Below are 112,122 nucleotides of genomic sequence, written 5' to 3'. Positions count from 1 at the left end.
TGGGCCATCGCCAACGCGGGCATCGCCGAGCCGGGCACTTTCCTGACGCAGGACATCGCATCCCACGAAGCGCAGATGCAGACCAACTACATGGGCGCCTTGTATTTCGCGAAGGCCTGCGCCGGGGCGATGGACAGCGGTCGGCTGGTGTTCGTGTCCTCTGGCGCGGCGTTCTTCGGGATCTACGGCTATTCCGCCTATGCGCCGTCCAAATTCGCCCTGCGCGGGCTGGCCGAGGTGCTGCGGGTCGAACTTGCGCCCCGGATCAGCGTCACGCTGGCCTACCCGCCCGACACCGACACGCCGCAACTGGCCGCCGAGGCGCGGACCAAGCCTGAGGTGACGAAGAAGATCACCGCAGGCGGCGGGTTGTGGGCGCCCGAAGCGGTTGCCGCCGCGATCCTGAAACGCGCCGACAAGGGCCGGTTCGCCGCCGCGCCCGGCCTGCAGATGGCGGCGTTGCTGTGGCTGCATTCGCTGGCGGCTCCGGCGCTGCGGGCGTGGCAGGCGGGCATCGCGCGGAAGCACCGCTGATGGTCGGTGTCGCCTATGCGGGTGCGCTGCCCATGATGCTGGCGCTGCTGTGCCTTGCGCTGCTGGCGGTGGGCTATGTGGTCGTGCTGGGCCTGATGGCCATACCCGCGACCCGCGCCACCGCGCGGGACGTGTTCCCGGTGCTGCTGACCGAAACGCTGATCGTCGGCGTCGTCGCGGGCGCGTTTCTTCTGGGCACCTATGCCATCGTCGCGCTGTTCGCGGTTCTGGCCCTGCGCTGCGGCTACGAGGCCGCGCGGATCACCCTGCCCCGCGCAGGCATACCGGGCGCGCTGCCCGCGATGATCGCCGGGGCCGTGATGCTGGTGCTGGGGCTGCTGGCGTCGCGGGTTCATCCCATCCCGCTGGCGCTGGGGGCGGTCCTGCTGATGGGCGTCCTGCTGGCGCTTCGGCCGATGCTGCGGCGCGACGGTCCGGCCAAGGCGCTGGCCGATCTCGTGCTGTTCCCCGGCGTGCCGCTGATCCTGTTCACCGGCAGCGCGTTGCAGGGCGGCGCCGCGACGATGCTGGTCGCCTTCCTGCTGGTCGAGACCTTCGACAGCTATGCCCTGCTTGGCGGCAAATTGTTCGGAAAACGCAAGGCGTTCCCGGTTCTCAGCCCGAAGAAAACGGTCGAGGGGCTGGCCTCGGGCGCGGTGATGCTGATGCTGACCGTAGGTCTTCTGGGCCCGCTTCTGGGCGGCTTCCCGGTGCTGGGCTCGATGCTGTTCGCGCTGGCCGCCGGCGCGCTGACGGTGGCGGGCGACCTTGCCGCGTCGCGGCTCAAACGGGTGGCGGGGGTCAAGGACTATCCCGCCGTGCTTCCGCATCAGGGCGGGCTTCTGGACATCACCGACGCATGGATCGCCACCGGCGCCGGGCTGGTCACGTTGATGTCACTCGGTAACCTCTTTTGATGACAAGAGATGTTTGATCCGTCTCATTTATCTGCGCATCATCTGCGGGACACACGGTAGGGACCACCGGGCCGAGGCCAACCGCGACCGACATGGCGATTATTCAGCGACTTCACAGCCCGATGACGCGGCTTCTGACGCAGCGTGCGCTGCGCACGATCGTGGCGTTTCTGGTGCTGATCGAGTCGATCTTCATCGCGGACATCTTCACCTCGACCCTCGAACAGGTCCTGCGCGAAGGTGGCCGGGCGATCGACCTGCTGACGATCCTGCTTCTGAAGTCGCCCGAGATCGTGGATTTCGCGCTGCCGCTGGTGCTGTTTCTGGGCCTGTACCTTGCGATCACCCGCGCGCGCGATGCGAACGAGCTGGTGATCTGCGCCGCCGCCGCCGAGCCGTGGACGCGCATTCCCCGGCTGGCGATGTACTTTGGCGGCGCGGGCTTTGCGCTGTCGTTCCTGTTTTCCGGGTTGATCACGCCGATGGCAAGCTATGCCGAGCGGCTTAGCCTGTACGACATGCGCGCGCGGACCCTGATCGCCGAACTGTCCAACCCCGCCGACGTGCGCCGTGTGCGCGAGGTCAACGGCCGCACCTTCATCGCCAGCCCCAGCGACGATCCCGACGCACAATACGGCGACCTGTTCGTCTACCGGCCCGGCCCGGACGGGTCGTGGATCGTGGCGCAGGCCACCGACTGGGAGATCGCGGGCCCCGATGAGGCACGCGACTACGTCGTCCGCCTGCAAGAGTTCCGCGAGATCCGAGGGCGCAGCGGCACCGCCCCCACCACGGGCGCGACCGCCGGGGTGCCGGGGCTGGATTTCGCCCGCATCAACGTGCGCTCGATGGAGATGGCGTTCTCGGCGGACGACGTGATCGAGACGGTCGACGAAAGCCCGCGCGCAACCGAACGCGCCCTGTTCCAGACCGACGGCCCGCTGTGGGGCGAGCCCATTCCCCGGTCCGACGGCAGCCTGATGACCCGCCCGACCCGCCGGTTCGGCGAAATGCTGGCCCGCGCCATCCTGTGCCCGGTGGCCGCCGCGATGGCGGTGGCGGCGGCGGCGTTCTCGGGCACGCGACGGGGCCGCTGGCTGGCGCTGCCGGGCGGCCTGCTGCTGGTGCTGGCGGGCGACGTGGGCAGCCGCGCGATTTTGGGCGACGCGGTGGTGCTGGGCTACGTCCGGTTCTGGCCCGCCGCGATCGCGATTGTGGCGATGGGCCTTGCCCCGGCGCTGGGATACGCGTGGCTGCGGGCGGAACAGATCGTGGTGCCAGCGCGGGGGCGCGCCTGACGATGACGGACGCGGACAGCCCCGACACCCCCGAGACCCGAGCCACCCCGACGCAGCGCGACGGCGCCGAGGTGCTGCAACGGGTGCGGACCATGTTCCTTGGCATCGCCACCCGCCGCGCCCTGATCGAGTACCTGCTGTCCGTGGCGGCGGTCATGTTCCTTCTGACGATGATCGCCTACACCATCGACCTTGCGCGCATCTTCCCGGATATCCGCTGGCAGTCCACCTATCAGGAAACCGCGCTGCCGTCGGTCCTGCTGCCCTACCTGTTGCAGCGCGGCGTCGACATCGTGACGCGAATGCTGCCGGTGGCGATGTTCTTCGGACCGTTCCTTGCCGAGATCGGGCGCCGCCTGCGGCTGGAAACCGTGATCCTTGCCACGGCTGGCGCCGGACCGGGCCACCGGCTGGCCGCGCTGCTGTGGCTCGCCCTGATCCTTGGCGGGATCTACACCGGGCTAGAGGCGCGCTGGCGCCCCGCCGCGATACAGGCGCAGGTCGAGACCGGGCTGGGCGACTATGCCGAACGCTATGACGACCGCTGGCTGGAAGGGCGCTGGGTGGTGAACGGCGATGTCGCGATGCGGGCCGACCTGCGGCGTGGTTCCCAGCCCGAGATGCGCAACCTGCTGGTGTTCAACGGCATCGGCGCGGCAGAGCTGGCCTCGGTCGTGGGTGCCGAACGCGCGGTGCCGACGGACACGCCCGACGTCTGGCGGCTGGAGGACGTCACCGAGTGGACGCCCGAGACCGGATCGACGCTGCGCACCGCGCGCACGTCCGAAGCCCCGCTGTTGCTGACCAGCGCGCAGCTGACGCACTACGGGATCGCGCCCTATGTTCTGTCGACCGCCGACCTGCGCACCCTTGCCCGCGCGCCGACCGAGACGCATTACCTGCCCGGCATCCGCACCGCCCTGTGGCAGCGCCGGCTGGCGATTTTCCTGCCGGGCACGGTGGCGTTTCTTGCCGTGGCCTTCGCCACGCTTGGCTTCGACGGGCGTCGCATCCTGTACCCCCGCCTGATCGGCCTTGCGGCGGCGGGCTACATCCTGACCGTATCGCTCAAGGTGTTCTGGGCGCTGGGGCAGCAGGGCACCGTCGCGCCCTCGACCGCCGTCGCAACCGCGCTGGCGGTGCCACTTGTCATCGGCACGGTGGCCTTCGTCCGCCAGCTATAGGGGCGGCCTTCGGCGCGGGCGGCGACACGCGGCCCGCGCAGTCCGGTCAGGCCAAGCGCGATCCCGCCATCCGCGCCGCGCGCGCGGCGGCGACCTTCGGGTAGACCTCGCGTTCGGCGTGGGACAGCATCGTTTCGTCGTCCACTTCCGCCCACGGCAGGTCATCGATACGGACGCAGGGCACCGGCACCCGCTGGCCAAGCGCCACAAGGCCCGCCTCGTAATGTTCCGCCGGGGTTTCGGCCAGCACCTCTTCGGCCACGTCCCGCATCAGGTCGACGCTGTCCGCGTCCAGCGCGGTTATCCCGACGAGTTCGCCGAAATGCGCCTCGGGGCGGGCAGCGGGATCCTTTGAGATGTCGGCCAGCGCACCATCGGGCTGGGTCCAGACATAGACCTCGTCCCCCGCGCCGGTCGGCCCCGAGGTGACAAGCACGTTGCCGCCGGTCAGCGCGGCCTCCAGCCCCTCGGGCGCATAGATCAGATCCGATTCCAAAAGCACGATCGGCCCCGTGACCCCGTCCAGCGCGGTGGCCAGCGTGCGCAGGCTGCCGGTGGTGGAATACAGCGGATTGTGGATCAGCTCGACGCCGGACGCGGTGCCGAACGTGTCGCGATACTGTTCGTCCAGATGCCCGGTGACGATGCGCACGCGGTCGATCCCAGCGGCGCGCAGGGTGTCCAGCGACTGGGCCACCATCGGGCTGCCCCCGACCTCGATCAGCCCCTTCGGCATCAGGCGGCCGCGCGGCCCCATGCGCACACCCATCCCCGCCGCGACGATGATCGCCGTAAAGTCCTTCATTCTTTCCCCGATCTGCGGCAGAAACCGCGCATGGTCCCGGACGCGGTTCGGACCGCGCAAGTTGCGCGGACGATAAGTGAGGGGCCGGGAAGCATCAAGGCGGGGCAAGACGGTGACAGCACAGGAAAAGCCATCCTTCGGACGGATCGCGGCGGACCTTCGCCAGCCGTGGTTCCGCGAAGAGCTGCGCACCGCTTGGTCGATCGCCCTGCTTTACCGCGTACCGTCGCTGCCCGTCGTATGGATCTTCGCCCGTCTGGGCCTGTCCCCGGTCGGCGTGTCCTTCCTTGCGCTGGCCGTGGCGCTTGCGATGCCGCTGCTGGCGTGGGGTCTGCCGTTGGCCCACGCACCGTGGGCGGTGGCGCTCGCGGGCGCGCTGTTTCAGGTGCTGGACTGCGCCGACGGAACGCTGGCGCGGGTGACCGGGCGCACCTCGAAGACCGGCGGCGACCTCGATTTTCTTGTGGACATGACCCAGTGGGGCCTTCTGTACCTTGCCATCGGCCTGCTGGCCGACCGCGTGCTGGGGGCCGACGGCTGGGCAACGCTGGCCGCGATGGCGGGATGGGTGCGGCTGCTGGCGCGGGTGATCCGCGACCGGCTTCAGGGCCCCGAGGACGGGGTGCCCGGCCCCCTGACGCCCGCCGACTGGCTGCCCATGCTGATCGGCGGCATTTCGGGGCTGATCCCGATCCTTGCGCTGACCGGCGACTATCTTGGCTGGGCGGTCTGGGCGCTGATGATCTACAGCCTGCTGGATGTGGCAGAGGGTCTGCTGCCGCTGGCCCGCGACCTGCGGCGATGAAAATCGTCCAACTGTGCCCCTATGACATGTCCCGTCCCGGCGGGGTGCAGCGCCATGTCCGCGACCTGTCCCGCTGGCTGACGGCGCAGGGGCACGAAACCCGCGTGCTGTGCCCGCCCACCCCCGGCACGACGCCGGGAACCGACGGCATGATCACCACGCTGGGCCGAAGCCGCCTGATCGGTGCGCACGGGACCGAGTTCGAGCTGTCCCTCGCCGCCCCCCGCGCCTTGGCGGCCGCCACCCGCGACCTGCGGGACTGGGGCGCGGAGGTGGTGCACATGCACACCCCGTGGACGCCCTTCGTCACCAGCCAGCTTTGGTCCCGCCTGCGGCTTCCCTCGGTGTCGACGGTCCATGCCACCCTGCCCGCCCCGAACGCGCGCGGGCTGACCGACCGCTTCATCCGCTCTGCCGCGACGCGCATCCTGCCGGCCTGCGACCGCGTCGTCGTGCCGTCCGACGCCCCGCTTGAGATGCTGCGCCGGGTGCTGCCGACGCTGGAGCCGACGATCCTTTCCCCCACGATCGACCTGTCCGACTGGACCGCCGCCGCGCGGCCGCGCCGCCGGGACCGGCTGGAAATCGCCTTTCTTGGGCGGCTGGAACCGCGCAAGGGGCTGGACGTGGCCTTGGCCGCGTGGGCCCTGATCGCCAAGGCGCTGCCCCACGCCCGGCTCAGCATCGCGGGCGACGGACCGATGCGGGCGCAGGCGGACGCCGCCCGATCCGACCGCGTCACCGTGCTGGGGCGGCCCGACGACGCGCAGGCGCGCGCGCTGCTGGGACGGGCCGATATCCTGCTGGCCCCCGCGCCTTATGGCGAAAGCTTCGGACTGATCCTGCTGGAAGCGATGGCCGCCGGTTGCCTGCCGGTGGCGGCGGCGAATGCCGGCTATGCTTCGGTCCTGACGGGGCCCGGCACGGCGTTGCTGGTGCCGCCCAACGATCCCAAGGCGCTGGCCGACAAGGTCATCGCGATGGCAAGCCCGCCACAGGCCGTCAGGGAATGGGCCGCCGCAGCCGCCGACCGCTATGACGTGGCGCGGGTCGGCCCCGCGTACCTGCATTTGTACGAAGACATCCTGTCCGCGCGCTAGGCGCCCCGGACACCCGCGTCAGCCCGACCTGCACAGCGCGCGGTATTGTCCGTGTCATGCAGCGGCGTCCGGCGGCTTGCGGTGAAGTCGCCCCGGACGTGGTCCAGCCAGTACCCGAAATACGTCTTGTCCGCCGTTTCGGTGAACACCTCGGGCGCCTGCCGTTTCAGCTCGGGCAGCCGCGACCACGCGACATTCGGGAAAGTGTGGTGTTCGTTGTGATAGCCGGTGTTGAACAGCAGCCAGTTGATCGGGCCATAGCGCGACCGGGTCGGCGCCGTCTCGTCGGTGCCCTCGTGCTCGCTCAGCGACTGGCCAAGGTTCCAGATCCCGAACTTGCCAAGGAACAGCGACAGCGACCACAGGTGATACAACAAGGCCCACGGCCCGAACAACGCCAGCAGCGTCAGGTTCGACGCCAGCGACACGCCGATGAACAGCCGCTTTTGCCACAACGGCGCGCTAGTCGCTTCGACATGGCGCTCCGGGTCCTTCTGCGGGCGGCCCGTCAGCCACGCGTTCAGCCGCGGAAAGATCTCATCCCCGATGATCGGCCCCAGCGGCAGAAGATGCACCAGCAGGGTCAGCCCGGTCAGCAGGTGCTGCAATCGCGGGTTCTCGGACCGCAGCATCATCCGGCTTTGGAAGGCGCAGATGTCCTCGTGCTCGTAGTCGCGTTCGTAGTCGCCGATATAGGGGTGGTGGCTGGTGATGTGTTCGTGCTGGTAGATCAGTTGCTTGCCATAGCTGCCAAGAATCCACTCCAGCCCCATGTCGAAGCCCAGCTTGGCGCGGTTGCCCCGAAAGATCAGCTTGTGCGCGGTCTCGTGCACCAAACCGCCCGCAGAGTGGATCAGCAACTGCCCGGGCACGAAGGCCGCAAGAAAGATCACCCACAGTGCCGCATCCGACACCGCCCACGCGATGCCCCAATGCAGCGCCAGCAGCACCGGCAGCGCCAGCACCGTCCACGGCTGGGCCCCCGACACGCGCGCAAGATCGGGATGCGCGGCGATGGCGGCCTTGCGCATCTCGTTGTGGCGCCGCGCCTGCGGCGAAATCCCGGCCTTTCGGCCGCCCGTCGGCACCTGTGCAGGCGATTGATCCATTGCGGACGCTCCCGTCTGGACGTCGCAGGATTTTCTGGAAAACCCTGGTCCTCACGATCTTCGAAAAAGACCGTGCTTCACGGATTTTTCTAGGAAAATCCCGCCCCCGGCGCAATGGCCGGAAGGTCAGGCATCGCGCTCCCACGGCGCGGGATCGGGGAACCAGCGGTCCAACTGCGCCCGGACCATCGCCACCACGCGCGGGTTCGGGCGGTCCCCGAAGCTGTCGTTCAGCGTGATCGACAACGGCTTGCGTGCGTTGATCCGCTTCAGCTGCCACCAAGTCCACGGCGCGAAGTTCTCAATTGAAACATAGCCTTGCAGTTCGTTGCTCAAGCTCCACGGCGCCTCGGCAAAGGCGCCTGTTTCGATCCCGTGGTGCTGGTTCAGCACTTCGGGCGGGACGTTGTCACCGCCCCGGAACCGCGACGCGCGGGTCGTGGCGATCTCGGCGGCGAAGGCGTCGCACATTGCGCGACTGTTCGCCACGTCCATCACCTGCGGGCCGTGGATGATGTGCCGCCGCCCTTGGCCGCCGCCGAACCGCGCCGCAAGCGCCCGGTCGGCGGTGGCCAGCGCAAGGTTCCACGGGCTGTCTTTCGCCGGATCAAGGTCCTGCCGGATCGGCTTTGGCTGCAGATGCGCCTGCGGTCGCCCGTCGGCGGCGAACAGCGCGTCCGCCATTCCCGGCGCCATCGCCAGCATGTCATCTTCCATGTAGACGAATTGATCCGTCACATCAGGTATCAGATGCAGGTGGCTGACAATGCAAAAGGAATTGTAAGTCGGAAGGATCTTCCGATCCATCAGCCGGTCATGATGCACCACGTTGATCATCGGGTGATCCGCATCCAGCCACGCCGGCACCTGCGGGCGGCAGGTGACGAAATGGATGCGCCGCACCCACGGGCAATTGCGCGCCACCGACCGCAATGAAAAGCGCACGACCTCAAGGTTGTCGCGGGTGCGGTTCGGGTTCAAATCGCGCGGATCGTCCGCATAGCGGTTCAGCTCTTCCAGGTATCCCGGAAAGCTGTCGTCGACCCACGTATAGACAATATCCATCGGCTTCATGTCTTTCCTTTCGGCAAGCCGTGCGGGGATTGCAAGCCCGGGTGTTGCCAAACGCGTGACCGCGTGGCACCCCAATCGCGCAGTTCCCAGCAGGACATCGACGCGCGTGACCGACCCCGACCTGATCCTTGCCGCCGATTTCGGCACTTCGGGCGTCAAGATCGGGGCCGTCGGGCCGGACCTGACGGTCGTCGCGGCTGTTACGGAACGCTATCCACTGCACCTTCCCGCACAAAGCCGCGCCGAACAACGCCCCGAGGACTGGTGGGCCGCCCTGGCACGCGGCATCGCCCGGCTGGGGGCCGAGATCCCCGACCTGCCCGGCCGCACCGGCGCCGTCGTGTTCGCGGCGCAGATGTGCGGGCTGGTCTGTGCTGACGACGCGGGGCATCCGCTGCGCCCGGCGATGGTCTGGCTCGACAAGCGGTCCGCGTCGCTGATCCGGGGCAAGACCGGCGGGTTTCCGAAGGTCGCGGGCTACGGCGCGCGCTTCCTTGCCCGCTCGATCCGGCTGGCGAACGGCGCGCCCTCGCACAACGGCATGGACCCGCCCGGCAAGATGCTGTGGGTCGCCGCGAACGAGCCAGAGATCTACGCCCGCACCGCGCATCTGCTGGACGTGAAGGACTGGCTGATCCTGCGCGCCACCGGCGAGGTGACGACCACCGCCGACAGCGCCAACCTGACATGGCTGATGGACACACGGCGCGGGCGCGAAGGCTGGTCGCCGCAATTGGCCGCACACTACGGCATCCCGTTGGATCGCCTGCCGCGCATCGTCGACGGCGCCTCGGTGGTCGAGGGGCTGACGGCGCAGGCGGCGGGGCAGCTTGGCCTGCGCCCCGGCACCCCGGTGCTGGGCGGCGGCGGCGACGTCAGCGTCACCGCCATCGGGTCCGGCGCCGTCGCGGACGGGGCGCTGCACCTGTGCGTGTCGACCTCGTCTTGGGTGTCGGGCTTCTTCGACCGCCGCGTGCTGAACGCCTTCGCCAGCTACGCCACCATCACCGCGTCCATCGACCACCGCCCCCTTCTGATCGCCACGCAAGAGGTCGCGGGATCGGCGATGGCGTGGCTGGCCCGCGCCTTCGGCCAGCCCGACGACGACGCGGCGCTGGACGCCTTCTACCGCGAGATCGGCGCCCCCGCGCCGGACGATCCGTATTTCCTGCCGTGGCTGGCGGGCGAACGCGTACCGGCGGACGAGGAACGCCTGCGCGGCGCGTTCCACGGCCTGAACCTGCGCCACGGCCCGCCCGAGTTGAAACGCGCAGTGACCGAGGGCGTCGCGCTGAACACCCGCTGGGTCTGGGACCTTGTCAGCAAGGAGCGCGGCGCGCGCACCGACGGGCCGCTGCCGCTGGTGGGCGGCGCCGTGGCGAACCCGCACCTTGTGCGCGCGCTGGCCGCCGCCTTGGACCGTCCGGTGCAGGTGCGCGACACGGCCTATGCCGGGATGCGCGGCGCGGCGGCGATGGCGGCCCCCGCGATGGGATGGTCCGATACGGTCTGGGACGCCGCCGCGACGCTGGGCCACTGCACCGCGCCAGTGATCGAACCCGACCCGCAGCAGCGCGACCTGATGGCGCGCCGCTACGACGACCTCAAACACATCCGCAAGGCGCTGGTGAAACTATACAAACGGCAGGGCACGGCATGATCGACGGGCTGATGAAAGACGTGATCGACCCGATGTGGGAATCGCTGGCGCGCCCCCTCGCCCGCGCCGGGTTCACCCCGAACCAGGTGACGGCGGCGGGCCTTGTGCTGATCGTCATCGCCTCGGCGGCCTATCTCTGGCACCAGTCGCACTGGGTATACGGGCTGACGCTGGCCTGCACCTTCGTGTTCGACGCGCTGGACGGCGCGGTGGCGCGGCAGACCGGGCTGTCCAGCAAGCTGGGCGGCTATTTCGACGCGATGGTCGACCGCTATCAGGAACTGGTCGTGGCCCTCTCCATCGGCTGGGTCACCGGCCACTGGGCGCTGGTGCTGCTGGGGTTCTCGGGCGCGATGATCACCAGCTACGCCAAGGCCCGCACCGCGATCGAAACCCCGGTGTCCAACACCGCGTGGCCCGACGCTTTCGAACGGCTGGAACGGATCATCTACACCTGCGTCCTGATGGTACTGGCCGGGGTGCTGCCGTGGGACTGGGTGCTGCCGTGGGGCCTTGGTCTGTACGCCGCATTGTGCCACCTGACTGCCCTGCAACGCGCCCGCCGCGCCGCCGCGATCCTGCGCGAGGTCGACGCCGGGCGCGGCGACTGATCCGGCTTCTTCTGTCCGGAAATATCCCGGGGGAATCGCCGAAGGCGATGGGGGCAGAGCCCCCTTCCCGCGCGACCTCCGCCAAACGTGACAGCGCGACCGGCTTCCCCGTGGTGCGAAACCCGTTACACTCCGGCGAAACACAAGGACACCAGGGAGCCTCATGACCAGATCGCGCCCGGCGCTTCTCGCCGCACTCGCCCCCGCCCTCGTTCTCGCCTTGCCCCTTGCGGCACAGGCGCAGGACACCACCGTCTCGCACGGGCTGTCCCCGTTCGGAGACCTGAAGTACCCGGCGGACTTCCCCTATTTCGACTACGTCAATCCGGACGCGCCGCAGGGCGGCACCATGACCTTCCGGGGCACGCTTGCGTCGAACACCTTCGACAGCCTCAACATGTTCATCCTGAAGGGGGAATCGGCGCAGGGGCTGGAACGGCTGCACGACAGCCTGATGGTGCAGTCATGGGACGAACCGGCCTCGTACTACCCGCTGGTCGCCGAAAGCGTCGAGTACCCCGAGGACCGCAGCTGGGCCACCTTCACCATGCGCCCCGAAGCGCGCTTTTCGGACGGCGAGCCGATCGAGGCATCGGACGTCGTCTTCTCGCTCGAGATGTTCAAGACGCAGGCCGAACCCTATTACCGCATCCTGTTCGAAGACATCGAAAGCGCCGAGGCGCTGGATGCGCACACCGTGAAGTTCACCTTCGCCGACGGCGCGGCCACCCGCGATCTTCCCGCGATGGCCGCCGAGATGCCGATCCTTGCGGAACATTACTACGCCGACGTCCCGTTCGACGACTCCACGCTCGACCCGCCGGTATCGTCGGGCCGGTTCCGCGTCGACAGCGTCAGCCCGGGCCGTACGATCACCTACTGCAAGGACCCCGACTATTGGGGCGAAGGGCTTCCCGTCATCGTCGGCAAGGACAACTTCGACTGCTACACCTACGAATACTTCGCCGACCGCACCGCCCAGTTCGAGGCGTTCAAGGCGGGCGAATACCTGCTGCAAGAGGAATTCACCTCGTCGATCTGGGCGACCTCGTATGACTTCCCCGCCATCGACAACGGCTGGGTGAAGATGGAGACGATCCCCGACGGACGCTCGTCCGGCGCACAGGGGTTCTACATGAACCTGCGCCGCCCGGTGTTTCAGGACGTCCGCGTCCGCGAAGCCATCGGCATGATGTTCAACTTCGAATGGACCAACCAGACGCTGTTCTACGGCCTGTACGAACGGTCCGACAGCTTCTGGGAAAACTCGGACCTGCAGGCCGAGGGTCTGCCCGAGGGCGACGAACTGGCGGTGCTGGAACCGTTCCGCGACCAGTTGCCCGACACCGTGTTCACCGACCCGGCGGCCTCGCCCCCGGTCTATTCGGGCGAGCGGCAGCTGGAACGCAGCGCGAACCGCGCCGCGTCCGCCCTGCTGGACGAAGCCGGCTGGACCGTGGGCGCCAACGGCATCCGAACCAACGCCGAGGGCGACCCGCTGCGGGTCGAATTCATTTCCGACAGCGCATCGTTCGAACGGATCATCCTGCCGTTCATCGAGAACATGAAGCGGGTGGGCATCGACGCCGTCTATACCCGCGTCGATTCCGCGCAAGAGGTCGAGCGGCAACAGAACTTCGACTTCGACATCATGATCGCCCGGATCGTGCTGCCGCTGCGCCCCTCGGTCGAACTGCGCACCATCTTCGGGTCGCGCGGGGCGGAACAGCCCGGTACGCTGAACCTTGCCGGTGTCTCGGACTCGGTGGTCGACGCGCTGATCGAAGAGATCATCGACGCCGAGGACCTGCCCTCGATGACCGCGCGGGTGAAGGCGCTGGACCGGGTCCTGCGCGCCAAGCACATCTGGGTGCCGAACTGGTACAAGGGCACGCACTGGATGGCCTACTGGGACGTGTTCGGCAAACCCGACACCAAGCCCGAGTACCACCGGGGCACCGATTACTGGTGGTGGGACCAAGAAAAGTACGAGGCGCTGCAGGCCGCAGGCGCCCTACGGTAGTCGCAATCCGGACCGGGGCGGTCGGATATTCTCGCCCGCCCCGTCCACGCCCCGGCTATCCATTACCCGTCAGCACGTTATGCTCGGCCCGCACGAGGCAACCGGCAAAGGCGATCATGGATCCGCTCGTCATCTTCACTCCTTCCGGCAAACGCGGCCGCGTGCCTGCGGGCACCCCAGTCCTGACCGCCGCGCGCCAGCTTGGGGTCGATCTGGATTCGGTCTGTGGCGGGCGCGGCATTTGCTCGAAATGTCAGGTGAACCCGTCCTACGGCGAATTCTCCAAACATGGCGTCACGGTGAAACCCGACGCTCTGTCGGACTGGAACGCGGTGGAAGAACGCTATGACCGGGTGCGCGGCCTGAAGGAAGGCCGCCGCCTTGGCTGTCAGGCGCAGATCCTGTCCGACGTGGTGATCGACGTGCCGCCGGAAAGTCAGGTGCACAAGCAGGTGGTCCGCAAGGCCGCCGCGGTGCGCGACATCACGATGGACCCGGCGACCCGGCTGTACCTTGTCGAGGTGACCGAGCCGGACATGCACGAACCCTCGGGCGACCTTGAGCGGCTGAAACGCGCGCTGGCCGACCAGTGGCAGATCGGGACCGAGGGGCTGACCGTCCCGCTGCCCGTCCTGTCCAAGCTGCAACCCGCGCTGCGCAAGGGCGGCTGGCAGGTCACCGTCGCGCTGCACCGGGGCCATGCCGACGCGGGCGAGCGCATTCTCGACCTGTGGCCCGGCTTCTGGGACGGGCGGCTGTACGGTCTGGCCATCGACCTTGGCTCCACCACCATCGCGGCGCATCTGTGCGACCTGCGCAATGGCGAGGTGATCGCCAGCGCGGGCGTGATGAACCCGCAGATCCGCTTTGGCGAGGACCTGATGAGCCGGGTGTCCTACGCGATGATGAACGCGGACGGCGCGGCCGAGATGACACGGGCCGTGCGCGACGCGATCAATCGTCTGGTGACCGAGATCGCCGCCGAAGGCAGCATCGAGCCCTCGCAGATCATGGAATGCGTTCTGGTGTGCAACCCGGTGATGCACCACCTGCTGGTGGGACTCGACCCGGTGGAACTGGGACAGGCGCCCTTCGCGCTGGCCACCTCGGACTCGCTGTCGCTGGACGCCGCCGAACTGGACCTGAGCGGCCTGAACCCCGCCGCCCGCGTGTACCTGCTGCCCTGCATCGCGGGCCATGTCGGCGCCGATGCCGCCGCTGTCGCGCTGGCCGAGGAACCGTGGGCCTCCGAGGACCTCGTGCTGATCGTCGACGTCGGCACCAACGCCGAGATCCAGCTGGGCGACAAGCGCCGGGTGCTGGCCTGTTCCTCGCCCACCGGCCCCGCCTTCGAGGGCGCGCAGATCAGTTCCGGCCAGCGCGCCGCCCCCGGCGCCATCGAGCGGGTCGAGATCGACCCGGTCACCAAAGAGCCGCGCTTTCGCATCATCGGCTGCGATCTGTGGTCCGACGAAGACGGCTTTGCCGCGCAGACCGCCGCCAGCGGGATCACCGGCATCTGTGGCTCGGGCATCATCGAGGCGGTGGCCGAAATGCGCATGGCGGGCGTGCTGGACGCGCGCGGGCTGATCGGGTCGGCGGCGCAAACCGGCACCGACCGCTGCATCGCCGAGGGCCGGACGCACGCCTATGTGCTGCACGATGGTCGCACCGACGGTGGCCCGCTGATCAGCGTCACGCAAAGCGACATCCGCGCGATCCAGCTGGCCAAGTCGGCGCTGTACGCAGGGGCACGGCTGCTGATGGACGAGTTGGACACCGACACGGTGGACCGCGTGGTGCTGGCGGGCGCGTTCGGGGCCCATATCTCGCCCAAGCATGCGATGGTCTTGGGGATGATCCCCGACTGCGCGCTGGACCGCGTGACCTCGGCCGGGAACGCGGCCGGAACCGGGGCGCGGATCGCCCTGTGCAACCGCGCCGCGCGGGCCGAGATCGAACGGCGCGTGCACCGGATCCACAAGGTCGAGACCGCGATCGAGCCGCGGTTTCAGGAACATTTCGTCGCCGCCAACGCGATCCCGCACGCGACCGACCCGTTTCCGCATCTCTCCGGTGTCGCGCCCCTGCCCGATGTCAGCTTCAACACCGGCGGCGGCGAAGACGGCGGGCGGCGGCGCAGGCGACGCGGCTAGACCTCGGCGGCGATGGCCCCGGCCAGTTGCCGCAGATCGCCGAAGTAGCCTTCCGACCGGGCTGGCTGCGACGGATCCGAGGTGATCGCGATCACCATCCGCCGTGACGGGATCACCGCCAGCATCTGCCCGCCGTAGCCCCGGGCATAGGCGGTGTCGGCCCCGTCCATCCGGGTCAGGAACCAGCCATAGCCGTATTGGTCGCCCGAGAACGGCGAGCGGGTGCGCGGCTCCCAGCTGGTGTCCAGCCAGCCCCCGGACACCACGGTCTTGTCCTGCCATTGGCCGTCATCGACCGCCATCTGCCCGATCCGCGCCAGCCCGCGCGGCGACAGCGCCATGTCGTTGCCGCCAAGATACCGCCCCTGCGGGTCCTGCACCCAAGGCGCGAAATCGATCCCCATCGGCGCGCCCAGCCAGTCGCGCGCCAGCGACAGCAGGTTCTGCCCCGTCACCTGCGACAGCAGCGCACCAAGCACGTGCCAGCCGCCGGTCGAATAGATGAACCGCCCGCCGGGCGTGCCGACGAGGTCCTGCTCCAGCGCGGTATCGACCCAGTTGCCGCTGGCGACCCATGCGCCGTAGTTGCCGCCGGACACGCTTTCCAGCCCGGTCCGCATGGTCAGCAGGTGGTCGATGGTCAGGTCGTCGCGGGCGTCCCCGGTCTCGGGGCGGCCCAGCAGCGGCAGAACCCGCGCGTCGGTGCCCTCGATCACGCCACGGTCGATGGCGATGCCGGTCAACAGCGCCATCAGCGTTTTTGACACCGACTTGACGTTGGCGATCCCGTCCAGACCGCGCCCGCCCCAGCTTTGGGCGAAGATTTCCTCGTCGTCGCGGCGCACGACGATCGAATGCAGCCGGTCGGCATGGTCCGCCGCCAAGTCGCGAAACCCCTGCGCGCGCGCGACCGACGGCGCGGCGAGCGCGGCGCCGGTGGCGGCCAGAAAATGACGTCGGTTCAGGGCGATACGGGGGGCGTGGGTTCTGTTCATGGGGGTGATATTCGGTCGCCGTCCCGGTTTGGCAAGGCAGCGGCGATCACGGTGACGTGGGCCGCCGCGCCGGTGCCTGTCGCGCCGGCTGTGGCCCATTGACGGACCAGCCGGCAGCGGCTATCTCCCCTGCACCCGGGCGGGTGTAGCTCAATGGTAGAGCAGGAGCTTCCCAAGCTTAAGACGAGGGTTCGATTCCCTTCACCCGCTCCAGGATTTCCTGATATTTCGGTCGGTTTGGGTCGTCGGTGCGCATGAATGCACACCATACGGGGGCCTCGTGGTGGCGTTTGTCTCGTCCGGTCGGGGTGCCGGTGCGCATGAATGCGCTCCGTACGGAGGCTTCATGGTGGCGCTTGTCTTGTCCGATCGGGGTGCCGGTGCGCATGAATGCGCACCCTACGGGGGCTTCATCGTGGCGTTTGTCTCGTCCGGTCGGGGTGTCGGTGCGCATGAATGCGCACCCTACGGGGGCTTCTTCGTGGCGTTTGTCTTGTCCGATCGGGGTCCCGGTGCGCATGAATGCGCATCCTACGTGACGACATCCGAGCGAACCTTAGGGTACGCATTTATGTGCACCGGCGTGACGACGTCCGACCAACCCGTAGGGTGCGCATTCATGCGCACCGACGTGACGACATCCAACCAAACCGTAGGGTGCGCATTCATGCGCACCGACGTGACGACATCCAACCAAACCGTAGGGTGCGCATTCATGCGCACCAACGTAGCGACACCCCACCAAACCGCAGGGTGCGCATTCATGCGCACCGACGTAACGACGCCCAACCATACCGTAGGGTGCGCATTCATGCGCACCAACGTAACGACACTCCACCAAACCGTAGGGTGCGCATTCATGCGCACCGACACACCGAACCGCCCTACCCCGGCTCTTTCGGCGTGAAATCCAGGCTGATCCGCACGCCCTGATCCAGACGCGTCACGTCCAGCATTCCGTCCAGTTCAAGGCTGATGACCTCGCCAAGCATCGTGCCCAGCCCGTCCTGTGTATCGGCTTCGTCCGGCAGGCCGACGCCGTCGTCCTCGCACGAGAACCTGATCTGACCGTCCGGCAGCTGTTCCGCGTGATAGCGGATGTGGCCGACCCGCTCGCCGGGGAACGCGTGCTTGAAGGCGTTCGCCGCCGTCTCGTTGAACAGCACCCCCACCATCGCCGCGTCGGCCGATGCGATCTGGATCGCCGGAGCCTCGCCCGACACGGCGATGCCTTCGGGCGCGATCTCGGCCAGGTGGCGGGCAAGGTTCTCTAGATAAGCGTCCAGCGCGACCGTGTGGTCGGTGCCGGTGCGGTACAGCTGTTCGTGCACCACCGCGACCGATCCGATCCGGCGCCCGACCCGTTCCAGCGCCTGCTTCGCATCGTCGCTTTTCGAACGCCGCGCCTCGAACCGCGCCACCGCCGCCAGCGACTGAAGCGAGTTCTTTACCCGGTGGTCGATCTCGCGGCGGAGCGTGTCGGCCGTCCGCAGCGACAGCCGCAGGTCAAGCTGCGCCATCACCTGCTTCGCCATCACCTCAAGGGTTTCGCGTTGCACGTCGGTCAGCTTGCGGGGCCGATAGTCCAGCACGCACAGCGACCCCAGCGGCAAGCCGTCGGGCGTGATCAGCGGCGCCCCGGCGTAGAACCGGAACGCGCGGTCGCCCATGCACAGCGGGTTGTCCGCACTGCGCGGATCTGTCTGCGTGTCCTCGATCTCAAGAACGTTGTCGCCAAGGATCGCGTGGGAACAGATCGACTGTTCGATCGGGGTTTCGGTGGCGTCCAGACCCATGCGCGCCTTGAACCACTGGCGGTGCTCTTCGACCAGCGAGACCAGCGCAACCGGCATGTCGCAGATGCGCGAAACAAGCCCGACGACCTCTGAAAAGGCGTCCTCGGGCGGCGTATCGAGAATGTCATAGGCCGACAGCGCCGCAAGTCGCGCGCCCTGTCTTGGATGTAGATCGGCCTTCACTGTCGTCGTTCCCCCGGTGCGCAAGCGGACTGGATCATCCAAACATTTCAATGCGCTTGCAAGGCACATTCGCGCAATTCACGGGTTCGCGACCGGCCCGGCGGAAGCCCGCAAATGACATTGAACGATATCAGCGGCTTGCCGCCGGACCCTTGGCAAAAGATGTGTCGGGAATGAAACTTTTCCGACAGCCGACCCGTGCCTCCAACCGAGACGCAAAGCTGGGACCGTGTTCTGGTCCCGCGCCATGCGTCGTTCCCGACGGCCCGGCGGACCTGTCCGCCACCGCTCGGGATGGGCTCGGCCCGGTTCAGTTGGCGTATCGGTGTATGTAATTCACGAGTTGCCGGGTCGAGCCATCCTTGCCATCGGCGCTTTCCTCGCCCGCCACGATGGGACCCAGCGCGGTGGCCAGTTCCTTGCCCAGTTCGACGCCCCACTGGTCGAACGAGTTGATGCCAAGGATCACGCCTTCCACGAAGACGCGATGCTCGTACAGCGCGATGATCTGGCCCAGCATCTTCGGCGTCAGCAGCGGATAGACCAGCGTGGTCGACGGGCGGTTGCCCTCGAACACCCGGTGCCGCGCCTGACGTTCCAGCTCGGCGCCCTCGAACTTGCCCGCGACCTTGCCGGTTGCCTCGTCCAGCGACCGGCCGCGCATCAGCGCCTCGGATTGGGCAAGGCAGTTGGCCATCAGCAGTTGGTGCTGGTGGACGAGCTTCGGCTCGTGCCCCTTCGCCGCCACCATGAATTCGCAGGGGATCACCCGCGTGCCCTGATGGATCAGCTGGTAAAAGGCGTGCTGGCCGTTGGTGCCCGGCTCGCCCCAGACCACGGGGCCAGAATTGTAGTCCAGCCGCGCGCCGTCCATCGACACCGACTTGCCGTTCGATTCCATTTCCAGCTGTTGCAGGTACGCGGGCAGCCGCGACAGGCGCTGGTCATACGGCAGCACCGCGCGGGTCGCGTGGTCACACACCTGATTGTGCCAGATCCCGACCAGCGCCAGCATCAGCGGGATGTTGTCCGCGCCCTCGGCGGTGCGGAAGTGATCGTCCATCGCGGCGCCGCCGGCGAGGAACGCGCGGAAGTCGTCCGGCCCGACCGCGATCATCAGCGACAGGCCGATCGGCCCCCACATGGAATAGCGGCCACCAACCCAGTCCTCGAACCCGAACACGCGGCTTTCGTCGATGCCGAAGTCGGCGGTCTTCTCAAGGTTCGACGACAGCGCCGCGAAATGGCCGCCTGCGGCATCCTCGCCCACCGCCGCCGCGATCCAGTCGCGGGCGGTCTTGGCGTTGGTCATCGTCTCGATGGTGGTGAAGGTCTTGGACGCGACGATCACCAGCGTCGTCTCGGGATCAAGCGCCGCCGTGACGTCGTGGATATGCGCGCCGTCGACGTTCGACACGAAATGGCAGCGCGGCCCGTCGCCGTAGGGCGCCAGCGCCAGAACCGCCATCGCGGGGCCAAGGTCGGACCCGCCGATGCCGATGTTGATCACGTCGGTGAACCGCTTGCCCGCAGGCGTCGTGAAGCCGCCGCCACGCAGGTCAGAGGCAAAGGCTTCCATCCGCGACAGGGTTTCGCGCACGCCGGGCATCACGTCCTCGCCGTCGACCGTCACCGAGCCGTCGGGATTGCGCAGCGCGGTGTGCAGCACCGCCCGGCCCTCGGTCTCGTTGATCTTGGCGCCGGTGAACATCGCCTCGCGCCGCTCGGCCACGCCGCGCTGGTCGGCCAGCGCCAGCAGAAGGTCGCGGGTGTGCAGGTCGATGTTGGTCTTCGAGTAATCGAACAACATGCCAAGCGCGGTGGCCGAAAAGGTTTCGGCCCGGTCGGCATCGTCGAACAGGGACAGGATCTGACGGTCCTTCACGGTCGCCAGATGGGATTTCAGGTCTTCGAACATCGTTGGTACTCCGCCCAGTTTTACTCTGCCCAATGGACCGTGGCTTCGGGAAGGATGGAAATCACCGGGGCGGCCATCGGGTCGCGCTCTTTCCGGGCGCGTTCCAGCGCCTCCCGCTTCTTGGCGCCGGTGATGACGATATGGGTCGACATCGCATCCTTTAGGACGCGGGCCGACAGGGTGACGCGGGCTTCGGGCTGATCCGGGGTCCGGACCGGCAGAAGCACGGGCGCGTCGGAAGCCAGCGCCTCGGCCAGACCGTCGCCATGCGGGAACAGCGACGCGGTGTGCATGTCGTCGCCCATGCCTAGCAGCAGGACCGTGATCGGCAGCGCCCCGGCGACGCTGTCGCGCAGGGCGTCCAGCTTGTCCTCGGGCTCGGGCGCGTCCGCGTACAGCGGCACGTAGGTGGCCGAGGACGCGCGGCTGACCAGCAGGCGTTCGCGGATCAGCTTGGTGTTGGACCGGGGGCTGTCGCCGGGCACCCAGCGTTCATCGGTCAGCATCACCTTCACCCGGCCCCAGTCCAGCCGCGCCGCGCAAAGATCGTCGAAGATCGGACCGGGCGTCGTGCCGCCGGGCACGGCAAGCGTCGCCGTGTCCTCGTGCATCAGGTGGCTGTTCAATTCTCCGGCCAGCTTGTTCGCGAGATCGATCATCATCATCTCGCGGTCGGCGTATTCGACGAAGTTCATGCCTTCACGTCCCGCCAGCGGCGTCCCTCGCGGTACAGCAGCATCAGCGCCTCTTCCGGTCCGGTCGATCCGGGCGCGTAAGACTTGGGCCGCTCGCCCGACTCTTCCCACGACGCGATGATCGGGTCGGCCCACGCCCACGCGGCCTCGACCTCGTCGCCGCGCATGAACAGCGTCTGGTTGCCCCGGATCACGTCCATGATCAGGCGTTCGTAGGCATCCGCCACGTCACCCGCGTCCGGCCCCAGCGCGTCGGCGAAGGACATGTCCAGCGGCACCTCGATCAGGCGCATCCCGCCCGGCCCCGGTTCCTTGATGGTCACGCGAAGGTTCATCCCCTCGTTCGGCTGAAGCCGGATCACCAGCACGTTGCCGCGCCGTTCGTTCGCCTTCTCGCCGAAGATCGAGTGCGGCGGGTGCTTGAACACCACCGCGATCTCCGACGCCCGCGCCTTCAGGCGCTTGCCGGTGCGCACGTAGATCGGCGTGCCCTTCCAGCGCCAGTTCGAGATGTGCAGCTTCATCGCGATGAAGCTTTCGGTGATCGAGCCCGGATCCTCGACATCGTCGAAGTAGCTGGCGACCTTGTCGTCACCTTCGTACTGGCCGCGCACAAGGTCTTCGGGCTGGACCGGATCCAGCGCGCGGATCACCTTCAGCTTCTCGTCGCGCACCGCATCGGGTTCGAAATGGTGCGGCGGCTCCATCGCGATCAGGCACAGAAGCTGCATCAGGTGGTTCTGCACCATGTCCCGCATCGCGCCGGACTTGTCGTAATAGCTGCCGCGCCCGCCGACACCCACGGTCTCGGCCACGGTGATCTGAATGTGATCGACGTACAAAGCGTTCCACAGCGGCTCGAACAGGACGTTGCCGAAGCGGACGGCCATCAGGTTCTGCACCGTCTCTTTGCCCAGATAGTGGTCGATACGGTAGATCTGTTCTTCGGCGAAGTACTTGCGCAGCGTCGCGTTCAGATCCTGCGCGCTTTTCAGGTCGTGGCCGAACGGCTTCTCGACGACGATCCGGGTGTCCTGACCGGCCATCTTGTATTTGTGCAGGCGCTCGGCCAGATCGCCGAACAGGCTGGGGCCGACCGAGAAGTAGAAGGCGTTGACGACCTCGTCGCGGACCTTCTTGGCCAGTTCCTTCCAGCCCTTGTCGCCGGTGGCGTCCACCGCGACGAAGCTGATGATCTCAAGGAAGGCATCCACCTTCTCGGCGTCCTCCTTGCCTTCGATGGCGAATTCCTGGATCGCGCCGCGCACTTCCTCGCGGTACTCGTCGTCGGACATTTCGTGGCGCGAGCAGCCGACGATGCGGGCGTCCTCGGGCATCTGACCGGCCCAGAAGCGGCGGTACAGGCCAGGAAGGATCTTGCGGCGGGCCAGATCGCCGGTGCCGCCGAAGATGACAAGATCGAAGGGATCCACAGGGATGACGCGGGAGACCATGAGCGACCTTTCCGGGATTTGGTTAGCGCTAACGGCGCTGGATTTATCACAAGTTCCCGCCAAGTCTAGCGCCAGGATGCGGCATCACAACCGCGACATGCACCAAATGCGCGGGTTTTCGACGGTTTGATGGGGGACTAGGCTGTCGCGAGACGCGAACGCGCGGAAATGGAATGGGCAACGAATGAAAGACCACGCGACCGATACCGGACAACATGTGAAATTCTCGGACCCCTTCGTGACCGCGAAGGGAGAGACGCGCGCCTCGGTGCCGCTGTCCGATCCGCAGACGCTGTGGTTCAACACCGGCACGCTGTGCAACATCGAGTGCGCCAACTGCTATATCGAAAGCTCGCCCGAGAACGACCGGCTGGTCTATATCAGGGCGGACGAGGTGTCAGAGTATCTCGACCAGCTGGAAGACCGCGACTGGCAGGCGCGCGAGATCGGGTTCACCGGCGGCGAGCCGTTCATGAACCCCGAGATGATCGAAATGGCCCGCCGGTCGCTGGCGCGCGGCTACGAGGTTTTGATCCTGACCAACGCAATGCGTCCGATGATGCGCCCCCGGGTGCAGGACGGGCTGCGCGCGCTGGTGGCGGAGTACGGCGACCGGCTGACGCTGCGAATCTCGGTCGACCACTGGTCTGCGGACAAGCACGACGAGGAACGCGGCACCGGCAGTTTCGACCGGACCGTCGAGGGGATGGAATGGCTGCGCGACATCGGCGCGCGGATGACCGTCGCGGGCCGCACCCTGTGGGACGAGACCGAGACCGCCGCGCGCGACGGCTATGCCGCGCTGTACGCCCGGCACGGGTTCAACATCGCCGCCACCGATCCGGGCCAGACCGTGCTGTTTCCCGAGATGGACGAACAGGTCGAGGTGCCCGAGATCACCACCGCCTGCTGGGGCATCCTGCACAAGTCGCCCGAACAGGTGATGTGCGCCTCCAGCCGGATGGTGGTAAAGCGCAAGGGCGCCGCGCGCCCGGCGGTGGTGGCCTGCACCCTGCTGCCGTACGACGCCCAGTTCGAGCTTGGCAAGACGCTGGCAGAGGCCGAGGGCGCGGTCCAGCTGAACCACCCGCACTGCGCCAAGTTCTGCGTGCTTGGCGGGGCGAGTTGTTCCGCCTGACACGGCATCGCCCGTTGCGGCGGCAGGAGCCTCCGGCGGGGATATTTACAGTCAGAAGAAGCCTGCGGGGACTATAGGCCCAGCGTGCGGAAAACCCGTGGCAGCGTGTCGGGCAGATCCTCGGCGATCAGGCCCGGCCCGAAGGCGCGCGCGCAAGCGGCATGCAGCCAAGCGGCGTCTTCGGCGGCCTGAAGCGGCGCGCTGCCCCGCGCCAGAAGCCCGGCGATGAAGCCCGCCAGCACGTCCCCTGCCCCCGCCGTCGCCAGCCACGGCGCGGCCTGCGCGCCCTCGGCGCGGTGGGTCGCCGTCGTTCCGTCGGGATCGGCGATGACGGTCACCGCGCCCTTCAGCAGCACGGTGCAGCCAGCCCTTGCGGCGGCGGCGCGGGTGGCCTCTGCCCGGTGCTCGACACGGTCCGCGATGTCGGGAAACAGCCGCGCGAATTCGCCCGCGTGGGGTGTCAGGACGCAGCGGTCGTGCAGGGTTCCGAAAAGGTCCGCATCCCGCGACAGAAGCGTCAGCGCGTCGGCGTCCAACACCGTGGCCCGACCGGCCGCCAACGCCGCCGCGACAAGGTCCGCGTGATCGTCCGACAGGCCAAACCCGGGGCCGATGCAGACGGCGTTCAGCCGCGTGTCCTGCAACAGCTCTGTCAGCGCCGCCGCGTCGGCCACGCGCCGCAGCATGATGGCATCAAGCCGGGTCGCGTTCTCTTGCTGCGCCGCGGGCGGAACGCCAAGCGTCACCAGACCGGCCCCGATCCGCAGCGCGCCCCGCGCCGCCATCCGCGCGGCGCCGCCCCGGCCCGGCCCGCCGCACAGGATCAGCGCGTGGCCGTGGCCGTATTTGTGGTCTTCGGGCTGCTTGGCCAGCCGTTCGGCCAAGCCGGGTAGTGTGTCGGGATCGGGCATCGGGACTCCGGCGATTGGATCGGTCAGGCGGCGGGACCTAGCCCTATGTCCGCGACAACCAATTCGCCGCAGACCGCCGGCCCCTCGTTCTGCATGTGGCCGGTCTTGGGGGCATGAAAGGTGACAGTCAGGTCCGCCGCCGTGGCGACGCCGGGATGGGGCGGCGGGCCGCACAGCAGCGTGCCGGTCTCGGCATCCAGCCCCGAGGGCACGTCGACCGCGACGATGTTCCAGTCGTTGGCGAAGTTGTTGATCGCAAGGCCCAGCACGGCGGTGGACAGGTCGACCGCGATCGGGCGCGTCAGGCCGATCCCGAACAGCGCGTCGATCAGCAGCGCGCCGGGTTCGAAACCGGCGAGGAACGGCTCGTAGGTGTCTTGCGGCGGGAAGGGCACGACCGGCCCAAGCTTGGCCCACCGGTCGTGATTTTCGCGCGCGTCCGGCGGCAGCTTCGCCGCATCGCCGTAGAATCCGACCACCACGGACCAGCCCTTTTCCAGCAGCAGCCGCGCCACTACGAATCCATCGCCGCCGTTGTTTCCCGGCCCGCATAGAACCACCGCCCGTCGGGGCGCATCGGCCTTCGTCGGCCACTTCGCAAGGATCGCGTCGACCACCCCGGCACCCGCGCGCTCCATCAGATCGCGTCCCGTCGTCAACCCCGAGGAGATCGCATCTGCCTCAAGTTCACGCATTTGCATCGGTGTGATCGTTTCGACCATCTTTTGACGCCTCCTTGCTTTCTTTTTCCGACGCCAATATGACCATATTGACTAAATTTTAATCACGACCCTTAATTTCGTTGCGTGCCGGGCGAAGCTGTCACGCTCGCGAATTGTGAGGGTCCCACAGAAATGATCTTGAACCACAGACCGCAGGGTATCTAGGGAGTCGCACCACATGAAGAAGATCGAGGCGATCATCAAGCCATTCAAGCTTGATGAGGTAAAGGAGGCCCTGCAGGAAATCGGAGTGCAAGGTCTTTCCGTGATCGAGGTCAAAGGGTTCGGTCGCCAGAAAGGGCATACCGAGCTCTACCGTGGTGCGGAATATGTCGTCGACTTTCTGCCGAAGGTGAAGATCGAGGTCGTTCTGGCCTCTGACCAGGTGGATGCCGCGATCGAAGCGATCATCGGCGCCGCCAAGACCGACAAGATCGGTGATGGCAAGATCTTCGTCTCTTCGATCGAACAGGCGATCCGGATCCGGACCGGCGAATCCGGGGAAGACGCGCTTTAAGACGCGTCCCAACACATCTCAGACAACCGAATACCGTTCCACGACAAGGGAAAAACAATGAGCAACGCTGACGTTATCAAGACGATCAAGGATGAAGAGGTCGAATACGTCGACATCCGCTTCACCGATCCGCGCGGCAAGCTGCAACACGTGACCGTCATGGCCGACCAGGTCGACGAAGACTTCCTGGAAGAAGGCTTCATGTTCGACGGTTCGTCCATCGCCGGCTGGAAGTCGATCGACCAGTCCGACATGAAACTGATGCCCGACGCGGCCTCGACCTACATGGATCCGTTCTACGCCGAGAAGACGATGGCGATCCATTGCTCGGTCGTCGAGCCGGACACGATGGAAGCCTACGACCGCGATCCGCGCGGCACCGCCGAAAAGGCCGAGGCCTACCTGAAGTCCTCGGGCATCGGCGACGCGGCCTTCATGGGCCCGGAAGCTGAATTCTTCCTGTTCGACAACGTCAAATACTCGATGACGATGAACAAGGTGTCCTACGAAGTCGACGCGCTCGACGCCGCTTGGAACACCGACACCGACTACGAGATGGGCAACATGGGCCACCGTCCCGGCGTCAAGGGCGGCTACTTCCCGGTTCCGCCGATCGACGACGCGCAGGACATCCGCGGCGAAATGCTGTCGACCATGAAGCGCATGGGCATGAAGGTCGACAAGCACCACCACGAAGTGGCGTCGTGCCAGCACGAGCTTGGCCTGATCTTCGACAGCCTGACCAAGCAGGCCGACGAACTGCAGAAGTACAAGTACGTCATCCACCAGGTCGCCGCCGCCTACGGCAAATCGGCAACCTTCATGCCGAAGCCGATCGCCGGCGACAACGGCACCGGGATGCACGTCAACATGTCGATCTGGAAAGACGGCAAGCCGCTGTTCGCCGGTGACAAGTACGCCGACCTCAGCGACGAGGCCCTGTGGTACATCGGCGGCATCCTGAAGCACGCCAAGGCCCTGAACGCCTTCACCAACCCGTCGACCAACTCGTACAAGCGCCTGATCCCGGGCTTCGAAGCCCCCGTTCTGCGCGCCTACTCGGCCCGCAACCGTTCGGGCTGCGTCCGGATCCCGTGGGCGGAATCGCCGAAGGCCAAGCGTGTGGAAGCCCGCTTCCCCGACCCGTCGTCGAACCCCTACCTGTGCTTCTCGGCCCTGCTGATGGCTGGCCTCGACGGCATCAAGAACAAGATCGATCCCGGCGCGGCGATGGACAAAGACCTGTACGACCTGCCGCCGGAAGAGCTGGCCGGTATCCCGACCGTCTGCGCCTCGCTTCGCGAAGCAATGGACGAGCTGGAGAAGGACTGCGACTTCCTGCTGGCCGGTGACGTGTTCACCCAGAGCCAGATCGAGGGCTACATGGACCTCAAGTGGGAAGAGATCTACGCCTTCGAACACACGCCGCACCCGGTCGAGTTCAAGATGTACTACTCCTGCTAATCCAGCAGAGTACCGACATTTCGAAAGGGGCGCCCGCCGGGCGCCCCTTTTTCGTGCCGTATGTCCCCGGTCTGGCCCGATCTGGCCCGATCTGGCGCGATCTGATCCCGGTGCGGCCGTCTTTTCCGCCACAGGGCCGCCGCAACGGAAACCACCGTTACCCCCCGCGCCCCGGTTTGCTATAGCTCGAACGACTCAAATTTCGTGCCGGAGAGCTTCATGAGCACCATCATCGACATCCACGCCCGCGAGATCCTGGACAGCCGGGGCAACCCGACCGTCGAGGTCGACGTGATCCTCGAAGACGGCACGATGGGCCGCGCGGCCGTCCCTTCGGGCGCGTCGACCGGCGCCCACGAGGCCGTGGAACGGCGCGACGGCGACAAGTCGCGCTACATGGGCAAGGGTGTGCTGGAAGCCGTGGCGGCGGTGAACGGCGAGATCGCCGAGAACCTCGTGGGCTTCGATGCGACCGAGCAGGAAGCCATCGACGCCGCGATGATCGAACTTGACGGCACCTCGAACAAGGGCCGCCTTGGCGCCAACGCCATCCTCGGCGTGTCGCTGGCCACCGCGAAGGCCGCCGCCGACGCCTGCGCCCAGCCGCTGTTCCGCTACGTGGGCGGCACCTCGGCCCGCGTGCTGCCGGTTCCGATGATGAACATCATCAACGGCGGCGAGCACGCCGACAACCCGATCGACATCCAGGAATTCATGATCATGCCCGTCGCGGCGGAGAACATCCGCGAAGCCGTGCGCATGGGGTCCGAGGTGTTCCACACGCTGAAAAAGGAACTGTCCGCTGCCGGCATGTCCACCGGCCTTGGCGATGAGGGCGGCTTTGCCCCGGAACTGGGTTCGACCCGCGACGCGCTGGACTTCATCCTGAAGTCGATCGAGAAAGCCGGCTACACCCCCGGCGAGGACATCTTCCTCGCGCTCGATGCCGCCTCGACCGAGTATTACGACGGCGAGAAGTACAACATGAAGGGCGAAGGCAAGATCCTGTCGTCCGACGAGACGGTCGCCTACCTTCAGGGTCTGGTCACCGACTACCCGATCATCTCGATCGAGGACGGCATGGCCGAGGATGACTGGGACGGCTGGAAGGCGCTGACCGACGCGATCGGCGACAAGGTGCAGCTGGTGGGCGACGACCTGTTCGTGACCAACCCGGTGCGGCTGTCCGACGGCATCAAGCGCGGCTGCGCGAACTCGATGCTGGTCAAGGTGAACCAGATCGGGTCGCTGTCGGAAACGCTGAAGGCGGTCGATATGGCGCACCGCGCGGGCTACACCAACGTGATGTCGCACCGTTCGGGCGAGACCGAGGATGCGACCATCGCCGACCTCGCCGTGGCGACGAACTGCGGTCAGATCAAAACGGGGTCGCTGGCGCGGTCGGACCGGCTGGCGAAGTACAACCAACTGATTCGTATCGAGGAAATGCTGGGCGAGACGGCGATCTATGCCGGTCGCTCGATTCTCAAGAAATAAGTCGGGCTTGATACGAAAAATCGGACCGCCTGCGGCGATCCGATCAACGCGGGGGGACGCGGTCCCCCCGCACCCCCCCGGGATATTTGAAGACCAAAGACGGCGTCAGTCGTCGCCCAGCAGGTTCTCGATCTCTTCCGCGTCTTCGATCTGCTCGCGGCTCATGCGGGTGACGATGTAAAAGCCGCTGTCCTCGGGCGTCTGCACAAGGCGCAGGTCGTCGGTCGGCAGCAGGACCGTGGTTTCGCCGATGCCAAGGAAGCCGCCCACGTCGACCGTCACGCCGACGACCTTGGCTTCGCTGTCCAGCACCACGTCCTCGACTTCGCCGATCTCGTTCCAGCCCGTCGCGATGGGGCCGAACGGGTCGCCGCTGTCCCAGATCGTCTGGTCGTAGGTTTCGCCCAGCGAATAGATCACCGCGTCATCCAGCGCGTCGGCGGCGATCAGCGGGGCGTTGTGCATCATGCCTGCCGGTTCGCTCGCGGGCTCGGGCGCAGGCGCGGTGTCAGAGGCCGTTTCGCCTTGGCTGCTGTCCTCGACCACCGGCATCGGTGCCTCGGGGTCGGCGGTTTCCTGTGCCAGCGCCGGCGTTACGGCCAGACAGGCTGCGGCGAAAAAGGTCGTGCTGCGATACATGGTATCCTCGCGAAATTGTCAGTCATGGAAAGAACGCCCGCAAGGGCCGGGATGTTCCGCCGCTTGTGGCGATTGCGCCATCCCGCTACCCCTTGGACAATAGGCAGCGGAGGCACGCGATGCAGATGACGGCGGACGAGATCATCGAACGGCTGGGGCTGGAGCCGCACCCCGAGGGCGGCTGGTTCCGGCAGACGTGGATCGCGGACGCGACGGCGGGCGAACGCCCGGCGGGCACCTGCATCCACTTCCTGCTCAAGCAGGGCGAACGCAGTCACTGGCACCGAGTGGACGCCACCGAGATCTGGCACTTCTACGCCGGCACGCCCCTGACGCTGCGCCTTGCCGCCGATGATGCGGGGCCGGCGGTGGCGCACCGGCTTGGTCCGAACCTTGCCGCCGGAGAGGCGCCGCAGGTGATCGTCCCCGAACACCACTGGCAGGCCGCCCATGCGCCGGATGGCTGGGCGCTGGTGGGCTGCACCGTATCGCCCGCGTTCCGGTTCGAAGGGTTCGAGCTTGCACCCGAGGGCTTCGACATACCCGGCCCGCGTTAACATTTCCGCAAGGCACGCCGGTATCTACTGGTCCGGACGGACGTGGGGCGGACGTGGGTGCCAGCAAATGCCGATCAACGATCCCGCAGTGGGGCTCGCGGAAAAGCTGGGCCTTACGGCGGCGGAGCTTCGCAAACGCAAGCTGCTGCTTGGCCTTCACGCCGAGGAGGAGGCAGAGCTTGCCCAGCTTCGGCCCACGGTCGAACTGGCGATCGACGACATCATCGAGGAATTCTATCGCCGCCAACTGGCGGAACCGGCCATCCGCGCGCTGATCGGGGACCGCGACACGCTGCTGCGGTTGAAGACGGCGATGCGGGCCTACGTGCTGGACCTGTTCTGCGGCGACTATGACGTCGCCTATGCCGAACGTCGGCTGCGTGTGGGGCGTGTGCACGGGCGGATCGGCATCCCGGTGAAGTACTATATTTCATCGGTGTTCCAGTTGTTTCAGGTGCTGGGCCTGTACCTGAAGCGCCGGACGGGGTCCGACTATCCGCCCCCTGCCCTGCGCCGCCTGCTGCTTCTGGACATGGAACTGACCTTCGACACCTACGTGCACGGCCTCCACGGCCAGATCGCGGCGCTGCAAGAGGAACTCGTGGCCTCGTCGCGCCATTTGGAAGAGGTCGTGCGCGAACGGACCGCGTGGCTGGAAGCGACAAGCCGGATCGACGCGCTGACCGGCCTGTACAACCGCCGCGCCTTTTCCGAGGCGCTGGACCGCGAATGCGCCGCCGCCGCGCGGCGGGATGGCGCGCTGTGCCTGATGTTCGCGGATCTGAACCGGTTCAAGGCGCTGAACGACACCGAAGGACATGCCGCGGGCGACCGCATCCTGAAGCAGGTGGCGCAGATGCTGCAACGGCTGTCCCGCACCTCGGACATGGTGTTCCGCTATGGCGGTGACGAGTTCTGCCTGCTGCTGCCAGACACGTCCGAGGCCGGGGCGGCCGCGTTCCGGGACCGGGTGCTGGCCGAGGTGCCGCGCTGTACCGGCGGGCGCGTGGGGCTAAGCGTGGGCTGGGCGATCAGCGCGCCCGGCGCCCCGGTCCCGCCGGACGAGCTGCTGCGGCTGGCAGATGTGGCGATGTACGCGGCGAAGGACGAAGCGGCGCAGCAAGGAGATGGGCTTGGGCGGACCGGCCTTGAGGGCCCCATCAGGTCGCAAGACGCCTGACGTCCGTCCGCCCGTGCCAATTGCGCAAGTGCGGGATCAGGCCGCGAGGTCGGCGCCCGCGCGCAGGTTGCGCAACTTCTTCCACGTCACCTCGGGGTCGATCTTGCCGTAGCCCGCGAAGGTGCCGAAGCCGCAGTCGGTGCTGGCGACGACCCGGTCCTTGCCGACGATGTCGGTGAAGCGTCCAAGCCGCTGCGCGATCAGCTGCGGATGTTCGACGTAGTTCGAGCAGGTGTCGATCACCCCCGGCGCAAGGATCTTGTCGTCCGGGATGTCGGCATCGCGCCAGACGGTCCATTCGTGTTCGTGGCAGGGGTTCGCGCTTTCGAACAGGATCGTGCTGGGCCGCGCCGACAGCACCACGTCGATCACCTTTTCCAGCGGGATGTCGTGGTCGTGCGGACCCTCGTAGTTGCCCCAGCACAGGTGCATCCGCATCCGGTCGGCGGGCAGACCCTCGGTCGCAGCGTTCAGCGCCTCGACGTTCATCGCGGCGACCTTCACGAACTCGTCCTGCGACATGTCCTGATAGCCGGTGTGCGCCGACATGGCGAGATCGGGACAGTCGAACTGGATGTCGAAGCCCGCGTCGAGGATCGCCTCGTACTCGGGCCGCATCGCGGCGACCAGCGCCGCAAGATAGCTTTCGTGGTCCGGGTAGTAGCGGTTGACCTGAAAGGCGGTGATCAGCCCCGGCGAGGCGGCGTTCATGAAGGCCTTCGTGCCCTTGCCTTCCGCCTCCAGCGCGGTCTTGAAGCGGCGGATGTCGTCCAGCGCGGGCTGAAGATCCAGCAGCTTCACCTCGCCCACGCACGAGGCGCGGGTGAATTCCTGGCTGCCCATGATCGCGCTCAGCTTCTTCGCCAGCCCCGGGTGCCCGGCAAGGTCCTTGGCGGGCTTGCGGTCGACATGGCCGCCGAAGCCGCTGAGGCGTTCCTGCATGTAGGTGGAATAGCCGACCTTGCCCAGTTCCCCGTCCGATACGATGGACACGCCAGAGTCGACCTGATGGCGCACCGCCTCGTTGATGGCGGCCTGAACGACGGCTTCGAACTCGGCGACGTCGTAAGCCTCGCCCTTGTCCTTGGCGATCAGAAGCGCCGACAGGGCGTCTCCGCGCGGAAGGCTTCCGACATGGGTGGTTTCGAGTGTCATCGCGTGTTCCCGTCTGGCGTCAAATTTCGGTTGAGCGCAACAGACCATCGCGGCGCGCGAAAGACAACACCGCCCCAACGCAAGCGGGGCCCCGAAGGGCCCCGTCGCGTGGTGGTCGCGTTATGGTGCGGGTCCGAAGCGGACCCGCAGGCGGGATCAGTCCTTGCCCTTGTAGATGTCGACCAGCTTGCCCAGCATCTCGAGCGCGTCTTCACGCGACCGCTGGAAGCTGTTGCGCCCGATGATCGAGCCGTTGCCGCCGCCGTCGCGGATCGCACGGGCGTCGTCATAGACCGCATCGGCACCTTTCGAGGCACCGCCCGAGAACACGATGATCCGGCGACCGTCGAAGGACGAGCGCACGCATTCCTTCACGCGCGCGGCCTGGGTCGAGATGTCGATGCCGGCCTCGTCGAAGACCTTCTTCGCTTCGGGCTGCATGATGTGGTCGGTGGACAGCTTGATCTTGATGATGTGCGCGCCCAGCAGCGCCGCCATGTGGGCGGCGTAGGCGCCAACGTCGATCGCGGTCTCGCCTTCCTTGGTGATGCCTTCACCGCGCGGGTAGGACCAGATCACGGTCGCCACGCCCTTGGCGGCGGCTTCCTTGCGCATCTCGACGATCTCTTCGAACATGTCCAGCGCCATGTCCGAACCCGGGTAGATGGTGAAACCGATGGCGGCGCAGCCAAGGCGCAGCGCGTCGTCGACCGACGCGGTCACGGCCTGGTTCTTGCCCGAGGTGCCGGACATCAGCGAGTTGGCCGAGTTCACTTTCAGGATCGTCGGGATCTGCCCTGCGAAGGTGTCTGCACCAGCCTCCAGCGGACCAAGCGGGGCGGCGTAGGCGGACAGCCCGGCGTCGATCGCCAGCTTGTAGTGATAGTGCGGGTCGTATCCTTCGGGGTTCGGCGCGAAGCTGCGGGCGGGGCCGTGCTCGAAGCCTTGGTCGACGGGCAGGATGATCATCTTGCCGGTGCCGGCCAGCTTGCCGTGCATCAGCATCTGGCACAGCTTGCCTTTGACGCCGGGGTTTTCACCCTCGTAGTTGGCAAGGATCTTCTTGACGGTTCCGGTGGCCTTCATAGCAGGGCTCCTCATGCTGTCTCTGTTCCTGACCCGTCTAAGGGAAGTCCGGGACAGTGGGAATTGCTGGTATCGCTAACGTCCCGCATATGCGGGATTTTTTTGAAAATCGCGTCCGGCGCTGCGGTGAGATCCGGCGCCGGACGCGGGATTGTCGGCGAAACCTGTCTACTGCGCGAACTGCGACGGCAGATCCTGATCGACCCAAAGCTGCATCGCGCGATCGGAATAGCGCGCCTCGGTCTCGGACCATGCCGTCATCGCGGACCCGCCGCCAAGGCGGACGAGTTCGTCGATCTCCGCCAGCATGTCGGCGGCTTCGGGGTCCCCGGCGGCCGAGGCCAACATCGCGTACATCGACGCAAGCCCATAGGACCGCGCCGCGCCGCTGCCGGACAGCCGCATCGCCGCCTGCTCGCGCAGCGCGGCCAGCGACCCGGTGGCGTCGGCGGGACCGCTTTCGGCGCCCGAGACGTCCTCCTGCAGCGACAGCACGGTCGCGAAGTCCAGCGTGTTTTCCAGCTTGTCGAGCATCGCGGTCGCGCCGGGCTCGCCCCCGGCCCCGGCCCGCAGCGCCCATTCATAGGCCGCATCCGGATCGCGGACTTCCAAAGCCTGCGCCAGCAGCAGCGCCACGCCCGCATCGCCCGCTTCGGCCAGCGGCTCTAGCAGGTCGACGCCAGCGGTCACGTTGCGCGGGGCACCCACGCCGGTCACAAGGGCTTCGCCCACGGTGGCCTTTTCCGCGTCCGTCAGGTCGGCGGCGTCATCGCCGGTCGCGCGGCTTAGCAACTCCACCGGAACCGCGCTGGACACACGCGCCGGTGCCAGCGCCAGTTGCGGCTGAAGCAGCACGAAGATCTCGTCCGGGTCGTCGTCAAGCGCCTCGATATCGACGTAGACATCGCCGTCGAACCCAGTCTCAAGCACCAGCCGCTGCGGGTTGGCCACGAACTGCGGCCACACCTCGACGATGCTGTCGGCGAAGGCGGTCATCTCTGCCGACGGAGCTTCGGGCGCGCCGCCCGTCAGGCCGCCGACGATCATGTCGCGCAGCGCCTCGCCGGAGTTCTCGCCCGTCAGCGGCGGCGGCAGGACGCTCGACAGCGTCTCCCACAGGCCCTTGTTCTCGACGGCGAGGGTCGCGTTGCTGAGGAACATGACCGGGGTCGGCTCTTCCATGTCCTCGCGGCCATCGAACCAGAAGTACGAGAAATCGCCGCTCAGATCGAAGGTCGCGACGCCGTCGACATCCGCAAAGACGCGCACCAGCGCGTCCGAGGACGGCATGCCATAGTTCATGTCGATGGTCATGCGCGGGATCGTCAGCGTGTCCAGCCCGGCCATCTCGAAGCCCATGTGCGCCTCGGTCGGGAAACAGGCCTTGGTCGCCGTCAGCCCCGAGATCCGCGCGGTGCCGTTGAACCGGTCGGAAATGTCGATCGGCGTGCCGACAAGGGTCAGCGCGCCGATGGAAATCTCGCATTCCCCGTACTCGTCCCAGTCAAAGAACGGCCACGCGGTGACGTCGGTCATCGTGACCCGGCTGCGGCGCAGGTCGACGGCCAGATCGCCGTACTGAAGATCCATCTGCGTGCGCAGCATCTGGATGCCGCTGTGCAGGACCGACTGCGCGATCCGGTCAAGGGACAGGACATCCCAAAGGGTGACCTTGTCCTGTGCATGGGATGCCGCTGGAATAAGGGCGGAAACTGCCGCGGTTGCGGCAAGCAGACGACGCATCTGAAATCCTCTCGTCAAAAGTCAGTCGAGCCGGATCAGACAGAAGCCGCGCCGGGAAATCAACCCTCGAGGGCGGCAACCCCGGGCAAAGTCTTGCCCTCCATCCATTCCAGAAACGCTCCGCCCGCAGTGGAGACATAGGTGAAGGATTCACCCGCCCCGGCGTGGTTCAGCGCGGCCACCGTGTCGCCGCCGCCAGCGACCGAAACCAGACCGCCCGCCTGCGTCAGCTCGGCCGCTTTCTTCGCCGCCGCGACCGTCGCCGTGTCGAACGGCGCGATCTCGAAAGCCCCCAGCGGGCCGTTCCAGATCAGGGTCGAGGATTCCTCGAAGACCGACCCGATCTCGACCACCGTGGCGGGGCCCGCATCAAGGATCATCGCGTCCGCCGGACAGGCGTCGGCAGAGACCGTCTCGTTCTCGGCGCCCGCCTTGAACTCGCGCGCGACGACGACGTCGGACGGCAGCAGCAGGTGGCAGCCCGTGCTGTTCGCCTTCTCGATGATTTCCAGCGCTGTGTCGGTCATCTCGTGCTCTGCCAGCGATTTGCCGACGTCGATGCCCTTCGCCGCAAGGAAGGTGTTGGCCATGCCGCCACCGATCACCAGCGTGTCGACCTTTTCGATCAGGTTGCTCAGCAATTCCAGCTTGGTCGACACCTTGGCGCCCCCGACCACGGCGACGACCGGGCGTTTCGGATCGCCAAGCGCGGCTTCCAGCGCCTCAAGCTCGGCCTGCATCAGGCGACCGGCGCAGGACGGCAGAAGGCGCGCGATCCCCTCGGTCGAGGCATGGGCCCGGTGCGCCGCCGAAAACGCGTCGTTGCAATAGATTTCGCCCAGTGCGGCAAGCGCGGCGGCGAACATGTCGTCGTTGGCTTCCTCGCCTTCATGAAAGCGGGTGTTCTCCAAAAGGACGACCTGCCCCGCTTCCATCTTCGAAACCGCGATCTTCGCCGGACCGCCGATGCAGTTCTCGGCGAACGTGACCGGCACACCCAGCGCGGCCTCCAGCGCGGGCACGACCTGTTTCAGCGACATTTCGGGGACGTCCTTGCCCTTCGGGCGGCCGAAGTGGGCCATCAGCACCGGCTTGCCGCCCTTGTCGAGGATGTCCCGGACGGTCGGCACGATGCGGTCGATGCGCGTCGTGTCGGTCACTTTCCCGTTTTCCATCGGGACGTTGATGTCCACGCGGGTCAGGACGACCTTTCCGTCAAGGTCCATGTCGTCAAGGGTTTTCCAGCTCATGGCGCTCTCCTTCGATCCGTCCTCTTGGCGATGTAGTGCGCTGCGATGCGGCGGAAAACAAGACCATTCCCGCTTTTCCTCGGGGCGCGTTGCGCCTAGTTTGCGCGCAAATCGTGAAAGAGGACCGACATGGCCGATATCAAGGACCCCGAGAACACCATCATCATGACCCTGAAGGGTGGTGACGTGGTGATCGAACTGCTGAACGACATCGCGCCCGAGCATTGCAAGCGCATGAAGGAACTGGCCCGCGAAGGCGCCTATGACAACGTGGTCTTCCACCGCGTCATCGACGGCTTCATGGCCCAGACCGGCGACGTCGCCAACGGCAACACCGAAAACGACTTCGACTTGCGCCGTGCCGGCACCGGCGGATCGGACAAGCCGAACCTGCCCGCCGAGTTCTCGGGCATCCCGCACGACCGCGGCACGCTGGGCGCCGCCCGCTCGCAGAACCCGAACTCGGCCAACTCGCAGTTCTTCATCAACTTCTCGGACAACCACTTCTTGAACCGGCAGTACACCGTGTACGGCCGCGTCATCTCCGGGATGGAACATGTCGACGCGATCACCCGGGGCGAGCCCCCCGCGAGCCCCGACAAGATGCTGTCGGTCAAGGTGGCCGCCGATGCGTAAGCTATTCCTTGCGACCTGCCTTCTGGCCGCGCCCGCCTTCGCCCTGCCCGCGGCGGCGACCGGCCTGCGGATCACCGTCGAAGGCGAAGCCAACGGCGTGATCGAGATCGACCTGCTGGAAGACGTGGCCCCCGAGCATGTCGCCCAGATCACCGCGCTGGCCGAGGAAGGCTTTTACGATGGCGTGGTGTTCCACCGCGTGATCGAAGGCTTCATGGCCCAAACCGGCGACGGCCAGTTCGGCAAGCTTGAAGGCGGCGACATGCGCCGCGCGGGCACCGGCGGCTCGGACCGCCCCGACCTGCCCGCCGAGTTCTCGGACGAACCGTTCGAGCGCGGCGTCGTAGGCATGGCCCGCACCGCCGACCCGAACTCGGCCAACTCGCAGTTCTTCATCATGTTCGCCCCCGCCGCGCACCTGAACGGCCAGTACACCGTGGTCGGTCGCGTGACCGAGGGTCTTGACGTGCTGGACGCGATCAAGCGCGGCGACGGCCCGAACGGCGCCGTCATCGGCCAGCCCGACGCGATGGCCAATGTCGAAGTGATCGACTGATCCTTGTGCGTCCGCCCCGTCCCGCGATTGGGCGGACGCCCCCCTGCATATCCTGCCAGACGCGCACTGTAGGAAACATGTAACAGCCGCCGGCCCGCCATCGGACCGACCGGGACAGGCTGGGACAGACACCCGTTTAACTTGTAAACTAGACTGCGAACGCCCGAACCGGATCGCCCGGCGCTGGTGCGCGCTTCTCTCTTTTGCAAAGGCAGACCTGACCGATGGCTGAATACGTCCTTCCCGCAGGCAGTCCGATCACGGTGTACGAGGAGGGCACGTTTTTCGACCACGTCGACCTTGCGGAACTGTGGCTGTATGACTTCGACCCGGGCGACGATCAGTTTTCCTACACGGAAACCCTGTCCTCGCGCCTCGACGGGATCGACTATGTCGATTTCACCTTCCTCGGGACGACCAGCTATGGCGGCCGGGAGTACCCGGTGATCCAAGAGGTGTCCGGCGACCTGCTTGTTCTGGGCGTGAACCTTCCCGAAGCGAGCTATCCGGACGTCGCATCGCTCAACCTCGATACGTCGGACTTTCCGGTGTGTTTCGCGGCAGGCACCGGGATCGCCACGCCCAACGGAGAGCGCGCGGTCGAGACGCTCGAGATCGGAGATCTGATCCTGACCGAGGACGGACGTGTGGTGCCGGTGCGCTGGATCGGCCGTCAGACGATGCACAAGCTGTTCGCAGGCGACCGCATGGCGCCGGTGCGGGTCCGTGCGGGGGCGCTTGGCGACGGCCTGCCGCACAGCGACCTTGTCCTGACGCCCGATCACGCGCTGACCCTCGACGGGCTGGCGATCACCGCAGGCGCGCTGGTGAACGGCGCCACCATCACGCTGGACCCGCTGGACGCCCTGCCCGAGACCGTCACCTACTACCATGTCGAGACGGACGCGCATGATGTGATCCTCGCCAACGGCGCGGCGGCCGAGACCTTCGTGGACGCGGTCACCCGCCGCCGTTTCGACAACCATGCGGAGTACGCCGCGCTGTACGGCGAAGACCGGGTGATCGAAGAGATGCCACTGCCGCGTGTCGCCTCGGCCCGGCTGGTGCCGGCTGGCCTGCGGGCGCGGCTTGGGATCGAAGACGCAGCCTAGCCGCCGCCCCGCAGCGCGGTCCACAGCGGCGACAGCACATCCGGCACGGGGATGCCCCGGGCCCATGCGACCGCGAAGGACAGCGCCAGCAGGACCAGCCCGGCGATGCCCACCACACGCCATTTCCACAAGGCAAGCGCGGCGGCCATAAGACCAAGCGCGAAGGCCTGCCAGTCCGCCGACAGCGGCAGCCGCCCAAGGGCCAGATCCGTCACCAACACGAACACCGCCGCCGCGACCACCAGCTTCGCGGCGGCGCGCCAGACCATCCCGGCCAAAAGGCCCGCCACCCCCGCGACCGCGTAGGGGACCCAGCCATCCAGATGCGCATCGTCAGAATTCGCCGACAGCGCAAGCCACACCAGCCCCGCCACCGCCAGCGCCACGACGCCGCTTGCCAGCGTCCAGCCCGGCTGTGCGACGGGTTGCGGGTCGGGCTCGGGCGGGTCGCCGGTGCGGCGCAGCGGCGGCGGTTCGCGCCGGGGGTACGGATCGTGCCCGCTGCCGCCGCAATAGGCGCAAGGCCCGCGCAGCGGCCCGGTCACCAGCCCGGCGCCATCGCAGGCCTCGCAGGTCAAACCGCCCCGCTCGCCCATGCCGGCGCAGGCGCGGCAGGCCACGCGGTCGCCGTCGGCTGTGCCGGTGCCGTCGCAATAGGGGCAGTCGGCGTCGCCCGCTTGCCTGTCGTCCCGCCTGACCATTCTGTCCGGCCCGTCTCCATCTGAGCTGCCCGCCTGCCGATAAACCGCCCTCCCCGGCCCCGGGTCAAGCCCGCGCCCTGCCGGGTGCGGGATGACGCAGATTTGCGTGGATCTTTGCCTGCCGCTGCGTCACCCTGCCCTGCAAACCCGCCGCGACCGGAGACCGCGATGCCCCGACCGATCCTGCCCGCAGCGCTTGCCGTTCTGCTGTCCCTGACCGCCGTCCCCGCCAAGGCCGACCCCGCCTTCTGGCAGACCGAATGGCCGAATACCGATTTCACCACCACGACCGTCGACAGCTGGACCGAGATCCTGTCCGGCGGCCCGCCCCGCGACGGCATCCCGGCGCTGGACGCGCCCGCCTTCGTCCCGGTCGCCGAGGCGCCTGACTTGGGCGAGCGCGAACCGGTGATCGTGCTGGACCTGCCCGGCACGGCGGCCCGCGCTTATCCGATCCGTTATCTGACGTGGCATGAGATCGTGAACGACTCCGTGGCGGACGTGCCCGTCGCGGTGACCTTCTGCCCCCTGTGCAACTCGGCGCTGGTGTTCCTGCGGCAGGTGGACGGGCGCGACCTGAGTTTCGGGGTCACGGGCAAGCTGCGGAATTCGGACATGGTGATGTACGACCGCGAGACCGAAAGCTGGTGGCAACAGGCGGTCGGAGAGGCGATCGTCGGCGAACTGACCGGCACCCGGCTGACGCAGTTGCCGTCGTGGATGGCAGGCTGGGACCGGTTCCGAACGGCGCATCCCGATGGGCTGGTGATGGCGGAACCGGACTGGGATCGGCGTTACGGCACCAACCCCTACGCGGGTTACGACAGCGCGGCGCGTCCGTTCCTGTACAACGGCGCGATGCCGCCGCACGACATCCCGCCGCTGGCGCGGGTGGTGCGGGTGGGCGACCGTGCGTGGCCCCTGACCCGCCTGACGCAGGCCGGAGAAATCGTCGAAGAGGGTGTCACGATCCGCTGGACGCGGGGACAGGCCTCTGCCCTCGACAGCGCCGAGATCGCGCAGGGCCGCGAGGTCGGCAACATCCGCGTGCGGGACGCCTCGGGCGCCGACCTGCCGCACGACGTGATGTTCGCCTTCGCCTTCCACGCGTTCTTTCCCGAGGGGGAATGGATGGTGGAGCGGTAGGAAGAACGTGCGCGAGAGAGGGGGTTCAGGCGGCTCTGCCCCCGTCGCGCCGAGCGCGACTCCCCCGAGGTACTTTTGAAGAGAAGAAGCCGGACCGGGCGTCAGTCCGGAAGGATCCGCGCGAGGATCGGGGCGGTGTCGTGGGTACGGACCGCGCCGGCGACGAGGCCCCGGTCGCCGCTGAGGCGGGCGGCGATGTAGGGGCCAGCGACCTCGGGCGCGGCGGTCACGAGGGTCGCTGCGGTCAGCAGGGTGGCGGCGCGTTCGGCGAAGAAGCGCGCCTCGGCCTCGGGCGGCAAGCCGGGCCACGCGGCGCGAAAGTCCGCCAGCGCCGCTTCATATCGGGTGTCGGCGCCCGTCGCCGCGTCCAAAGCGTCGGACAGCGCCTGCGCCGCCTCGGGGTCGCGGGCCAGCGTGCGCAGGATGTCGAGGCAGATGACATTGCCCGAGCCTTCCCAGATCGAGTTCAGCGGCGCCTCGCGGTAGAGCAGCGGCAGCGGCGTATCCTCGACGTAGCCCATGCCGCCCAGTGCCTCCATCGCCTCGTAGATCATGCCGGGCGCGCGCTTGTTGCCAAGGAACTTGGCCAGCGCAACCGCGATCCGGGCGAAGCCGTCGTTCGCGTCGTCGAAGGCCTGCGCCACCCGCAGCCCCAGCGCCAGCGTCCCTTCGACGTCAAGCGCGAGGTCAGCGATCACCGCCCGCATCAGGGGCTGGTCGATCAGCTTTTTCTGGAACACGGTCCGGTGCCGGCACCAGTGCGCCGCCTCGGCCAGCGCCGCGCGCATCAGGCCGGCGGGGGCCATCGCGGTGTCCAATCGGGTGTGGTGAACCATGCGGATGATGGTGCGCACGCCCTGCCCCGGATCGCCCAGCATGTGCGCCAGCGCGCCGTGGTATTCGATCTCGGCTGAAGCGTTGGCGCGGTTGCCGAGCTTGTCCTTCAGGCGCTGGATCTGGATGCGGTTGCGCCCTGTGTCCAGCCAGCGCGGGACAAGGAAGCACGACAGCCCGGCCTCGGCCTGCGCCAGCGTCAGGAAGCCGTCCGACATCGGCGCCGAGCAAAACCATTTGTGCCCCGTCAGCCGCCATGCATCGCCGTCCGGCTCTGCCCACGTCGTGTTGGCGCGTACGTCCGACCCGCCCTGCTTTTCGGTCATCGCCATGCCAAGGGTCGCGGCGCGCTTTTGCGCCACCGGTGCGATGGACGGGTCGTATCCCCGCGCGATGAGCTTCGGCAGCCAGTCGCTGGCCAAGGCCGAGTCCGCCAGCACCGGGATCGCGGCATAGGTCATCGTCAGCGGGCAGCAGACGCCGGGCTCGATCTGGCTGAGCAGGTAGACCATCGCGGCGTGGGTGACATGACCGCCGCTCTGCGGCTCCCATGCGACGGCGCTGTAGCCCGCCTTGGCGCCCGCCGTCATCAGCTGGTGATAGGCGGGATGAAAGGTGACCTCGTCCAGCCGCCGCCCACCCGGATCGAACAGCCGAAGTTCGGGCGGATAACGGTTCGCGGCGCGGCCCGCCTCGATCATGGCGGGGTCCGACAGGGTGTGTGCGAACGCGGCCAGCGTATCCGCCTGCCCACCTGCCGCGGCGACCGCGCCGCGCAGGGGCAGATCGTCGGCCCAAAGCGACGGCGCGCGGATCGGCGGCTGGTTCTCGACCACGTGCGTTGCCAGGTCGGACCTTGGGGCGGAGCGGGACATGCAGCGTCCTCCGTGTGGAGTCGATCACAAAGCAGCTTGCCCGTCATTATAGGGATTCACAAAGGCTTATCGGTATGCGACTGTACTGGTCGAACGTCCGAAAGAGGCGAGACGAGGCAAACGATGGGCAGACCCCGCAAGGCACCGGCATTCGGCGTGATCGCGTTTTTCGCGGTCGTCTTCACGCTGGGCAGCTACTTCACCTTTGCCAGCGTGCAGGGCGACTATGGCCTGTTCCGCCGCATCCAGATCGAGGCCGAGGCCGAGCTTTTGCAAAACGAGGTCGACGCGCTGCAGATCGAGGTTGCCGAACTGCGCAACAAGACCCGCCGCCTGTCGGACGAATACCTTGATCTCGACCTGCTGGACGAGCGTGCGCGCGAGGTTCTGGGCCTTGTGCGCAACGACGAGGTCATCGTCCACTGACCCGTCCCCCCGGCGGCGATTAACCACTTTTCCGTTGAAATCCTGCGCTCCCGGTGCAGTTATGCCTCTTGCGCATAGCAGCTCGGCAAGGCGTGCGGAAATTTCCGGTCGCATTGGGCACCGCTCTGCGATATGGAATTGTTTAACGCTAAACTATTGCCGCGAGAGAGGGAGGAGACGCCAACATGGCCACCCGCAGTCGTGCGAAGAAGAACAGCGCCTCGATGGAAGAGCTGTTGAACTATTACCGTGAAATGCTGCAGATCCGCCGCTTCGAAGAGAAGGCCGGCCAACTGTACGGCATGGGCCTGATCGGCGGCTTCTGCCACCTGTACATCGGGCAGGAAGCCGTCGTGGTGGGGCTTGAAGCCACCGCCAAGGAAGGCGACCAGCGCATCACCACCTACCGCGACCACGGCCACATGCTGGCCTGCGGGATGGACCCCAAGGGCGTCATGGCCGAGCTCACGGGCCGCGAAGGCGGCTACTCGAAGGGCAAGGGCGGCTCGATGCACATGTTCTCGAAAGAGAAGGAATTCTACGGCGGCCACGGCATCGTCGGCGCCAACGTGCCGCTGGGCGCGGGCCTAGCCTTCGCCAACAAGTACAACGGCAACGACAACGTCTGCTACACCTACTTCGGTGACGGCGCCGCCAACCAGGGCCAGGTGTACGAGGCCTTCAACATGGCCGCGCTGTGGAAGCTTCCGGTGATCTTCATCATCGAGAACAACCAGTACGCGATGGGCACCTCGCAACACCGCTCGACCTCCAGCCCCGCGATCTACACCCGCGGCGAGGCGTTCGGCATCCCCGGCGAAGAAGTCGACGGCATGGACGTGCTGGCGGTGAAGGCGGCCGGCGAGAAAGCGGTGGCCCACTGCCGCAAGGGCGACGGCCCCTACATTCTCGAGGTGAAGACCTATCGCTATCGCGGCCACTCGATGTCGGACCCGGCCAAGTACCGGACCCGCGAGGAAGTGCAGAAGATGCGCGAAGAGCGTGACCCGATCGAGGCCGTGCGCAAGCTGATCATCGACGGCAAGTACGCGAGCGAGGACGACCTCAAGGCGATCGACAAGGAAATCAAGGAGATCATCAACGACTCCGCTGATTTCGCGAAGGAAAGCCCCGAGCCCGCGCTCGAAGAACTGTGGACGGATGTCTACGCAGAAGAACTTCCGCAGGACGACGCGGCCTAAGGCCGGCGCCACAGGTTTTTAGGGAGGCCAACGAATGGCAACTGAAATTCTCATGCCGGCGCTCAGCCCCACGATGGAAGAGGGCACGCTGGCGAAGTGGATGGTCAAGGAGGGCGACACCGTGTCGTCCGGCGACATCCTTGCAGAGATCGAAACCGACAAGGCCACGATGGAATTCGAAGCCGTCGACGAGGGCGTGATCGGCAAGATCCTGATCGCCGAGGGCACCGAGGGCGTGAAGGTCAACACCCCCATCGCGATCATCGGCGAAGAAGGTGAAGACATGAGCGCGGCGGAAGCGTCCGCGCCTGCCGAAAGCTCGGACGAGGCCGACGACACATCCGAGGCCGAGGCCCCCGCCTCTGCCCCCGCGCAGGCGAAATCGCCGGTGCAGGTGAAGGTGCCCGAGGAAAAGGACATCCCCGCTGGCACCGAGATGAAGTCGACCACGGTCCGCGAGGCCCTGCGCGACGCGATGGCCGAAGAGATGCGCCGCGACGACAGCGTCTTCGTGATGGGCGAGGAAGTCGCCGAGTACCAAGGCGCCTACAAGGTGACCCAGGGCCTGCTGGACGAGTTCTCGGACCGCCGCGTGATCGACACCCCGATCACCGAGCACGGCTTTGCCGGTCTGGGCGTCGGCGCGGCCTTCGCCGGTCTCCGTCCGATCGTCGAGTTCATGACCTTCAACTTCGCGATGCAGGCGATCGACCAGATCATCAACTCTGCCGCCAAGACGCTGTACATGTCCGGCGGCCAGATGGGCTGTCCGATCGTGTTCCGCGGCCCGAACGGCGCCGCTGCCCGCGTGGCCGCCCAGCACAGCCAGGATTACGCCGCGTGGTACGCGCATATCCCCGGCATGAAGGTGGTTCAGCCCTACTCGGCCGCCGACGCCAAGGGTCTTCTGAAATCCGCGATCCGCGATCCGAACCCGGTCGTGTTCCTTGAGAACGAGATCCTCTATGGCCGCTCTTTCGACGTGCCCGCGCTGGACGACTACACCGTCCCGCTTGGCAAGGCGAAGATCTGGCGCGAGGGCGAGGACGTCACCATCGTATCCTTCGGCATCGGCATGACCTATGCGCTGGAAGCGGCGGACGAACTGGCGAAGGAAGGCATCTCGGCGGAGGTGATCGACCTGCGCACCATCCGCCCGATGGACACCGAAACGGTGGTGAAGTCGATCATGAAGACCAACCGCTGCGTGACGGTGGAAGAAGGCTTCCCGGTCTGCTCGATCGGCAACTACCTGTCGGCGACGATCATGCAGGAAGCGTTCGATTACCTCGACGCCCCGGTGATCAACTGCACCGGCAAGGACGTGCCGATGCCCTACGCCGCGAACCTCGAAAAGCTGGCCCTGACCTCCACCAAGGAAGTCATGGACGCGGTCAAAGCCGTAACCTATCGCTGAGGGACTGGACATGCCGACAGAAATCCTGATGCCCGCGCTGTCTCCGACGATGGAGGAAGGCACGCTGGCGAAATGGCTGGTCAAGGAAGGCGACACCGTATCGTCGGGCGACCTGCTGGCCGAGATCGAGACCGACAAGGCCACGATGGAATTCGAAGCCGTCGACGAAGGTGTCGTGGGCAAGATCCTGATCGACGAGGGCACCGAGGGTGTGAAGGTCAACACGCCCATCGCCGTCCTGCTTGAAGACGGGGAAAGCGCCGACGACATCGGCGATACTTCCTCGGGCGCCGCCGAAACGGCAGCCCCGTCCGAGGAAAGCTCCAAGGCGGCGCCTGCTCCGAAAGAGGCGCAGGCCAGCCCCGAAAAGGCAAGTTCCGCGCCCGCGGCGCCGGAAGCCTCTGACGGCAGCCGCATCTTCGCGTCGCCGCTGGCACGCCGTATCGCCAAGGACAAGGGCCTCGACCTGACGCAGATCAAGGGCTCCGGCCCCAAGGGTCGCATCGTCAAGGCCGACGTCGAAAGCGCGCAGCCCACGGCCCAGAAGGCCACGGACAAGCCCGCCGCCGCCGCATCGGCCCCTGCCGCTGCAGCCGCCGCGCCCGCCGGTCCCGGCTACGAGCAGGTCGTCAAGATGTACGAGGGCCGCGAGTACGAAGAGGTCAAACTCGACGGGATGCGCAAGACGGTCGCCAGCCGCCTCACCGAGGCCAAGCAGACGATCCCGCATTTCTACCTGCGCCGCGACATCCAGCTCGACGACCTGCTGAAGTTCCGCTCGACGCTGAACAAGCAGCTGGAAGCCAAGGGCGTGAAGCTGTCGGTCAACGACTTCATCATCAAGGCCTGCGCCAACGCGCTTCAGGAAATCCCTGCCGCCAACGCGGTCTGGGCCGGTGACCGCATCATCAAGCTGACGCCGTCAGACGTCGCGGTCGCCGTGGCGATCGAGGGCGGCCTGTTCACCCCGGTGATCAAGGACGCGCACCAGAAGACGCTGTCGGCCCTGTCGTCCGAGATGAAGGACCTCGCCACCCGTGCCCGCGACCGCAAGCTCGCGCCGCACGAATACGTCGGCGGGTCGTTCGCGATCTCGAACCTCGGTATGTTCGGCATCGACAACTTCGACGCGGTCATCAACCCGCCCCACGGCGCGATCCTTGCCGTCGGCGCTGGCGTGAAGAAGCCGGTGGTCAAGGACGATGGCGAACTTGGCGTGGCGACGGTGATGTCGGTGACGCTGTCCGTCGATCACCGGGTCATCGACGGTGCGCTCGGCGCCGAGCTGCTGACCGCGATCAAGAACAACCTTGAAAACCCGGTTGCGATGCTGGCCTAAGCCACCGCCACCTGAAACGACCCAAACGGCCCGCCCCCAAAAGGCGGGCCGTTTCATTTCCCCTGATCCCACACGTAGGATGGGGTTCCACCCCATCTTCTGGTGGAGGTTCCACCCCATCGCTCCCCCGAATACGCTTGATCCACCTCAAGGCGCGTCCGCCCGGCCAGTCCTAAACCCAACACATCCCATTCAACGAACGGAATGTCTTATGGACTGGAAAACCCACCTGGACGATACAAGCGCGACTCTGGCCGAGTTCCGCCGCACCCACGAGGCCGCAGGCCGCGGCTTTACCGCGATGCACCGCGGCGCAATGGGGGACGGCAGCCTGACGCTGCGCGAGAAGGAACTGATCGCCTTGGCCATCGGCATTTCGCAACGGTGTGTCGACTGCATCGGCTTCCACGTGCAGGGCGCGGCAAAGGCGGGCGCCAGCCGCGACGACATCGCCGACGTGATCGGCGTCGCCACCCTGATGGGCGGCGGTCCGGCCTATATGTACGGGGTAAAGGCCCTGGAAGCCTACGACCAGCTCATAGACGCGTAGGATGGGGTTCCACCCCATCCCCAAACACCGATCAAGACCCATCACACGTAGGATGGGGTTCCACCCCATCCCAGCGACACTCACATCCCGAGAACCTGCTGACCGCTCAGCAGATGGTCCATCGACACCGACGGCTGATCGCAGCCCGCGTCGCCAACGATCTTGGCGGGAACCCCCGCCACGGTCTTCTTCGGCGGCACGTCCTGCAACACGACCGACCCGGCGGCCACCTTGCTGCACCGGCCAACGGTGATGTTGCCCAAAACCTTCGCCCCGGCGCCGATCAGCACGCCGTTCTCGATGGTCGGATGGCGCTGCTGCTCTTCCTTGCCGGTGCCGCCCAGCGTCACCGAGTGCAGCATCGACACGTTGTCACCCACGGTCGCGGTTTCACCGATAACGATGGAATGCGCGTGGTCGATCATGATGCCCTGACCGACGGTCGCGGCGGGGTGGATGTCCACGCCGAACACTTCGCTCACGCGCATCTGGATGAAATAGGCCATGTCGTGCCGGCCTTCCTGCCACAGCCAATGCGCCACGCGATACGCCTGCACCGCCTGGAAACCCTTGAAGTACAAAAGCGCCTGCATGAACCGGTGGCAGGCCGGATCACGCTCGAACACCGCGACAAGATCCGCCCGCGCGGCGATCCCCAGCGCGCTGTTCGACGCATAGGCCTCGTCCGCGATCTCGCGCAGGATCTGCTCCGACATCTCGCCCGACGCCAGCTTCAGCGACACGCGATAGGCCAGCGCACGTTCAAGCGAAGCGTGGTGCAGAATAGAGGAATGCACGAGCCCGCCCAAAAGCGGTTCGTCCACCACGGCCTGCTCCGCCTCGGTCCGGATCCGGGTCCAGACAGGATCAAGTTCAGCGATTGCCTTGCGGATTTCGACCATGATTTCGTCCTTCCGTCACTTGCGGTGTCATACACCAGATAGGAAGGCGCTTCCAAACGCAAAGCGGTGATAACATCAATTCCATATTCTTATGTGCGATCCGCTTGGCCCGCCAAGGCCTCTTCCTGCCGCCGCGCCAGCGTCGACAGGACCAGCGCAAGGCACCGGCAATAGTCGGCATCTCCCAGCCCCGGCTCTGGCGCGGGGTCTCGGGCCAAGGCAGCAGCCATCAGCGTTCCATCGCCCCAACAGGGATGCTGCCGCCCGTGTTTTTGCCGGTACAAAGATGCCCAGGTGGCCGACCGGATCAACGTGGACAGCACCGCTGCCCGCGCTGTCACCGGCACCCCGCGCAACACCCGCGCCGCCGCCGTCACGTCGCCGTGCAGGACGGGCAGCACCCGCTCAGACCTCGGGCGGCGAGGCGGTGAAGCAATGCACCGCCACCCGCAACTCGCCCCCCGCAAAGTCGCCGCCATTGGCCGTCAGCACCAGCGGCGTATCCGCATAGTAGGTCACCGGCTGGCCGGTGATGCCCGACACCCACGACCCCGCCGACAAGCCCAGCCCGCTGCCATAGCGGTTGGTGGCCCCCGCCACGCCGAAATCCCAGTCGCTCAGCGCGCCGGTGAACGCGGTCTTGATCCGCGCCGTCACCGCGAACACCATCGCGTATTGCGGGATCACCCCGGCCGTGACCGAACTTGCCCCCGCCGCGATCGCGTGGTCGAACTCCAGCACGTTCAGCGCCGACACCGCCCGGTTGACCGAGGCCGCGACGCCCCCGTTGACCCAGCCCGACCCGTCGTGCAGCACCGCGACATGCTGGTCCACCAACCAGCCGCGCCACCCGGTCTGGGGCTGCACATAGACCCAGCCCCCATTGGACCAGACCGCGACCTCGCCCGCGTGCCCATCCCACGCGTTCACCGCTCCCAGCGGCACACCCCACGCCTCGCCATCGTCCCCCGATACGGGCGGCACCACCGTGTCCACCGACTGCAGCGTCAGGTGCGTCAGCCCGTCCAACCGGACCAGCGCCTCGTTCACCGTGACATGCTTCTGGGCCTGCGCAGGCTGCAAAAGCGGCAGTGCAAGCTGCAACGTCTCATCCATCGATCACGATCCTCCTGTAAGGTCCCGGGCCGAACTGCGCAGACACCTGCGCCACCTCGACATCGTAGCTTCCCCCCACACCGTCCCCGGCCCGCGCGGCGGCAGAGTAGGTCCACGACGTGCCGGCGGTCGTCGCCTCCCGCACGATGCCGCCCCCGTGCCGCACGCGGACGGCATAGGCCTCGGTTTCCTCGGCCAGCGGCACATCTGCCGACTGCCAGCTGTCGCCGTCGATCCGTGTGCGCCGCACCCACGCGAACACGTCGTCACCGCCGTCCTGCACCCGGCGCAGATGCACCGGCGCATAGGGCCGCAACCCGATGCCATCGAACGCCTCGACAAGATGCACGTAGGACGGATCGTCATAGGCCCGCTGCGCCGGACCGATGCGATAGTGCCGCGCCAGCCCCCGGTTCGACAGCGCAAGGTCGATCTGCTGCGGCGTGCCGTCCAGCAGCACGAACGTACTGCCCGCTGGCCAGACCTCGGGCATGAACCCGTCGGTCCCCGCCTGCCCGCGCAGCCGAACGCCGATCTCCCACGTGCGCGTGTCCACCAGCGTCGCGTCGGCGAACTGGAACACTTCCCAGTTCCCGGCGGAACCATCCCCAATCGCCGCCGCGTTCGCCCCGTTCAGCATCTCGGTCACGCTGGCCGACGACAAAGCCCCCTTCACCAGCCGCACCCGCAGCGCACCGCTCCGGTCCAGCACGCCCGGCGCCGCCGCGTTCAGCGCGGTCTGCGTCTCGCCAATGACCGAGGCCGACGCCAGCCTCACGTTCAGCCCGTACCCCTCGTCCGAGGACGAGTCGTACACCGCCGCCGTTCCGGGCCAAGGCCGCGCCGTCGCCGCGACATGCGGCGCATGGGGCACCTCGTCCCCCCGCAACAGCGGCAGGTCCAGAAACAGCGGATACACCGGCACCGGGGCCGCGAACGGCTTGGGCCGCACGACCTCTTCCACCGCGTCCGACGGCAGGTAAAGTTCCGGCTCCACCCGCACGGCTTCCAGGATCTGGTGTTCGGCCATCTCCACCCGATCGACCCGATAGCCGGCGCCGGACGGCAGCCGCACCACGTCGCCTGCCCCCACCGCCAGCCGCGACGGCGGCAACGAGAACTTCGCCGTGTCCCGCGCCACCCGCGCCTCGGCCAGCCACCGCTCCGCGATCCCGCGCGCCTCGGTCGCGGTCAGCACCAGCGGCAGCTCCGACGCCGCCACGCCCTGCGTCGCCTCGTCCGGGAACACCGCCTCCGACGCCCGCGTCTCATAGTCCGCGTCGCTCTCGACATAGCTCAGCCGCAACCGTCCCGCCGTCTCGGCATCCGGTGCCCGCAACATCACGATGTCCGACTCCGCCTCGGGCGACACCGCCAGCCCGTCGCTCTCCACCGACGCGGTCGCCACACCGTCGCGGCTGCGGAACGCCAGCACGCCCTGCCGCTCTACCGCGTCGAACCCGTAGGCCAGCATCAGCGGCTGCAACTCCGACCGCCCCGTGTCCGATCCGGTCGCCATATAGCCGCGCAGCAGCCCCCACAGCTCCGACACATCATAGTCCGTCACCCCGGCGCGGTCGCACACCTCGGCCACCACGCCCGCCAGCGAGCGCGACCCGCCACGCCCGTTCAACCAGTGCCCGCGCCCATAGTTGTCGCCGTCGCTCCAGACGTCGGTCAGCCCGGGGAAATGCGGGTAGGGCCGCGCGTCCCAAGCCCAGACATGCGCCCGCGCCATATCGACCATCGGACCGCCATAGACCGCCGAAACCGGGTTGTTCTCCGTTGATGCATAGTGTGAGGTGATCGCCCTAAGATATTGCATCTGAATGAAATCATCGCGTCGTCCGCTCGAATAATGCGGCAGCAGGCTTTCCGACGACTTCGGGTCCAGAAACTTGTTCGGTTGGTTCGTGCCCTTGTCGATGGCGGCACAGCCGTATTCATCGACCCAGGCCGCATCGAACTGCGGCCCCCGCAGCCCCTCGGGTTCGTGCGCCGAGAACACCTGCGCGACCGCCCCGTTCGGCCAGACCAGCCGCCGCCGCGTCGCCTGCCACTCGGGGCGTCGGTCCGGCGGCGAACAGGCAAGGATGCCGCTGTCGCCGAACACCATGACCTCGCGGACCTGATCGATCGTTTCGCCGACCAGCGCGACGCGGGACGACCGCCCCGGATCCAGCGGCAGCGCACCTTCGACCTCGGACCGGACCCACTCTGCCCCGGCGCGCGTCTTGCCCGCGCCACGACCGCCCATGATCACCCAAGTTCGCCAGTCGCCCTCGGGCGGCAACTGGTGCGGCAGCGCCCAGAACTCGAACAGGTAGGGCAACGCCAGCAGCGCCCCCTCGCTCAGCCCTGCCAGAAAGGTCTCAGCCGTCTCCGGCGGCTCGGAGACGAGCCAGGCGGCGCCCGATCTCGTCCCGTGCGGCATCGAAGTCGATTGCATAGTCGTGGACGACCCCGACGGTTCGTTTCTGCTGCTCGTAAACACGGTTCTTCTCCGTCAACAACTGCCGCGCCGCCGCAGACGCGCTCGCCGCGACCTTCGGCATGTCCGCCAGCGAGTCGAACTCCTGCCGGCGAATTTTCTCCGTGACCTCCGCCACCGCGCGAAGCGCCTCCATCAACTGCCGTTCGGCCAGGTCGACGCATTCGTCCCCCGCCCCGGCATCCGTCGCCTTGATCAATGTCATGAGTTGCCCGCCCCCCCCCCGAGGCCAACCGTCGGACATGAAAAAGCGGCCTCCGGGGAACACCCCCGGGGCCGCTTGCCCACCTCGTCCAGCTTGCTCTTTACCTACCCCAGAGCCGCGCGGAGGTCAAGAAGTTTATCGTTTTCAATTGGTTACAGGATCGTCCGGTAACGGTTCATTAACCCACGCCCTAACCGCGCAAGCCAAGCGCCCGCAAGACCCGCGCGCCGGACCCACTCGGCACGGCTGCCAACATGCAGCCCACGGATAGGACCGCGGCCAGCGCGAAGCCCCAGCCGATCACCTGCACCGGCCCCGACACCGTCCGTTCGATCGCGGTGACGAACACGACGGACATCAGGCTGGACACCGAAGCGACGATCGACGAGCCCAGACCGGCAAGGTCTCCCAACGGACGCATGGCATAAGCGTTGAGATTGCCGAACAGCAGCCCGAGCGCGAAGAACCCCACCCACGCAAGACCGATCAAGACCGCAAGCGGCGGCAGCCCTCCGCTCAGGTCCGCGGCGATCAGCAGGCTGACGCCGGACGCGCCCAGCAATCCAAAGCCCCACAGGATCAAAGGGCCCATCCCGACCCGCGCGACGACCCGCACATTCAAAAGCAACGCGGCCCCGGTCCCCGAGGCAAGCAGCGCGAAGAACGCGGGCATCATCGCGGCCCGGTCGTATCCCACGCCAAGCAGGTCGGCCGCGACCGCCAGATAGGCCAGTTGTGCGCCGTAGACAAAGCCGGTGGCGACCACCACCGGGAACACGTCGCGCCGCCGCACCACTGACCAGATGTTCCGCGCCAATCGCAGGGGCCGCAACGGCACGCGCCTGTTCGTGTCCAGCGTCTCGGGATGGCGCAGCCAAAGCCAAGCCCCCAACGCGACCGCCAAAGCCAGATAGGTATGGAACACCCCGCGCCAGCCCGCCACCGCCGCGATCCCGGCGCCGATGGCCGGGGCGATCATCGGCACAAGCACGATCAGCGTGAAAACGATCGACATGACCCGCGCCATGTCCGCCCCCGCATGCCGGTCCCGGACCATCGCCCGCGTCCCGATCTTCGGCCCGGCAACGCCGACGCCCTGCAAGAACCGGCCAAGGATCACCAAGCCAAAGCTGTCGGCCCATCCCGCCAAAACGGTTCCCGCGATAAACACCGCCAACCCGAATATCACCGCCGGACGCCGCCCCACCGCGTCGCTCAGCGGGCCGATGAACAGCTCGCCCAAGGACATGCCAAGAATGAACACGGTGATGATCTGCGCCCCGGTGAACGGGGCAGACGGCGGCAGCGCCGCCTCGATGACCGGCATCACCGGAAGGATACCGTCGATCGCAAAGGCCGTCAGCGCGGTCAGGCAGATGTACAGCGAAAGGCGTTCGCCACGGCGCATCGGACGTCTCCGGGACAGGACATTACGGTTTCCGTCAACGCCACGAACAGGCGTCGGCGTGCTCTTCCCCGCGAACCGCAGACCGGCGCAAAGGCGACCGCCGGCACACTAAGCCGGCCCGCCATCCTGCGCCAGCCTCACCTGGCGATCACCCTGCGCCCCCCGCGCCTTGGGCAACCCCACGCACCGAAAACGAAAAACGCCGGGGACCATCGGCCCCAGGCGTTCCTGTTCCAATCTGGCCCGGCTCAGTTCCCCGAGCGTTCCGCCTCGATCTCGCGCCACCGAGCGACGTTTTCGTTGTGCTCGGCCAGCGTCTCGGCAAAGGCGTGCCCGCCGGTGCCATCCGCCACGAAGAACACGTAAGGCGTTTCTTCGGGGTTCATCGCCGCCTCAAGGCTCGCGATGCCTGGGTTGGCGATGGGCGTCGGCGGCATCCCGTCGATCACATAGGTGTTGTACGGCGTCTCGGCGCGCAGCTCGCTTTGCCGGATGCCCCGGCCAAGCACGCCCTGCCCGTTGGTGATGCCATAGATGACCGTGGGGTCCGTCTGCAGACGCATGCCCTGCTCCAGCCGGTTCACGAAGACAGACGCAACCTGCCCGCGTTCCTCGGGAACACCGGTTTCCTTCTCGACGATAGAGGCAAGGATCACCGCCTCTTCCTTCGTCTCGAACGGCAGGTCCTCGGCCCGGTTCTGCCACGCCGCGTCGATCCGCTCGTCCTGACGCGACCGCATCAGTTCCAGCAAGGTGCCCCGGTCGTCGCCGGTCGCGATCTCGTAGCTGTCGGGTGCCAGATAGCCTTCCGGCGGGATCTCGTCGACCGCCCCGGTCATCACGTCGACCTCGCGCAGACCGGACACGATCTGCCAGCTGGTCACGCCCTCGGCCACGACGACCCGGAAGCGGGTGCCGCCCTGATCGCGGTACTGCTCGTACAGCGCGACCTCTTCGCCGGTTTCGACCTCGGTGGGATCGAAATTCACCAGTTCCACGAAGCGGTTGGTGGCAGGATCAAGCTCGCGCACCTGAATCGTCTCGTGGTTCACGCCGATCCGGTACACCACCTCGGTCCCACAGGTATTGCGGCCGCTGGCGGTCACAGCCTCGACGATCTCTTCCATCGAGGCCCCGACCGGGATCAGGAAGTTCCCGGCCTTCAGGTCACCCGACTTGTCGCTGTAATCCGCGCCGATCCGAAAGATCCGCGGGTTGGTCACCGCGCCCTGCCCGGCAAGATCCTCGGCGACCGAGGTCATGTTCGCCCCGCTCTCGACCTGCAGGCAGATCGGTTCCGACAACGGCCCCTCGGCCAGGTATTGCGACCGGCCCCAGCCGATCACCCCGGCCGCCGCGACGCACAGGACGATCAGAAGCGTCAGCCCGTTGGAAGCGACCGATTTCCACATCAGGTCGGCGCCCCCAGAACCAGCGAGGCGTTGGTACCGCCAAAGCCGAACGAGTTCGACAGCGCCACCTTCACGTCCCGCACGCGCTTGGCGTTCGGGGCAAGGTCAAGCTTCGACTCGACCGCCGGATTGTCGAGGTTGATCGTCGGCGGCGCGACCTGATCGCGGATCGCGAGGATCGAGAAGATTGCCTCGATCGCACCCGCCGCACCCAGCAGGTGCCCGGTGGCCGACTTGGTCGACGACATGGTTGCCTCGCCCGCCTTGTCGCCCAGCAGGCGCTCGACGGCGGCAAGCTCGATGGTGTCCGCCATCGTCGAGGTACCGTGCGCGTTGATGTAGTCGACCGCCTCGGGCGCCAGACCGGCACGCTTCAGCGCCGCGTCCATCGCACGATACCCGCCGTCCCCATCTTCGGACGGTGCGGTGATGTGATAGGCATCGCCGGTCAGGCCATAGCCCAGAACCTCGGCGTAGATCTTCGCACCGCGCTTCACGGCGTGCTCGTATTCTTCCAGCACCACGACGCCCGCGCCTTCGCCCATGACGAAACCGTCACGGTCGGCGTCATAGGGACGGCTCGCCCGCTCGGGGGTCTCGGCGTATTTCGTCGACAGCGCCTTGCAGGCGTTGAACCCGGCGATCCCGATCTCGCAGATCGAGCTTTCCGCCCCGCCCGCGACCATCACGTCCGCGTCGCCCCACTGGATCAACCGCGCCGCGTCGCCGATGGCGTGCGCGCCGGTCGAACAGGCCGTCACGACGGCGTGGTTCGGCCCCTTGAAGCCATAGCGGATACCGACCTGCCCCGAGACAAGGTTGATCAGCGCGCCCGGGATAAAGAACGGCGACACGCGGCGCGGGCCCTTCTCCATCAACAGCTTGGTGGTCGCCTCGATGGACTGCAGCCCGCCGATCCCCGACCCGATCATCACGCCGGTCCGCAGACGGTCTTCCTCGTCCTCGGGCGTCCAGCCCGCATCGGCAACCGCCTGATCCGCCGCAGCCATCCCGAACAGGATGAAGTCGTCGACCTTGCGGCGCTCCTTCGGTTCCATCCAGTCATCGGGGTTGAACGTGCCACCGCTGCCGTCACCCAACGGCACCTCGCACGCATAGGTGGTGGCAACCCGACCCGCATCGAACTTGGTGATAGCGCCACCGCCGGACTTGCCGTCCAGGATTCGCGCCCAGGTTTCCTCCACACCGCAGGCCAGCGGAGATACCATCCCCAGCCCGGTCACGACCACTCGCCGCATCGCTCTACCTCATGTCGTTCCGCCGCCACCTGATACACAACGGCACGTCACGTGGGCAAGGCCCACCGCACCGGTATCCTGAGCGGATCGCCGCCCGCCGGTCACGGGGCCTGCCGGGTTCCGGCGGGACTCGCGGCCGCGGCGCCCGTCGCGGGCGGCAAATGCGAAAAAGGCGCCCGGCCGGGGGCGCCTTATACGTTTCGCTCGTCCGTTGGTTGCGGACGGGGACCTCAGTCCGTGTGCTGCGAAATGAAAGAGACCGCGTCGCCGAAGGTCTGGATCGTCTCGGCGGCGTCGTCCGGGATCTCGATGCCGAACTCTTCCTCGAAGGCCATGACCAGTTCAACGGTGTCCAAAGAGTCGGCGCCCAGGTCGTCGATGAAGGAAGCGGATTCGACCACCTTCTCTTCTTCCACGCCAAGGTGCTCCACCACGATTTTCCTAACGCGCTTTTCGACGTCGCTCATCTTGTTTCCTCGTTTCCTACTCGGGGTCCACACCCGCTCATTATGTGTTGCCCCTTCGGGCCCTCACCGTAGCCTGCCGCCAAGCAACAGTTGCCGGATTTCCAAGGGATACCAGCCAAATCGTGCGCCGCCTATAGCACATCGTTCCACGCAGGCAACCCGTTTCTCCCGTGCCGGTCCGGCAGGTCAGAACATGGCCATGCCGCCGTTGACGTGCAAGGTCGCCCCGGTGACATAGCCCGCCTCCGGGCTGGCAAGATACAGGACGGCGGCCGCGATCTCTTCGGGGTCGCCCATGCGCCCAGCCGGCACCTGCCCAAGGATTCCCGACTTCTGGTCGTCGGTCAACTTGTCGGTCATCGCGGTGCTGATGAAGCCCGGCGCCACCACGTTGGCCGTCACGCCGCGGCTGGCGACTTCATAGGCCAACGACTTGGTCATGCCGACCAGACCCGCCTTGGCGGCGGCGTAGTTGCCCTGCCCCGGATTGCCCGCGGCGCCCACGACCGACCCGATCGAGATGATCCGGCCCCAGCGCGCCTTCATCATGCCGCGCAGGCAGCCCTTGGTCAGGCGCATGGAACTGGTGAGGTTCACCTCCAGCACGCTGTCCCATTCCTCGTCCGACATCCGCATGAACAGGTTGTCGCGGGTGATCCCGGCATTGTTGACCAGAATGTCCACCGCGCCCATCGCCTCGGCGGCCTGCTTCGGCAGCGCCGCCACGGCATCGCGATCGCCAAGGTTGCACGGCAGCACATGGGCGCGCTCGCCCAAGTCCGCGGCCAGCGCCTCCAGCGGCTCGGTCCGGGTGCCCGACAGGCCCACCGTCGCACCGGCGCCATGCAGCGCCCGGGCGATGCTGCCGCCGATCCCACCCGAAGCGCCTGTAATCAGCGCCGATTTCCCTGTCAGGTCGAACATGAGGTCTCTCCGGTCTCGTAATCTGCGCCCCGGTTAGCAGCGCGCGCCCCGTTTTGCCAGTGCATAGGGTTTCCCCCACCCACCAAGGACGCGCGTCCCGTTCTACCAGTGCATCGGTCGCGTCCGCCCCCGGCCGAACGGCCCCGGGCTTCTTCTCTTGAAAAATACCTCGGGGGAGTCGCGAAGCGACGGGGGCAGAGCCCCCTTACGCCACCTTCCAAGCGCACCTGCGGTGCGACGGGGGCAGAGCCCCCCGTCAGCCACCCTCAAAGCGCACCTGCGGTGCGACGGGGGTAGCCCCCGCCCAACGTCCGCCCTAGCCCTTCAGCGCCGCAGCTGCCGCCGCCACTTCGTCAGGCGAGCCGACGGTGTTCGTCGCGACCGACCGCTCGATCCGGCGCACCATGCCGGTCAGCGCCTTGCCCGCGCCGATTTCCCATGTCTCGGTGACGCCCTGCGCCACCATCCACATCACCGACTCGCGCCAGCGGACCGAGCCCGTGACCTGCTCGACCAGAAGCTGCCGGATCAGGTCGGGGTCGCTGACCGCCTCGGCGCGCACGTTCGCCACGACGGGCACCTTGGGCGCGCGGATCTCGACACCCGCCAGCGCCTCGGCCATGACATCCGCTGCCGGCGCCATCAGGGCACAGTGGAACGGGGCGCTGACCGGAAGCATCACCGCCCGCTTCGCGCCGGCTTCCTTGGCCAGATCCACCGCGCGTTCGACCGCAGCCTTGGCGCCCGAAACCACGACCTGTCCGGGATCGTTGTCGTTCGCCGCCTCGCAGACCTCGCCCTGCGACGCGGCCTCAGCTACTTCGGCGGCCTTGGCGAAATCCAGCCCCAGCAGGGCCGCCATCGCGCCCTCGCCGACCGGCACGGCCTCCTGCATGGCGGTGCCGCGCGTGCGCAGCAGCCGCGCCGTATCCCCGACCGAGATCGCGCCCGCCGCCGCCAGCGCCGAGTATTCGCCCAGCGAGTGCCCCGCCACGAAATCCGCGGCCTCGACGGTCACGCCTTCGGCCTCCAGCGCGGCCATCGCCGCCAGCGACGTCGCCATCAGCGCCGGCTGGGCGTTCTTCGTCAGCGTAAGGGTTTCGATGTCGCCGTCCCAGATCAGCCCGCTCAGGCTTTCGCCAAGCGCCGCGTCCACCTCGTCGAACACCGCCTTTGCGGCCGGATAGGCCTCGGCCAGCGCCTGCCCCATGCCGATTGCCTGGGCACCCTGTCCCGGAAAGATGAATGCGCGCGCCATGCCGCTCCCCTCGTGTGGTTGTGCTGAATATCTGACTGCGCGCGCCAATACAGCGCCGCGACGCGCCTTGCAATCGCGGCGGGCGGTCCGGACCCTGTCAGGGATGGCGTCGGATCAAGTCATTTCCTGCGGCGCAAGCGGCGGAAAGACGCTTCGGGCGCGGGGGCCTGTGCCCCGCGACGGCACCACCGCCTGCCGCGCCTCGGGCAGCACATCGCCCATCAGCCGGTCGCTTACCGCGATCAGCGCCTCGCGGTCCGCGACCGCGACCGCAACCGTGTCGCCGGATCGAAGCTTCAGCCAAAGACCGGGCATGTCGGCCCCGCGGCGGATCGAACTGCCCCCCACGTCGTCGAACCGCATGTCTTCGGTGATCCATGTGCCCTCGGTGCCTTCATGGAACCCGAACCGCAGCTCGCGCCGCCGTTGGTCCACCTGCACCTCGTAGACCCGCCGCACCCGCACCCACCGAAGGCCAAGCCGCAGGGCGACCATGACCAGCAGACACAGGGCGGCCTTCGCGGCCAGCCCGCCGGGCGACAGCAGCGCGATCGCCGCGCACAGGGCCACGGCCCCGGCGCGCACCCCGGTCACGACCCGGTCCGACAGCGCCCCGCTGGGGTGCGAGGACCGGATAATATACCCCCAGCCCGTGTCCAGCACGGTCAGAGGCGGTCGGCGAAGCAGGTCTGGCATCAGGCTGGACAACAGCTTTATGGAGAAGTCGGGCAAGCGAAGTACTCGTCTGGGTCGTCTTGAGTGGCCCGGACAGGGCTAAGCCCCGATTGGGGCGGCATTTCGACCGCTCCGGGGGTTTTCCGGGAAGGCTTGCATCGCGGCCCCCGCACTGTATAAGGCGGCTTCCCTTCGCGAACGTCACGGAAACGGCGCAGACTCTCGTGGACCGGCCAGCGAAGGGATCATCCGGCCGGACCTATGAAATGCGCCCGCGATAGAAATGGAGTGAACATGCCGCTTTACGAGCATGTATTCATTGCGCGTCAGGACCTGTCCAACGCGCAGGCCGAAGGTCTGATGGACCACTTCGAATCGGTACTCACCGACAACGACGGCAAGGTCGTCGACAAAGAGTACTGGGGCGTCAAGACGATGGCCTACAAGATCAACAAGAACCGCAAGGGCCACTACGCCTTCCTGCGCACCGACGCCCCGGCGCCGGCCGTCCAGGAAATGGAACGCCTGATGCGCCTGCATGACGACGTGATGCGCGTGATGACCATCAAGGTCGACGAACACGCCGAAGGCCCGTCGATTCAGATGCAGAAGCGTGACGAACGCGACAACCGTCGCGAACGCCGCTAAGTAGAGGAGCGTAAATCATGGCCGCGAAACCGTTTTTCCGCCGTCGTAAAGTGTGCCCCTTCTCCGGCGAGAACGCACCCAAGATCGACTACAAGGACACCCGTCTGCTGCAGCGCTACATCTCTGAGCGCGGCAAGATCGTCCCGTCCCGCATCACCGCCGTCTCGGCGAAGAAGCAGCGCGAACTGGCCCGTGCCATCAAGCGCGCCCGCTTCCTCGCCCTGCTGCCCTACGCTGTGAAGTAAGGAGCAAGACAATGGATGTCATTCTTCTCGAACGCGTGGCGAAGCTCGGCCAGATGGGCGACGTCGTCAGCGTGAAAGAGGGCTATGCCCGCAACTTCCTGCTGCCCCAGAAAAAGGCTCTGCGCGCCTCGAAAGAGAACGTCGCCGCCTTCGAAGGCCAGAAAGCTCAGCTGGAAGCCCAGAACCTCGAATCCAAGAAAGAGGCCGAAGCAATGGCCCAGCGGCTCGACGGCCAGAAGTTCGTCGTGATTCGCTCGGCATCGGACTCCGGTTCGCTTTACGGTTCGGTCACCCCGCGTGACGTCGAAGCCGTGGCGAAGGACGAGGGCCTGACGATCAGCCGCAAGCAGGTCGTCATCGGCAACCCGATCAAGGAACTGGGTCTGCGCGACGTCACCGTCGTTCTGCACCCCGAGGTCGAAGCCACGATCACCCTGAACATCGCGCGCTCCATCGAGGAAGCCGAGCTTCAGGAATCCGGCAAGTCGATCCAGGAGCTGGCCGCCGAAGAGGAAGCCGCTGCCGAGTTCGAAATTTCGGAACTGTTCGACGACATCGGCGGCGCCGCTTCGGACGACGACGATCTGACCGTCGCGACCCCGGAAAGCGAAACCGCCGGCGACGACCAGCCGGACGTCGACGAAGACAAGTAATCTTCGCCGAATCAAAGACTTTCGGGCCGTTCCTTATTTAAGGAGCGGCCCTTCGCGTTTAGTCAGCTATTACCAGGCTCTCAAACCTATTCCCTCGAACAGATTTCCGACCCAAGGTAGCGATATGTGAAAGGCGCACGAGAAATAAGGCGATAGTTTTGCCTGAATTCGTCGGACTTTGTCCAATTGACGATTGCTATGTTAGCCGTCCACATATCGTAGCGCTCGGTTACCAACTGCGCCAATTCGTTCTCCGTAGCGACACAGTCGTTCGTCTCGAAGTACCACCGAAACATATCCGGAATGTCCCCTTCGATTGCTGGCTCTATGATAGGTGCTTCTGCGGTCGGTGACTTCTCCAATGGCTTTGAAGCACGCTCAGAGGCGGCAAGACTTTCGAAGGCTGGATCATACTCGGTAAAAGGGCAACTCGCCTCAACGGCTGAAATTGCTGCAGCCGCCCCCCTAAGCGTTCCGTTCGCGACGAAAAACGGAGTTCTCAGTTCGAAACCGTGGCCGCGCTTCAATGCAGAAAGCAATTCGGCATGCATGGAGGGGTACATTTGCGAAAAGTAGAAATTCCCATTGTCTTGGCCGATGTCACCGTACGATGACATCGCAGTTGCAACGCCTCGACCTTGATCTACCGTGATCGCAACATCTGCAATTGTAGTGGGTAGTTCCATCCCAAGAACAACCATACCCATCTGCAAAGCCATTCCCGGATGGCATCCAATAAGAACGCATCCAAAGCGTCTGGAAGTTGTATCCACAAGTGGACAAGTTGCAGCGAAACTTCCGCTAAGTGGAAAGTCGAGGGTCCAGCCCGAAATCGCTGCCGAAAATGCAGGATGCGGTGCGCTTTGACTATACGCCTCACGCGAAGGGACAACGAAGCCTAGAACAAGAAAAATCAAGGCGCAGCACTTCATAAGAGATAGGGAAGTTCGAGCCTTCAACAATTTCGATACAAGCTTCATAAGAATTATACCCCAACAGGAATCTGACCGATTTTCGTTGTGCACAGGCGAAATTTCACCGAAACCTGCACCATTAATCGTACAATAGACTGAAATAAAAGACCGCTGACAAGGCCCGCAGATCCTTGCAATATTGCTCTACGCTTCTGGCAAGCGTCGAGAGACCATCAGGTCCTTAGATTGGTCAGGCCTAACGCAATGTGCAGGACCTACACCGACCCCCTCCAAGGAGACTTGCGAGCAATCCACGCTATCGCAAAGCCGATATGTGAAATTGGGTTGTTCAGCCTTTGCCGCAATCGACCCTTACCATCGCCTGCCGCAACTCGGCGTAGGCCGCGCGCCACGCCGCCTCGACGTCCGCCCCCAGATCCTCGCCCATGACGCTGCGCAGCGTCTCGATCAGGGCGTCGGCCATCGGCTCGAACATCGCGGCCGTCACCCCCAGCCGCCGGTGATGCTGCCCCAGTTCCGCGATCCGCGCCGCCACCGCCTGCGGCGCTTCGATCCCGTCCAGAACGGTTTCCATCGTGGTCATGAACTTCATGCCCTGTCCGGCGATGTCGTCGTCGCGGAACATCGCGCGCAGGTCGGGCCGCAGCGCGAACAGGCGTTCGTAGAATTCGGTCGACGCCGGCCGCAAGTTCGGCCGCATCTTTTCAAAGCTCCAGCGGATCAGTGCGATCTGTTCGTGGCTTACAGGCATGGCATCCCCCATCGGTCGGCATCGCAGCCAGCGTAGAAGTCCCCACGGTGCGCTTCATTGATCCACCTCAAGCGGCGCAGGTGCCACATTCACCGGGCGTTAAGGTCAAATCGGCGACTATAAGCGGGAAAGGAACCCCGCCATGTCCCGCACCGTTTACGCGCTCGACTCGGAATTTGGCCTGGCGTCCGGCGGCAACGTGAATGACGGCACCGGCACCAGTTCCTTCGACGCACCGCCCGGAACCCTGTGCGGACTGACGATCGACCTTCTCGACGACGACCGCCCGACCTTCGGCGTCGGCGACCGCGTAAGCCTGACGCTGGGCGACCTTGGCTTTCCGGACGCCACCGTCATCCGTGCCGACCGGCTGGCCTGCGGCGCGGCCGCGCTGGTGTTCGAAGGCATCGATTCCGACGGCGACCCGGCGCAGATCGTTTGGACGCCTGGGTTTGACCTTGCCGGATGGTACACCGCCCGCGCCGCTGCGGGCCCCGTGCCCGTGTTCCGGTCGCGCGAGGCGGGCGCCGCGCGTCCCGTCTGTTTCGCCCGGAACACCCGCATCGAAACGACGCGCGGCCCCATTTCCGTTCAGTACCTGCGCCCCGGCGACCGCCTGTTGACGCTAGATCACGGCCCGCAGGACCTCCTGTGGTGCGGCTATCGCCGGCATGTCGGCCTTGGCGCCTCGGCCCCGGTGGTGGTGGAATCCGGCGCGTTGGGAAATGTCGCCCGGCTGGTCCTGTCGCAGGATCACCGCGTCATCCTGCGCCATCCGCTGGCGCAGCTTGGCTTCGACAACCCCGAGGTTCTGGTGCCCGTCGCTGCGTTGGTCAACGGCAGCAGCATCCGCATCGCGGCGATGCGACGGGTCGTCTACCACCACCTTCTGCTGGAACGGCACGAAGTCCTGCTTGCCCAAGGGACCGAGGTGGAAAGCCTTCACCTTGCGAAAGGACCACCCGTCAATCTCGCCAGCACCTACCGCACCCTGCCCCACAGCCTGCATCCCGACCGCGTGCATGTGACCTGCGCCCGCCCGGCGCTCGACTTTGCCGAGGCGCGCAGCCTCGCCATCCAGATCGGCATCGCGGATGGACCGGTGCCGCAGCCCCCGCGCCTGCTGGTCGCCGCCTGAACGTCAATCGGGGTGGAAGTCCCGCGGCGTACAGCTGGAGGCCAGCATGATCGCCGGCCAGTAGAACCCGGACTCCAGCCCATGCCCGGCCAGCCACGCCTCTTGCAGGCGATAGGCTTCTTCCTCCTGCTGGGCGGGACAATACCAATGCCGACCCGGTTGCTGCCTGTGATGCACCATCTCGTGCAACAGCACGCTGGCATCGCGAAGGTCGCTATAGTCCCACGGCGCAACCAGATAGATGGTAAGCAATTTCGGGTCATACAGCCCCCGGAGGCGCCCGTTGCCATACCGCGCGGTGGCGCGCCCCCGCAACGTGACCGCTTCTTGCGCCGATACGAAAAGAATCCGCGGTGGCGGTCCCGAAGGATACGCGGTGTTCGCATCCAGCCAGTAATCCAGCCGGACCGTCAAAGCCTCCAGCGTCGCCCTGTCCGGCGGCGCCCAACCCTCCAGCGCCGCGTGCCCAGCCGACGCACCATGTGTGATTACTGCAAACCCAGCGACCAACGCCGCTATCATCCGCCCCGCCATCTGTCTCACCCCCCATCGGGTGCCGTCGCAGATGGCCCGGACGCCGAGGCACACGAGCAATCGGTCCCGTGACCCCGGCGCTACGGCCGAGCTCGATCTACGCCGGCCTGAATGACGTAACGTTAACTTTTGTTAAGATTCGCGGTTATTCCCGTTTGGCAATAGCCGCGCCGGGATCCATCCACGCGGGCGACTGCATCACGACCTGCAGCAATTCGCTTTGGCTGTGGGTCCCGGTCTTGCTGAACACGTTCTTCAGATACTGCCGCGCGCTGGCGGCGGTCAGGCCAAGCGCGGCCCCGGCCTCGGCGACGGTCTGTCCGGCGGCCAGGCGCGCCAGCAGCTTGGCCTCCGACGGGAACAGGCCGAACATATGCTGCAAGCGTTCCCACGGCGGATCGAAGGACCGTGCGGGGTTGTTGACGTAGATCACCGCCAGATCGCCAGCGTGCCGCACGAAGGTCCGCCCCGTGACCGACTCCGACAGCGGCGCCACAAGCAAGCGACACGGCTGGCCGTCGGCTGAGGCAAGATGCAGGGCTTCGGGTGCGGCATCGGGCTCGGACATCACCCGCGTCAACGCCATGCGCAGGCGTCGCGTCACCTCGGTGCTTGTGGTCGCCACCTTGCCGTTCGAAATCAGCATGGGCGACCCCGCCGCGGCAAGCTGTTCGGCCATCCGGTTGCCGATCACGTAATGACCGTCCGGCCGCACGATGAACACGCCCAGCGGCACCTGATCCAGCGCCTGACGTGTCGCGGATTGCATCAGGTCCATCTCGGCGAACCCGTGGTACAGGCGGATCGCCCGGCGCAGGTGTGGGACCAGATCTTGCAGCAGCGCACATTCTTCCGGGCCGAATGGCGGCTGGTGAATATCCCGGTGCGCCGTGAAGAAACTGGTCGACTTCTCTTCCTCTACAAGGTTGACGCCCAGCGTGTATTCGATCCCGTCGGGGGCAAGCACGTCTTGGTACAGCTGCGATCCGTGCAGTTCTTCATCGCTTAAGACCATCCGGCAATGCATCGCCCGGAACGGAAGTCGCGACAGCGCCGCCAGCCGTGGGTCCTCGCCCATCATCGACTGGTACTGGCGGATCCGTTCTTCCGAATAGGTCTGGCCGTAGGTGATCAGGAACGAGAATGTCTGGTCCGCAAGGCTCAGGTGCCCGATCTGCGAACTTTCAGCGCCCAACAGGTCCGCCGCCTGCTCAAGAACACCCTGCCACCGGGACGCGTTGCCCGCAGCTTCGTAGATTCCGTCGATCAACGTTTCGACTTTATCTAGATGTATCAATGATTTCCCCATCCCCCCGGTCAATCGGGTGGGGCTTGATCATCGGACGCGCGGCCGCCGCGTGTCAAGATTTGCCTTTTTGGCGCGGTCCAAGGCGGGCCAGAACGCAAACGGGCCGCCCCACCGGGCGGCCCTTCGCGATAATAATGCCGAAAGGCAGATCAGTCTTCGCTTTCCAGCTCTTCGACCGCCTTCTGCAGCTCTTCCTTGCTGACCGGCTTTTCCGAAACCTCGGCCAGCTCGAACACGTAGTCGACGACCTTGTCTTCGAAGATCGGCGCCTGCAGCTGCTGGCGCATCTGCGGGTTGTTCTGCACGAACTCGAAGAACTGGCGTTCCTGACCCGGGTACTGGCGCGCCTGCTGCATGACCGCTTGGGTCATTTCGGCGTCGGTCACCTGGATCTCGGCTTTCTGGCCCAGTTCGGCCAGCAGCAGACCAAGGCGCACGCGGCGCTCGGCCAGCGTGTTGTGCTCGTCAGTCGGCTCGATCTCGCCGTGGTCGTGGCCGTGATCGTCCGGGTGATCCTCGTGGTACAGCTGGTGCGCGATCTGCTTCGCCTCGGTCTCGACCAGCGTCGGCGGCAGGTCGAATTTCACCATGTCGTCCAAAGCGTCCAGCAGCTGGCGCTTCATCACCGCGCGGGCGGCCTGACCGTATTCGGATTCCAGACGCTCGCGGATCTGACCCTTCAGGGCGTCCAGATCCTCGGCACCGTATTTCTTCGCCAGCTCGTCATCGACCTCGGCCGCGACCGGAGCTTTCACTTCCTTCACGGTGCAGGCAAAGACCGCGTCCTTGCCGGCCAGATGTTCCGCGCCGTATTCTTCGGGGAACTTGACCTCGACGTTCTTCTCGTCACCGGCTTTGACGCCGACAAGCTGTTCCTCGAAACCGGGAATGAAGCTGTTCGAGCCCAGAACCAGCGGGTAATCCTCGGCGGCGCCGCCTTCGAATTCCTCGCCGTCGACCGAGCCTTTGAAGTCGATCACGACCTGATCGCCGTCTTCCGACGCGCCGTCTTTCGCCTCGAAGTTCTGCGCGCTGGCGGCCAGCGATTGCAGCGCCTCGTCGACGGCTTCGTCTTCGGCGGCGACGGTCATTTTTTCCAGCTTGATCGACTTCGCGTCGACCTCGGGGATCTCGGGCAGCGCCTCATAGGTCATCTCGACCTCGACGTCGTCGCCTTCTTTCCACGCTTCGTTGGTCATCTTGACCTGCGGCTGCAGCGCCGGACGGTCGCCCGAGTCTTCGAAGTGCTTGGACATCGCGCCGTCGATGGCTTCCTGCATCGCTTCGCCCATGACCTGCTGGCCGAACTGCTTTTTCAGCAGGGCCATCGGCACCTTGCCCTTGCGGAAGCCCTTCATCTGGACCTCGGGCTGCGCCTCGGTGAGCTTTTCGTTGACTTTCTCGTCCAGCTCGGCGGCGGTCAGCGTGATCGAGTAGCCGCGCTTCAGACCTTCGTTCAGGGTCTCGGTGACCTGCATATCGTCCTCATTCTCCCGTGGGGCCGCCGGGAAAAGGGTCGCGGCCCGCGCAAAATCAGACGCCCTAATAGGGCCGGCGCGGTGGCTTCGCAAGTCGAAATGGCCCAATGCGCCTTGGCCGCGCGCCGCGGAATTCAGCAACCCGACCAGCCCGCAACGCCATATGCCGCCGCGCACGCCATCCCGGGCGCGAACGTGATCCAGTCTGCAGGCGGCCGACCGGACGCGTGATCGGTGCCGAACGGCCCCTCACCGCCGCAGCGCGGCATCCCGGAACAGGTCGCGGCACCGGGCGCACAACAGCCCGCCCGGCAACGGTTTCCCGCCGCCGCGGCCCTACAGACCTTCGTACATGCTGACCGCGGCGTTCGCCTCTTTCAGGACGGCGTCCAGACTGGCGGACAGCGCGCCCAACTCGTCCGCCGACAGCGGGGTGCCCCCTGCCGCCTTCATCAGGATCTCACGCATCGGCATCCACAGCGACTTCACCTTCTCAAGCTGCGCCTGCAGTTCCGGCGTTGGCGCTGGTTGCAGCCCCAGCGTGTCGTTGCCGTCGATCAGCCCCGCCTGCGAGTCGTCGAACAGCGCGATCGTCGCCTTCAGCGAGGCCGCGTTAAGCGACACGTCGTGCCCCGCCGACAGCAGGCATGCCTCGGCTAAGGCGCGCTGGGTCAGCATCCGCTGCCGGCCGGACACGTTCAGCCCACGCGCAAGAAACGGGTCGACAGAGGTATCGGCATTCGCCGTTTCCAGCGCGACGACCACCTTGTGCGTCGCCAGCAGCATCGGCAGCGCCTTCGCCGCGATCTGTTTCAGCGTGGCTGGCGTTTCCAGCGTGACCTCTATCGCGGGAAGATAGTCCTTCCACAGGGTGTCCACCGCCGCGAGGGCGACCAGCACGCTTGGCTCTGCCTCGGCAGAGATGCCCAAGTCGGCGTTCCCGTTTCGCAAGGCGACCAGCGCGGTGCCGAACCTGTCCGCGGCGGCGCGGGCAAGGTCGCCGTTCTTCTCCGCCTCGATCCCCTGCGCGGCAAGGCACACCTTCCCCGCGATCCGCTGCGACAGCATCCGCTGCGCCCCGGCGATGTTGATCTTTCGCTTGGCATCCACCGAGTCGCCGATGGCAAGCGCAGGCTGTCCAAGGCCGGCAAGGCCAAGAACAACGGTAAGGGTCGTCAGGATGCGGGGCATGAAACCTCCTTCGGCGCGGCATTCGATGTTGGACTAGCCGCGAAGGTTTAACCTTGCGTTACTTCGCCCCGACCGGCCCGCTTCCCGGGAACATCTTGCCGCGCCGCCGCGTTCGCTGAGTGGACAGGACAAGATTGTGAAAGGCATGGTTTTGGAACTCCCCCGCAGCGAGACGTTCGACTACGACGGCGCGTACACGGCCCCGCGCGGCGGCAAAATCATTGTAATCATGAATCCGAAATCCGGCCGCGACGACGAGGATCAGGTCAAAACCGCCCTGTCCGCCTATCTTGACGAACTCCCGGACGGCGAGCTTCGGCTTGTGGGCGCGGACCCGATCGAGAAGATGGCAAAGGACGCCGTGGCCGAGAACGCGGCCACCGTGATCGCCGTCGGCGGCGACGGCACGATCTCTGCGGTGGCAGAGGCTTTGGCCGGGTCCGGCACGACCCTTGGCGTCATCCCCGCCGGGACCTTCAACTATTTCGCCCGCGGCCTTGGCATCCCCGAGGATCTGCACGGCGCGATTGACGTGCTCCGCACCGGCACCGCCCGACCGGCCGCTTTCGGGCGCATCAACGGGCGGTTGTTCCTGAACAACTGCTCAATCGGCATCTATTCGATGATCCGCCGCCAACGCGAAGAGATCTACCGCCGCTTCGGGCGCAGCCGCGCCGCCGCGTACTGGTCGGTGATCACCGCCATGCTGCGCCTGTATCGCCGGATGCGCCTGACCATCACGGTCGACGGTACCCGGCACGAGATGAAAAGCGCGCTCGTTTTCGTCGCCAACAGCGATTACCAGATCGAGGAATTCGGGCTGGAAGGCTCGGACGCCCTGAAACACGGCAACCTCGCCGTCTACGTCTCGCGCGACCGTGGCCGCTGGCACATGATCAAGCAGGCGGTGCGGCTGGTCGTGACGGGGATGCGCAAGGGCCGCGATTTCGAACTGTTCACCGGGCGCGACATCACCATCGAGACGGACAAGCCGTTCCGCCACGTCGTCCGCGACGGGGAAATCGCGCGCATGAAGGCGCCGTTCACGATTTCCCGCGACGATACCGATCTGCAAGTCATCGTCCCAAGCCGGGATCACGCTAGATAAGACGTCATGACGCGACTGATTCACTTGTCCGACCTTCACTTCGGCCGCGCGCGGCCGGAACTTCTGACGCCCCTGCACCAAGCGATTGCGGACGCGGAACCGGACCTTGTCATCGTCTCGGGCGACCTGACCCAGCGGGCGCGCTCGGCCGAGTTCCGCGAGGCGCGCGCCTTCCTCGACCGTCTGCCCGCGCCGTGGCTGTCAGTGCCCGGCAACCACGATGTGCCGCTATATAACCTTGGCGAACGTGTGCTGCGCCCTTACCGCAAATACAGCCGGTGGATCAGCCCCGTCCTTGCCCCGGCCTATATCGACGAGAAGGTCGCCGTGGTGGGATGCAACACGGTCGACCCCCATCGGCACCAGCGCGGGCGCATCCGCAGCCGGGATCTTGACCGGCTGTGCCGCGTCTTCTGCGAGGGGCCGAAGGACCGTTTGAATATCCTGTTCGCGCATCACCCGTTCGAGCAGGAAGACGACGTGGACAAGTCGCTGATGAAGCACGCCGCCAGCGGTCTGGAGCGCCTGACCGCCTGCAACACCCATGTCGTGCTGTCGGGACACCTGCACCGCTGGCGCGCCGGGCCGTTCCTGACGGGAACGCGGTCCGAAGGTCCGGTGCAGATCCACTCTGGCACCAGCCTGTCCTCGCGCCTGCGCGGAGAGGTGAACGACTTCGCCCGGCTCGACGTCACCGCCGATACGCTGGATGTGACGCGGATGGTGGTGCAGGACACCACGCTTGCCTTCGACGAGGCCGACCGCATCCGCTTTCGTCGCGGGCCCTCGGGGCTGTCCACGCTGTCGGAACCGAAGACACAGGTCGCCTAGGCGTTATGCTCGGCACGGGCGCGCCTGTCGCGGCCGTGGCCCGACCAAGCGGACCCGTGCAGCCTGACCGGCGCCGCCTGCCCTTTTCTTCGGCATCGGTCCCCCCTATGCCGGTGGTATGAGTTCCGACCGTCCTCTTCTGGGCATCATGTTGATGCTGGCCTTCTGCATGCTGGCGCCGTTCGGCGACGCCTTGGCGAAGCTGTTGGGCAGCGTCGTTCCCTTGTTGCAGATCCTTGTGACGCGGTTCGCGGTGCAGGCGCTGATCCTCTATCCGCTGGCGCGGCGGCACGGGTCGCCCTTTGCCCTGCCCGCCCGCGTGCTGTGGCTGACGGCCCTGCGCACCGTGCTGCATGTGGCCGGCATCGCGGCGGTGGTGATCGCGCTTCGTTACCTGCCGCTGGCGGATGCCATCGCCATCGCCTTCGTGATGCCGTTCCTGATGCTGCTTCTGGGATGGCTGGTTCTGGGCGAACAGGTCGGCCCGCGCCGGCTTGCCGCCTGCGCCGTGGGGTTCGCGGGCACGCTGATGGTGGTGCAGCCCAGCTTTGCCGAGGTCGGCGCCCCGGCGCTGTGGCCGCTGGCCGTGGCGGTGATCTTCGCGCTGTTCATGCTGGTGACCCGCAGCATCGCCAAGGCCGCCGATCCGGTGACGCTTCAGGCGGTCAGCGGCGTCATGGCCAGCGTCGTGCTGTTCCCGCTGATCGTTGCGGCCGATGCGTTCGGCTGGGATGGGCTGGCTCCTGCCGACCTAAGCTGGAACCAGATGTGGCTGATGGGCGCGATGGGCGTGGTCGGCACCGTCGCCCACCTTGTGATGACGTGGTCGCTGCGCTTCGCGCCCGCCTCGACCCTTGCGCCGATGCAGTATCTTGAAATCCCGTTCGCCACCCTGATCGGCTGGATCATCTTCCGCGACCTACCCGACGGGCTGGCCGCCGCAGGTATCCTCGTGACCATCGCCGCCGGGCTGTACGTGATCTACCGCGAGCACAAGGTCAGCCGCCCGAAAGTACCCGGACCACCTGTGTAAGCGCCGTGCGCGGCAGGATCACAAGCATCCCCGGACCGTCGAATTCCAACTCGACCGGCCCGCCCGACACCGCGTTCGAGGTCCCCGACCGCCCGTCCGGGGCAAAATCGATCCCGTCGATGGGCCAGCGCAGCCCCCGGCTGCGTCCCGTCACGGCCGCCATCGGGAACAGCGACACGCGGCTGTCCTCTGGCAGGTCCAGCCGCAGCGTCGGGGGCGCGTGAAAGGCGATGTCGTGGGTGCCGAACACCACGGCTTCGGCCGGGCTGCGGCGGGCCAGCACATTATAGACCGCCAGTTCGTGATCCAACCGCGCCCCGGTGAACCCGACGGCGACCACCAGCGGGGCCGAGATCTGGGCAAGGCACTTGTCGAAGTCGGTGGTGTCCTGCTCGGCGATCTCGAGAATCCGTGCGGAATCGATGCGCGCCCGGGCGCCTGCGTCAAGCGAATCCATGTCGCCAATCACAGCCTCGGGTTGCAGACCGTCCTGCAGCGCCCGCGCCGCGCCGCCGTCGGCGGCAACAAGACAAGGCGCAAGCGCCAGTGACTCTTGCAGACGCGCGCTTTCCAGCGGCGCGCCGCCCACCAGCGTGACCGGCACCTGTGATTGGACAAACGATTTTTTCATGCGATTATTAATGGGATATTCGGAGTTAGGCCACAATCTGACCCAGAAAAAATACCGCAATAACCTCTGTTCTGTTCCGAATTCGGAACCACCGCATGGTAAACGTATTCGTGTTGAACGGGGAGAAAGCGATACTCTTATGGTTAACGCCAGCAAAATCCTGACGGTATCCTACGGGACCTTTTCCTGCACGCTCGAGGGCTTTGATGAGCCGTTCTCGACGATGAAGTCGATCGCGGAATACTTCCGCGATTTGGCCGCGGATGACCGTTATTTCGGGGCGGAACCCCCGACCCCGGACGCCGAGATGCTACACCGCATCGCCGAGCGTGAGATCCAGCGCCGGGTCGAGGCGCGGGTTGACCGCAATGGCATCCTGCTGCGCCCCGCAGAGGATGCGGAAACCGACGACAGCGAGCAATCGCAGCAGGTTGACGAACAAGACACCCCCGCCCCGGCCGCCGACCCGATGGTCGCCGCGACGGTCGCCACCTCGGTCGCGGCCCGCGCCGACATGGCACCCGAAGCGCCGGACGCGCCCGAAGCGGTGGCCGATCCGACACCTGCACCGGCGCCCGCCGCTGCCGCGCCGGCGCCCGCCCCCGCCGCACCTGCCGAACCCGCCGATCCGCACGCGGAAACCGTCGCCGAGAAACTGCGCCGCATCCGTGCCGCCGTGGCACGCGCCCAGACCGAGCCGCAGCTTGCCTCGACCTTCGCCGAGGACGAGCGCCCGGAACTGTCGAACGCCCCGATCGACGGCATCATGTCCGCCCCCGCCGAGGATGAGGCCGAAGACGAAGACGTGCCCGCCGCCGACGAATCGGCCGCCGATGACGAAGGCATGCTGGATGCCGTCGCCGCTGCGGAACTGGGCGTTGTCCCGGCGACCGTCGCAACGGATGAAGACGAAGCGGTTGAGGACACCGTCGAAGACACCGCTGAACAGGCTTCCCCTGAACAGGCGTCGACTGAACAGGCCGCCGACGATCTGGACGAAGCAGACCTTGCCGCCCTTGGCCTTGAAGCCGAAGCCGACGTGCCGTTCGAGTTTGCCGCGACGACCGACGCCGACGTCACCGACTTTGCCGAAGCCTCCTCGTTCGAGGATGAAACCGCCGAAGACACGCTGGCCGGTTTCGAGATGCCCGAAGACGACGGCACCGAGGACGAAGCCGAGGATATGACGGCCCCGACCGACATGCCCGACATCGCCGAGGCTTTCGCCGCCGATGATTTCGAGGATGAAGCCGAAGACATCGCGCTTGTCCTGCCGGAAACCGCCGGGGTCGTCCGCCCCGAGCCTGTCGCCGAAACCCCGGCTGACGACGCGTCGTTCGAGGATGAAGGCTTCGACATCGAATCCCTCGACCTCGACACCTCTGCCCCCGAGACGGCAGAAGACGACGCCGACGAGGCCGCGTTCGAGGAGACCGCGGAAGACGACCTGTCCGACCTGGACCTGGGTGACATTCTTGGCGCGGACACCGCGTCAGAGCCCGAGGCCGAGGAAGAGACTGCCCCCGTCGAAGAAGACACCGCCGAAGACGTGTCCGAGGAAACGGACGAAGCGGACGACCGCCTGCCGCCGCTGTCGCTGACCTCTGCCGAGCGGATCGACGAGACCGACGAAGCCGAAGCAGACGACGCGCCGCACGTCCGCGTGCTGAAGATGTCCCGCGACGAGTTCGACGCGCAGTACGCCGAGGACGACACCGACGAAGACACCGAGGTTCAGGAACTGACCTCGCTGGACGGCGACGCCGAGCCGCTGAGCGAACGCGACGAGATCCGCGCCGCTCTGGGCGAAACCGGCCTGTCCGAGGATGACGAAGCCGACCTGATCGACGAGCTGATGCGCGCCGGTCAGGACGACGAGGAAACGCCCGACACCGCAGACATCGATCACCGCGATGCCGTGGCCGCCGATCTTGCCGCCGCTGCGGCAGAGGTGCAGCGCAACGAGGATGGCGACACCACCGCGCCGGACACGCAAAGCGGCGACGTTCCCGTCGACCGTCTGCTGGCGCAGGCCGACACAGAACTGCGCAACAACGACAACAAGCGGCGCCGCTCCGCCATCGCACATCTGAAAGCCGCCGTGGCTGCGGTGCGCGCCGACGGTGGCCGTGCCGCCAGCAAGCGCGAGCGGGAAGCCGAACGCGCGATGAGCCAGTATCGCGACGATCTTGCCAGCGCGGTGCGTCCCACGTCCGGCCCCGCGCTGACCGACGAAGATGCGCGGTCGCACAAGCTGCGCCTCGACGACGCAACCGAAGACATGGGCGACACGCCCGAAGCCGAGGCCGAAGCCCCGACACCGGAGCCCGCGCCCGAGCCGGCAGCAGACCGCCCCTCGGGGCTGCGCCGCCCGACGGTCAGCGGCTCTGGCGACCAGCCGCGCCGCAAGCGCCCGATGGCGCCGCTGATGCTGGTGTCGGAACAGCGCATCGACCGCGAAGAAGACGACGCCGCCGAAGCGTCCGCCCGCCCGGTGCGCCCGCGCCGCGTGCGCAGCGACGACGTCGACGCCTCCGAAGCCGCAAGTCAGGACGATGTGTCGGAGGACGGCTTCAAGGCCTTCGTCGACCGCATGGCGCCGGACGGGCTGCAGGAACTGCTTGAAGCCTCGGCCGCCTTCGCGGGCGCCGTCCGCGGCGAAGCCTCTAACTCGCGGCCCCAGATCATGAGCCGCGTCGCCCGCCTGCTGCCCGATGGCGCCTTCAGCCGCGAGGACGGCCTGCGCGCCTTCGGCGTGCTGCTGCGCGAAGGCCGCATCCTGCGGGTCGAGCGTGGCCGGTTCACGGTGGCCCCCGGCAGCCGGTTCAACGATGCCCAGCGGCGGTCCGCCGCCGGCTGATCCTACCTCATCCAAGGTGTTCGTGTGCTTGTGTTTGTCACAAGCCAACTGGGCGGAGTGTGCAAACACTCCGCCTTTTTTCTCATGTCAGGATGGTGCCGGACCACAGGCCCACGCCACGACGCGCGCGGCAACCATCAGAATTTTCTAGAAAATTCTGCCCACCACGATCTTCTGGAAGATCGTGGTGCCTGCGCTTAGTCGTCGGCGTCGGCGTCGGGATCGGCCTTGCCGACCCCTTTAAAGATCGGCTTGGCCAGAAAGGCCCAGACCAGGCCAAGCCCGACGTAGATCGCCAGTTCCAGCAGGAACGGCGGCCGGTCGAACAGGCCGACGATGGTGATCGCCAGCACGATGTAGACCGGCAGCCCAACCACCAACCACAACAGCGACAGCCGCCGCCGGGCCTTGTAGCTCAGCGCCATCAGTCCGCGAACGGGTCGGTGACAAGGATGGTGTCCTCGCGCTCGGGCGAGGTCGACAGCAGCGCGACGGGGCACTGGATCAGTTCCTCGATCCGGCGGACGTATTTCACCGCCTCGCCCGGCAGGTCGGCCCAAGACCGCGCGCCCGCGGTCGATTCCGACCAGCCCGGCATCGTTTCGTAGACCGGCGTGCAGCGCGCCTGCGCTTCGGACGCGGTCGGCAGGTAATCCAGCGTTTCGCCGTCCAGCTCGTATCCGGTGCAGATCTTGAGTTCCTCGAACCCGTCCAGCACGTCCAGCTTGGTCAGCGAGATGCCACTGACACCCGAGGTCGCGCAGGTCTGGCGCACCAGCACCGCGTCGAACCAGCCACAGCGCCGCTTGCGGCCCGTGACGGTGCCGAACTCGTGGCCCCGCTCGCCAAGACGCTGGCCGTCGGCGTCGTCCAGCTCGGTCGGGAACGGGCCTTCGCCCACGCGGGTGGTGTAGGCCTTCACGATGCCCAGCACGAAATCGATGGCGGTCGGGCCAAGGCCCACGCCGGTCGCGGCCTGTCCGGCGATCACGTTCGACGAGGTCACGAAGGGATAGGTGCCGAAATCAATGTCCAGCAGCGCGCCTTGGGCGCCTTCGAACAGGATGCGTTTGCCGGCCTTGCGTTTCTCGTTCAGGACCTTCCAGACGGGGGCCGCGTATTCAAGGATCTGCGGCGCGATCTCGCGCAGGTCCGCCAACAGGCGTGCGCGGTCCACCGGCTCCAGCCCCAGCCCGCGGCGCAGCGCGTCGTGGTGGACCAGCGCCCGGTCGACGCGCTTTTCCAGCGTCTCGTCATCTGCAAGGTCGGCGACGCGGACGGACCGGCGGCCCACCTTGTCTTCGTAGGCCGGGCCGATGCCGCGCCCGGTGGTGCCGATCTTGGCGACCGAATTCTGCGCCTCACGCGCACGGTCCAGTTCGCCGTGGATCGGCAGGATCAGCGGCGTGTTTTCGGCGACCATCAGCGTTTCGGGGGTGATGTCGACACCCTGCGCGCGGATCGACTCGATCTCTTTGACCAAGTGCCACGGGTCCAGCACGACGCCGTTGCCGATGACGGAAAGCTTGCCGCCGCGCACCACGCCCGAAGGCAGCGCGTTCAGCTTGTAGACCTCGCCGTCGATCACCAGCGTATGGCCGGCATTGTGGCCGCCCTGAAAGCGGCAGATCACGTCCGCCCGCTCGGACAGCCAGTCCACGATCTTGCCTTTACCCTCGTCGCCCCACTGGGCGCCCACGACGACGACGTTGGCCATAGCCATTCCCTTCGATGCCAGAAACCGGAGTCACAAACGGGACCCCCTATAGCGCCCGTCACCGGGGACCGAAACCGATAAATCCAGCGCCTTCCCCGTCGCCCCGCCCGGAACCGGCAGTTGACGCTGGACACACACGCAACAAATCAGACATTCACATCCGGTATCCGTCCCCGCACGCGAAAGGAAATGTCGACCGATGGCCCTGCTGATCCGCTGGATATTCGCCTTCGTTCTGGTGATCGTCACCTATAACCCGACGCCGTGGAACTATACCCGCTGGGCGCTGGACACTTACGAGACGCGGCTGTCCATCGTGGTGCTGGCCGGACTGGTGCTGCTGGTGGGCTACATCATCTTCCTGCGCGCGACGCTGCGGTCCATCGGCCTGTTCGGCGTCGTGCTGATCCTTGCGCTGCTGGGGGCGATCGTCTGGGTGCTTCTGGACATGGGCTGGCTGTCGGTCGAGAATCCCGACGCGATGGTCTGGCTGGGGATCATCGCGGTTTCGGCGGTGATGGGAATCGGCCTGAGCTGGTCGATCATCCGCCGCAGGCTTTCGGGACAACTGGACGTCGACGACATCGAAGAGTGACGCGATGTCGCCAGCCTGCCCCGCGACCCGGCCCGCTGACGGTTTTATCGGTTGCAGTATGACGCCGGGCGCAATAGATACCCCCCGTTGCAAAGCCCAAAGGCCAGAGACCCACTTATGGAAAACGTCATCCTCGTCATCCACCTGATCCTAGCCCTGTGCCTGATCGGCGTGGTGCTGCTTCAGCGGTCCGAGGGCGGCGGCCTGGGCATGGGCGGCGGTGGCGGCGGTGGCGGCGTCATGTCCGCCCGCGGTGCCGCCACGGCGCTTGGCAAACTGACTTGGGGATTCGCGATTGCGTTCATCGCGACCTCGATCGCCCTGACCGTGATCGGCGCCTCGAACTCGAACGACAGCTCGATCATCGACCGCCTTGGCGGCGGCGCCACCGCGCCGGTTGACGAGAACGGCGGCCCCGCGCTTCCGCCGGCCAGCGACCTGCTTCCGCCCACCGGCGGCGACGCTCCGCTGACCCCGCCGCGGGCCGACTGATAATATCCACAACTGATTGAGGGGGAAAAATCCCCCTCTACACAATGTAGCGGTTGGCTTGCGCAACCCGCGGGAATCGGTTATATCTTAAGTCCCGTGGATATGCGTTTTCGAACAGCGTTTCCGCCTGCATGATTCAAGGCTTTCACGGGAGTTTCCGACATATGGCGCGCTTTGTGTTTATCACCGGTGGCGTGGTTTCGTCTCTTGGCAAGGGGCTGACCTCGGCCGCGCTCGGCGCGTTGCTGCAGGCCCGCGGGTTTACCGTGCGGCTGCGCAAGCTGGACCCCTACCTGAACGTCGATCCGGGCACCATGAGCCCGTTCGAGCACGGCGAGGTCTTCGTGACCGACGACGGCGCCGAAACGGATCTGGACCTTGGCCACTATGAACGCTTCACGGGCGTCGCGGCGCGGGCCACCGATTCCGTTTCGTCCGGCCGGATCTATTCCAACGTGCTGGAGAAAGAGCGCCGCGGCGACTACCTCGGTAAGACGATCCAGGTCATTCCGCACGTCACCAACGAGATCAAGGACTGGATCTCGATCGGTGAGGACGAAGTCGACTTCATGCTGTGCGAAATCGGCGGCACGGTCGGCGACATCGAGGGCCTGCCCTTCTTCGAGGCGATCCGCCAGTTCGGGCAGGAACGCCCGCGCGGCGACTGCATCCTGATGCACCTGACCCTGTTGCCCTACCTTGCGGCCAGCGGAGAGCTGAAAACCAAGCCCACGCAGCACTCGGTCAAGGAACTGCGGTCCATCGGCCTTCAGCCGGACATCCTTGTCTGCCGGTCGGAACACGAGATCCCCGAAAAGGAACGCGGCAAGATCGCCCTGTTCTGCAACGTGCGTCCCGACAGCGTGATCCCCGCCTACGACCTTAAGTCGATCTACGAGGCGCCGATGGCCTATCACAAAGTCGGTCTGGATCAGGCGGTGCTGGATGCGTTCAACATCTCTCCGGCGCCGAAGCCCAACCTCGACCGCTGGATCGACGTAGAGGACCGCCTGCACCACGCAGAGGGCGAAGTGCGCGTGGCCATCGTCGGCAAGTACACGCAGCTGGAAGACGCCTACAAGTCCATCGCAGAGGCGCTGACGCATGGCGGCATGGCGAACCGGGTGAAGGTGAAGTCCGAATGGATCGACGCCGAGATCTTCGAACGCGAGGATCCCGCGCCCTACCTTGAAGGCTATCAGGCGATCCTGGTGCCCGGCGGCTTTGGCGAGCGCGGGACCGAAGGCAAGATCCGCGCCGCCCAGTTCGCGCGCGAGCACAAGGTGCCCTATCTGGGGATTTGCCTTGGGATGCAGATGGCGGTGATCGAGGCGGCCCGCAACGTCGGCGGCGTCAAGGATGCCGGGTCCGAGGAATTCGACCACGAGGCCGGCGCCAAGCGGTTCACCCCCGTTGTCTATCACCTCAAGGAATGGGTTCAGGGCAACCACACGGTCAGCCGCAAGGTCGGCGACGACAAGGGCGGCACGATGCGCCTGGGCGCCTATGACGCCACCCTGACCGAGGGCAGCCGCGTCGCAGAGATCTATGGCAACCTTGCCATCGACGAACGCCACCGCCACCGCTACGAGGTCGACATCAAGTATCGCAAGGCGCTGGAGGAGCAGGGCATGTGCTTCTCGGGCATGTCGCCCGACGGCCGCCTGCCGGAAATCGTCGAGTGGAAGGACCACCCGTGGTTCATCGGCGTGCAGTTCCACCCAGAGCTGAAATCGAAGCCGTTCGAACCGCACCCACTGTTCGCGGACTTCGTGCGCGCTGCGAAAGACGTGTCTCGGCTGGTCTAGTCGGGGTCTTGGGCCCGGGCCCCGCGATGCGGGGCCTGCTGGCCCGCCTCTGCCCCGCTTGACGCGGTTGCAGGGCATTTGGGCGAACACTCGTTCACATCACCTTAGGAAGAGAGCCGGCGCGCAGATCCGAAGGGGACCATGCGAAGGAGGGTCTGCGCGCCGGGCTGTACTTCCGTGAGTGGGAACCTTTGGCTTACTCGTACCTGTGTGTTCGTCGTTCGGGCGTTACTCGGCTGCCAGAAGCCGCTGGTTCTGAAGATGCACGGGCATCCGCATGACGGTGTAGTTCCGGCGATCCGCCGCGTCGTGATAGGGCGTGCCCATGCGTTCCAGCGGGAAACCCAGCTGGCGCAGGACGCGGATCAGCGCAACGGCAGAGATGCCCATGTACTCGGACACGTTCTGCGCCTCGGCGATGTCGTACAGGCCCTGTCCGACGTGCTGAAGGCAGCGGGCGCGGTCTTCGGCACGGCGAAGGTCCGGAGAGATCACCAGTCGCGTCATTTCCCAAACGTACGGAGAGATGATGTCGGACGGCATCGCATCATGCGGGATGCTGTCCAGCACACCCTCGCGGGCATCTTTCAGCATGTAGCTGTGCTTGCCCCAGCGAGCGGTCGTCGGCATCACGCGCGTCCCGCCGATGACCTCGCCTTCATGGATGCAAAGCGAGTACCAAGCGGTCGGGTTGTCGTACTGGTCCATCTCGAACTTGTCGTTGTGCGGGATGTCCCATTTCAGGATATCGACGAAAAACCGTTTTCGTAATCCGAGGTAATCGAAGAATGCCGAACCATGCTCGTGCATGGTCGACAAGTCGAACGTGATATGGCGCATTGGTCACTCTCCTTCATGGAGAGTGATTTAACCCGTTCCGTGAACGCTTGTTAATGACTAATCAACAGTGCGGCCCTATCGGGTACTCCCGTGCCGGGCGCGCAACGATGCTAGATAAGCCCATAAGTTGTGGCCATAGTGGCCGCATGGGTACTAGTTTTAGCGTTAAGCTTCGATTTTGCGTTCTTCAGGCGCTGCTTCACGGCCCCTTCGCTGACGCCAAGTAAATCTGCAATCTCTTTCATCAAAAGGCCATTTTTGACCATTCCGAGGGCTTCGAGCTCTGCTTTCGTCAGGTTGGTGGGGGGCAAAAGCGAATCATGCAGCGTCTGCAGGTTGTGCATCAGGGCTTCGATTTCGGGGTCCGCGAACTCGCGATCCGACCGCGCGAACGAGCCGAAGCTGCGCTGTCCCTGGGGTCCCGTATCCCGGCAGCAGACCGCCACGCCGAAGGCCAGCCCGAAATTGGCTGCCTCGTCCATGACGCCGCGCGGGTCGGGAAGCGCAATCTCGCTCCACCGGGTCGCATCCGTGTCGGCCGCGTACAACCAGTTCATCACCGGGTCGGACAGCACGTACCCTTTGGCAGAGTACCGCTGCACCCACTCGGCGGGCAGGACGTTCTGTTCGAACATCGGGAATGCGAAACCGATCCGCAGCGCCAGGAAATGCCCTGACGGTGACAGATCGTTAAAGACGTCGGTCTCGACGTCAAAGCTCATGTTCATCCCCATAAGACCCGCTCTCTGAATAAATGATTGCGATTTTGTACTAACAGACGGTAGGAATCGTCTTGCAGGACAATACGCAGATCCCGCAAACACGCGCAACTTTATAGAGAGTTCCCGGTAGAAACGTGGACAAAAGAGCGAACATCGCCGGCCTGTTGCATGAACTGGACGAATTGTGCCCGTTGGGGTTCGCGATCGCCCTGCACATTAAGTACAACGCGCCCACCTTCCTGTTCCAGACCTTCCCCGAGAAGTGGACGGACGCCTATGCCAGAAATGGCTTTGTTATCAAGGATCCAGCGGTTCATTGGGCGTTCGAGAATACCGGTTTTGTAAGGTGGCGCGACCTGCGTCAGCAGGACAAGAGCGGGGTCATGGAGATGTCGCGGGACTTCGGTCTGAACTACGGGTTCACCGCCTCCATCCACAACGACCACAGCCGCACGCTGGGTGGCTTCGCCCGCGCGGATCGCGATTATCTGGACGTCGAAATCCACGATATTTGCGATAAATTGCAACAGCTTGACGTGGTTACCGCCGGCATTCAGGTGCTGTCGAAGACCGATACGGACGCTTTGCAAAGCATGTCCATTCGGATGACCCATCGCTAGTTAACGATCCCACCAACAATCGCGGCGATTGTTCGCTTTTAGGGCGAGCCGAGAAACGACTCGCCCATTCACAGCGCCCTCAAAGCGCTTTTCACGAGCCGGTGTAGGCACTTTCCCGCCGGTGCATCGCAGACTATATGCCGCCTATGTTCGCAGATCTCATTCGCCGGCTGACAGAGCCGATGCCCCAAACCCTTCCCGATCCGGACGCCCGGCTGGCCCTGACGGCGCTGCTTGTCAGGGTCGCGCGGTCCGATGGGAACTATGCCTCTGACGAGGCTCGCCTTATCGAACGGATCGTCGCCGAGCGGTATGGCCTGTCCCCGTTCGAGGCCCCGAAGCTGCGCGCCGAGGCCGAGGAGCTGGAGGCCGAAGCCCCCGACACCGTCCGCTTCACCCGCGCGATCAAGGATGCCGTGCCCTATGAGGACCGCGCCGCTGTGATCGAGGCGCTTTGGGCCGTGGTTCTGGCCGACGGTGTCCGGGACGAGGAAGAGACCTCGCTTCTACGGCTTGTCGCGAACCTGCTGGGCATCAACGACCGCGACAGCGCCCTTGCCCGACAGCGGGTGGAAGCCCGCGGAAATTGACCGCCGCCCTGCCGATGTACGACCGCCCCGAAACGGCGGCGGCCAACCAGCGGTTGTGGAATGTGATTCGCGGAAATTTGTCCGAAATGTGGCGTGACGCAAGGGAACGGGGCTGGCCCCTGCCCGACCGGCTGTCGCAACCTGAGGATCTTTGGTCACACTGGCTGGACCCCGATCTGACCCTGTCGCAAAGCTGCAGCCTGCCGGTGCGCGACCGCTTGCGGGACAGGGTGACGCTGGTCGGCACCGCCGATTACGGCCTGCCCGACTGTCCACCGGGTCATTACAATAGCGTCTTCGTCGTGCGCGCGGATGATGACCGCGAGCGTCCCGCCGATTGGGCGGGCATGACCTTCGCCAGCAACAGCCGCAATTCGCAGTCCGGTTGGGCGGCGGCGGCCAACCATCTTGCCGAGGACGGGCTGGCCTTCACCGACATCCTGCTGACAGGGGCGCACCGGGTGTCGGCCCTTGTGGTGGCGGAAGGGCACGCGGATCTTGCCTGCATCGACGCGCAGACATGGCGAATGATCTGCCGCTGGGATCCCGACACCGCCGCCGCCCTGCGCGAGGTCGGCCGTACCGCGCCAACGCCCGGCCTGCCCTTCATCACGGCCGCGGGCCGACCGCCAGGCGATCTGCGCCTTGCGCTGGCCGACGCCATCCGCCGGATGCCGGACGCGGACCGCGACGTTCTGGACCTGCAGGATTTCGTCGTGATCGGCGTCGACAGCTACCACGCCGTCCCGACACCGCACTTTCCGAAGGCATCTGCCCGCAAAATCGCCTGAGACGTTGCGGCGCGCGGCCATCACGCTGCCTTTGCGCGTTGCAATCGCATAAGAATTGCGCCCTAATTCTTCGAAACCAACAGGGTCTTCGCGACACAAGGGCAAGGCGTGACGGAACAACCGCCGGTTATTGAAATCCGCGATCTTCACAAGAGCTACGGACAGCTCGAGGTTCTCAAGGGCGTCAGCATGTCGGCCCCGCGCGGGCATGTCATCTCGCTGATCGGGTCCTCTGGGTCCGGCAAGTCGACCATGCTGCGCTGCTGCAACCTGCTGGAAGACAGTCAGGCCGGCGAGATCCTGTTCGAAGGCGAACCGATCCGCTGGAAGGGCGAAGGCGCCGCGCGCCGCCCCGGCGACCGCAATCAGGTGCTTCGGATCCGCACGAACCTGTCGATGGTGTTTCAGCAGTTCAACCTTTGGTCCCACATGACGATCCTTCAGAACGTCATGGAGGCGCCGGTGACCGTGCTGGGCCGCGACCGGGCCGAGACAGAGGCGAAGGCGCGCGAGTACCTTGCCAAGGTCGGCATCGGCGACAAGTGCGACGTCTGGCCCGCCCAGCTGTCGGGCGGTCAGCAACAGCGCGCCGCCATCGCGCGGGCGCTGTGCATGGAGCCGCGCGCGCTGCTGTTCGATGAACCGACCAGCGCGCTGGACCCCGAACTGGAACAGGAAGTCGTCAAGGTCATCAAGGCATTGGCCGAGGAAGGCCGCACGATGCTTCTGGTCACCCACGACATGCGGCTGGCGCATGATGTCAGCGATCACGTCCTGTTCCTGCACCAAGGCCGCATCGAAGAAGAAGGCCCGCCCGACGCGGTCTTCGGCAATCCGCAGACCGCGCGTCTGCAACAGTTTCTGTCGGCCACACGGGCCGCCTGAAAACCAAGCTTCAACTGGGAGAAAGCAATGAAAAAGCTGCTGATCACCGCCGCCGCACTGGCCGTTACGGCCGGCTCGGCAATGGCGCAGGACGTGGTGCGCATGGGCACCGAGGGCGCCTACCCTCCGTGGAACTTCATCAACGACGCCGGCGAAGTCGACGGCTTCGAGCGCGAGCTGGGCGACGAGCTGTGCGCCCGCGCCGAGCTGACCTGCGAGTGGGTGACGAACGACTGGGATTCGATCATCCCGAACCTTGTGTCCGGCAACTACGACACCATCATCGCGGGCATGTCGATCACCGACGAGCGCGACGAAGTCATTGACTTCACGCAAGAATACACGCCGCCCGATCCCTCTGCCTACCTCGCCCTGTCGGAAGACATGGACGTCGAAGGCGGCGTCGTCGCGGCGCAGACCAACACCATTCAGGCGGCCTTCGTGGCCGAACAGGGCTGGACGCTGGTCGAATTCCCGACGCCCGAGGAAACCATCGCCGCCGTCCGCAACGGCGAAGCCGACGCGGTGCTGGCCGACAAGTCCTATCTTGCCGCCGCTGCGGCAGAGAACGACGACCTGTATCTGCTGGAACGCGAGGAAATGATCGGCGGCGGCGTCGGCATGGGCCTGCGTGAAAGCGATCCCGAACTGCGCGAGAAGTTTGACGCGGCGATCCAGTCCATGAAGGACGACGGTTCGCTGAACGAGCTGATCACCAAGTGGGAAGTCGCCTCGACCTTCTGAGGCACTTAGCCGGGGGCGGTCCTGCGACCGCCCCCGCACCAACCGACGGGCCCGACGATGTGGACGCTTGACCGGACATACGACACCTCTGCCGGGCAGGTCCGGGCCGGTGCCGCGGGCGATGGCCCGCCGCTTGTGCTGGCGCATGGCTGGCCGTGGTCGTCCTATTCATGGCACCGCGTCATTCCGGCCCTTGCCGACCGTTTCCGTGTTTACTGGTACGACATGCCCGGCTTTGGCCGCTCGCAACGGGACGGACCCCGTCCCGCCTCGCTGGACGTGCAGGGCGAGGTCTTCGCCGAGATGCTGGATCACCTGCGCCTTGATGCCCCGCGGGTCGTGGCGCACGACTTCGGCGGCGCGGTCTCGCTGCGGGCGCACCTACTGCACAACCGTGACTTCGACCGGCTGGTGCTGATGAACGTCGTCGCGATGCGGCCGTGGGGGTCGGAATTCTTCGCCCATGTCGGCCGCCACATCGACGCCTTCACCGGCCTGCCGCCGCACATCCATGCCGCCGTCGTCGACGCCTACGTGCGCAGCGCGCTGGCCGATCCGGACGCGGGGCCCCTGCCCGAGGACGACATCACCGCGCTGAAGGCGCCGTGGCTGGACGAGACCGGGCAACGCGCGTTCTACGCCCAGTTCGCGATGGCGGACGAAACCTACACCGCCGAGGTCGAGCCGATGTTCGGCGCCCTTCGCTGCCCCGCCGCCGTGCTGTGGGGGGCGGACGATCCGTGGATACCGCTTGCCCGCGGCGCGGCACTGGCCGACCGGGTCGGCGTGACGCTGCAACCGCTCGACGGGCTGGGCCACCTGCCCCAACTCGAGGCGCCCGACCGGGTCGCCGCTCACCTCATTTCCGAACTTACATAGGCGGCGCCGATGTTTGCCTTCTGCGAAGACCCCTCGACGCTTTCGAACCTGCCGTGGATGGCCTGCTATCTGACGACGGGCAAACAGTTCCTGTTCTACGGCTCGTTCCTGACGGTGCTTGCGCTGATCTTCATCACCGCGCCGGTGGCCTTGTTGTTCGGCTTCGGGGGCGCGATGGCGGCCCGTTCGTCGGTGCTGCCGCTGCGCTGGTTCGGCAAGACCTACGTGGCGATGGTCCGGGGCGTGCCCGACATCGTCTATTTCATGTTCTTCGTCATCGCGCTGGATCAGGGGCTGGAATGGATCCGCCACAAGATCAAGTGCCCCGACTGGGACGCGCCGATCCGGCAGGGCAACGACTTTATCGTCTGCGCGCAGGCCAAGCTGCCGCTGTCGACCTCGCCGCAGGTCTGGCACGAGGTCTATAACTTCTCGCTGGCGGTGTTCACCTTCGGCATCGTGTTCGGCGCCTTCGCCGCCAACGTGCTGTACGGCGCGATGCGGGCCGTGCCCCGCGCCCAGATGGAAACCGCCGAGGCCTACGGCATGACGCCCCGCCAGTCCTTCTGGCGCATCCTCGTGCCGCAGATGTGGACCTATGCCCTGCCCGGGCTGTCGAACCTTTGGATGATCCTGATCAAGGCCACGCCGCTGCTGTTCCTGCTGGGGGTCGAGGACATCGTGTACTGGGCGCGCGAACTGGGCGGCTCGGCCAACCCGCGCTTTACCGCCTATCCGCATGGCGACTGGCGGCTGTGGTACTTCATCGGGCTGCTGATCTTCTACCTCGCCTTCACGCGGGTGTCCGAGGTGGTGCTGGCGCGGATCACCCGACGCCTGAGCCACGGACAGGCAACGCTGGGCGGTGTCCGGCAGGGGAAGGCGGCATGATGGTATCGGTCCGCCAACAGGATCTTCCAGAAGATCCCGCCCGTCAGGTTTTTCCAGAAAAATCTGCACCTTCGGAGGCGTTCTTATGAGCTGCTGGGAAACCTTCCAGGCTTATGGCCTGCGCAGCATCGGCTATGGCGAACGGCTTTTGCCGCGTTCCGATTTCACCCTGTGCGAGCAGTTCACGCTGATCGGGTCCGGGCTGATCTGGAACATTTATCACGGCGTCCTTGCGCTGGCGATCGGCTTCGTGCTGGCCATCGCGCTGGCCGTCGCCAAAGCGTCGGATACGCTTTGGGTGCGCAAGCCGGCCGAGTGGTTCATCTTCGTGTTCCGTGGCTCGCCGCTGTTCATCCAGTTCTTCCTGGCCTACTTCCTGTTCCTGTCGCTGAAGCAATGGAGCGGCGTGTTCGACCCGCTCACCAGCGCGGCGTTCGGGGCGCTGATCGTTCTGTTCCTGAACACCGCCGCCTATTCCGGAGAAATCTTCTATGGCGCGTTCCGGTCCGTGCCGCGCGGCGACGTCGAGGCGGCGGACGCCTACGGCATGACTGGCTGGGTTCGGTTCCGCCGGGTGATCTATCCGACGATGCTGCGGCTGGGCTGGCCTGCCTACACGAACGAGGCGATCTTCCTGTTCCACGCGACCACGCTGGTCTTCTTCTCGGGCTTCCCGGCGTGGCAACAGAAGGGGGACGCGCTGTATTACGCAAGCTACTTCGCGGACAAGACGTTCAACCCGTTCGTGCCCTACCCGATCGTCGCGTTCTATTTCGTGCTGCTGACGCTGGCGGTGATCTTCGTCTTCGGGCGGATCAACACGCGGCTGAACCGGCACCTGCCACAGGAACGCCGGTCGCGCCTGCGGGTGCGTCCGCAACTGATCCGCTGAGGATGTCCTTCCGCCCCGCCGCGCGCAGCGACTCGTCCAGTCTTGCCGCGATCTCGATAGAGGTCTGGATCGGCACCTACATCCGCAATGGCGTGAACGGCTTCTTCGCGGATTACGCCCTGTCGACCTTCACGGCGGACCGGTTCGAGGCGCTGCTGGGCGATCCCGGCGAAAGCGTCATCGTGTCCGAGAACCGCGACGGCATCGACGGCTTCGTCCGCGTCACCCGCGACCGGGCGGCGCCCGAAGGGGTCGCGTCCGACACCGAGATCACCACGCTCTACGTACAGCCACGGCACAAAGGCCGGGGGCTGGGCAAGGCGCTGCTGGCCGAAGGGATCGCCATCGCGCGGGCCCGCGGGGCGACGTCGGTCTGGCTGACCACGAACAGCGAGAACACCGACGCAATCGGGTTCTACCAGTCGCAGGGGTTCCGGGTCGTGGGGCGCACGCATTTCCGGATCGGCGACGAAGCCTATCCGAACGAGATCTTGCTGTGCGATCTGGCAGCGTGAACCGCGCCCTGTGCGGCGCGGTTCGCTTTTAAGCGTCTCAGGCCTGATCCAGCGCCGTCGTCAGGTCTTTCAGCAGGTCGTCCGCGTCTTCCAGCCCGACCGACAGGCGGATCAGCCCATCGGTAATCCCCAGCGTCGCGCGCTGTTCGTCGCTCAGGCGCTGGTGCGTGGTGGTGGCCGGATGGGTCACGATGCTTTTCGAGTCGCCAAGGTTGTTCGAGATCGTCCAGATCTCCAACGCGTTCAGCACCCGGAAGGCCGCGTCCTTGCCGCCTTTGACGTCCAGCGCCAGCATGGTGCCGCCGGATCCCATCTGGCGGCTGGCCAGTTCGGCCTGCGGGTGCGACGGCAGGCTGGGGTGGATCACGCGGGACAGCTTGGCGTGCCCGTCCAGCGCCTTCGCCAGTTTCAGCGCACCGTCCGCCGACGCGCGAACCCGCAGGTCCAGCGTGTCCATGCCCTTCAGCATCACCCACGCGTTGAACGGCGACAGCGCGCCGCCGGTGTGCTTCAGATACGGTTCGACCTTCTTGCGGATCAGCTCTTTCGAGCCAAGCACCACCCCGCCCAGACAGCGGCCCTGCCCGTCGATGTGCTTGGTGGTCGAGTAGACGACAAGGTCGACGCCCAGTTCGACCGCGCGGCTGAAGATCGGCGTGGCGAACACGTTGTCGGCCACCACCAGCGCGCCCTTGGCATGGGCCAGTTCGGTCACGGCGGCGATGTCGATGATTTCCAGCGTCGGGTTCGACATCGTTTCGAAGAAGACGGCCTTGGTGTCGTCGCGGATCGCGGCCTTCCATGCGTCAAGGTCGGTGCCGTCGACGAAGGTCACTTCGACCCCGTAGCGGGTCAGGATCTCTTCGAGGATGTACAGGCACGAGCCGAACAGCGCGCGCGACGACACGACATGGTCGCCCGCCTTCAGCAGCGACGTCAGCGCGGCGTTGACCGCCGCCATGCCGGACGCGGTGGCAAAGGCGTCCTCTGCCCCTTCCAGCGCGGCGATGCGTTCCTCGAACATGCGGACGGTCGGATTGCCATAGCGGGCATAGATGAACTCGTCGTCACCGATCTCGATGAACCGCGCTTCGGCCTGCTCGGCGCTTTCATAGACGAAACCCTGCGTCAGGAAGATCGCCTCGCTCACCTCGTTGTACTGGCTGCGGCGGATGCCTTCGTGAACCAGTTTCGTCCGGGTGTTCCAGTCCTTGCTCATGACTTGCGCCTCCTTATGCGCACAAAAAAACCCCCACCGCGATCAGCGCCGGGGGCTTTTACCGTCCGACACCTCTTTAGCGGAATTTTTTAACGTGGCCCGCAATCCGGTGTACAAATCGCCACGACCCTTGCCTTAGACCCAGAGGTGCTGCGCGTCAATCCCGACACGGGAACAGAGCTTGGGGATTGCCGGGATGCCCACGGCGCTGCCTATCGAATAGCCACAAGGCGCGGTGGCAGGGCAAAGCGCGATGGACAGGGTGCATGTCCCGGCGCATCGTAGACGGCGCTGGACGGGGCGCAGGACGGGGCGCCCCGAGCGGCGGTGCAGCCGCCCTATTCGCCGGGTTTGTCGGTCTCGATCCCGTAGGTCTGGAACAGCTTGCCCTGCAGCATGAAGAACGCGAACAGCCCGATGGTCAGGCCGAAGGTCTTGAAGTTCACCCATGCGTCGGTGGACATGGTGCGCCAGATCACCTCGTTCAGCACCGCAAGCAGAACGAAGAACACGGTGACGCGCTTGGTCAGGATCATCCAGCCCTCGGGCTGCATGGGCAGCATCTCTCCCATCACGGACTGCATGTAGCTTTGGCCGCGCAACAGTCCGAAGCCCAGCACCAGCGCGAACAGCGTGTAGATCATGGTCGGCTTCATCTTGAAGAACCGCTCGTCGTTCAGCCACACGGTCATGCCGCCGAACACCACCACCAGCACCAGCGTCACGATCTGCATCTTCGACAGCGTGCCGGTCAGCCGCCACAGCACCAGCGTCGACAGGGCCAGCAGCGGGATGAAGGCCGCCGTCACAAGAATGAAGCCCGAGTATTCCGAGCCGCCGATCACGAAGGTCCGGTCGCGAAGCAGCATGTAGCCGACGAAGAAGGCAAGGATCGGCCCCATGTCCAGCGCCAGCTTCAGCCCCTGCGAGATATTCTTTTCAGCCATTCCTGTCCCTTTCCGTCGAAGCGGCCCTAGCCACCCGTCTCCACTATCACAGCCCCCGCCGCGATCAACGCCATCAGGACAAGACGCCGGGGTCCGACCTTTTCGCGCAGCACCAGCCAGCCGATCAGCGCCGCGAAAACGGTCGAGGTCTCGCGCAGCACCGCTGCCTCGCCGACCTTGTCCAGCCGCGTCGCCAGCATGATCGCGCCGAAGCTGAAAAAGGCGATCACCCCGCCGACGAAGCCCCGCAGGGCCAGCGGCCCCAAGGCGGGCCTGTCGGACATAAGGGCATAGCGCCGCAGCGCAACCACCGGCATGAACAGCCCGTCGAGAAAGAAGAACCATGCCAGGAACGTGAACGGATCTGCGGTCGCCCGGATGCCGTAGGCGTCGTAGGTCGTGTACAGCGCCACCAGCGCGCCCGTCCCCGCCGCCAGCATCAGCGCCACCGGCAGCGTGTCGCGCGCGGTCTCAAGATAGCGCAGGTTGTAGGCCGCCAGCCCGAAGATCCCGGAAAGCAGCACGCCGACGCCCAGCCACTGCACCGGTGTGAAGATCTCGCCGAACAGCAGGTAGGCGCCGATCACGGCAAAGAACGGCGCGGTGCCCCGCACCACCGGGTAGACGACCGTGTAGGCGCCCTTGGTATAGGCCCACGCCTGCGCCAGCTTATAGACGACGTGGATGCCGAAGGCCCCGGCAAGGATCGGCCACATATGCGGCTCTGGCCACGGCACCACGAAGAATGCGAAGGGCGCGGCCATCGCGCCGTATGCGAAATCAATCGCCCCCCGCGACAGCCACGGATCGTGGCGACCCTTTTGCAGCGCGCCGAACACCGCGTGCAGGAACGCGGCCAGCAGCGCCAGCGCCAGTGCCAGCTGGTGCCCCGCCTCGGTGCCCTCCAAAGAGATCAGCCAATCGCTCACGGCGAACCTGCTTGGCCGGGCGACCCTAAGGCGCAAAGACTGCGCTGCACCCGCTCGAAACGCGGCACGTTTACGCTAGACTTTGAGGGAACAGGAAAGGCCCTTCCCATGTTCGACACCATCGCCAGTGAGTTCTCCGGCAATTTCGCCGCCGTCCCGTGGGAGATCGCGGCGATCCGGCTGGTGTCGGCCATCCTGCTTGCGGGCGCCGTGGGGATAGAGCGCGAGTGGCGCAACAAGCCTGCGGGCCTGCGCACGCACATGCTGATCTCGTTGGCGGCCTGCCTGTTCATCATCGTCAGCCAGGAACTGTCGCAGCTGCCCTTCGGCGATGGCGAGAAACGGATCGACCCGCTGCGGCTGGTCGAGGCGGTGACCGCCGGTGTCGCCTTCCTTGCCGCCGGGATCATCTTTACCTCGGGCGGCAAGGTGCACCACGTCACCACCGGCGCGTCGATGTGGCTGGCGGGCGCCATCGGGCTGGCTTGCGGCGCCGGACAGATGCCATTGGCGGCGCTGGCTACCGGTATCGTTCTGGCGGTTCTGGGGATTCTGCGGTTGTTCGAGGGGCGCGACGGCAAGGAATAGCCCCGCACGGTCACTCCGCCCGTTCCTGCCACGGACCATCCCCCCGATGCATCGCACAAGGCCGCGCGAAGGCCGCTCCGGGCGGGCAGATCGCCAGCACCGCAGCGGCCAGTCGGCTCACGCGCCCGTCTCCAGGCCGGTCAGCGCGGCGGCGAATTCCTCGGGGTCGAAGGGCGCAAGGTCGTCGATCTGCTCGCCCACGCCGATGGCGTGGATCGGCAGGCCGAACTTGTCGGCCAGCGCCACCAGCACGCCGCCCTTGGCGGTGCCATCCAGCTTGGTCATCACCAGCCCCGACACATCGGCCATTTTCTGGAACGTCTCGACCTGGCTCAGGGCGTTCTGACCGGTCGTCGCGTCCAGCACCAGCAACGTGTTGTGCGGTGCGTCGGGGTCCTTCTTGCGGATCACGCGGACGATCTTCGACAGCTCTTCCATCAGGTCGGCGCGGTTCTGCAGGCGACCGGCGGTGTCGATCATCAGAAGGTCGGCGCCCTCGGCCTCGGCCCGCGTCATCGCGTCGAAGGCGAGGCTGGCCGGGTCGGTGCCCTGCGGCGCGGTCATCACCGGCACGCCGGCGCGTTCGCCCCAGACCTGAAGCTGCTCGACCGCCGCCGCGCGGAACGTATCACCGGCGGCGATCACCACCGACTTACCGGCGGCGCGGAACTGGCTGGCCAGCTTGCCGATCGTGGTGGTCTTGCCGGACCCGTTCACGCCCACCACCAGCACGACCTGCGGCTTCTTCGCGTAGATCGGCATCGGCTTGGCGACGGGTTCCATGATGCGCGTGACCTCGGCAGCCAGCAGCGCCTTGATCTCATCGACCGACAGACGGCGGCCGAACCGGCCCTCGGCCATGTTGGCGGTCACGCGCAGCGCGGTGTCAACGCCCATGTCGGCGGTGATCAGCAGCTCTTCAAGGCTTTCGAGCATGTCGTCGTCCAGCACCCGGCGCACGACGGTCTTCTCGGGCGCGCGGCCCATGAGACGGCCAAACAGGCCCGGCCGCGCAGGTTCCGGCGCGGCTGTCGGCTGCGTCTCGGCGGCGCGCTCGACCTCCAGCGGTTTCGGGCTGGCGGCGGGCGGTTCCGGCGCGGGCGACGGTTTCGGCGCGGGCTGCGGCGTGGGCGTCGGCGCGGGTTGGGGCGCGGGTGGCGTCGGAGAAGCAGGCGCCGGTTTCTGTTCCGGTGCAGGCGCCGGCTCGGGCGCAGGTGCGGGTTCCGGCGCCGCCGGTGCCGCCTGTTCCTCGGGCGCTACGGTCTCTTCTTCGCCGCCATCCTCGACAATGGCATCGAGCCCCTGCTCGATCTTCGACGACGACCCGGTCAGCCGCTGCTTCAACTTCTTGAAAAAGGACATGTCCCGCCTTTCCTGATACGGTATTTCAGGTAATCGGTTCCGTCCGGGTTTGGAAGCCCCGCGGCGCCTTAACCGTTTGTTCCGGGCCTTTGCGCCCACCGTCCGAAGCCCGACCGAAACCCAATCGCCGCCTTGCGTAGCGTCACCCTAGTTCACGCCATCTTGTTGCCCCAATGACCATAAATACGGACGACAGCCCCGGATTGTCGCGCAAGGGTCAACCCGCGCGCCCGGGTCCGGACACAGCCGGGTTCGTCTTTGCCTGGACGAGCCTGACCCCCGTCTTCCTGCTCGCGGCGGGGGCTGTGTTCGGTGATCGCTGGGGCGGCGCATGGATCTGGGCCGCGCTGCTGTACATGGCGGTCCTGACCTATCTTCTGGACGAACTGATCACCGCTGCCGCCCCCGCCGACGGGGTCGAGTTTCCGGCCCACGACCGGCTGTCCGTCGTCCTTGCCGTCGGGCATTTCGCCGTGCTTTTCCTGACCGTCCGTGCGCTGGCCGGGGACGCGCTGGACCCGGCGCGGAAGGTGGCGCTGTTCCTCGCGGCGGGGCTGTTCATGGGGCAGGTGTCGAATTCGAACGCGCACGAACTGGTCCACCGCGGCGGGCGCGGACTGCGGCGGCTGGGGACGTGGGTCTATATCTCGTTGCTGTTCGGCCATCACGCCTCGGCGCATCCGCTGGTCCATCACGTCCACGTCGCCACCGACCGCGATCCGAACTCGGCCCGGCTGGGCGAAAGCTATTGGCGGTTCCTGCCCCGGGCATGGGTCGGCTCGTTCCGGGCCGGGATGAAAGCCGAAACCGCGCGGCTGGCGCGGTCGCGCCAGAAGAAGCTGCATCCCTATGCGGTCTACGTCGGCGGCGGGCTGGCGATGCTTGCGGTTTCGGCGCTGATCGCGGGACCGTGGGGCGTGGCGGTGCATCTGTGGCTGGCGGGCTATGCCCAGTCGCAGCTTCTGCTGTCCGACTATGTCCAGCACTATGGCCTGCGCCGCCAGATCCGCGCCGATGGCCGGCCTGAGCCGGTGGGACCGCGCCACAGCTGGAACGCGCCGCACTGGATGACCGGGCACATGATGCTGCACGCGCCGCGCCATTCCGATCACCACGCACACCCCTCGCGCCCCTACCCTGCGCTGGAACTGCCCGCGCCGGACGTCGCGCCGATGCTGCCGCGCAGCCTGCCCGCGATGGCGACGCTGGCGCTGTTCCCGACGCTGTGGCGGCGGGTGATGGATCGTCGCGCCCGGCGTTGGCAGACCACGGATCTGCAAACCGATCACGATCCACGCACCGGCGACCGCGCCGCGCCCGAACCTCTGGCCTGAGCCACGACAATCTGCCATTCTGACGCCATGACGCACCAACGCCCGATCCGAACGCTTGCGCTTGCCCTGCTTGCCGTCTCCGCCCTTCCGGCCGCCGCGGCCGACAGCATGAGCGCGGACGAGTTCGAGGACTATGTCGAGGGCCGCACGCTGACCTATCACGACGGCGGCGTGGCCTATGGGATCGAACAGTACCTGCCGGGCCGCAAGGTCCGCTGGGCCTATATCGGCGACCAGTGCTGGGACGGCTATTGGTACGAGGAAAACGCGAACATCTGCTTCGTGTACGAAGGCAGCCCCGAGCCGAAATGCTGGAAGTTCAGCGACGACGGCGGCAAGCTGTCCGCCGTGTTCATGGGCGATGGCAACGGCCGCGAATTGTACGAGGTCACCAACAGCCCCGACCCGCTGACCTGCCTGGGCCCGGACGTCGGGGTCTAGGCCGCCTTAGGGCGAGATGAAGGTGACGCCGGCCATCCGTTCGATCTGATAGACGTCGTCCTCGTAGATCGAGGTGACCTCTTCCACCAACTCCGGGGTCCAGCCCGGCAGGTCGATCTCTTCTTCCAGCGCATCGTCCAGCGCGAATTTGTCAAGGAACGCGGCGATCACCCGGCGCCGCTGGATCTCGTTCGCCGGCGGATGGGTCGCGATGTACTTTTCCATCTTGTCGAACCCGTCCTCGGTCATGATCGACTTCAGAACGTCGTTGTCGCCTTTGAACGGCAAGGTCATTTCGGTGTCGGTGATTTCGCGCAGGATCTCTGGCCAGATCATCGGCGTATCCTCGTTGCACCAGACGGTGATCGGGCAGTCGGGATTGTATTCCTGGATCTTCTCGATCACCGCCGTCCACCGCATCTCGCGCGGGTCGGTCTGGCGCACGAAGCCTTCGTAGCCCGGCATGTTCTTCAGCTTCAGCGCATCCGGCAGATAGGTCGCCGGGTTGCGGATCGCGATGAAGAACTCGCACGGGTTTTCGGGGAACAGGTACCGCAGCCACATCGACCGGAACCCGGCCTTGGAATACAGCTGGTTCTTCTCGAACACGCCCTGCGGCAGCGACAGGTAATCCTGATCGCTGAAGATCGCGCGTTCGACCGGGTAGTCTTCCAGCAGCAGCTGGTACAGTTCGCGCTGGCGCTCGTCCGGCATCGGATCACCGCGGAACTCGTGCATATGCTCGCGCACCGTCGTGCGGTACCGGCGGGGGCGCGGGACGATGATATTGCGCTTCTGCAGATCCACGCCGTCCTGCAACAACGAGCGCACAAGCATGTTGTCGTCGGTGCAATGCACACCGAGATGATAAACGAACGTGATGGCCGGGCTGCCGAACTTCATGGCGCCCCTCCCCTGAAGTAACTCGAACCGCTGCAATAGTGATGGGATACCCTTGCACCGCGAAAGAGGCAACATGGGGAACTTGCAGAGATTTTTTCAACCTGCAGGGTGATCAATCCACCGCACGGCCAGCGGGCGGATCGCAGTTGAAGAAGAGGTCCGGCGGTGTGTCGGGGCCAAGCAGGTCGTCGGGGATGACCGAGGGCCCGTTCAGGAACACGTTGGTTCCGAAATGGCGGTGCATCCGAGACAGCCGCTTCATCCGGTCCGACGTCAGGCTGGCGTACAGCGCGGCATAATCCGGGTCCGATTTCAGCTCGGCGATCACCTCGCGGTGGTGCGCGACAGAAGCGGCGTGCGCGGCGGCGATCTGAGGATCGGCCATCAGCCGCGCCAGTTCCGCGTCCAGCAGCGCGTCGCGGCGGCGGATCGAGCGGTCTTCCTCGGCGTTGTTGTTCATGCGGAACCAGTAGCCTTCATGCTGGTCCTGCTCGACATGGTTCACCCGGCCCCGCCGCCGCTTCACAAGGTAGCTGTCCGCCGACCGCACCGCGTAATGGTTCAACGTGACAAGGTCATAACCCCATGTTTCGCCGGTGCTGCGCCAGCCGGTGCGCAGGATACTGTCCGGCATCGGCCGTCCCGACCCGTTGACCCAACGCACCTGCCCTTCCCGCGCCGGGTTCAGGTTCTTCGGCCGATGAACCGCAAGGCGCCCGAACAGATCCTGATTGCGGTACAGGGTCTTGAACGCCCACGCCTGATGCGGGCGGCGGATCAGCTGCGGCGCGCAGCGGTGGAACTGGCGGGTGACCGGCATATCCTCGAACCCGTCGATGTCGGCATTGCCGAACAGCCGCCACGTCAGCGAGACCGCGTTGGCGTCTCCGATGGCGGCGAACAGGTCGTCCAGCCGCCCAGCGCCCGCGTGGATGTTGACGAACTCGTCCACGTCGATGGGCAGAATCCATCCCGCGTTCCGCACCACCGCCTCGGTCGACGCCGCACGCAGCGCGGCTTTCTGCGGTTTGTCCCCGGACTTTCGGAACGGGTTCGGCCGGTGCTGCACCAGCCCGCGCGCCTGCAACAGGTCCAGCAGGGTATCGGTGCCGTCGTCGCAATCGTTGGTGTAGACCAGAAAGTCATCCACCCCGATGGCCCGGTGCCACGCCAGCCATTCCAGCAGGAATGGCCCCTCGTTCTTCATGCAGGTCACCACCACCGTCCGCTCGGACGGCGGCGGTGGCAGGGGCGTGGCGGCCTTCGCCGGGGCGCGCCGTTCGGGCGGCGGCACGGGGGATGCGCCGAACACCTCGGTCGCGCGCCGCATCAGCTTTGGGTCGCCGGTCAGGCGGTCCTTCACCACCAGTTCCTGCACCGCGTTGTCGGGGTGAACCAAGTTCTGGCAGCGGTCGAAGCGTCGAATATCCTCGGCATCGGCCTTGACCCCGGCGATGCCGCCGGGATGCCAGACCGCGCCGGGCCCGGTGCGGTGCGGGTCCGCGGCCCAGCGCAGGCCCGCGCCCTCTGGCGGCTGCGCGCGGCAGACGTGGTCGCCATAGGTAGGCCGCAGGGCCTTGCGCACCCGCCACGGAAAGATCTGCTCGCCCCGGATCGCGACCAGCCCGGTGTCGGATCGGCGCGCCGCGTCGAAGACGGTGTCCGCTTCTCCAGCGGTCGGCAGCAGGTCGGGCGGGTTCAGCGTGACCACGCCGCGCGCTTCTGCAAGGAACCGCCATTTCAGCACGTCGTACACCAGCGGCTGCCCAAGCGGCGCGCGCCAAGCGTCGGGCTCCGGCGCGGCCTTCCACCGGCGCGGCGCCGCATTCGGATCGCCCAGCGCGGGCGTATCGGCCATGCCCAGCGGTTGGTCGGCGGTCGCGACCACGACCCGGACCAGCCCCGGCACGTCGCCGACCTGAGCCGTCAAGTCCGTTGCGAACCCATCGCGATCCGCGCCCGGCGCCGTCCGGTCCAAGATCACCGCCGCCTGCGCCCCTTGGTGCGCCGCGTGATAGCGCAGCCAAGCGGCCACCTCGTCGGGCGGTTCATGATGGCGCTGCGCCAGCAGCACGTTCAGCCCCGCGAAAAGGCCTGTCTCGGGCGCGGCGGGCAGGATTTCGGACACCGTTCCGCCGATCCGCGCCTGCAACGGGCCCTCTGCCAGCTCGGTCTGGGCCGTGACCACGACGTGGCCGCCGACCGTCGTGGCGCGTTTGATGCGCAGGTCCCCGGCATCCGGCGTCAACGCGGGCCTTGTGCCGTGCACGCCCCACAGCCGCACCGCGCAGCCGAAAACCGACGGCCAGCGCAGCGCGTCAAGCAGCGGTGCGTCGCCCAGACGCCCGCCGGTCAGGCTTCGGGTCAGGACCTGAGCTTTAGCCATCCAGCGCCTGAAACCGGGAAACGAGGTCGCGGATGTCATCGCCCGGCAGCGGTGTGCTGTCGGCAGCCAGCAGCAGGCGTCCGTACAGCCTTAGCTCTGCCTCGGTGCGCATCATCTCTTCGAACCGGGCATGGTGCCACGCCAGCCCTTCGGCGTGCAGCCGAGCCATGCCGGGAAGCCTCATCACCTCGTCCAGCGCGGCGCGGACGGCGGGGGCGTGGCGTGCGATCGACAGATCCTCGACCGTGTTGAAGTTGCGTTCCACCCAATACATCAGGTCGATGGCCTTGCGGGTCCGGTTTGGCAGCCCCCGCAGGCGTTTCAGCATGAAGCTTTGCGCGGACCGCAGCGAATAGTGGTTGAGCTGCACCAATGCCGTCCCCTCGGGCAGACCGAACAGCGTGATGCGCTTGTCGTTCTCCGCGAACCAGTCCGGCAGCGCCCGTCCCGAGCCGTCGACCCAGCGGGCCGCCTGCCCTTTCTTGTTGCGCGGACGGTGAACGCCGGGGCGCGCGAACGGCCCGTCGCGGCGGAACAGCGTCTTGAACTGAAGCCCCCCCACCGGATAGGCGCAGCCCGGCGGCGCGGCGCGGGTGAAGGTTTGTGTCGTTGGCGCGTCCGTCAGGCGACGCTGCCCGTTGCTGCCGAAGATCCGCCACGGCAAAACGACCGCCTCGGCGTCGCCGACCGCCCCCACCAGATCCTGCAGCGTGCCAAGCGGCGCACGCAGGTTCACGAACTCGTCGCTGTCGATGCCAACGATCCAGTCCGCCTGTTTGCGCAGCGGATGCCCCCATGCCTGCTTCAGCGCGTTCCACTGCACCGACTTGCCTTCGGCTGGCCGGTTCGGCAGGTGCGTCACGCACAGAGGCGCCATCGCGTCCAGCATCGCGTCGGTGCCGTCGCCACAGTCGTTCGAGAAGATCAGGAAGTCCGTCACGCCCAGCGCGCGGTGATGCGCGATCCATTCGGGCAGGTGCGGTGCCTCGTCCCGGACCGCCGAAACCAGCAGCACCCTCACCCGCGTGTCCCCGAAACGATTGCGTTCTTCCAGCGCATTTGCGATCCATCTGCCCGTTGTCGGCCTTATCGCACACCCGCCGATGAATGATAAGGAGGCAGGCCCGTGGCCCGAGATATCCAGATCGGCGCATTATGGACCGGCGGCACGCTTGGCTTCGTGCAACTCCTTGGTCTTCGGTCCTTTCTGGACGCCGGGCAGCATGTGAAACTGTTCAGCTACAGCCCTGTCGAAGGCGCCCCCGACGGGATCGAGATCGCCGATGCCAACGATGTGCTGCCGTTGGACGCGGGGACCGGCACAAACGACACGGCCAGCGCGGCACGACAGATCGACCGGTTCCGCTATCACCTGCTGGCGCAGCATGACGATGTGGTCTGGGCCGACCCCGACATCTACTGCGTGCAGCCCTTCACCACCGGCCCCGGCCACCTGCACGGCTGGCAGTCCGAGCGGTACGTCGGCACCGGCGTTCTTGGCCTGCCCCCGGACAGCGAGACGCTGCGGTTGCTGATCGACTTCACCTCTGACGCGCAGGCGATCCCGCCGTGGCTAAGCCCCGAAGAACGGCAGGCGCTAGAGGATGAAGCACCCGTCGACGGTCGCGATCAGGCGCGAGACATTTGGGGCGCACCGGCTCTGACGTGGTTCCTGCGCCAGACGGGCGAGATACGGTATACCCTTCCGCGCGCCGCACTGTACCCCGTGGCAAAGGCCGACGCCGGGGTGCTGCTGCGACCGGACGGCAGCGCCGACGGGGTCATCACGCCCCAGACCCTGGCGATCCCCCTATACGCTGACCGCATCCAAACCCGCCTGCAAAGGACCAAGGGCGGCGTGCCAGACCCCAAGTCGTTGGTGGGACGGCTGTTGGCCCGGCACGGCATCGATCCCGCCGACGCCCCCCTGCCGGGCGTGTCGGAGGCCACGGCCCCCGCCGCGCCGGTCGCCGAGCCGCTGGACCCCGGCGACCGTCACGGGCGCGGGGTGCTGAACCTGACGGACCTTGCCGACGCGGCCGGGTCCGACCGGGGCAGCCGCAAGCACCGCTTCACCGAACTGTACCAGATGCTGTTCCACCCCATGCGCGACAGGCCCTTGCACGTCGCCTTGCTGGGTCTTGACGGCGGTCTGGGCGTGCAGGACCCCGACGCCGCCCCCGTCGTGGCCGAGGCCATGCTGAAAATGTGGCTGGCGTATTTCCCGAACGCGCGGTTCACGGCCTTCGACATGGCCGAAGAAGCGCCGTTCGACGATCCCCGCGTCGCTTACATCACCACCGATTTCGAGGACCCCACAACGCTGACCGCCGCGCTGGACGGCGCGCCCGAGGTGATCATCGACGACGCCACCCACGCCAGCCGTCACCAGCAATCGGCCTTCGTCGACCTGTTCCCGCGCCTTGCCTCTGGGGGCCTCTACATCATCGAGGATCTGCGCTTTCAGCCCACGCCGTTGGAAGGACAAGGTTCGGTCAAAACTGCGGCCCTTTTTCAAGGCTATCAGGAAACCGGGGTATTCGAGCATCCGGATGCCGCCACCTGCACCGCCCTGAACGCGATGCGGGTCGATTTTTCCGGATGCTTCCTGTTCCCCGCCCAGTATATAAAACACCGGCGGGACCAACTGCTGGTCGTCCACAAGCGGTAGGCAGCTACAGGAAAAGAATGGCAGACGCCTCTATGATCGATGCCCCGGTGACCAGCGCCGACCAGATGCTGGACGGTCTCAAGCAAGAGATCGGCGCCGAGGGATTCCAGTACCTTCTGGACCGCGACCATTCGGTCTCGTTCATTCCCCGCGGCCCGAAGCTGTTGGTCAGCTTCGAACGGGTCGAGGATACGCTTGATCTTGGCGACACCGGGATGCCGATGTCGCTGGACTTTGCCGACGACAAGAACTGGTCCGTGCTGCACTTTGCGGCCAACGGCGAGACGTGGTTCCGCAGCCAGGCGCTGTACGACATCCTCGACGAGATGGTCGACGACGCCTTCTTCGAGGATTTCGACAAGGTCACCTTCTTCGGGCTTGGCATGGGCGCCTATGCCGCCGCCGCCTTTTCCGTGGTCGCCCCCGGCGCCACCGTGGTCGCCATCGCGCCGCAGGCGACGCTGGACCACGAACGCGCCGAGTGGGACACCCGCTTTCCCGCCGCGCGCCTGCTCGAGTTCCGCGACCGCTTCGGCTATGCGCCCGACATGGTCGAGGGCGCGGGCCGGGCCTTCGTTCTGTACGACCCGATCGAGATGCTGGACTCGGTTCATGCCAGCCTGTTCCGGGGCGACAACGTGGTCCGGCTGAAATGCCGCCACCTTAAGGACGGCATCGCCCGGGCGCTGCTGGACATGGACGTGCTGCACAAGGTGGTCGAGGACGCCGCCGAAGGCCGCCTGACCGAGACCGGGTTCTACGCCCTGCTGCGCCGCCGCCGCGACTATCCCCGTTATCTGCGCAATCTGTTGTTCTACATGGACGACGTGAACCGTCCCTACCTGACGGCGGTGTACTGCACCCATGTGCTGTCCCGGATGAACGCGCCCGCCTTCCGCCGCCGCCTGAACGCGGCCCGCGCCACGCTTGCGGCAGACGGCCGCCTGCCGCTTTGGCTGGACGACGAATGAGAGCGGGACGCAGAATTTTCTAGAAAATTCTGTGCATCACAATCTTCTGGAAGATTGTGACCCGTCACTCTGCCAGCAGTTCCGGCACCCTCTCGATCCGCTCGAAAATCTCTGGCCCGATGGCGTCGGGGCCTGCGTTGAACTGGTCGCGACTTAGCAGGTTCAGATGGCGCGAGATCAGCTTCATCCGGTCGGATGTGATCTCGGCATGGAAGGCGGCCATGTCATCGCGCGTCTTCAGATCCCGGATCTTCGCGCGATGCGCTTCGACCGCGTCCGTGTGCCGCGCTTTCACGTCGCCCAGCGCCAGCAGCCGGTCCCGTTCCGCCTTCGCCCGAGGCAGGTGGCGCCGGATCGAGGTGTCGCGCTCCATGTTGAAGTTCATCCGCAGCCAGTAGGCCAGCCCCTGATCGCGTTCGACATGGTTCACGCGGCCCCGGTCGCGCTTGACCAGAAAGCTGTCGGCAGAGCGCACCGCGTAGTGGTTCAGCGTGACCAGACCGTAGCCGTGCGAATGGGTGCCGAACCGCCAGCCGTTCTCGCGGAACTTCCGCAACACCGGGCGCCCGCTGCCGTCGACCCAGTTCGTCTTTTCCGTCGCCCCCGCGCCCGGATCGATGGGACGGTGCACGCCAAGCCGCTTGTAGCGCCCGCAGGGAAACTTGCCCCCGGTAGTGCGCAGCAGCGTCTTCACGGCCCACGCCTGCACCGGGCTGGGGCAGAAGGTGGGGGCGCAGCGGTCGAACTGGTCGGTGACCCATTCATCGCAATAGCCGTCGACGTCGGCATTGCCGAACAGCCGCCACTGCATCGAGATGTTGTCAACATCGGCGTCCACCGCCTGCCACAGCGCATCCAGCGTGCCGTCGCCCGCGTGGATGTTCACGAACTCGTCCACGTCAGACACCATGATCCACTCGGCCCGCGCCACCTGTTCGGTGTCGTTGGCGTAGAACAGCGCGCCCTTCTGCGGGTTCATCCCGCCCTCGATCCGCTGGTACGGGTTGTCCATCGTGGTCAGTACGCCGTGGTCCTGCAAGGCTTCCAGCAGTTCCACCGTGCCGTCGTCGCAGTCGTTGGTGAACACGAGGAAATCGTCGAACCCGATGGACCGGTGATAGGCGATCCATTCAAGGATGAACGGTCCCTCGTTCCGCATGCAGGTGATGATCAGCCGCGAGCCGGTCATTCCGCGACCTCTGCCGCGCGACCGTCAAGCTTGGCGCGCAACCGTTCCAGCGAGGCGGCGATGTTCTTCGCCTTGCGCTTTCGCAACGTGTATTCGCAGATCCGGATCGCCGAGCGCAGCTTGCCCCGCGCCTCGGCCTGCATCAGCAGGTCATGCTGATAGCGCGGCAGGTCGTTGCGGGCGCGGAACGCCTTGTAGAACAGCGCGGGCGTCAGCGTGCCTTCGGCGGCGGCGAACAGCAGCGGCTTCAGGATGCCCATCAGCACGAACGCGTTCGGAAGCTGGTGGCCCATGAACGGCGTGTGCAGCCATTTGACGTTGTCGCCGGTGATCCGCGAGACCTGATCATAGTCGGGCTGGAAGTACGGGTCGGCGATGATCGTCACCTGCCCCGCGCCGTCCGGGGCGCCCGCCGCGTCGGCAAAGCGCCCGTCCCAGTCCAGCCGCGCGGTCCAGCCCCAGCGGTTGTCGTCGGGCAGGATGCGCCGGTCCAGCGTCGATTGCGGTGCGATGGCCAGCACATTGGCGCCGGGCACGCATCGGCTGTAGGTCAGCGCCCCAAAGCCGCCCATCGACGCACCGTAGAACAGCACGTCGTCGAATTGGTCGAAGAAGCCCTGATCGCGCAGCGTCTCGAAGGTGTCGTGCACGAAGTCGTTACGGAACCAGTTGCGCTTGGCCCCCATCACGCCCAGCACCGACGCGCCCATTTCGCCGGTCATAAGCTTGAAGCCCCACGGCCAGCGCGGCCCCTCTTCCTGCACGTTCGAGATGTTGTCGAAGCTGACGATCAGCCGCTTCGATCCCGGCACGAACATGACCGCGTTGTCGCCCCCCTCCCACAGGAAGCCGCCCGCCTTGGCGGCATGGGCGCGCGCCGCGTCGAACCGGTCGTGCAGCGGCGCGGCGGCGGCGGTCGCGGGCGGGGCCGGAAGGGTCAGGCCCTTCAGCGCAGCCGCGGCCGGCACCGCCGGCTTGGCGGGCGTCGTGTCCTGCTCTGACAGGGCTTCGGCGAGATCCTCGGTGCTTTTGTCGATGAACAGCGCGTCGGGGCGGCCGTCGTCCAGCAGGTCGTCGTACAACGCCTTGTAATCCGGCAGCCCCTTCAGATGCGCGATCCGGGCGCGGTGCCAATCGACCGCCTCGGCGTGCAGCGCGGCCAGCCTGTCGTCGGCCATGAAGCCATCCAGCACGGGCCGCATCAGCGCATGCCGCGCGATGATCCGGTCGTCCGTCTCGGTCGCATAGTTGCGGCGGGTCCAGTACTCGATCCCCTGATCGTGGTCCGTGTGATTGATCCGGCCCCGTTCGCGTTTCACCAGAAAGCTGTCGGCCGAGCGCAGGATGTAATGGTTCAGCGTCGCCAGCCGGTAGCCCAGCGACCGCTTGGTCGACCGCCAGCCATTGTTGGTCAGCAACTGGTCCGGCATCGCGCGGCCCGACCCGTTCACCCAGCGCACGCGGTCCACGTCCTTGTCCTCGATCCCCAGCGGGCGGTGCACGCCGATCCGGCTGTAGGGCGACGATTTGTGGAACATCGACTTGAAGCCCCAGCCAAGGCGCGGCTTCGGGATGAATTCGGGCGCACAAGCGGTGAACTGTTCGGTGACCGGCCGGTCCTGATAGTCCGCGATGCCCTTGTTGCCGAAGAACTTCCACGTGAACGAGATCACGTTCGGATCGTTCGTCGCGCGGAAAAGGTCGGCGAAGGTGCCGTCGCCGACGTGGATGTTCACGAACTCGTCCACGTCGATCGTCAGCACCCAGTCGGCGGCCTTGTAGCAGTCCTGTTTCACCGCGTCCTTCAGCGCCACGTGCTGCGGCTTCTTGCCGGACGCCGGGTCCCACGGGTTCGCCACACGGGTGACGTGGCCAAGCTCCTGCAACCGGTCGAGCATGGCGTTCGTGTTGTCGGTGCAGTCGTTGGTGTAGACAAGGAAATGCGAGGCCCCGATGCCAAGGTGATAGGCGACCCATTCAAGGATGAACGGCGCCTCGTTCTTCATCGAGGTGACGATCAGGATGTTGTCGTTCTTCTGAGGCGTCGCGGGCGGTGTCAGCCAGCCGGTGATCGTACCTGTGCGGCTTTCCAGTTCGTCGGTGCGGCGCTGATACTCGGGCGTCTGCTGGTTCTCCATCACCGGCATCTGCGCCAAAGCGGCGGGCGGGGTGACGGTGACGTGGGCGGTCTGCGACACAAGGTCGGCCTTCGCCGCAGGCTGCGCATCGGGCAGCGCATCTGGAAGCGTTGAAGCGACCGACGCCGCCGGTGGTTGCTGCGCCCTCTCCTCGCGGATATGCGCGGGCGGTTCGTCGGGGATCGGGAAGGCGCGCGGATCAATCCCGTGACGGGTCAGCGCGCGGCCTACGAAACTGTCGGGGTCCGGTCTGCCGCCTTCGTGGGTGATGATCCGGCGGCGCAGGCGGCGGTTCCACAGGTGGACGCCATAGCAGCCGTCGGTCAGTTGATCGTCAATTACCCTGCCGGGCGCCAGCAGGTCACGCCGGTCTTTGAACGAGATCGGATAGAACGCCATCTGCGGCAGGACATTTTCCATCTCGCCGGTTTCGAACAGGAAATGCGTGACAGCCGCCGGCCCCCACACGCCCCATTCCATTTCCGACACATGCACCGGGTGGCCCGCCTTCGCGGCAGCCTCCATCCGGGCGCGTTCCTCGGCGGGGGCCCACGGCGGGATCGGGTACTCGGTCGCGCACAGCTCGTTCAGCTTCTTCAGCGTCTTCGAGAACCGCGGCAGCCCCAGCACCGCGTTGCACACCAGCTTGTCCGGCTTCTCCCACCCGAACACCCACTGGTCCTTGAAGTCCCACGGCTGCATGCACAGCACATCGGCGTCGATCCAGATCACGTTCTGAAGCTCGATCATCCGGTAGCGGAACGCATCCGCGTGCACCGCCGGCGACCCCGACTTTGCGTGCCGGATATAGTTGTCGTTCGGGAAGATAAGGTTGGCGTCCAGCACCTCGACCCCGTCGGGCACCCCGGCAACCGCGCCATAGGTGTACAGGATCGTCCGGTGCCCGTGATCGACGAAGCTTTTCAGGCAGACCTGTTCAAGGAAACTAAGACGTCCGCCGATCCAGAGGGAGGCGACGATGGGAAGCGACATGCGACTACTCTTCGGTTCTGCGTCGGGCCTGCGACGGCCGCTCTGTCGGCGGCGTTGGCGGGATCATTGCCGGAGGATGGTTAAAAAACAAGGTTGGCCGCGTGAATGGCGGCGTCTGGCCGCAAAGGATGGCGTCGGGGACACGGGTCGGGATTGCGCCGGGACCGGCCGCCGTCCCGCGCCGAGGTCCGCGCGACACCGCTGCGCCAAGGGCAGAGCGGCGTCAGGCCATTTGAGAACATATTAGAGAAAGTCATTCCCTATATTCTCCATATCATGCGCAATGAGGTGAGCGTAAATCCGTCTTCAGAAACGCCGCACAATCGCGGCCCTGACGAGGACAAGACAATGATTGACCTTTCTTCCAACATCCTCGGCGCCCTCGGCGCCGGTTCCGCAACCGCCATCGCGCTGGCCGCCCTTGTGCTTCGGGTGGCTCTGGGCGGGCTCTTTCTGGCGCACGCCTACCTGAAGTTCTTCATCTTCACCCCCAAAGGTGCCGCCGGGTTCTTCGCATCGCTGGGTGTGCCGGGATGGTTCGCCTATCTGACCATCGCCGCCGAAACGCTGGGCGGCATCGCCCTGATCGTGGGCTTCCAGACCAGCCTTGTCGCCGTGCTGCTGATCCCGACCCTGCTGGGCGCAGCGATCCTTGCCCACGGCAAGAACGGCTTCTGGTTCACCAATGAAAACGGCGGCTGGGAATATCCTGCCTTCTGGACGATCACGCTAGTGGTGCAGGCGCTTCTTGGCGGCGGTGCGCTGGCCTTGACCGCCTGACCCTGCCCCTTTTCCGCGACGCGCAACCCGCGCGACGCCGACACGGCCCCGGTGCACGACTGCGCCGGGGCCGTTTCCGTCTTGGGGGATTGGCAGACCTTCGCCGCTTATGCATCGGACCAAGGTCGATTGCCCCAGGTCCCCAAGTGACCGATATTTCCAACCATGTCGCTCGCCCCGAACAAGGCTTTTGCCAAGGCATCCTTATCGTTCCGCTTTCTGGTGTCAGGCAGCGTTATCCTCATCCTCGCGGCGGTCTGCCTTGGGGTATGGGTGGGCCGCAAGATCGAGGCCGGGGTCGTGCAGAACTACGGGACGGCTGCGGCGCTGTACTTCGAAAGCCTCGTTCCCCAGATCCCGTTCCTGCAAAGCCCCTTCGATACCCTGCCGCCGGACGCCAAGACCGAACTGACCCGGATCTTCGTCGACGGCATCCTTCGGGAGAGGATCGTGACCTACAAGGTCTGGTCGCGCGACGGGACAATCCTTGCATCCTTTGACCGAACACTGGAGGACAAGACGTTCCCGGTGTCCGATGCCCTGACGCGTGCATGGGACGGCGAGGTGACGGCGGATTACGAGTTCGTCGAGCTTCACGCAGAGACCGACGGCGCCAGCATCGCACTGCCCCTGCTTGGTGTCTACGTGCCGATCCGCAACCTCGAAACAGGTGAGGTCACGTCGGTCTTTGAAATCTATCAGCGGGCAGAGGAACTGATCGACGACATTTCAAAGGCCCGTCGCCAGACGTGGCTGGTCGTCTTCGCCGTCTTCCTTGCAAGCGGCGGCTTGCTGTTCGGGATCGTGCATGCGGGAAGCCGGCTGATCGAGACGCAGCAACTTCGGCTGCGACGGCAGCTTCGCGAGAACACGGAACTGAAGGACCGCGTGATCGAAGCTGCCCGACGCTCGACTGCTCAGACGGACCGGGTGATGCGGCGCATCGGTCTGGACCTGCATGACGGTGTTGCGCAACACCTGTCGCTGATCGCCCTGCGGCTAGAGGGCGCGGGGCTTGCGAAATCCGAAGACGCAGAGATCGTACGCACCGCTGTCGTAAATGCCATGTCGGAACTGAGGGCAATTTCGCGCGGGCTGGCGCTGCCCGACATCGACAACCTCACCCCGTCGGAGATCGTTGCCCGGGCGGTCGAGGACCACACCAAGGCGTTCGGGTCCAACGTGACTTTCAGCACCGGGAACGACCCGTCCTACGACATCGGCCTGCCGACCAAGTCCGCCCTGTACCGCGTAACGCAGGAATTGCTGGCGAACTCGTTCAAACACGCGCACGCCGACACCGTCGACGTAACGCTGCGCCAGACCCCGGACGCCCTTCAGCTTCTCGTGTCGGACGACGGGGTCGGGTTCGACACTGACACCCGAACACTCAGACCAGACGGGGGACAGGGGCTGACCGGGATCACGGACAGGCTGGTTTCGCTTGGCGGTGCCATCGACATCCGGTCAGCGCCCGGCAAGGGCACCACCGTTACCGTCACTCTCCCGCATGAAGGAGCACCGTTGTGACCATCACGATTCTTGTCGCCGACGATCACCCGATTTTTCGCGACGGCCTGGTGCGAAGTCTGGAAGAAGACGACGGGTTCTCGGTCGTCGGCGTCGCCTCTACTGCGGCGGACGCCATCGCGCTTGCGGCGACGCACAGGCCCGACGTGGCGCTGCTGGACCTGTCCATGCCGGGGGGCGGCCTGACCGCCATCGCGCAAATCGCATCCGAAAAGACGGCGGCGCATGTGGCGATGCTGACGGTATCGGAAGATGGCAAGGACGTATCCGAAGCGCTGCGTCTTGGCGCGAAAGCCTACATCCTCAAAGGTGTGTCGGCGCGCGAGTTGCGGGACATCCTACGGAAGGTGGTGGATGGAGAAACCCATGTCTCTCCGGGACTTGCGGCGAAGCTGCTGGCCTTCATGACAGGGGGCAAGACGGACCCGGCCAGATCGCCACTGGAAGACCTCACGAAACGCGAAGAAGACATCCTGAAGCTGGTCGCCAAGGGGCAAAGCAACAAGGAAGTCGCCGAGGCTCTTGGACTGAAAGAGAAGACCGTGAAACATTACATGACGGCCATTCTCGAAAAGCTGCACGCGCGCAACCGTGTCGAAGCCGCGCTTATGGCGCAGAAGGCATTCGCCGAACGCCCGGACGGCTGAGGTCAGCGCGCGGCGTCCACTTCCGAGAACGTCGCGTTGAACGCGATGCTGATCCGTTCGTCGTCCGTGGCGTTTGGATGCACCCAGTGCACCAGATACGACGGGAACAGGATCATCTCTCCCGCACGCGGCCGGAAGCTTTTCTTGGGTCGCAGCGCGGGGGCGTCGAGGATGCGCCAGTGCCCGAGGTCGCAGCGGGGATCAAGAAACTCGATCCTGCCAGAGTCAGCGTCGTCCGCTTCGGGCTGCGAAACATAGTAAACCCCGGACCAGTGCGCGCCGGGGTGCGTATGCGGGGAATTGTAGGCACCTTCGGTGTTGATATTCATCCAGCCGAACAGTTTCATGTGAAGCCGATCCAGATCGGCCTTGCCGATGGCAGCGGTCGCCTGCTTCACGGCCTCTTCCGCAAGGACCGACAGCAACACGAAGGACGGGGCCTTCTCGGTGAAAAGGTTGCCCCTGGAATGCCAGCCGCCCCTGTTCGACTTGGCAGAGCCATCGCATCGCTGCCGCAACGCCCTGCCCTCTGCGATCAAGGCGTCGTTGATCGCTTCGTGGCCGCGGACCTCGAAGGAGAACATGGGCGTCGAGAACCGTTTTTCGAAGGACGTCCGTTCGATCTGCATAGGCGATCCTTTCGCGATGCGGCGTGCCCGCGCATTGGGCGCGCGGACACGCAGTCGTCAGAAGCGGACCGGACTAGTCGTCGTCGCCTTCGTCGTCGTCGCCGTCATCATCATCCGACTCATCTTCATCCGATTTGTCGTCGTCGGACTCGTCGTCGCTTTGGTCGTCATTGCGGTCGTCGTCGGACTCGTCGTCGTTACGATCATCGCTTTCGTCATCGTTGTTCCGGTCATATCGATCGTCATCGGACTCGTCGTCGTTCGAGTCGTCATCGTGCGAAATCTTGATCTCAGAGGCCGAGACAAACCCGTTCCGGTCAAGATCGCTGCGGTTAAGGATATTTCCCGCACCCTGGCGGCCGAAAACGGCCTCGAGTTCCGCGAGCGACAACTGCCCGTCGCCATTCGCGTCAATAGAGCTGAAAGTGCGGGACTGCGCCATCGCGGGCACGGCGGCAACGGCGCAGAGCGAGGTGGTCAAAAGCAGATGACTGAGTTTCATGGCATGTCTCCTGGACTGATAAGCCCGATACTGAAGCAACCCAACGACGCGGGGCATATGCGGACGTCTGAGTGTTTTTCAGACCAAGGTCGGGAAACCGTTGCGCACACCCGTGACCACGTTGGCTCGGATGCACACGAGATCACGAGACTGCACATGTTTCGATCATCCTGCCCCGGCTCACCGCGCGTTCCCCGCCCCCGAAACAGGGGCCGCAGGAAAATTATTGACTTTTTGGTAAAAAATTACGGTCCTAGATGAGGAACCACCCGAGGATGCGCCATGAAACCCGAACTTACCACGCAGTTTACCGGCCTAGAGTTCGTGAACCCGTTCGTCTTGGCCTCTGCGCCGCCGACGGAAAGCAAACGCAAGATCCTGAAAGCCTTCGAGGCTGGATGGGGCGGCGTCGTCACCAAGACGATCGGCCTGCACCCGGTCGAGAATGTCGCCGGACCCAAGACCATCTTCCAACGCACGAGCGAGCAAAAGCCGTACGTGTCCCGCAACAAGCGGCCCGACACGGTGTCGCATTCGTCGTGGAACTGGGAACTGATCTCGGACCAGCCGCTGGAACAGTGGCTGCCGGACCTTGAAGAGATCAAAACGACCTACCCCGACCGGATGCTCATCGGCTCGATCATGGCGGGCGCGGGCAACGAGGAAGAGATGGAGAACTGGCGCAAGCTGGCACGCGCCTGCGTCGATGCCGGTTGCGATGCGCTGGAACTGAACATGTCCTGCCCCCACATGGACCGCAAGGACATGGGCGCCCACATCGCCAACGACGAGGATATCATCCGGTCGATCCTTGGCGCGCTGAAGGGCGCGGTGGACGTGCCGATCTGGGTCAAGCTGACGCCCTCGACCTCGACGCTGGTGGATGCGGCGGGCGCCGCCTATGACGCAGGCGCCGCGTCGATCTCGCTGTGCAACACCTTCCCGTCGCTGCCGCTGATGGACCCCGAAACCTTCAAGTTCGAGGTCGAGGTCGACGGTTTGGTGACGTCCGGCGGGCTGGGCGGGCTGGCGATCCTGCATCAGGCGCTTCAGCGCGTGTCCGACATCTCGCGCGCCTACCCGGACAAGGCGATTTCCGGCATCGGCGGGATCAAGGGCTTCCGCGAGGCGTTCAACTTCATCGCGCATGGCGCGGGCAACCTTCAGGTCTGCACCGCCGCGATGGAGGAAAAGGGCAGCGGCGGCATCGGCGTCAACCTGATCAACGAGCTGACGACCGATCTTGCCGACTATCTGGAACGCAAAGGCTATTCCTCGATCGAGGAGTTCCGGGGCATCGCACGCGAACGGATCGTCGAGCATTCGCAGGTCCGCCGCAAAAGCGACGCCTACAACGGCGGTTACGCGAAATCGGCCTAGGCCGCAGCATCCGGCAGCCGCGCGTTTCCGCTGGCTACCGGGTCCTTGGGCGGCGCGTTTACAGCCCGCCTTCTTCCTTCAGGAACGACACGACTTCGTCGATGCCCTTGCCGGTCTTCACCCCGGCCATGACGAACGGGCGCGCCCCGCGCGCGACCCGCGCGTCGGCCTCCAGCTGGTCCAGATCGACGCCCACATAAGGGGCAAGGTCGGTCTTGTTCACGATCAGCAGGTCCGACCGCGTCAGCCCCGGCCCCTTCTTGCGCGGAATGTCCTGCCCCGCGGCGGTGTCGATCACGTACAGCGTCAGGTCCGCGAGTTCGGGGGAAAAGGTGGCCGCCAGATTGTCGCCGCCGGATTCGATGAAAATCACGTCCAGATCGTCGAAGGTCGCGCGCAATTCGGCCACGGCGGCAAGGTTGATCGACGCATCTTCGCGGATCGCGGTGTGGGGGCAGCCGCCCGTCTCGACGCCCCGGATGCGTTCCAGCGGCAGGGCCTGCGCGCGCATCAGATACTCGGCGTCCTCGCTGGTGTAGATGTCGTTGGTGATGACGGCGACGGAATAGTCCGCCGACATCGCCCGGCACAGTTGTTCGGTCAGCGTCGTCTTGCCCGCACCCACCGGGCCGCCGATGCCCACGCGCAGGGGTCCGTTTCCGCTCATGTCCTGAAGATCCTTACGTCCATCGTCTCGTGTCGCATCGCTGCCAGATCGCCGCGCGGGACGAAAGAGGCGATGTCCTCCACGCCCTGCCCCGCGGCATCCGCCGCGACCGCCGTGATCGCCGGGTGAAGCCCGGCCAGCACGCGCTGTCCCTCGGCCTGCCCCAGCGGCACGAAGCGGACCGCCGCGCTGACGAGGTTCGAGGCGAAAGCGTGCAGGTAGACGCCGATCACCTGCTCGGCCGGAAGGCCCAGCGTCCGCGCGGCGACTCCCACGGCGACGGGAAAGGGCAGCGCGTCGACCGGCGTGCCGGTGGCGCTGGCGGCCTCGGCGAAGGCGCGGCCCTGCGCGATGGTCTCATCCCAGCGTTCGCGCGACGCGGCCAGCGCGCGGGCGGTGGCGGCAAGCGCGGTCGCGTCCTCGCCGCGCAGGGCCGAGGCCAGCAGGATCGCGTCTGCCCGCCCCGCGCCAAGGGTCAGCACATCGCCCAGCCAGTCGGCCAG

General features: G+C 66.1%; 107 protein-coding genes, 1 tRNA gene and 1 riboswitch (2 of these 109 running past the window's edge). Of the genes, 55 read left to right on the top strand and 53 right to left on the bottom strand.

Annotated elements, in window-relative coordinates:
* The 4 genes from P1K30_RS01820 to P1K30_RS01805 all read left to right on the top strand — a co-directional run.
* On the top strand, positions 1-534 hold the 3' portion of the coding sequence (locus P1K30_RS01820) for an SDR family oxidoreductase (RefSeq protein WP_275630959.1). 243 nt of this gene lie to the left of the window's left edge; 534 of the gene's 777 nt are visible here — the last part of the coding sequence; the start codon falls outside the window, past its left edge; it ends in the stop codon at positions 532-534.
* Positions 534-1,451: a phosphatidate cytidylyltransferase gene (locus tag P1K30_RS01815; RefSeq protein WP_275630958.1), complete on the top strand. Its 918-nt coding sequence runs from the start codon at positions 534-536 to the stop codon at positions 1,449-1,451. The genes P1K30_RS01820 and P1K30_RS01815 overlap by 1 nt, the downstream gene beginning before the upstream one ends.
* Positions 1,452-1,573: 122 nt before the next feature.
* Positions 1,574-2,749 (top strand): LptF/LptG family permease, encoded by a 1,176-nt coding sequence (locus P1K30_RS01810; protein ID WP_275630957.1) that lies wholly within the window; start codon positions 1,574-1,576, stop codon positions 2,747-2,749.
* A 2-nt stretch (positions 2,750-2,751) separates the two neighbouring features.
* A complete protein-coding gene (locus P1K30_RS01805) occupies positions 2,752-3,933 on the top strand; it encodes an LptF/LptG family permease (RefSeq protein ID WP_275630956.1) in 1,182 nt (393 codons plus the stop codon).
* Between the two features lie 46 nt (positions 3,934-3,979).
* Here P1K30_RS01805 and P1K30_RS01800 read toward each other — a convergent pair whose 3' ends face one another.
* A complete protein-coding gene (locus P1K30_RS01800; protein ID WP_275630955.1) occupies positions 3,980-4,738 on the bottom strand; it encodes a phosphocholine cytidylyltransferase family protein in 759 nt (252 codons plus the stop codon).
* A gap of 112 nt (positions 4,739-4,850) precedes the next feature.
* Here P1K30_RS01800 and P1K30_RS01795 point away from each other — a divergent pair, with 112 nt between their 5' ends.
* Positions 4,851-5,543, top strand: coding sequence for a CDP-alcohol phosphatidyltransferase family protein (locus P1K30_RS01795; protein ID WP_275630954.1), 693 nt, complete (start codon positions 4,851-4,853; stop codon positions 5,541-5,543).
* On the top strand, positions 5,540-6,643 hold the full coding sequence (locus tag P1K30_RS01790; protein ID WP_275630953.1) for a glycosyltransferase family 4 protein: 1,104 nt from the start codon (positions 5,540-5,542) through the stop codon (positions 6,641-6,643). Before P1K30_RS01795 ends, P1K30_RS01790 begins: the two co-directional genes overlap by 4 nt.
* On the opposite strand, the gene P1K30_RS01785 is transcribed toward P1K30_RS01790, so the two are convergent.
* Together P1K30_RS01785 and P1K30_RS01780 are read right to left on the bottom strand one after the other, a co-directional pair.
* Positions 6,640-7,752, bottom strand: coding sequence for a fatty acid desaturase (locus P1K30_RS01785; RefSeq protein WP_275630952.1), 1,113 nt, complete (start codon positions 7,750-7,752; stop codon positions 6,640-6,642). The genes P1K30_RS01790 and P1K30_RS01785 overlap by 4 nt on opposite strands.
* A gap of 126 nt (positions 7,753-7,878) precedes the next feature.
* Positions 7,879-8,817, bottom strand: a complete 939-nt coding sequence (locus P1K30_RS01780) for a hypothetical protein (protein WP_275630951.1) — start codon at positions 8,815-8,817, stop codon at positions 7,879-7,881.
* 115 nt (positions 8,818-8,932) lie between these two features.
* Here P1K30_RS01780 and P1K30_RS01775 point away from each other — a divergent pair, with 115 nt between their 5' ends.
* From P1K30_RS01775 to P1K30_RS01760, 4 genes are all read left to right on the top strand, one after another.
* Positions 8,933-10,486 carry a xylulokinase gene (locus P1K30_RS01775; protein ID WP_275630950.1) on the top strand — a complete coding sequence of 518 codons (1,554 nt, stop codon included), beginning with the start codon at positions 8,933-8,935 and terminating at the stop codon, positions 10,484-10,486.
* Positions 10,487-10,497: 11 nt separating this feature from the next.
* Positions 10,498-11,097 (top strand): CDP-alcohol phosphatidyltransferase family protein, encoded by a 600-nt coding sequence (locus tag P1K30_RS01770; protein WP_275630949.1) that lies wholly within the window; start codon positions 10,498-10,500, stop codon positions 11,095-11,097.
* A gap of 163 nt (positions 11,098-11,260) precedes the next feature.
* On the top strand, positions 11,261-13,120 hold the full coding sequence (locus P1K30_RS01765) for an extracellular solute-binding protein (RefSeq protein ID WP_275630948.1): 1,860 nt from the start codon (positions 11,261-11,263) through the stop codon (positions 13,118-13,120).
* Positions 13,121-13,233: 113 nt separating this feature from the next.
* Positions 13,234-15,276, top strand: coding sequence for an ASKHA domain-containing protein (locus P1K30_RS01760; protein ID WP_275631553.1), 2,043 nt, complete (start codon positions 13,234-13,236; stop codon positions 15,274-15,276).
* Here the strand turns inward: P1K30_RS01760 and P1K30_RS01755 are convergent.
* Positions 15,273-16,271, bottom strand: a complete 999-nt coding sequence (locus P1K30_RS01755; protein ID WP_275630947.1) for a serine hydrolase domain-containing protein — start codon at positions 16,269-16,271, stop codon at positions 15,273-15,275. The genes P1K30_RS01760 and P1K30_RS01755 overlap by 4 nt on opposite strands.
* A 139-nt stretch (positions 16,272-16,410) precedes the next feature.
* On the opposite strand from P1K30_RS01755, the gene P1K30_RS01750 reads away from it, so the two are divergent.
* Positions 16,411-16,484, top strand: a tRNA-Gly gene (locus P1K30_RS01750).
* 671 nt (positions 16,485-17,155) lie between these two features.
* On the opposite strand, the gene P1K30_RS01745 is transcribed toward P1K30_RS01750, so the two are convergent.
* From P1K30_RS01745 to zwf, 4 genes are all read right to left on the bottom strand, one after another.
* Positions 17,156-18,250: a histidine kinase dimerization/phosphoacceptor domain -containing protein gene (locus tag P1K30_RS01745; RefSeq protein ID WP_275630946.1), complete on the bottom strand. Its 1,095-nt coding sequence runs from the start codon at positions 18,248-18,250 to the stop codon at positions 17,156-17,158.
* Between the two features lie 310 nt (positions 18,251-18,560).
* Positions 18,561-20,168 carry a glucose-6-phosphate isomerase gene (gene pgi, locus P1K30_RS01740; RefSeq protein WP_275630945.1) on the bottom strand — a complete coding sequence of 536 codons (1,608 nt, stop codon included), beginning with the start codon at positions 20,166-20,168 and terminating at the stop codon, positions 18,561-18,563.
* 20 nt (positions 20,169-20,188) lie between these two features.
* On the bottom strand, positions 20,189-20,863 hold the full coding sequence (pgl, locus tag P1K30_RS01735; RefSeq protein WP_275630944.1) for a 6-phosphogluconolactonase: 675 nt from the start codon (positions 20,861-20,863) through the stop codon (positions 20,189-20,191).
* A complete protein-coding gene (gene zwf / locus P1K30_RS01730) occupies positions 20,860-22,317 on the bottom strand; it encodes a glucose-6-phosphate dehydrogenase (protein ID WP_275630943.1) in 1,458 nt (485 codons plus the stop codon). The genes pgl and zwf overlap by 4 nt, the downstream gene beginning before the upstream one ends.
* 184 nt (positions 22,318-22,501) lie before the next feature.
* Here zwf and P1K30_RS01725 point away from each other — a divergent pair, with 184 nt between their 5' ends.
* Positions 22,502-23,455: a radical SAM protein gene (locus P1K30_RS01725; RefSeq protein ID WP_275630942.1), complete on the top strand. Its 954-nt coding sequence runs from the start codon at positions 22,502-22,504 to the stop codon at positions 23,453-23,455.
* A 71-nt stretch (positions 23,456-23,526) separates the two neighbouring features.
* On the opposite strand, the gene P1K30_RS23925 is transcribed toward P1K30_RS01725, so the two are convergent.
* Both P1K30_RS23925 and P1K30_RS23920 read right to left on the bottom strand, forming a co-directional pair.
* The gene (locus P1K30_RS23925; RefSeq protein ID WP_338052341.1) at positions 23,527-24,366 is read right to left on the bottom strand and encodes an NAD(P)H-hydrate dehydratase; all 840 of its coding nucleotides are present in this window, start codon (positions 24,364-24,366) and stop codon (positions 23,527-23,529) included.
* 23 nt (positions 24,367-24,389) lie between these two features.
* Positions 24,390-25,088 carry an NAD(P)H-hydrate epimerase gene (locus P1K30_RS23920; protein WP_338052340.1) on the bottom strand — a complete coding sequence of 233 codons (699 nt, stop codon included), beginning with the start codon at positions 25,086-25,088 and terminating at the stop codon, positions 24,390-24,392.
* A 178-nt stretch (positions 25,089-25,266) separates the two neighbouring features.
* On the opposite strand from P1K30_RS23920, the gene P1K30_RS01715 reads away from it, so the two are divergent.
* From P1K30_RS01715 to eno, 3 genes are all read left to right on the top strand, one after another.
* On the top strand, positions 25,267-25,605 hold the full coding sequence (locus P1K30_RS01715) for a P-II family nitrogen regulator (protein ID WP_275630941.1): 339 nt from the start codon (positions 25,267-25,269) through the stop codon (positions 25,603-25,605).
* A gap of 57 nt (positions 25,606-25,662) precedes the next feature.
* Positions 25,663-27,069, top strand: a complete 1,407-nt coding sequence (gene glnA, locus P1K30_RS01710; protein WP_275630940.1) for a type I glutamate--ammonia ligase — start codon at positions 25,663-25,665, stop codon at positions 27,067-27,069.
* A 219-nt stretch (positions 27,070-27,288) separates the two neighbouring features.
* Entirely contained in the window at positions 27,289-28,566 is a 1,278-nt protein-coding gene (eno, locus tag P1K30_RS01705; protein WP_275630939.1) for a phosphopyruvate hydratase, read from the top strand.
* A gap of 105 nt (positions 28,567-28,671) precedes the next feature.
* Here the strand turns inward: eno and P1K30_RS01700 are convergent, their stop codons facing one another.
* The gene (locus P1K30_RS01700) at positions 28,672-29,205 is read right to left on the bottom strand and encodes a PRC-barrel domain-containing protein (protein WP_275630938.1); all 534 of its coding nucleotides are present in this window, start codon (positions 29,203-29,205) and stop codon (positions 28,672-28,674) included.
* A gap of 125 nt (positions 29,206-29,330) precedes the next feature.
* Here P1K30_RS01700 and P1K30_RS01695 point away from each other — a divergent pair, with 125 nt between their 5' ends.
* Both P1K30_RS01695 and P1K30_RS01690 read left to right on the top strand, forming a co-directional pair.
* Positions 29,331-29,762, top strand: a complete 432-nt coding sequence (locus P1K30_RS01695) for a cupin domain-containing protein (RefSeq protein WP_275631552.1) — start codon at positions 29,331-29,333, stop codon at positions 29,760-29,762.
* A gap of 67 nt (positions 29,763-29,829) precedes the next feature.
* Positions 29,830-30,942 carry a GGDEF domain-containing protein gene (locus tag P1K30_RS01690; protein ID WP_275630937.1) on the top strand — a complete coding sequence of 371 codons (1,113 nt, stop codon included), beginning with the start codon at positions 29,830-29,832 and terminating at the stop codon, positions 30,940-30,942.
* Between the two features lie 36 nt (positions 30,943-30,978).
* Here the strand turns inward: P1K30_RS01690 and P1K30_RS01685 are convergent, their stop codons facing one another.
* From P1K30_RS01685 to P1K30_RS01670, 4 genes are all read right to left on the bottom strand, one after another.
* Positions 30,979-32,097 (bottom strand): cobalamin-independent methionine synthase II family protein, encoded by a 1,119-nt coding sequence (locus tag P1K30_RS01685; RefSeq protein ID WP_275630936.1) that lies wholly within the window; start codon positions 32,095-32,097, stop codon positions 30,979-30,981.
* Between the two features lie 156 nt (positions 32,098-32,253).
* Positions 32,254-33,183: a class I fructose-bisphosphate aldolase gene (locus P1K30_RS01680; protein WP_275630935.1), complete on the bottom strand. Its 930-nt coding sequence runs from the start codon at positions 33,181-33,183 to the stop codon at positions 32,254-32,256.
* A gap of 168 nt (positions 33,184-33,351) precedes the next feature.
* The gene (locus P1K30_RS01675; protein ID WP_275630934.1) at positions 33,352-34,926 is read right to left on the bottom strand and encodes an SEL1-like repeat protein; all 1,575 of its coding nucleotides are present in this window, start codon (positions 34,924-34,926) and stop codon (positions 33,352-33,354) included.
* A gap of 59 nt (positions 34,927-34,985) precedes the next feature.
* Positions 34,986-36,176, bottom strand: coding sequence for a phosphoglycerate kinase (locus tag P1K30_RS01670; protein ID WP_275630933.1), 1,191 nt, complete (start codon positions 36,174-36,176; stop codon positions 34,986-34,988).
* Positions 36,177-36,305: 129 nt separating this feature from the next.
* Here P1K30_RS01670 and P1K30_RS01665 point away from each other — a divergent pair, with 129 nt between their 5' ends.
* The 3 genes from P1K30_RS01665 (at position 36,306) to P1K30_RS01655 (ending at position 38,480) form a co-directional block, all read left to right on the top strand.
* Positions 36,306-36,812, top strand: a complete 507-nt coding sequence (locus P1K30_RS01665; RefSeq protein WP_275630932.1) for a peptidylprolyl isomerase — start codon at positions 36,306-36,308, stop codon at positions 36,810-36,812.
* Positions 36,805-37,368 (top strand): peptidylprolyl isomerase, encoded by a 564-nt coding sequence (locus P1K30_RS01660; protein WP_275630931.1) that lies wholly within the window; start codon positions 36,805-36,807, stop codon positions 37,366-37,368. Before P1K30_RS01665 ends, P1K30_RS01660 begins: the two co-directional genes overlap by 8 nt.
* A gap of 224 nt (positions 37,369-37,592) precedes the next feature.
* Positions 37,593-38,480: a Hint domain-containing protein gene (locus tag P1K30_RS01655; RefSeq protein WP_275630930.1), complete on the top strand. Its 888-nt coding sequence runs from the start codon at positions 37,593-37,595 to the stop codon at positions 38,478-38,480.
* On the opposite strand, the gene P1K30_RS01650 is transcribed toward P1K30_RS01655, so the two are convergent.
* Positions 38,477-39,181, bottom strand: a complete 705-nt coding sequence (locus P1K30_RS01650) for a DnaJ-like cysteine-rich domain-containing protein (protein ID WP_275630929.1) — start codon at positions 39,179-39,181, stop codon at positions 38,477-38,479. The genes P1K30_RS01655 and P1K30_RS01650 overlap by 4 nt on opposite strands.
* Positions 39,182-39,349: 168 nt before the next feature.
* Between P1K30_RS01650 and P1K30_RS01645 the strand changes: the two genes are divergently transcribed.
* Positions 39,350-40,327 (top strand): DUF3179 domain-containing protein, encoded by a 978-nt coding sequence (locus P1K30_RS01645; RefSeq protein ID WP_275630928.1) that lies wholly within the window; start codon positions 39,350-39,352, stop codon positions 40,325-40,327.
* A 101-nt stretch (positions 40,328-40,428) separates the two neighbouring features.
* Here the strand turns inward: P1K30_RS01645 and P1K30_RS01640 are convergent, their stop codons facing one another.
* Entirely contained in the window at positions 40,429-42,036 is a 1,608-nt protein-coding gene (locus tag P1K30_RS01640) for an acyl-CoA dehydrogenase family protein (protein WP_275630927.1), read from the bottom strand.
* A gap of 123 nt (positions 42,037-42,159) precedes the next feature.
* Between P1K30_RS01640 and P1K30_RS01635 the strand changes: the two genes are divergently transcribed.
* The 5 genes from P1K30_RS01635 to P1K30_RS01615 all read left to right on the top strand — a co-directional run bounded on the left by P1K30_RS01635 (position 42,160) and on the right by P1K30_RS01615 (position 46,970).
* Complete coding sequence (locus P1K30_RS01635) at positions 42,160-42,462, top strand: FtsB family cell division protein (RefSeq protein WP_275630926.1); 303 nt, start codon at positions 42,160-42,162, stop codon at positions 42,460-42,462.
* 185 nt (positions 42,463-42,647) lie between these two features.
* Positions 42,648-43,664: a pyruvate dehydrogenase (acetyl-transferring) E1 component subunit alpha gene (pdhA, locus tag P1K30_RS01630; RefSeq protein ID WP_275630925.1), complete on the top strand. Its 1,017-nt coding sequence runs from the start codon at positions 42,648-42,650 to the stop codon at positions 43,662-43,664.
* Between the two features lie 34 nt (positions 43,665-43,698).
* A complete protein-coding gene (locus P1K30_RS01625) occupies positions 43,699-45,081 on the top strand; it encodes a pyruvate dehydrogenase complex E1 component subunit beta (RefSeq protein ID WP_275630924.1) in 1,383 nt (460 codons plus the stop codon).
* 10 nt (positions 45,082-45,091) lie between these two features.
* Complete coding sequence (locus P1K30_RS01620; protein WP_275630923.1) at positions 45,092-46,420, top strand: pyruvate dehydrogenase complex dihydrolipoamide acetyltransferase; 1,329 nt, start codon at positions 45,092-45,094, stop codon at positions 46,418-46,420.
* 211 nt (positions 46,421-46,631) lie between these two features.
* A complete protein-coding gene (locus P1K30_RS01615; protein ID WP_275630922.1) occupies positions 46,632-46,970 on the top strand; it encodes a carboxymuconolactone decarboxylase family protein in 339 nt (112 codons plus the stop codon).
* Between the two features lie 80 nt (positions 46,971-47,050).
* Here P1K30_RS01615 and cysE read toward each other — a convergent pair whose 3' ends face one another.
* The 12 genes from cysE to P1K30_RS01555 form a co-directional block, all read right to left on the bottom strand.
* A complete protein-coding gene (gene cysE / locus P1K30_RS01610; RefSeq protein WP_275630921.1) occupies positions 47,051-47,872 on the bottom strand; it encodes a serine O-acetyltransferase in 822 nt (273 codons plus the stop codon).
* 89 nt (positions 47,873-47,961) lie between these two features.
* Positions 47,962-48,273, bottom strand: coding sequence for a DUF7742 family protein (locus P1K30_RS01605; protein WP_275630920.1), 312 nt, complete (start codon positions 48,271-48,273; stop codon positions 47,962-47,964).
* A gap of 4 nt (positions 48,274-48,277) precedes the next feature.
* Positions 48,278-48,988, bottom strand: coding sequence for a DUF2793 domain-containing protein (locus P1K30_RS01600; protein ID WP_275630919.1), 711 nt, complete (start codon positions 48,986-48,988; stop codon positions 48,278-48,280).
* Positions 48,981-51,422: a phage tail protein gene (locus P1K30_RS01595; protein ID WP_275630918.1), complete on the bottom strand. Its 2,442-nt coding sequence runs from the start codon at positions 51,420-51,422 to the stop codon at positions 48,981-48,983. The genes P1K30_RS01600 and P1K30_RS01595 overlap by 8 nt, the downstream gene beginning before the upstream one ends.
* Positions 51,361-51,684 (bottom strand): hypothetical protein, encoded by a 324-nt coding sequence (locus P1K30_RS01590; protein WP_275630917.1) that lies wholly within the window; start codon positions 51,682-51,684, stop codon positions 51,361-51,363. Before P1K30_RS01590 ends, P1K30_RS01595 begins: the two co-directional genes overlap by 62 nt.
* A 190-nt stretch (positions 51,685-51,874) precedes the next feature.
* The gene (locus P1K30_RS01585; RefSeq protein ID WP_275630916.1) at positions 51,875-53,092 is read right to left on the bottom strand and encodes an MFS transporter; all 1,218 of its coding nucleotides are present in this window, start codon (positions 53,090-53,092) and stop codon (positions 51,875-51,877) included.
* A 248-nt stretch (positions 53,093-53,340) separates the two neighbouring features.
* Positions 53,341-54,504 (bottom strand): endolytic transglycosylase MltG, encoded by a 1,164-nt coding sequence (gene mltG, locus P1K30_RS01580; protein WP_275630915.1) that lies wholly within the window; start codon positions 54,502-54,504, stop codon positions 53,341-53,343.
* Positions 54,504-55,763 (bottom strand): beta-ketoacyl-ACP synthase II, encoded by a 1,260-nt coding sequence (fabF, locus tag P1K30_RS01575; RefSeq protein ID WP_275630914.1) that lies wholly within the window; start codon positions 55,761-55,763, stop codon positions 54,504-54,506. Before fabF ends, mltG begins: the two co-directional genes overlap by 1 nt.
* Positions 55,764-55,993: 230 nt before the next feature.
* On the bottom strand, positions 55,994-56,230 hold the full coding sequence (locus tag P1K30_RS01570) for an acyl carrier protein (protein ID WP_275630913.1): 237 nt from the start codon (positions 56,228-56,230) through the stop codon (positions 55,994-55,996).
* 186 nt (positions 56,231-56,416) lie between these two features.
* Entirely contained in the window at positions 56,417-57,154 is a 738-nt protein-coding gene (gene fabG, locus P1K30_RS01565) for a 3-oxoacyl-[acyl-carrier-protein] reductase (protein ID WP_275630912.1), read from the bottom strand.
* 316 nt (positions 57,155-57,470) lie between these two features.
* On the bottom strand, positions 57,471-58,412 hold the full coding sequence (fabD, locus tag P1K30_RS01560; protein ID WP_275630911.1) for an ACP S-malonyltransferase: 942 nt from the start codon (positions 58,410-58,412) through the stop codon (positions 57,471-57,473).
* Positions 58,413-58,526: 114 nt separating this feature from the next.
* Complete coding sequence (locus P1K30_RS01555; RefSeq protein ID WP_275630910.1) at positions 58,527-59,108, bottom strand: hypothetical protein; 582 nt, start codon at positions 59,106-59,108, stop codon at positions 58,527-58,529.
* A 273-nt stretch (positions 59,109-59,381) separates the two neighbouring features.
* Here P1K30_RS01555 and rpsF point away from each other — a divergent pair, with 273 nt between their 5' ends.
* The 3 genes from rpsF to rplI are packed head-to-tail and all read left to right on the top strand — an operon-like array spanning position 59,382 to position 60,633.
* Positions 59,382-59,735 carry a 30S ribosomal protein S6 gene (rpsF, locus tag P1K30_RS01550; RefSeq protein ID WP_275631551.1) on the top strand — a complete coding sequence of 118 codons (354 nt, stop codon included), beginning with the start codon at positions 59,382-59,384 and terminating at the stop codon, positions 59,733-59,735.
* A gap of 17 nt (positions 59,736-59,752) precedes the next feature.
* Entirely contained in the window at positions 59,753-59,980 is a 228-nt protein-coding gene (gene rpsR / locus P1K30_RS01545) for a 30S ribosomal protein S18 (protein ID WP_005608650.1), read from the top strand.
* A gap of 11 nt (positions 59,981-59,991) precedes the next feature.
* Entirely contained in the window at positions 59,992-60,633 is a 642-nt protein-coding gene (rplI, locus tag P1K30_RS01540) for a 50S ribosomal protein L9 (RefSeq protein WP_275630909.1), read from the top strand.
* 86 nt (positions 60,634-60,719) lie between these two features.
* Here the strand turns inward: rplI and P1K30_RS01535 are convergent, their stop codons facing one another.
* Positions 60,720-61,352, bottom strand: a complete 633-nt coding sequence (locus P1K30_RS01535) for a hypothetical protein (protein ID WP_275630908.1) — start codon at positions 61,350-61,352, stop codon at positions 60,720-60,722.
* 544 nt (positions 61,353-61,896) lie between these two features.
* Positions 61,897-62,319, bottom strand: a complete 423-nt coding sequence (locus tag P1K30_RS01530) for a globin domain-containing protein (protein ID WP_275630907.1) — start codon at positions 62,317-62,319, stop codon at positions 61,897-61,899.
* 142 nt (positions 62,320-62,461) lie between these two features.
* On the opposite strand from P1K30_RS01530, the gene P1K30_RS01525 reads away from it, so the two are divergent.
* Positions 62,462-63,457, top strand: coding sequence for a Hint domain-containing protein (locus P1K30_RS01525; RefSeq protein ID WP_275630906.1), 996 nt, complete (start codon positions 62,462-62,464; stop codon positions 63,455-63,457).
* A gap of 3 nt (positions 63,458-63,460) precedes the next feature.
* On the opposite strand, the gene P1K30_RS23915 is transcribed toward P1K30_RS01525, so the two are convergent.
* The 4 genes from P1K30_RS23915 to P1K30_RS01505 form a co-directional block, all read right to left on the bottom strand.
* The gene (locus P1K30_RS23915) at positions 63,461-63,979 is read right to left on the bottom strand and encodes a DUF6647 family protein (RefSeq protein ID WP_338052339.1); all 519 of its coding nucleotides are present in this window, start codon (positions 63,977-63,979) and stop codon (positions 63,461-63,463) included.
* Between the two features lie 157 nt (positions 63,980-64,136).
* Positions 64,137-65,261, bottom strand: coding sequence for a hypothetical protein (locus tag P1K30_RS01515; RefSeq protein ID WP_275630904.1), 1,125 nt, complete (start codon positions 65,259-65,261; stop codon positions 64,137-64,139).
* A 188-nt stretch (positions 65,262-65,449) separates the two neighbouring features.
* The gene (tig, locus tag P1K30_RS01510; RefSeq protein ID WP_275630903.1) at positions 65,450-66,778 is read right to left on the bottom strand and encodes a trigger factor; all 1,329 of its coding nucleotides are present in this window, start codon (positions 66,776-66,778) and stop codon (positions 65,450-65,452) included.
* Positions 66,779-67,114: 336 nt separating this feature from the next.
* Positions 67,115-67,969: a type IV pili methyl-accepting chemotaxis transducer N-terminal domain-containing protein gene (locus P1K30_RS01505; protein WP_275630902.1), complete on the bottom strand. Its 855-nt coding sequence runs from the start codon at positions 67,967-67,969 to the stop codon at positions 67,115-67,117.
* A gap of 145 nt (positions 67,970-68,114) precedes the next feature.
* Here P1K30_RS01505 and P1K30_RS01500 point away from each other — a divergent pair, with 145 nt between their 5' ends.
* The 3 genes from P1K30_RS01500 to P1K30_RS01490 all read left to right on the top strand — a co-directional run bounded on the left by P1K30_RS01500 (position 68,115) and on the right by P1K30_RS01490 (position 70,941).
* Complete coding sequence (locus P1K30_RS01500) at positions 68,115-69,077, top strand: diacylglycerol/lipid kinase family protein (protein ID WP_275630901.1); 963 nt, start codon at positions 68,115-68,117, stop codon at positions 69,075-69,077.
* 6 nt (positions 69,078-69,083) lie between these two features.
* A complete protein-coding gene (locus P1K30_RS01495) occupies positions 69,084-69,908 on the top strand; it encodes a metallophosphoesterase family protein (protein ID WP_275630900.1) in 825 nt (274 codons plus the stop codon).
* 118 nt (positions 69,909-70,026) lie between these two features.
* On the top strand, positions 70,027-70,941 hold the full coding sequence (locus P1K30_RS01490) for a DMT family transporter (RefSeq protein WP_275630899.1): 915 nt from the start codon (positions 70,027-70,029) through the stop codon (positions 70,939-70,941).
* Here P1K30_RS01490 and P1K30_RS01485 read toward each other — a convergent pair.
* Positions 70,907-71,572, bottom strand: coding sequence for a thiamine diphosphokinase (locus P1K30_RS01485; RefSeq protein ID WP_275630898.1), 666 nt, complete (start codon positions 71,570-71,572; stop codon positions 70,907-70,909). The two genes, P1K30_RS01490 and P1K30_RS01485, sit on opposite strands and share 35 nt — an antisense overlap.
* Before the next feature lie 139 nt (positions 71,573-71,711).
* Between P1K30_RS01485 and P1K30_RS01480 the strand changes: the two genes are divergently transcribed.
* Entirely contained in the window at positions 71,712-74,432 is a 2,721-nt protein-coding gene (locus P1K30_RS01480; RefSeq protein WP_275630897.1) for a midas domain-containing protein, read from the top strand.
* A gap of 197 nt (positions 74,433-74,629) precedes the next feature.
* Here the strand turns inward: P1K30_RS01480 and P1K30_RS01475 are convergent, their stop codons facing one another.
* The gene (locus P1K30_RS01475) at positions 74,630-74,857 is read right to left on the bottom strand and encodes a DUF2842 domain-containing protein (RefSeq protein ID WP_275630896.1); all 228 of its coding nucleotides are present in this window, start codon (positions 74,855-74,857) and stop codon (positions 74,630-74,632) included.
* The gene (locus P1K30_RS01470) at positions 74,857-76,149 is read right to left on the bottom strand and encodes an adenylosuccinate synthase (RefSeq protein WP_275630895.1); all 1,293 of its coding nucleotides are present in this window, start codon (positions 76,147-76,149) and stop codon (positions 74,857-74,859) included. Before P1K30_RS01470 ends, P1K30_RS01475 begins: the two co-directional genes overlap by 1 nt.
* A 199-nt stretch (positions 76,150-76,348) precedes the next feature.
* On the opposite strand from P1K30_RS01470, the gene P1K30_RS01465 reads away from it, so the two are divergent.
* From P1K30_RS01465 to P1K30_RS01455, 3 genes are all read left to right on the top strand, one after another.
* The gene (locus P1K30_RS01465; RefSeq protein WP_275630894.1) at positions 76,349-76,744 is read left to right on the top strand and encodes a DUF6524 family protein; all 396 of its coding nucleotides are present in this window, start codon (positions 76,349-76,351) and stop codon (positions 76,742-76,744) included.
* Positions 76,745-76,861: 117 nt separating this feature from the next.
* A complete protein-coding gene (secG, locus tag P1K30_RS01460; RefSeq protein WP_275630893.1) occupies positions 76,862-77,236 on the top strand; it encodes a preprotein translocase subunit SecG in 375 nt (124 codons plus the stop codon).
* Between the two features lie 164 nt (positions 77,237-77,400).
* Entirely contained in the window at positions 77,401-79,044 is a 1,644-nt protein-coding gene (locus P1K30_RS01455) for a CTP synthase (protein WP_275630892.1), read from the top strand.
* A gap of 228 nt (positions 79,045-79,272) precedes the next feature.
* Here the strand turns inward: P1K30_RS01455 and P1K30_RS01450 are convergent, their stop codons facing one another.
* A complete protein-coding gene (locus tag P1K30_RS01450; protein ID WP_275630891.1) occupies positions 79,273-79,884 on the bottom strand; it encodes an acyl-homoserine-lactone synthase in 612 nt (203 codons plus the stop codon).
* A 110-nt stretch (positions 79,885-79,994) separates the two neighbouring features.
* Complete coding sequence (locus P1K30_RS01445; RefSeq protein WP_275630890.1) at positions 79,995-80,606, bottom strand: helix-turn-helix transcriptional regulator; 612 nt, start codon at positions 80,604-80,606, stop codon at positions 79,995-79,997.
* A gap of 134 nt (positions 80,607-80,740) precedes the next feature.
* Between P1K30_RS01445 and P1K30_RS01440 the strand changes: the two genes are divergently transcribed.
* The 9 genes from P1K30_RS01440 (at position 80,741) to P1K30_RS01400 (ending at position 87,413) form a co-directional block, all read left to right on the top strand.
* Positions 80,741-81,226 (top strand): autoinducer binding domain-containing protein, encoded by a 486-nt coding sequence (locus P1K30_RS01440; protein ID WP_275630889.1) that lies wholly within the window; start codon positions 80,741-80,743, stop codon positions 81,224-81,226.
* Between the two features lie 146 nt (positions 81,227-81,372).
* Positions 81,373-81,816: a tellurite resistance TerB family protein gene (locus P1K30_RS01435; protein WP_275630888.1), complete on the top strand. Its 444-nt coding sequence runs from the start codon at positions 81,373-81,375 to the stop codon at positions 81,814-81,816.
* 14 nt (positions 81,817-81,830) lie between these two features.
* Positions 81,831-82,607: a phosphate/phosphite/phosphonate ABC transporter substrate-binding protein gene (locus P1K30_RS01430; protein WP_275630887.1), complete on the top strand. Its 777-nt coding sequence runs from the start codon at positions 81,831-81,833 to the stop codon at positions 82,605-82,607.
* Between the two features lie 108 nt (positions 82,608-82,715).
* Complete coding sequence (locus P1K30_RS01425) at positions 82,716-83,492, top strand: ABC transporter ATP-binding protein (RefSeq protein ID WP_275630886.1); 777 nt, start codon at positions 82,716-82,718, stop codon at positions 83,490-83,492.
* Between the two features lie 27 nt (positions 83,493-83,519).
* On the top strand, positions 83,520-84,236 hold the full coding sequence (locus P1K30_RS01420) for a transporter substrate-binding domain-containing protein (protein WP_275630885.1): 717 nt from the start codon (positions 83,520-83,522) through the stop codon (positions 84,234-84,236).
* Between the two features lie 57 nt (positions 84,237-84,293).
* Entirely contained in the window at positions 84,294-85,115 is an 822-nt protein-coding gene (locus P1K30_RS01415) for an alpha/beta fold hydrolase (RefSeq protein ID WP_275630884.1), read from the top strand.
* 9 nt (positions 85,116-85,124) lie between these two features.
* On the top strand, positions 85,125-86,006 hold the full coding sequence (locus P1K30_RS01410; protein WP_275630883.1) for an ABC transporter permease: 882 nt from the start codon (positions 85,125-85,127) through the stop codon (positions 86,004-86,006).
* An 85-nt stretch (positions 86,007-86,091) separates the two neighbouring features.
* Positions 86,092-86,898: an ABC transporter permease gene (locus tag P1K30_RS01405; RefSeq protein WP_275630882.1), complete on the top strand. Its 807-nt coding sequence runs from the start codon at positions 86,092-86,094 to the stop codon at positions 86,896-86,898.
* A 2-nt stretch (positions 86,899-86,900) separates the two neighbouring features.
* Entirely contained in the window at positions 86,901-87,413 is a 513-nt protein-coding gene (locus tag P1K30_RS01400; RefSeq protein WP_275630881.1) for a GNAT family N-acetyltransferase, read from the top strand.
* A gap of 37 nt (positions 87,414-87,450) precedes the next feature.
* On the opposite strand, the gene metZ is transcribed toward P1K30_RS01400, so the two are convergent.
* The 3 genes from metZ to P1K30_RS01385 form a co-directional block, all read right to left on the bottom strand.
* A complete protein-coding gene (gene metZ, locus P1K30_RS01395; RefSeq protein WP_275630880.1) occupies positions 87,451-88,632 on the bottom strand; it encodes an O-succinylhomoserine sulfhydrylase in 1,182 nt (393 codons plus the stop codon).
* A 55-nt stretch (positions 88,633-88,687) separates the two neighbouring features.
* A riboswitch (SAM riboswitch) is annotated at positions 88,688-88,767 on the bottom strand.
* Positions 88,768-88,970: 203 nt separating this feature from the next.
* On the bottom strand, positions 88,971-89,579 hold the full coding sequence (locus P1K30_RS01390) for an inner membrane-spanning protein YciB (protein WP_275630879.1): 609 nt from the start codon (positions 89,577-89,579) through the stop codon (positions 88,971-88,973).
* 26 nt (positions 89,580-89,605) lie between these two features.
* Complete coding sequence (locus P1K30_RS01385) at positions 89,606-90,508, bottom strand: EamA family transporter (RefSeq protein WP_275630878.1); 903 nt, start codon at positions 90,506-90,508, stop codon at positions 89,606-89,608.
* A gap of 108 nt (positions 90,509-90,616) precedes the next feature.
* Between P1K30_RS01385 and P1K30_RS01380 the strand changes: the two genes are divergently transcribed.
* Entirely contained in the window at positions 90,617-91,096 is a 480-nt protein-coding gene (locus tag P1K30_RS01380) for an MgtC/SapB family protein (RefSeq protein ID WP_275630877.1), read from the top strand.
* Positions 91,097-91,213: 117 nt separating this feature from the next.
* Here the strand turns inward: P1K30_RS01380 and ftsY are convergent, their stop codons facing one another.
* A complete protein-coding gene (gene ftsY / locus P1K30_RS01375; RefSeq protein WP_275630876.1) occupies positions 91,214-92,458 on the bottom strand; it encodes a signal recognition particle-docking protein FtsY in 1,245 nt (414 codons plus the stop codon).
* A gap of 173 nt (positions 92,459-92,631) precedes the next feature.
* Here ftsY and P1K30_RS01370 point away from each other — a divergent pair, with 173 nt between their 5' ends.
* On the top strand, positions 92,632-93,792 hold the full coding sequence (locus tag P1K30_RS01370; RefSeq protein ID WP_275630875.1) for an alkane 1-monooxygenase: 1,161 nt from the start codon (positions 92,632-92,634) through the stop codon (positions 93,790-93,792).
* A 27-nt stretch (positions 93,793-93,819) separates the two neighbouring features.
* A complete protein-coding gene (locus tag P1K30_RS01365) occupies positions 93,820-94,233 on the top strand; it encodes a hypothetical protein (RefSeq protein WP_275630874.1) in 414 nt (137 codons plus the stop codon).
* A 6-nt stretch (positions 94,234-94,239) separates the two neighbouring features.
* Here P1K30_RS01365 and P1K30_RS01360 read toward each other — a convergent pair whose 3' ends face one another.
* The 3 genes from P1K30_RS01360 to P1K30_RS01350 all read right to left on the bottom strand — a co-directional run bounded on the left by P1K30_RS01360 (position 94,240) and on the right by P1K30_RS01350 (position 98,543).
* The gene (locus P1K30_RS01360) at positions 94,240-95,136 is read right to left on the bottom strand and encodes a hypothetical protein (RefSeq protein ID WP_275630873.1); all 897 of its coding nucleotides are present in this window, start codon (positions 95,134-95,136) and stop codon (positions 94,240-94,242) included.
* 112 nt (positions 95,137-95,248) lie between these two features.
* Complete coding sequence (locus P1K30_RS01355; protein WP_275630872.1) at positions 95,249-97,522, bottom strand: glycosyltransferase family 2 protein; 2,274 nt, start codon at positions 97,520-97,522, stop codon at positions 95,249-95,251.
* On the bottom strand, positions 97,515-98,543 hold the full coding sequence (locus tag P1K30_RS01350) for a glycosyltransferase family 2 protein (RefSeq protein WP_275630871.1): 1,029 nt from the start codon (positions 98,541-98,543) through the stop codon (positions 97,515-97,517). Before P1K30_RS01350 ends, P1K30_RS01355 begins: the two co-directional genes overlap by 8 nt.
* Positions 98,544-98,648: 105 nt before the next feature.
* Between P1K30_RS01350 and P1K30_RS01345 the strand changes: the two genes are divergently transcribed.
* Both P1K30_RS01345 and P1K30_RS01340 read left to right on the top strand, forming a co-directional pair.
* Entirely contained in the window at positions 98,649-100,193 is a 1,545-nt protein-coding gene (locus P1K30_RS01345) for a hypothetical protein (protein ID WP_275630870.1), read from the top strand.
* Positions 100,194-100,210: 17 nt separating this feature from the next.
* Positions 100,211-101,164 carry a phosphoadenosine phosphosulfate reductase gene (locus P1K30_RS01340; RefSeq protein ID WP_275630869.1) on the top strand — a complete coding sequence of 318 codons (954 nt, stop codon included), beginning with the start codon at positions 100,211-100,213 and terminating at the stop codon, positions 101,162-101,164.
* 64 nt (positions 101,165-101,228) lie between these two features.
* Here the strand turns inward: P1K30_RS01340 and P1K30_RS01335 are convergent, their stop codons facing one another.
* Both P1K30_RS01335 and P1K30_RS01330 read right to left on the bottom strand, forming a co-directional pair.
* Positions 101,229-102,353: a glycosyltransferase family 2 protein gene (locus P1K30_RS01335; protein ID WP_275630868.1), complete on the bottom strand. Its 1,125-nt coding sequence runs from the start codon at positions 102,351-102,353 to the stop codon at positions 101,229-101,231.
* The gene (locus tag P1K30_RS01330; RefSeq protein ID WP_275630867.1) at positions 102,350-105,484 is read right to left on the bottom strand and encodes a glycosyltransferase family 2 protein; all 3,135 of its coding nucleotides are present in this window, start codon (positions 105,482-105,484) and stop codon (positions 102,350-102,352) included. The genes P1K30_RS01335 and P1K30_RS01330 overlap by 4 nt, the downstream gene beginning before the upstream one ends.
* 348 nt (positions 105,485-105,832) lie before the next feature.
* Between P1K30_RS01330 and P1K30_RS01325 the strand changes: the two genes are divergently transcribed.
* The 3 genes from P1K30_RS01325 (at position 105,833) to P1K30_RS01315 (ending at position 108,441) form a co-directional block, all read left to right on the top strand.
* The gene (locus P1K30_RS01325; protein WP_275630866.1) at positions 105,833-106,264 is read left to right on the top strand and encodes a DoxX family protein; all 432 of its coding nucleotides are present in this window, start codon (positions 105,833-105,835) and stop codon (positions 106,262-106,264) included.
* 165 nt (positions 106,265-106,429) lie between these two features.
* Complete coding sequence (locus P1K30_RS01320) at positions 106,430-107,794, top strand: sensor histidine kinase (RefSeq protein WP_275630865.1); 1,365 nt, start codon at positions 106,430-106,432, stop codon at positions 107,792-107,794.
* Positions 107,791-108,441 (top strand): response regulator, encoded by a 651-nt coding sequence (locus P1K30_RS01315; protein ID WP_275630864.1) that lies wholly within the window; start codon positions 107,791-107,793, stop codon positions 108,439-108,441. The genes P1K30_RS01320 and P1K30_RS01315 overlap by 4 nt, the downstream gene beginning before the upstream one ends.
* Before the next feature lie 2 nt (positions 108,442-108,443).
* On the opposite strand, the gene P1K30_RS01310 is transcribed toward P1K30_RS01315, so the two are convergent.
* On the bottom strand, positions 108,444-109,070 hold the full coding sequence (locus P1K30_RS01310; protein ID WP_275630863.1) for a 2OG-Fe(II) oxygenase family protein: 627 nt from the start codon (positions 109,068-109,070) through the stop codon (positions 108,444-108,446).
* Positions 109,071-109,143: 73 nt separating this feature from the next.
* Positions 109,144-109,572 carry an EF-hand domain-containing protein gene (locus tag P1K30_RS01305; RefSeq protein ID WP_275630862.1) on the bottom strand — a complete coding sequence of 143 codons (429 nt, stop codon included), beginning with the start codon at positions 109,570-109,572 and terminating at the stop codon, positions 109,144-109,146.
* A gap of 282 nt (positions 109,573-109,854) precedes the next feature.
* Here P1K30_RS01305 and P1K30_RS01300 point away from each other — a divergent pair, with 282 nt between their 5' ends.
* Positions 109,855-110,952: a tRNA-dihydrouridine synthase gene (locus tag P1K30_RS01300; RefSeq protein ID WP_275630861.1), complete on the top strand. Its 1,098-nt coding sequence runs from the start codon at positions 109,855-109,857 to the stop codon at positions 110,950-110,952.
* 58 nt (positions 110,953-111,010) lie between these two features.
* Here the strand turns inward: P1K30_RS01300 and ureG are convergent, their stop codons facing one another.
* Together ureG and P1K30_RS01290 are read right to left on the bottom strand one after the other, a co-directional pair.
* Positions 111,011-111,619, bottom strand: a complete 609-nt coding sequence (ureG, locus tag P1K30_RS01295) for an urease accessory protein UreG (protein ID WP_275630860.1) — start codon at positions 111,617-111,619, stop codon at positions 111,011-111,013.
* A protein-coding gene (locus P1K30_RS01290; RefSeq protein WP_275631550.1) for an urease accessory protein UreF crosses the window boundary here: on the bottom strand, positions 111,616-112,122 show its 3' portion. Its footprint extends 90 nt past the window's final position; 507 of the gene's 597 nt are visible here — the last part of the coding sequence; its start codon lies beyond the right edge, outside the window; the stop codon is at positions 111,616-111,618. Before P1K30_RS01290 ends, ureG begins: the two co-directional genes overlap by 4 nt.

It is taken from the genome of Psychromarinibacter halotolerans (genome assembly GCF_029168315.1).
GTDB classification, from domain to species: domain Bacteria; phylum Pseudomonadota; class Alphaproteobacteria; order Rhodobacterales; family Rhodobacteraceae; genus Psychromarinibacter; species Psychromarinibacter halotolerans.
Note: the sequence above shows the minus strand (reverse complement) of the source record. Positions and strands in the feature narration are given on the sequence as shown.

Coding starts and splice junctions, on each gene's coding strand:
- P1K30_RS01330 (WP_275630867.1), bottom strand. CDS start 105,484: ATGTCGCTTCCCATCGTCGCCTCCCTCTGGATCGGCGGACGTCTTAGT.
- P1K30_RS01475 (WP_275630896.1), bottom strand. CDS start 74,857: ATGGCGCTGAGCTACAAGGCCCGGCGGCGGCTGTCGCTGTTGTGGTTG.
- secG (WP_275630893.1), top strand. CDS start 76,862: ATGGAAAACGTCATCCTCGTCATCCACCTGATCCTAGCCCTGTGCCTG.
- P1K30_RS01470 (WP_275630895.1), bottom strand. CDS start 76,149: ATGGCCAACGTCGTCGTCGTGGGCGCCCAGTGGGGCGACGAGGGTAAA.
- P1K30_RS01810 (WP_275630957.1), top strand. CDS start 1,574: ATGACGCGGCTTCTGACGCAGCGTGCGCTGCGCACGATCGTGGCGTTT.
- P1K30_RS01310 (WP_275630863.1), bottom strand. CDS start 109,070: ATGCAGATCGAACGGACGTCCTTCGAAAAACGGTTCTCGACGCCCATG.
- P1K30_RS01450 (WP_275630891.1), bottom strand. CDS start 79,884: ATGCGCCATATCACGTTCGACTTGTCGACCATGCACGAGCATGGTTCG.
- ftsY (WP_275630876.1), bottom strand. CDS start 92,458: ATGTCCTTTTTCAAGAAGTTGAAGCAGCGGCTGACCGGGTCGTCGTCG.
- P1K30_RS01780 (WP_275630951.1), bottom strand. CDS start 8,817: ATGGATATTGTCTATACGTGGGTCGACGACAGCTTTCCGGGATACCTG.
- P1K30_RS01770 (WP_275630949.1), top strand. CDS start 10,498: ATGAAAGACGTGATCGACCCGATGTGGGAATCGCTGGCGCGCCCCCTC.
- P1K30_RS01405 (WP_275630882.1), top strand. CDS start 86,092: ATGAGCTGCTGGGAAACCTTCCAGGCTTATGGCCTGCGCAGCATCGGC.
- P1K30_RS01690 (WP_275630937.1), top strand. CDS start 29,830: ATGCCGATCAACGATCCCGCAGTGGGGCTCGCGGAAAAGCTGGGCCTT.
- P1K30_RS01420 (WP_275630885.1), top strand. CDS start 83,520: ATGAAAAAGCTGCTGATCACCGCCGCCGCACTGGCCGTTACGGCCGGC.
- P1K30_RS01790 (WP_275630953.1), top strand. CDS start 5,540: ATGAAAATCGTCCAACTGTGCCCCTATGACATGTCCCGTCCCGGCGGG.
- ureG (WP_275630860.1), bottom strand. CDS start 111,619: ATGAGCGGAAACGGACCCCTGCGCGTGGGCATCGGCGGCCCGGTGGGT.
- P1K30_RS01655 (WP_275630930.1), top strand. CDS start 37,593: ATGGCTGAATACGTCCTTCCCGCAGGCAGTCCGATCACGGTGTACGAG.
- rplI (WP_275630909.1), top strand. CDS start 59,992: ATGGATGTCATTCTTCTCGAACGCGTGGCGAAGCTCGGCCAGATGGGC.
- P1K30_RS01800 (WP_275630955.1), bottom strand. CDS start 4,738: ATGAAGGACTTTACGGCGATCATCGTCGCGGCGGGGATGGGTGTGCGC.
- P1K30_RS01680 (WP_275630935.1), bottom strand. CDS start 33,183: ATGAAGGCCACCGGAACCGTCAAGAAGATCCTTGCCAACTACGAGGGT.
- P1K30_RS01755 (WP_275630947.1), bottom strand. CDS start 16,271: ATGAACAGAACCCACGCCCCCCGTATCGCCCTGAACCGACGTCATTTT.
- P1K30_RS01525 (WP_275630906.1), top strand. CDS start 62,462: ATGTCCCGCACCGTTTACGCGCTCGACTCGGAATTTGGCCTGGCGTCC.
- P1K30_RS01670 (WP_275630933.1), bottom strand. CDS start 36,176: ATGAGCTGGAAAACCCTTGACGACATGGACCTTGACGGAAAGGTCGTC.
- P1K30_RS01380 (WP_275630877.1), top strand. CDS start 90,617: ATGTTCGACACCATCGCCAGTGAGTTCTCCGGCAATTTCGCCGCCGTC.
- P1K30_RS01785 (WP_275630952.1), bottom strand. CDS start 7,752: ATGGATCAATCGCCTGCACAGGTGCCGACGGGCGGCCGAAAGGCCGGG.
- tig (WP_275630903.1), bottom strand. CDS start 66,778: ATGCAGGTCACCGAGACCCTGAACGAAGGTCTGAAGCGCGGCTACTCG.
- pgi (WP_275630945.1), bottom strand. CDS start 20,168: ATGTTCGAAGACCTGAAATCCCATCTGGCGACCGTGAAGGACCGTCAG.
- P1K30_RS01600 (WP_275630919.1), bottom strand. CDS start 48,988: ATGGATGAGACGTTGCAGCTTGCACTGCCGCTTTTGCAGCCTGCGCAG.
- cysE (WP_275630921.1), bottom strand. CDS start 47,872: ATGGTCGAAATCCGCAAGGCAATCGCTGAACTTGATCCTGTCTGGACC.
- P1K30_RS01340 (WP_275630869.1), top strand. CDS start 100,211: ATGGCAGACGCCTCTATGATCGATGCCCCGGTGACCAGCGCCGACCAG.
- eno (WP_275630939.1), top strand. CDS start 27,289: ATGAGCACCATCATCGACATCCACGCCCGCGAGATCCTGGACAGCCGG.
- P1K30_RS01595 (WP_275630918.1), bottom strand. CDS start 51,422: ATGCCGCACGGGACGAGATCGGGCGCCGCCTGGCTCGTCTCCGAGCCG.
- P1K30_RS01305 (WP_275630862.1), bottom strand. CDS start 109,572: ATGAAACTCAGTCATCTGCTTTTGACCACCTCGCTCTGCGCCGTTGCC.
- P1K30_RS01635 (WP_275630926.1), top strand. CDS start 42,160: ATGGGCAGACCCCGCAAGGCACCGGCATTCGGCGTGATCGCGTTTTTC.
- P1K30_RS01725 (WP_275630942.1), top strand. CDS start 22,502: ATGAAAGACCACGCGACCGATACCGGACAACATGTGAAATTCTCGGAC.
- P1K30_RS01685 (WP_275630936.1), bottom strand. CDS start 32,097: ATGACACTCGAAACCACCCATGTCGGAAGCCTTCCGCGCGGAGACGCC.
- P1K30_RS01665 (WP_275630932.1), top strand. CDS start 36,306: ATGGCCGATATCAAGGACCCCGAGAACACCATCATCATGACCCTGAAG.
- P1K30_RS01435 (WP_275630888.1), top strand. CDS start 81,373: ATGTTCGCAGATCTCATTCGCCGGCTGACAGAGCCGATGCCCCAAACC.
- P1K30_RS01300 (WP_275630861.1), top strand. CDS start 109,855: ATGAAACCCGAACTTACCACGCAGTTTACCGGCCTAGAGTTCGTGAAC.
- P1K30_RS23925 (WP_338052341.1), bottom strand. CDS start 24,366: ATGCCCGATCCCGACACACTACCCGGCTTGGCCGAACGGCTGGCCAAG.
- P1K30_RS01455 (WP_275630892.1), top strand. CDS start 77,401: ATGGCGCGCTTTGTGTTTATCACCGGTGGCGTGGTTTCGTCTCTTGGC.
- P1K30_RS01555 (WP_275630910.1), bottom strand. CDS start 59,108: ATGCCAGACCTGCTTCGCCGACCGCCTCTGACCGTGCTGGACACGGGC.
- P1K30_RS01320 (WP_275630865.1), top strand. CDS start 106,430: ATGTCGCTCGCCCCGAACAAGGCTTTTGCCAAGGCATCCTTATCGTTC.
- P1K30_RS01465 (WP_275630894.1), top strand. CDS start 76,349: ATGGCCCTGCTGATCCGCTGGATATTCGCCTTCGTTCTGGTGATCGTC.
- P1K30_RS01485 (WP_275630898.1), bottom strand. CDS start 71,572: ATGAAAAAATCGTTTGTCCAATCACAGGTGCCGGTCACGCTGGTGGGC.
- P1K30_RS01445 (WP_275630890.1), bottom strand. CDS start 80,606: ATGAGCTTTGACGTCGAGACCGACGTCTTTAACGATCTGTCACCGTCA.
- P1K30_RS01715 (WP_275630941.1), top strand. CDS start 25,267: ATGAAGAAGATCGAGGCGATCATCAAGCCATTCAAGCTTGATGAGGTA.
- P1K30_RS01695 (WP_275631552.1), top strand. CDS start 29,331: ATGACGGCGGACGAGATCATCGAACGGCTGGGGCTGGAGCCGCACCCC.
- P1K30_RS01620 (WP_275630923.1), top strand. CDS start 45,092: ATGCCGACAGAAATCCTGATGCCCGCGCTGTCTCCGACGATGGAGGAA.
- P1K30_RS01480 (WP_275630897.1), top strand. CDS start 71,712: ATGGTTAACGCCAGCAAAATCCTGACGGTATCCTACGGGACCTTTTCC.
- P1K30_RS01805 (WP_275630956.1), top strand. CDS start 2,752: ATGACGGACGCGGACAGCCCCGACACCCCCGAGACCCGAGCCACCCCG.
- P1K30_RS01355 (WP_275630872.1), bottom strand. CDS start 97,522: ATGGCTAAAGCTCAGGTCCTGACCCGAAGCCTGACCGGCGGGCGTCTG.
- P1K30_RS01615 (WP_275630922.1), top strand. CDS start 46,632: ATGGACTGGAAAACCCACCTGGACGATACAAGCGCGACTCTGGCCGAG.
- P1K30_RS01390 (WP_275630879.1), bottom strand. CDS start 89,579: ATGGCTGAAAAGAATATCTCGCAGGGGCTGAAGCTGGCGCTGGACATG.
- rpsR (WP_005608650.1), top strand. CDS start 59,753: ATGGCCGCGAAACCGTTTTTCCGCCGTCGTAAAGTGTGCCCCTTCTCC.
- rpsF (WP_275631551.1), top strand. CDS start 59,382: ATGCCGCTTTACGAGCATGTATTCATTGCGCGTCAGGACCTGTCCAAC.
- P1K30_RS01505 (WP_275630902.1), bottom strand. CDS start 67,969: ATGCCCCGCATCCTGACGACCCTTACCGTTGTTCTTGGCCTTGCCGGC.
- P1K30_RS01325 (WP_275630866.1), top strand. CDS start 105,833: ATGATTGACCTTTCTTCCAACATCCTCGGCGCCCTCGGCGCCGGTTCC.
- P1K30_RS01430 (WP_275630887.1), top strand. CDS start 81,831: ATGTACGACCGCCCCGAAACGGCGGCGGCCAACCAGCGGTTGTGGAAT.
- metZ (WP_275630880.1), bottom strand. CDS start 88,632: ATGAGCAAGGACTGGAACACCCGGACGAAACTGGTTCACGAAGGCATC.
- fabD (WP_275630911.1), bottom strand. CDS start 58,412: ATGGCGCGCGCATTCATCTTTCCGGGACAGGGTGCCCAGGCAATCGGC.
- P1K30_RS01335 (WP_275630868.1), bottom strand. CDS start 102,353: ATGACCGGCTCGCGGCTGATCATCACCTGCATGCGGAACGAGGGACCG.
- P1K30_RS01645 (WP_275630928.1), top strand. CDS start 39,350: ATGCCCCGACCGATCCTGCCCGCAGCGCTTGCCGTTCTGCTGTCCCTG.
- zwf (WP_275630943.1), bottom strand. CDS start 22,317: ATGGTCTCCCGCGTCATCCCTGTGGATCCCTTCGATCTTGTCATCTTC.
- P1K30_RS01365 (WP_275630874.1), top strand. CDS start 93,820: ATGACGCACCAACGCCCGATCCGAACGCTTGCGCTTGCCCTGCTTGCC.
- glnA (WP_275630940.1), top strand. CDS start 25,663: ATGAGCAACGCTGACGTTATCAAGACGATCAAGGATGAAGAGGTCGAA.
- P1K30_RS01660 (WP_275630931.1), top strand. CDS start 36,805: ATGCGTAAGCTATTCCTTGCGACCTGCCTTCTGGCCGCGCCCGCCTTC.
- pdhA (WP_275630925.1), top strand. CDS start 42,648: ATGGCCACCCGCAGTCGTGCGAAGAAGAACAGCGCCTCGATGGAAGAG.
- P1K30_RS23915 (WP_338052339.1), bottom strand. CDS start 63,979: ATGATAGCGGCGTTGGTCGCTGGGTTTGCAGTAATCACACATGGTGCG.
- P1K30_RS01815 (WP_275630958.1), top strand. CDS start 534: ATGGTCGGTGTCGCCTATGCGGGTGCGCTGCCCATGATGCTGGCGCTG.
- P1K30_RS01640 (WP_275630927.1), bottom strand. CDS start 42,036: ATGTCCCGCTCCGCCCCAAGGTCCGACCTGGCAACGCACGTGGTCGAG.
- P1K30_RS01415 (WP_275630884.1), top strand. CDS start 84,294: ATGTGGACGCTTGACCGGACATACGACACCTCTGCCGGGCAGGTCCGG.
- P1K30_RS01625 (WP_275630924.1), top strand. CDS start 43,699: ATGGCAACTGAAATTCTCATGCCGGCGCTCAGCCCCACGATGGAAGAG.
- P1K30_RS01585 (WP_275630916.1), bottom strand. CDS start 53,092: ATGCGCCGTGGCGAACGCCTTTCGCTGTACATCTGCCTGACCGCGCTG.
- P1K30_RS01700 (WP_275630938.1), bottom strand. CDS start 29,205: ATGTATCGCAGCACGACCTTTTTCGCCGCAGCCTGTCTGGCCGTAACG.
- P1K30_RS23920 (WP_338052340.1), bottom strand. CDS start 25,088: ATGGTCGAAACGATCACACCGATGCAAATGCGTGAACTTGAGGCAGAT.
- P1K30_RS01500 (WP_275630901.1), top strand. CDS start 68,115: ATGGTTTTGGAACTCCCCCGCAGCGAGACGTTCGACTACGACGGCGCG.
- P1K30_RS01675 (WP_275630934.1), bottom strand. CDS start 34,926: ATGCGTCGTCTGCTTGCCGCAACCGCGGCAGTTTCCGCCCTTATTCCA.
- fabG (WP_275630912.1), bottom strand. CDS start 57,154: ATGTTCGACCTGACAGGGAAATCGGCGCTGATTACAGGCGCTTCGGGT.
- P1K30_RS01765 (WP_275630948.1), top strand. CDS start 11,261: ATGACCAGATCGCGCCCGGCGCTTCTCGCCGCACTCGCCCCCGCCCTC.
- P1K30_RS01495 (WP_275630900.1), top strand. CDS start 69,084: ATGACGCGACTGATTCACTTGTCCGACCTTCACTTCGGCCGCGCGCGG.
- P1K30_RS01590 (WP_275630917.1), bottom strand. CDS start 51,684: ATGACATTGATCAAGGCGACGGATGCCGGGGCGGGGGACGAATGCGTC.
- pgl (WP_275630944.1), bottom strand. CDS start 20,863: ATGAACTTCGTCGAATACGCCGACCGCGAGATGATGATGATCGATCTC.
- P1K30_RS01370 (WP_275630875.1), top strand. CDS start 92,632: ATGACCATAAATACGGACGACAGCCCCGGATTGTCGCGCAAGGGTCAA.
- P1K30_RS01570 (WP_275630913.1), bottom strand. CDS start 56,230: ATGAGCGACGTCGAAAAGCGCGTTAGGAAAATCGTGGTGGAGCACCTT.
- P1K30_RS01650 (WP_275630929.1), bottom strand. CDS start 39,181: ATGGTCAGGCGGGACGACAGGCAAGCGGGCGACGCCGACTGCCCCTAT.
- P1K30_RS01535 (WP_275630908.1), bottom strand. CDS start 61,352: ATGGCTTTGCAGATGGGTATGGTTGTTCTTGGGATGGAACTACCCACT.
- P1K30_RS01360 (WP_275630873.1), bottom strand. CDS start 95,136: ATGAAGTTCGGCAGCCCGGCCATCACGTTCGTTTATCATCTCGGTGTG.
- P1K30_RS01490 (WP_275630899.1), top strand. CDS start 70,027: ATGAGTTCCGACCGTCCTCTTCTGGGCATCATGTTGATGCTGGCCTTC.
- fabF (WP_275630914.1), bottom strand. CDS start 55,763: ATGCGGCGAGTGGTCGTGACCGGGCTGGGGATGGTATCTCCGCTGGCC.
- mltG (WP_275630915.1), bottom strand. CDS start 54,504: ATGTGGAAATCGGTCGCTTCCAACGGGCTGACGCTTCTGATCGTCCTG.
- P1K30_RS01410 (WP_275630883.1), top strand. CDS start 85,125: ATGTTTGCCTTCTGCGAAGACCCCTCGACGCTTTCGAACCTGCCGTGG.
- P1K30_RS01400 (WP_275630881.1), top strand. CDS start 86,901: ATGTCCTTCCGCCCCGCCGCGCGCAGCGACTCGTCCAGTCTTGCCGCG.
- P1K30_RS01530 (WP_275630907.1), bottom strand. CDS start 62,319: ATGCCTGTAAGCCACGAACAGATCGCACTGATCCGCTGGAGCTTTGAA.